General features: G+C 56.5%; 132 protein-coding genes and 4 tRNA genes (1 of these 136 cut by a window edge). 105 read left to right on the top strand and 31 right to left on the bottom strand.

Annotated features, from left to right (window positions below; genetic code table 11):
• The 21 genes from AC1Q5O_RS03640 to AC1Q5O_RS03740 all read left to right on the top strand — a co-directional run.
• A partial coding sequence (locus AC1Q5O_RS03640; protein WP_492561913.1) for a DUF6745 domain-containing protein occupies positions 1 to 927 on the top strand: 927 nt, incomplete at its 5' end.
• A gap of 19 nt (positions 928 to 946) precedes the next feature.
• Positions 947 to 1294 carry a DUF8820 family protein gene (locus AC1Q5O_RS03645; RefSeq protein WP_071477302.1) on the top strand — a complete coding sequence of 116 codons (348 nt, stop codon included), beginning with the start codon at positions 947 to 949 and terminating at the stop codon, positions 1292 to 1294.
• 42 nt (positions 1295 to 1336) lie between these two features.
• On the top strand, positions 1337 to 1870 hold the full coding sequence (locus tag AC1Q5O_RS03650; protein ID WP_071477301.1) for a hypothetical protein: 534 nt from the start codon (positions 1337 to 1339) through the stop codon (positions 1868 to 1870).
• On the top strand, positions 1871 to 2479 hold the full coding sequence (locus tag AC1Q5O_RS03655) for a hypothetical protein (protein ID WP_071477300.1): 609 nt from the start codon (positions 1871 to 1873) through the stop codon (positions 2477 to 2479). It begins immediately after the preceding gene.
• The gene (locus tag AC1Q5O_RS03660) at positions 2476 to 2994 is read left to right on the top strand and encodes a GcrA family cell cycle regulator (protein ID WP_071477299.1); all 519 of its coding nucleotides are present in this window, start codon (positions 2476 to 2478) and stop codon (positions 2992 to 2994) included. The genes AC1Q5O_RS03655 and AC1Q5O_RS03660 overlap by 4 nt, the downstream gene beginning before the upstream one ends.
• Positions 2995 to 3161: 167 nt before the next feature.
• Positions 3162 to 3761, top strand: a complete 600-nt coding sequence (locus AC1Q5O_RS03665) for a class I SAM-dependent methyltransferase (protein ID WP_492561914.1) — start codon at positions 3162 to 3164, stop codon at positions 3759 to 3761.
• Positions 3758 to 4051, top strand: coding sequence for a hypothetical protein (locus AC1Q5O_RS03670; RefSeq protein WP_071477298.1), 294 nt, complete (start codon positions 3758 to 3760; stop codon positions 4049 to 4051). Before AC1Q5O_RS03665 ends, AC1Q5O_RS03670 begins: the two co-directional genes overlap by 4 nt.
• On the top strand, positions 4048 to 4617 hold the full coding sequence (locus AC1Q5O_RS03675; RefSeq protein ID WP_071477297.1) for a hypothetical protein: 570 nt from the start codon (positions 4048 to 4050) through the stop codon (positions 4615 to 4617). Before AC1Q5O_RS03670 ends, AC1Q5O_RS03675 begins: the two co-directional genes overlap by 4 nt.
• Positions 4614 to 5966: a DNA cytosine methyltransferase gene (locus AC1Q5O_RS03680; RefSeq protein ID WP_071477296.1), complete on the top strand. Its 1353-nt coding sequence runs from the start codon at positions 4614 to 4616 to the stop codon at positions 5964 to 5966. Before AC1Q5O_RS03675 ends, AC1Q5O_RS03680 begins: the two co-directional genes overlap by 4 nt.
• Before the next feature lies 1 nt (position 5967).
• Positions 5968 to 7425, top strand: coding sequence for a DnaB-like helicase C-terminal domain-containing protein (locus AC1Q5O_RS03685; RefSeq protein WP_071477295.1), 1458 nt, complete (start codon positions 5968 to 5970; stop codon positions 7423 to 7425).
• Entirely contained in the window at positions 7422 to 7730 is a 309-nt protein-coding gene (locus AC1Q5O_RS03690) for a hypothetical protein (RefSeq protein ID WP_071477294.1), read from the top strand. Before AC1Q5O_RS03685 ends, AC1Q5O_RS03690 begins: the two co-directional genes overlap by 4 nt.
• Positions 7727 to 8152 (top strand): MotA/TolQ/ExbB proton channel family protein, encoded by a 426-nt coding sequence (locus AC1Q5O_RS03695; RefSeq protein WP_071477293.1) that lies wholly within the window; start codon positions 7727 to 7729, stop codon positions 8150 to 8152. The genes AC1Q5O_RS03690 and AC1Q5O_RS03695 overlap by 4 nt, the downstream gene beginning before the upstream one ends.
• Positions 8149 to 8736, top strand: a complete 588-nt coding sequence (locus AC1Q5O_RS03700; RefSeq protein ID WP_071477292.1) for a hypothetical protein — start codon at positions 8149 to 8151, stop codon at positions 8734 to 8736. The genes AC1Q5O_RS03695 and AC1Q5O_RS03700 overlap by 4 nt, the downstream gene beginning before the upstream one ends.
• The gene (locus AC1Q5O_RS03705; RefSeq protein ID WP_071477291.1) at positions 8733 to 8963 is read left to right on the top strand and encodes a hypothetical protein; all 231 of its coding nucleotides are present in this window, start codon (positions 8733 to 8735) and stop codon (positions 8961 to 8963) included. The genes AC1Q5O_RS03700 and AC1Q5O_RS03705 overlap by 4 nt, the downstream gene beginning before the upstream one ends.
• Entirely contained in the window at positions 8960 to 9445 is a 486-nt protein-coding gene (locus tag AC1Q5O_RS03710; RefSeq protein WP_071477290.1) for a hypothetical protein, read from the top strand. The genes AC1Q5O_RS03705 and AC1Q5O_RS03710 overlap by 4 nt, the downstream gene beginning before the upstream one ends.
• 117 nt (positions 9446 to 9562) lie before the next feature.
• On the top strand, positions 9563 to 9841 hold the full coding sequence (locus tag AC1Q5O_RS03715; protein WP_071477289.1) for a hypothetical protein: 279 nt from the start codon (positions 9563 to 9565) through the stop codon (positions 9839 to 9841).
• On the top strand, positions 9838 to 10290 hold the full coding sequence (locus tag AC1Q5O_RS03720; protein ID WP_071477288.1) for a hypothetical protein: 453 nt from the start codon (positions 9838 to 9840) through the stop codon (positions 10288 to 10290). The genes AC1Q5O_RS03715 and AC1Q5O_RS03720 overlap by 4 nt, the downstream gene beginning before the upstream one ends.
• A gap of 1 nt (position 10291) precedes the next feature.
• Entirely contained in the window at positions 10292 to 11029 is a 738-nt protein-coding gene (locus AC1Q5O_RS03725) for a hypothetical protein (protein WP_071477287.1), read from the top strand.
• 637 nt (positions 11030 to 11666) lie between these two features.
• Positions 11667 to 11738: transfer RNA gene (locus AC1Q5O_RS03730), tRNA-OTHER, on the top strand.
• A gap of 208 nt (positions 11739 to 11946) precedes the next feature.
• Positions 11947 to 12150, top strand: coding sequence for a hypothetical protein (locus AC1Q5O_RS03735; RefSeq protein WP_143078472.1), 204 nt, complete (start codon positions 11947 to 11949; stop codon positions 12148 to 12150).
• A 2-nt stretch (positions 12151 to 12152) separates the two neighbouring features.
• The gene (locus AC1Q5O_RS03740) at positions 12153 to 12371 is read left to right on the top strand and encodes a hypothetical protein (protein ID WP_071477286.1); all 219 of its coding nucleotides are present in this window, start codon (positions 12153 to 12155) and stop codon (positions 12369 to 12371) included.
• A gap of 347 nt (positions 12372 to 12718) precedes the next feature.
• Here AC1Q5O_RS03740 and AC1Q5O_RS03745 read toward each other — a convergent pair whose 3' ends face one another.
• Positions 12719 to 12943: a hypothetical protein gene (locus AC1Q5O_RS03745; protein WP_071477284.1), complete on the bottom strand. Its 225-nt coding sequence runs from the start codon at positions 12941 to 12943 to the stop codon at positions 12719 to 12721.
• 53 nt (positions 12944 to 12996) lie between these two features.
• On the opposite strand from AC1Q5O_RS03745, the gene AC1Q5O_RS03750 reads away from it, so the two are divergent.
• Complete coding sequence (locus AC1Q5O_RS03750; protein WP_071477283.1) at positions 12997 to 13245, top strand: hypothetical protein; 249 nt, start codon at positions 12997 to 12999, stop codon at positions 13243 to 13245.
• Between the two features lie 17 nt (positions 13246 to 13262).
• A complete protein-coding gene (locus AC1Q5O_RS03755) occupies positions 13263 to 13631 on the top strand; it encodes a hypothetical protein (protein ID WP_071477282.1) in 369 nt (122 codons plus the stop codon).
• Here the strand turns inward: AC1Q5O_RS03755 and AC1Q5O_RS03760 are convergent.
• Positions 13628 to 14104, bottom strand: coding sequence for a BrnA antitoxin family protein (locus AC1Q5O_RS03760; RefSeq protein ID WP_071477281.1), 477 nt, complete (start codon positions 14102 to 14104; stop codon positions 13628 to 13630). The genes AC1Q5O_RS03755 and AC1Q5O_RS03760 overlap by 4 nt on opposite strands.
• A gap of 69 nt (positions 14105 to 14173) precedes the next feature.
• On the opposite strand from AC1Q5O_RS03760, the gene AC1Q5O_RS03765 reads away from it, so the two are divergent.
• The 25 genes from AC1Q5O_RS03765 to AC1Q5O_RS03885 all read left to right on the top strand — a co-directional run bounded on the left by AC1Q5O_RS03765 (position 14174) and on the right by AC1Q5O_RS03885 (position 33778).
• The gene (locus AC1Q5O_RS03765; protein ID WP_071477280.1) at positions 14174 to 14380 is read left to right on the top strand and encodes a hypothetical protein; all 207 of its coding nucleotides are present in this window, start codon (positions 14174 to 14176) and stop codon (positions 14378 to 14380) included.
• Positions 14381 to 14383: 3 nt separating this feature from the next.
• Positions 14384 to 14797, top strand: coding sequence for a hypothetical protein (locus AC1Q5O_RS03770; RefSeq protein WP_071477279.1), 414 nt, complete (start codon positions 14384 to 14386; stop codon positions 14795 to 14797).
• Positions 14798 to 15063: 266 nt separating this feature from the next.
• Complete coding sequence (locus AC1Q5O_RS03775) at positions 15064 to 15690, top strand: GIY-YIG nuclease family protein (RefSeq protein ID WP_071477278.1); 627 nt, start codon at positions 15064 to 15066, stop codon at positions 15688 to 15690.
• A 132-nt stretch (positions 15691 to 15822) separates the two neighbouring features.
• A complete protein-coding gene (locus AC1Q5O_RS03780; RefSeq protein ID WP_492561915.1) occupies positions 15823 to 16056 on the top strand; it encodes a hypothetical protein in 234 nt (77 codons plus the stop codon).
• Positions 16034 to 17554: a phage terminase large subunit gene (gene terL, locus AC1Q5O_RS03785; protein ID WP_177192628.1), complete on the top strand. Its 1521-nt coding sequence runs from the start codon at positions 16034 to 16036 to the stop codon at positions 17552 to 17554. Before AC1Q5O_RS03780 ends, terL begins: the two co-directional genes overlap by 23 nt.
• A gap of 4 nt (positions 17555 to 17558) precedes the next feature.
• Complete coding sequence (locus tag AC1Q5O_RS03790) at positions 17559 to 19157, top strand: DUF1073 domain-containing protein (RefSeq protein ID WP_071477275.1); 1599 nt, start codon at positions 17559 to 17561, stop codon at positions 19155 to 19157.
• Positions 19158 to 19386: 229 nt separating this feature from the next.
• Complete coding sequence (locus AC1Q5O_RS03795; RefSeq protein ID WP_492561916.1) at positions 19387 to 19554, top strand: hypothetical protein; 168 nt, start codon at positions 19387 to 19389, stop codon at positions 19552 to 19554.
• A gap of 40 nt (positions 19555 to 19594) precedes the next feature.
• Complete coding sequence (locus tag AC1Q5O_RS03800; RefSeq protein ID WP_071477349.1) at positions 19595 to 20296, top strand: phage head morphogenesis protein; 702 nt, start codon at positions 19595 to 19597, stop codon at positions 20294 to 20296.
• A 17-nt stretch (positions 20297 to 20313) separates the two neighbouring features.
• Positions 20314 to 20556, top strand: coding sequence for a hypothetical protein (locus AC1Q5O_RS03805; RefSeq protein ID WP_071477274.1), 243 nt, complete (start codon positions 20314 to 20316; stop codon positions 20554 to 20556).
• A 70-nt stretch (positions 20557 to 20626) separates the two neighbouring features.
• Positions 20627 to 22381: a DUF2213 domain-containing protein gene (locus AC1Q5O_RS03810; protein ID WP_492561917.1), complete on the top strand. Its 1755-nt coding sequence runs from the start codon at positions 20627 to 20629 to the stop codon at positions 22379 to 22381.
• A 66-nt stretch (positions 22382 to 22447) separates the two neighbouring features.
• Positions 22448 to 23389, top strand: a complete 942-nt coding sequence (locus tag AC1Q5O_RS03815; RefSeq protein ID WP_071477273.1) for a structural cement protein Gp24 — start codon at positions 22448 to 22450, stop codon at positions 23387 to 23389.
• Positions 23390 to 23452: 63 nt separating this feature from the next.
• Positions 23453 to 24550, top strand: a complete 1098-nt coding sequence (locus tag AC1Q5O_RS03820) for a hypothetical protein (protein WP_218152608.1) — start codon at positions 23453 to 23455, stop codon at positions 24548 to 24550.
• A 121-nt stretch (positions 24551 to 24671) separates the two neighbouring features.
• The gene (locus AC1Q5O_RS03825) at positions 24672 to 25118 is read left to right on the top strand and encodes a hypothetical protein (RefSeq protein WP_071477272.1); all 447 of its coding nucleotides are present in this window, start codon (positions 24672 to 24674) and stop codon (positions 25116 to 25118) included.
• Positions 25119 to 25147: 29 nt separating this feature from the next.
• Positions 25148 to 25570: a DUF4054 domain-containing protein gene (locus tag AC1Q5O_RS03830; RefSeq protein ID WP_071477271.1), complete on the top strand. Its 423-nt coding sequence runs from the start codon at positions 25148 to 25150 to the stop codon at positions 25568 to 25570.
• An 18-nt stretch (positions 25571 to 25588) separates the two neighbouring features.
• Positions 25589 to 25765 (top strand): hypothetical protein, encoded by a 177-nt coding sequence (locus AC1Q5O_RS03835; protein WP_177192627.1) that lies wholly within the window; start codon positions 25589 to 25591, stop codon positions 25763 to 25765.
• A 32-nt stretch (positions 25766 to 25797) separates the two neighbouring features.
• Positions 25798 to 26025 (top strand): hypothetical protein, encoded by a 228-nt coding sequence (locus AC1Q5O_RS03840; RefSeq protein ID WP_071477270.1) that lies wholly within the window; start codon positions 25798 to 25800, stop codon positions 26023 to 26025.
• Positions 26025 to 26468 carry a hypothetical protein gene (locus tag AC1Q5O_RS03845; protein ID WP_218152607.1) on the top strand — a complete coding sequence of 148 codons (444 nt, stop codon included), beginning with the start codon at positions 26025 to 26027 and terminating at the stop codon, positions 26466 to 26468. Before AC1Q5O_RS03840 ends, AC1Q5O_RS03845 begins: the two co-directional genes overlap by 1 nt.
• 24 nt (positions 26469 to 26492) lie before the next feature.
• A complete protein-coding gene (locus AC1Q5O_RS03850; protein ID WP_071477269.1) occupies positions 26493 to 26870 on the top strand; it encodes a hypothetical protein in 378 nt (125 codons plus the stop codon).
• Positions 26871 to 26882: 12 nt separating this feature from the next.
• Entirely contained in the window at positions 26883 to 27608 is a 726-nt protein-coding gene (locus tag AC1Q5O_RS03855; RefSeq protein ID WP_071477268.1) for a phage neck terminator protein, read from the top strand.
• 36 nt (positions 27609 to 27644) lie between these two features.
• The gene (locus AC1Q5O_RS03860; protein WP_071477267.1) at positions 27645 to 29588 is read left to right on the top strand and encodes a DUF3383 family protein; all 1944 of its coding nucleotides are present in this window, start codon (positions 27645 to 27647) and stop codon (positions 29586 to 29588) included.
• Between the two features lie 32 nt (positions 29589 to 29620).
• Positions 29621 to 30052, top strand: a complete 432-nt coding sequence (locus AC1Q5O_RS03865; RefSeq protein ID WP_071477266.1) for a phage tail fiber protein — start codon at positions 29621 to 29623, stop codon at positions 30050 to 30052.
• A gap of 15 nt (positions 30053 to 30067) precedes the next feature.
• Complete coding sequence (locus AC1Q5O_RS03870; protein ID WP_071477265.1) at positions 30068 to 30529, top strand: hypothetical protein; 462 nt, start codon at positions 30068 to 30070, stop codon at positions 30527 to 30529.
• 163 nt (positions 30530 to 30692) lie between these two features.
• On the top strand, positions 30693 to 32843 hold the full coding sequence (locus AC1Q5O_RS03875; protein ID WP_071477264.1) for a phage tail tip lysozyme: 2151 nt from the start codon (positions 30693 to 30695) through the stop codon (positions 32841 to 32843).
• Positions 32844 to 32846: 3 nt separating this feature from the next.
• The gene (locus AC1Q5O_RS03880; RefSeq protein ID WP_071477263.1) at positions 32847 to 33485 is read left to right on the top strand and encodes a phage baseplate protein; all 639 of its coding nucleotides are present in this window, start codon (positions 32847 to 32849) and stop codon (positions 33483 to 33485) included.
• Entirely contained in the window at positions 33485 to 33778 is a 294-nt protein-coding gene (locus tag AC1Q5O_RS03885) for a phage baseplate plug family protein (RefSeq protein ID WP_071477262.1), read from the top strand. The genes AC1Q5O_RS03880 and AC1Q5O_RS03885 overlap by 1 nt, the downstream gene beginning before the upstream one ends.
• A 38-nt stretch (positions 33779 to 33816) precedes the next feature.
• On the opposite strand, the gene AC1Q5O_RS03890 is transcribed toward AC1Q5O_RS03885, so the two are convergent.
• On the bottom strand, positions 33817 to 34200 hold the full coding sequence (locus AC1Q5O_RS03890) for a hypothetical protein (RefSeq protein ID WP_071477261.1): 384 nt from the start codon (positions 34198 to 34200) through the stop codon (positions 33817 to 33819).
• Positions 34201 to 34298: 98 nt separating this feature from the next.
• Between AC1Q5O_RS03890 and AC1Q5O_RS03895 the strand changes: the two genes are divergently transcribed.
• The 18 genes from AC1Q5O_RS03895 to AC1Q5O_RS03980 all read left to right on the top strand — a co-directional run bounded on the left by AC1Q5O_RS03895 (position 34299) and on the right by AC1Q5O_RS03980 (position 47367).
• Complete coding sequence (locus AC1Q5O_RS03895) at positions 34299 to 35168, top strand: baseplate hub protein (RefSeq protein WP_492561918.1); 870 nt, start codon at positions 34299 to 34301, stop codon at positions 35166 to 35168.
• Positions 35165 to 35833: a Gp138 family membrane-puncturing spike protein gene (locus AC1Q5O_RS03900; RefSeq protein WP_071477359.1), complete on the top strand. Its 669-nt coding sequence runs from the start codon at positions 35165 to 35167 to the stop codon at positions 35831 to 35833. The genes AC1Q5O_RS03895 and AC1Q5O_RS03900 overlap by 4 nt, the downstream gene beginning before the upstream one ends.
• A gap of 2 nt (positions 35834 to 35835) precedes the next feature.
• Positions 35836 to 36189: a contractile injection system sheath initiator gene (locus tag AC1Q5O_RS03905; RefSeq protein ID WP_071477358.1), complete on the top strand. Its 354-nt coding sequence runs from the start codon at positions 35836 to 35838 to the stop codon at positions 36187 to 36189.
• A gap of 3 nt (positions 36190 to 36192) precedes the next feature.
• A complete protein-coding gene (locus AC1Q5O_RS03910) occupies positions 36193 to 37629 on the top strand; it encodes a baseplate J/gp47 family protein (protein ID WP_071477357.1) in 1437 nt (478 codons plus the stop codon).
• Positions 37630 to 37632: 3 nt separating this feature from the next.
• Positions 37633 to 38340, top strand: a complete 708-nt coding sequence (locus AC1Q5O_RS03915) for a DUF2612 domain-containing protein (protein WP_071477356.1) — start codon at positions 37633 to 37635, stop codon at positions 38338 to 38340.
• A gap of 10 nt (positions 38341 to 38350) precedes the next feature.
• Positions 38351 to 39565 carry a hypothetical protein gene (locus tag AC1Q5O_RS03920; RefSeq protein WP_071477355.1) on the top strand — a complete coding sequence of 405 codons (1215 nt, stop codon included), beginning with the start codon at positions 38351 to 38353 and terminating at the stop codon, positions 39563 to 39565.
• 11 nt (positions 39566 to 39576) lie between these two features.
• Complete coding sequence (locus tag AC1Q5O_RS03925) at positions 39577 to 40137, top strand: hypothetical protein (RefSeq protein WP_071477354.1); 561 nt, start codon at positions 39577 to 39579, stop codon at positions 40135 to 40137.
• 258 nt (positions 40138 to 40395) lie between these two features.
• A complete protein-coding gene (locus AC1Q5O_RS03930) occupies positions 40396 to 41502 on the top strand; it encodes a pectate lyase family protein (RefSeq protein WP_492561919.1) in 1107 nt (368 codons plus the stop codon).
• 184 nt (positions 41503 to 41686) lie between these two features.
• On the top strand, positions 41687 to 42376 hold the full coding sequence (locus AC1Q5O_RS03935; RefSeq protein ID WP_071477352.1) for a hypothetical protein: 690 nt from the start codon (positions 41687 to 41689) through the stop codon (positions 42374 to 42376).
• Positions 42366 to 42581, top strand: a complete 216-nt coding sequence (locus tag AC1Q5O_RS03940; protein WP_071477351.1) for a Pam3-gp28 family putative phage holin — start codon at positions 42366 to 42368, stop codon at positions 42579 to 42581. The genes AC1Q5O_RS03935 and AC1Q5O_RS03940 overlap by 11 nt, the downstream gene beginning before the upstream one ends.
• Entirely contained in the window at positions 42578 to 42820 is a 243-nt protein-coding gene (locus tag AC1Q5O_RS03945) for a hypothetical protein (protein WP_492561920.1), read from the top strand. The genes AC1Q5O_RS03940 and AC1Q5O_RS03945 overlap by 4 nt, the downstream gene beginning before the upstream one ends.
• Positions 42817 to 43008 carry a hypothetical protein gene (locus AC1Q5O_RS03950; protein ID WP_218152613.1) on the top strand — a complete coding sequence of 64 codons (192 nt, stop codon included), beginning with the start codon at positions 42817 to 42819 and terminating at the stop codon, positions 43006 to 43008. The genes AC1Q5O_RS03945 and AC1Q5O_RS03950 overlap by 4 nt, the downstream gene beginning before the upstream one ends.
• Complete coding sequence (locus AC1Q5O_RS03955; RefSeq protein WP_071477345.1) at positions 43008 to 43301, top strand: hypothetical protein; 294 nt, start codon at positions 43008 to 43010, stop codon at positions 43299 to 43301. The genes AC1Q5O_RS03950 and AC1Q5O_RS03955 overlap by 1 nt, the downstream gene beginning before the upstream one ends.
• 54 nt (positions 43302 to 43355) lie before the next feature.
• The gene (locus AC1Q5O_RS03960; protein ID WP_071477344.1) at positions 43356 to 44012 is read left to right on the top strand and encodes a S1 family peptidase; all 657 of its coding nucleotides are present in this window, start codon (positions 43356 to 43358) and stop codon (positions 44010 to 44012) included.
• 30 nt (positions 44013 to 44042) lie between these two features.
• Positions 44043 to 45284 (top strand): helix-turn-helix domain-containing protein, encoded by a 1242-nt coding sequence (locus AC1Q5O_RS03965; protein ID WP_071477343.1) that lies wholly within the window; start codon positions 44043 to 44045, stop codon positions 45282 to 45284.
• 222 nt (positions 45285 to 45506) lie between these two features.
• Positions 45507 to 45728, top strand: coding sequence for a hypothetical protein (locus AC1Q5O_RS03970; protein WP_143078478.1), 222 nt, complete (start codon positions 45507 to 45509; stop codon positions 45726 to 45728).
• Positions 45718 to 45864, top strand: a complete 147-nt coding sequence (locus AC1Q5O_RS03975) for a hypothetical protein (protein WP_177192633.1) — start codon at positions 45718 to 45720, stop codon at positions 45862 to 45864. The genes AC1Q5O_RS03970 and AC1Q5O_RS03975 overlap by 11 nt, the downstream gene beginning before the upstream one ends.
• A 372-nt stretch (positions 45865 to 46236) precedes the next feature.
• Positions 46237 to 47367, top strand: a complete 1131-nt coding sequence (locus AC1Q5O_RS03980) for an acyltransferase family protein (RefSeq protein ID WP_177192632.1) — start codon at positions 46237 to 46239, stop codon at positions 47365 to 47367.
• Here the strand turns inward: AC1Q5O_RS03980 and AC1Q5O_RS03985 are convergent.
• From AC1Q5O_RS03985 to AC1Q5O_RS04025, 9 genes are all read right to left on the bottom strand, one after another.
• Entirely contained in the window at positions 47357 to 47542 is a 186-nt protein-coding gene (locus AC1Q5O_RS03985) for a hypothetical protein (RefSeq protein ID WP_071477340.1), read from the bottom strand. The genes AC1Q5O_RS03980 and AC1Q5O_RS03985 overlap by 11 nt on opposite strands.
• A 4-nt stretch (positions 47543 to 47546) precedes the next feature.
• On the bottom strand, positions 47547 to 47783 hold the full coding sequence (locus AC1Q5O_RS03990; RefSeq protein ID WP_071477339.1) for a hypothetical protein: 237 nt from the start codon (positions 47781 to 47783) through the stop codon (positions 47547 to 47549).
• On the bottom strand, positions 47773 to 48144 hold the full coding sequence (locus AC1Q5O_RS03995) for a hypothetical protein (RefSeq protein WP_071477338.1): 372 nt from the start codon (positions 48142 to 48144) through the stop codon (positions 47773 to 47775). The genes AC1Q5O_RS03990 and AC1Q5O_RS03995 overlap by 11 nt, the downstream gene beginning before the upstream one ends.
• Positions 48145 to 48156: 12 nt before the next feature.
• The gene (locus AC1Q5O_RS04000; protein ID WP_071477337.1) at positions 48157 to 48831 is read right to left on the bottom strand and encodes an SOS response-associated peptidase; all 675 of its coding nucleotides are present in this window, start codon (positions 48829 to 48831) and stop codon (positions 48157 to 48159) included.
• A gap of 20 nt (positions 48832 to 48851) precedes the next feature.
• Positions 48852 to 49067 (bottom strand): hypothetical protein, encoded by a 216-nt coding sequence (locus tag AC1Q5O_RS04005; RefSeq protein WP_071477336.1) that lies wholly within the window; start codon positions 49065 to 49067, stop codon positions 48852 to 48854.
• A gap of 129 nt (positions 49068 to 49196) precedes the next feature.
• The gene (locus AC1Q5O_RS04010) at positions 49197 to 49445 is read right to left on the bottom strand and encodes a hypothetical protein (RefSeq protein ID WP_071477335.1); all 249 of its coding nucleotides are present in this window, start codon (positions 49443 to 49445) and stop codon (positions 49197 to 49199) included.
• A gap of 244 nt (positions 49446 to 49689) precedes the next feature.
• The gene (locus AC1Q5O_RS04015; RefSeq protein WP_071477333.1) at positions 49690 to 50007 is read right to left on the bottom strand and encodes a hypothetical protein; all 318 of its coding nucleotides are present in this window, start codon (positions 50005 to 50007) and stop codon (positions 49690 to 49692) included.
• 1 nt (position 50008) lies between these two features.
• Positions 50009 to 50200: a hypothetical protein gene (locus AC1Q5O_RS04020; RefSeq protein WP_071477332.1), complete on the bottom strand. Its 192-nt coding sequence runs from the start codon at positions 50198 to 50200 to the stop codon at positions 50009 to 50011.
• Positions 50201 to 50288: 88 nt separating this feature from the next.
• On the bottom strand, positions 50289 to 50633 hold the full coding sequence (locus tag AC1Q5O_RS04025) for a hypothetical protein (RefSeq protein WP_071477331.1): 345 nt from the start codon (positions 50631 to 50633) through the stop codon (positions 50289 to 50291).
• A gap of 281 nt (positions 50634 to 50914) precedes the next feature.
• Here AC1Q5O_RS04025 and AC1Q5O_RS04030 point away from each other — a divergent pair.
• Positions 50915 to 50991: transfer RNA gene (locus AC1Q5O_RS04030), tRNA-Pro, on the top strand.
• An 87-nt stretch (positions 50992 to 51078) separates the two neighbouring features.
• Here AC1Q5O_RS04030 and hutC read toward each other — a convergent pair.
• Positions 51079 to 51834, bottom strand: a complete 756-nt coding sequence (gene hutC / locus AC1Q5O_RS04035; protein WP_492561921.1) for a histidine utilization transcriptional repressor HutC — start codon at positions 51832 to 51834, stop codon at positions 51079 to 51081.
• A gap of 193 nt (positions 51835 to 52027) precedes the next feature.
• Here hutC and AC1Q5O_RS04040 point away from each other — a divergent pair, with 193 nt between their 5' ends.
• From AC1Q5O_RS04040 to AC1Q5O_RS04055, 4 genes are all read left to right on the top strand, one after another.
• Positions 52028 to 52867, top strand: coding sequence for a transporter substrate-binding domain-containing protein (locus AC1Q5O_RS04040; protein ID WP_464659968.1), 840 nt, complete (start codon positions 52028 to 52030; stop codon positions 52865 to 52867).
• Between the two features lie 133 nt (positions 52868 to 53000).
• A complete protein-coding gene (locus tag AC1Q5O_RS04045) occupies positions 53001 to 53723 on the top strand; it encodes an ABC transporter permease (protein ID WP_288193333.1) in 723 nt (240 codons plus the stop codon).
• A 9-nt stretch (positions 53724 to 53732) separates the two neighbouring features.
• A complete protein-coding gene (locus AC1Q5O_RS04050; protein ID WP_346306002.1) occupies positions 53733 to 54431 on the top strand; it encodes an ABC transporter permease in 699 nt (232 codons plus the stop codon).
• Positions 54432 to 54444: 13 nt separating this feature from the next.
• Positions 54445 to 55245, top strand: coding sequence for an ABC transporter ATP-binding protein (locus AC1Q5O_RS04055; protein WP_223615742.1), 801 nt, complete (start codon positions 54445 to 54447; stop codon positions 55243 to 55245).
• Here the strand turns inward: AC1Q5O_RS04055 and AC1Q5O_RS04060 are convergent.
• The 5 genes from AC1Q5O_RS04060 to AC1Q5O_RS04080 form a co-directional block, all read right to left on the bottom strand.
• On the bottom strand, positions 55223 to 55489 hold the full coding sequence (locus AC1Q5O_RS04060) for a hypothetical protein (protein ID WP_492561922.1): 267 nt from the start codon (positions 55487 to 55489) through the stop codon (positions 55223 to 55225). The genes AC1Q5O_RS04055 and AC1Q5O_RS04060 overlap by 23 nt on opposite strands.
• Before the next feature lie 253 nt (positions 55490 to 55742).
• Positions 55743 to 57002, bottom strand: coding sequence for an O-antigen ligase family protein (locus AC1Q5O_RS04065; RefSeq protein ID WP_492561923.1), 1260 nt, complete (start codon positions 57000 to 57002; stop codon positions 55743 to 55745).
• Entirely contained in the window at positions 56999 to 58543 is a 1545-nt protein-coding gene (locus AC1Q5O_RS04070; protein ID WP_464659974.1) for an undecaprenyl-phosphate glucose phosphotransferase, read from the bottom strand. The genes AC1Q5O_RS04065 and AC1Q5O_RS04070 overlap by 4 nt, the downstream gene beginning before the upstream one ends.
• Positions 58544 to 58632: 89 nt before the next feature.
• The gene (locus AC1Q5O_RS04075) at positions 58633 to 59769 is read right to left on the bottom strand and encodes a glycosyltransferase family 4 protein (protein WP_492561924.1); all 1137 of its coding nucleotides are present in this window, start codon (positions 59767 to 59769) and stop codon (positions 58633 to 58635) included.
• A gap of 9 nt (positions 59770 to 59778) precedes the next feature.
• A complete protein-coding gene (locus AC1Q5O_RS04080; protein WP_223615777.1) occupies positions 59779 to 60300 on the bottom strand; it encodes a polysaccharide biosynthesis/export family protein in 522 nt (173 codons plus the stop codon).
• Positions 60301 to 60533: 233 nt separating this feature from the next.
• On the opposite strand from AC1Q5O_RS04080, the gene AC1Q5O_RS04085 reads away from it, so the two are divergent.
• Entirely contained in the window at positions 60534 to 62759 is a 2226-nt protein-coding gene (locus AC1Q5O_RS04085) for a GumC family protein (RefSeq protein ID WP_492561925.1), read from the top strand.
• Positions 62760 to 62765: 6 nt separating this feature from the next.
• Here AC1Q5O_RS04085 and AC1Q5O_RS04090 read toward each other — a convergent pair whose 3' ends face one another.
• The gene (locus tag AC1Q5O_RS04090) at positions 62766 to 63896 is read right to left on the bottom strand and encodes a GNAT family N-acetyltransferase (RefSeq protein ID WP_492561926.1); all 1131 of its coding nucleotides are present in this window, start codon (positions 63894 to 63896) and stop codon (positions 62766 to 62768) included.
• 168 nt (positions 63897 to 64064) lie between these two features.
• On the opposite strand from AC1Q5O_RS04090, the gene AC1Q5O_RS04095 reads away from it, so the two are divergent.
• Positions 64065 to 65081 carry a polysaccharide deacetylase family protein gene (locus tag AC1Q5O_RS04095; RefSeq protein ID WP_492563073.1) on the top strand — a complete coding sequence of 339 codons (1017 nt, stop codon included), beginning with the start codon at positions 64065 to 64067 and terminating at the stop codon, positions 65079 to 65081.
• Position 65082: 1 nt separating this feature from the next.
• Here the strand turns inward: AC1Q5O_RS04095 and AC1Q5O_RS04100 are convergent, their stop codons facing one another.
• Positions 65083 to 65298, bottom strand: coding sequence for a DUF2842 domain-containing protein (locus AC1Q5O_RS04100; RefSeq protein ID WP_105735541.1), 216 nt, complete (start codon positions 65296 to 65298; stop codon positions 65083 to 65085).
• 190 nt (positions 65299 to 65488) lie between these two features.
• On the opposite strand from AC1Q5O_RS04100, the gene AC1Q5O_RS04105 reads away from it, so the two are divergent.
• Together AC1Q5O_RS04105 and arsK are read left to right on the top strand one after the other, a co-directional pair.
• Positions 65489 to 66589: a COX15/CtaA family protein gene (locus AC1Q5O_RS04105; RefSeq protein WP_492561927.1), complete on the top strand. Its 1101-nt coding sequence runs from the start codon at positions 65489 to 65491 to the stop codon at positions 66587 to 66589.
• A gap of 93 nt (positions 66590 to 66682) precedes the next feature.
• A complete protein-coding gene (gene arsK / locus AC1Q5O_RS04110) occupies positions 66683 to 67897 on the top strand; it encodes an arsenite efflux MFS transporter ArsK (RefSeq protein ID WP_492561928.1) in 1215 nt (404 codons plus the stop codon).
• On the opposite strand, the gene AC1Q5O_RS04115 is transcribed toward arsK, so the two are convergent.
• From AC1Q5O_RS04115 to AC1Q5O_RS04140, 6 genes are all read right to left on the bottom strand, one after another.
• A complete protein-coding gene (locus tag AC1Q5O_RS04115) occupies positions 67886 to 68740 on the bottom strand; it encodes an aminoglycoside phosphotransferase family protein (protein ID WP_492561929.1) in 855 nt (284 codons plus the stop codon). The two genes, arsK and AC1Q5O_RS04115, sit on opposite strands and share 12 nt — an antisense overlap.
• Positions 68733 to 69668 carry an N-acetyl-gamma-glutamyl-phosphate reductase gene (gene argC / locus AC1Q5O_RS04120; protein ID WP_492561930.1) on the bottom strand — a complete coding sequence of 312 codons (936 nt, stop codon included), beginning with the start codon at positions 69666 to 69668 and terminating at the stop codon, positions 68733 to 68735. Before argC ends, AC1Q5O_RS04115 begins: the two co-directional genes overlap by 8 nt.
• Before the next feature lie 80 nt (positions 69669 to 69748).
• Positions 69749 to 70705: an agmatinase gene (speB, locus tag AC1Q5O_RS04125; RefSeq protein ID WP_492561931.1), complete on the bottom strand. Its 957-nt coding sequence runs from the start codon at positions 70703 to 70705 to the stop codon at positions 69749 to 69751.
• A 125-nt stretch (positions 70706 to 70830) separates the two neighbouring features.
• Positions 70831 to 71307, bottom strand: a complete 477-nt coding sequence (rpsI, locus tag AC1Q5O_RS04130) for a 30S ribosomal protein S9 (RefSeq protein WP_105735530.1) — start codon at positions 71305 to 71307, stop codon at positions 70831 to 70833.
• Between the two features lie 2 nt (positions 71308 to 71309).
• The gene (rplM, locus tag AC1Q5O_RS04135) at positions 71310 to 71774 is read right to left on the bottom strand and encodes a 50S ribosomal protein L13 (RefSeq protein WP_105735528.1); all 465 of its coding nucleotides are present in this window, start codon (positions 71772 to 71774) and stop codon (positions 71310 to 71312) included.
• Positions 71775 to 72056: 282 nt separating this feature from the next.
• Positions 72057 to 72473, bottom strand: a complete 417-nt coding sequence (locus AC1Q5O_RS04140; protein ID WP_492561932.1) for a PaaI family thioesterase — start codon at positions 72471 to 72473, stop codon at positions 72057 to 72059.
• 89 nt (positions 72474 to 72562) lie between these two features.
• On the opposite strand from AC1Q5O_RS04140, the gene AC1Q5O_RS04145 reads away from it, so the two are divergent.
• The 5 genes from AC1Q5O_RS04145 to AC1Q5O_RS04165 all read left to right on the top strand — a co-directional run bounded on the left by AC1Q5O_RS04145 (position 72563) and on the right by AC1Q5O_RS04165 (position 76184).
• The gene (locus tag AC1Q5O_RS04145; protein ID WP_492561933.1) at positions 72563 to 73102 is read left to right on the top strand and encodes a hypothetical protein; all 540 of its coding nucleotides are present in this window, start codon (positions 72563 to 72565) and stop codon (positions 73100 to 73102) included.
• Between the two features lie 33 nt (positions 73103 to 73135).
• A complete protein-coding gene (locus AC1Q5O_RS04150) occupies positions 73136 to 73951 on the top strand; it encodes an enoyl-CoA hydratase (RefSeq protein ID WP_492561934.1) in 816 nt (271 codons plus the stop codon).
• Between the two features lie 4 nt (positions 73952 to 73955).
• Entirely contained in the window at positions 73956 to 74480 is a 525-nt protein-coding gene (locus tag AC1Q5O_RS04155) for a CoA-binding protein (RefSeq protein WP_288193350.1), read from the top strand.
• A gap of 63 nt (positions 74481 to 74543) precedes the next feature.
• Positions 74544 to 75830, top strand: a complete 1287-nt coding sequence (locus tag AC1Q5O_RS04160) for an O-acetylhomoserine aminocarboxypropyltransferase (protein ID WP_492561935.1) — start codon at positions 74544 to 74546, stop codon at positions 75828 to 75830.
• A 3-nt stretch (positions 75831 to 75833) separates the two neighbouring features.
• On the top strand, positions 75834 to 76184 hold the full coding sequence (locus AC1Q5O_RS04165; RefSeq protein ID WP_492561936.1) for a cupin domain-containing protein: 351 nt from the start codon (positions 75834 to 75836) through the stop codon (positions 76182 to 76184).
• Between the two features lie 168 nt (positions 76185 to 76352).
• Here the strand turns inward: AC1Q5O_RS04165 and AC1Q5O_RS04170 are convergent, their stop codons facing one another.
• Entirely contained in the window at positions 76353 to 77603 is a 1251-nt protein-coding gene (locus AC1Q5O_RS04170; RefSeq protein ID WP_492561937.1) for a cytochrome P450, read from the bottom strand.
• Positions 77604 to 77605: 2 nt separating this feature from the next.
• The gene (locus tag AC1Q5O_RS04175; RefSeq protein ID WP_403173123.1) at positions 77606 to 77758 is read right to left on the bottom strand and encodes a hypothetical protein; all 153 of its coding nucleotides are present in this window, start codon (positions 77756 to 77758) and stop codon (positions 77606 to 77608) included.
• Positions 77759 to 77798: 40 nt separating this feature from the next.
• On the opposite strand from AC1Q5O_RS04175, the gene AC1Q5O_RS04180 reads away from it, so the two are divergent.
• From AC1Q5O_RS04180 to lon, 4 genes are all read left to right on the top strand, one after another.
• Positions 77799 to 78902, top strand: coding sequence for an NAD(P)/FAD-dependent oxidoreductase (locus tag AC1Q5O_RS04180; protein WP_492561938.1), 1104 nt, complete (start codon positions 77799 to 77801; stop codon positions 78900 to 78902).
• A gap of 311 nt (positions 78903 to 79213) precedes the next feature.
• Positions 79214 to 79843 carry an ATP-dependent Clp protease proteolytic subunit gene (locus tag AC1Q5O_RS04185; protein WP_091883799.1) on the top strand — a complete coding sequence of 210 codons (630 nt, stop codon included), beginning with the start codon at positions 79214 to 79216 and terminating at the stop codon, positions 79841 to 79843.
• A gap of 231 nt (positions 79844 to 80074) precedes the next feature.
• Positions 80075 to 81349: an ATP-dependent Clp protease ATP-binding subunit ClpX gene (gene clpX, locus AC1Q5O_RS04190; protein ID WP_105735507.1), complete on the top strand. Its 1275-nt coding sequence runs from the start codon at positions 80075 to 80077 to the stop codon at positions 81347 to 81349.
• Between the two features lie 480 nt (positions 81350 to 81829).
• Positions 81830 to 84256, top strand: coding sequence for an endopeptidase La (gene lon, locus AC1Q5O_RS04195; protein WP_346307361.1), 2427 nt, complete (start codon positions 81830 to 81832; stop codon positions 84254 to 84256).
• A 72-nt stretch (positions 84257 to 84328) separates the two neighbouring features.
• On the opposite strand, the gene AC1Q5O_RS04200 is transcribed toward lon, so the two are convergent.
• Both AC1Q5O_RS04200 and AC1Q5O_RS04205 read right to left on the bottom strand, forming a co-directional pair.
• Positions 84329 to 84931: a HupE/UreJ family protein gene (locus tag AC1Q5O_RS04200; protein ID WP_492561939.1), complete on the bottom strand. Its 603-nt coding sequence runs from the start codon at positions 84929 to 84931 to the stop codon at positions 84329 to 84331.
• 214 nt (positions 84932 to 85145) lie between these two features.
• Positions 85146 to 85221, bottom strand: a tRNA-Val gene (locus AC1Q5O_RS04205).
• Between the two features lie 189 nt (positions 85222 to 85410).
• On the opposite strand from AC1Q5O_RS04205, the gene AC1Q5O_RS04210 reads away from it, so the two are divergent.
• The 21 genes from AC1Q5O_RS04210 (at position 85411) to AC1Q5O_RS04310 (ending at position 106302) form a co-directional block, all read left to right on the top strand.
• Positions 85411 to 85487, top strand: a tRNA-Asp gene (locus AC1Q5O_RS04210).
• 353 nt (positions 85488 to 85840) lie between these two features.
• Positions 85841 to 87052 (top strand): MFS transporter, encoded by a 1212-nt coding sequence (locus AC1Q5O_RS04215; RefSeq protein WP_492561940.1) that lies wholly within the window; start codon positions 85841 to 85843, stop codon positions 87050 to 87052.
• Positions 87053 to 87493: 441 nt separating this feature from the next.
• On the top strand, positions 87494 to 87859 hold the full coding sequence (locus tag AC1Q5O_RS04220) for an NADH-quinone oxidoreductase subunit A (RefSeq protein WP_091883778.1): 366 nt from the start codon (positions 87494 to 87496) through the stop codon (positions 87857 to 87859).
• Positions 87850 to 88431: a NuoB/complex I 20 kDa subunit family protein gene (locus tag AC1Q5O_RS04225; RefSeq protein ID WP_223615194.1), complete on the top strand. Its 582-nt coding sequence runs from the start codon at positions 87850 to 87852 to the stop codon at positions 88429 to 88431. The genes AC1Q5O_RS04220 and AC1Q5O_RS04225 overlap by 10 nt, the downstream gene beginning before the upstream one ends.
• Positions 88432 to 88440: 9 nt before the next feature.
• The gene (locus tag AC1Q5O_RS04230; RefSeq protein WP_464660008.1) at positions 88441 to 89049 is read left to right on the top strand and encodes an NADH-quinone oxidoreductase subunit C; all 609 of its coding nucleotides are present in this window, start codon (positions 88441 to 88443) and stop codon (positions 89047 to 89049) included.
• Between the two features lie 42 nt (positions 89050 to 89091).
• Positions 89092 to 90282 (top strand): NADH-quinone oxidoreductase subunit D, encoded by a 1191-nt coding sequence (locus tag AC1Q5O_RS04235; protein ID WP_346306524.1) that lies wholly within the window; start codon positions 89092 to 89094, stop codon positions 90280 to 90282.
• On the top strand, positions 90282 to 91280 hold the full coding sequence (nuoE, locus tag AC1Q5O_RS04240; protein WP_492561941.1) for an NADH-quinone oxidoreductase subunit NuoE: 999 nt from the start codon (positions 90282 to 90284) through the stop codon (positions 91278 to 91280). The genes AC1Q5O_RS04235 and nuoE overlap by 1 nt, the downstream gene beginning before the upstream one ends.
• Positions 91281 to 91346: 66 nt before the next feature.
• The gene (nuoF, locus tag AC1Q5O_RS04245) at positions 91347 to 92651 is read left to right on the top strand and encodes an NADH-quinone oxidoreductase subunit NuoF (RefSeq protein WP_105735490.1); all 1305 of its coding nucleotides are present in this window, start codon (positions 91347 to 91349) and stop codon (positions 92649 to 92651) included.
• 12 nt (positions 92652 to 92663) lie between these two features.
• Positions 92664 to 93257 (top strand): helix-hairpin-helix domain-containing protein, encoded by a 594-nt coding sequence (locus AC1Q5O_RS04250; RefSeq protein WP_492561942.1) that lies wholly within the window; start codon positions 92664 to 92666, stop codon positions 93255 to 93257.
• A gap of 103 nt (positions 93258 to 93360) precedes the next feature.
• Entirely contained in the window at positions 93361 to 95442 is a 2082-nt protein-coding gene (nuoG, locus tag AC1Q5O_RS04255) for an NADH-quinone oxidoreductase subunit NuoG (RefSeq protein WP_492561943.1), read from the top strand.
• Between the two features lie 17 nt (positions 95443 to 95459).
• Positions 95460 to 96506, top strand: a complete 1047-nt coding sequence (nuoH, locus tag AC1Q5O_RS04260; protein ID WP_223615188.1) for an NADH-quinone oxidoreductase subunit NuoH — start codon at positions 95460 to 95462, stop codon at positions 96504 to 96506.
• A gap of 11 nt (positions 96507 to 96517) precedes the next feature.
• The gene (nuoI, locus tag AC1Q5O_RS04265; RefSeq protein ID WP_091883764.1) at positions 96518 to 97009 is read left to right on the top strand and encodes an NADH-quinone oxidoreductase subunit NuoI; all 492 of its coding nucleotides are present in this window, start codon (positions 96518 to 96520) and stop codon (positions 97007 to 97009) included.
• Positions 97010 to 97177: 168 nt separating this feature from the next.
• Positions 97178 to 97798, top strand: coding sequence for an NADH-quinone oxidoreductase subunit J (locus AC1Q5O_RS04270; RefSeq protein WP_426137162.1), 621 nt, complete (start codon positions 97178 to 97180; stop codon positions 97796 to 97798).
• Between the two features lie 12 nt (positions 97799 to 97810).
• Positions 97811 to 98119 carry an NADH-quinone oxidoreductase subunit NuoK gene (gene nuoK, locus AC1Q5O_RS04275; protein ID WP_091883761.1) on the top strand — a complete coding sequence of 103 codons (309 nt, stop codon included), beginning with the start codon at positions 97811 to 97813 and terminating at the stop codon, positions 98117 to 98119.
• A 7-nt stretch (positions 98120 to 98126) separates the two neighbouring features.
• Positions 98127 to 100115, top strand: coding sequence for an NADH-quinone oxidoreductase subunit L (gene nuoL, locus AC1Q5O_RS04280; RefSeq protein ID WP_223615186.1), 1989 nt, complete (start codon positions 98127 to 98129; stop codon positions 100113 to 100115).
• Positions 100115 to 101620, top strand: coding sequence for an NADH-quinone oxidoreductase subunit M (locus tag AC1Q5O_RS04285; protein WP_492561944.1), 1506 nt, complete (start codon positions 100115 to 100117; stop codon positions 101618 to 101620). Before nuoL ends, AC1Q5O_RS04285 begins: the two co-directional genes overlap by 1 nt.
• Positions 101621 to 101639: 19 nt before the next feature.
• The gene (nuoN, locus tag AC1Q5O_RS04290; RefSeq protein ID WP_492561945.1) at positions 101640 to 103076 is read left to right on the top strand and encodes an NADH-quinone oxidoreductase subunit NuoN; all 1437 of its coding nucleotides are present in this window, start codon (positions 101640 to 101642) and stop codon (positions 103074 to 103076) included.
• Between the two features lie 18 nt (positions 103077 to 103094).
• On the top strand, positions 103095 to 103925 hold the full coding sequence (locus AC1Q5O_RS04295) for a biotin--[acetyl-CoA-carboxylase] ligase (protein ID WP_492561946.1): 831 nt from the start codon (positions 103095 to 103097) through the stop codon (positions 103923 to 103925).
• 19 nt (positions 103926 to 103944) lie between these two features.
• Positions 103945 to 105618: a ribonuclease J gene (locus AC1Q5O_RS04300; protein ID WP_492561947.1), complete on the top strand. Its 1674-nt coding sequence runs from the start codon at positions 103945 to 103947 to the stop codon at positions 105616 to 105618.
• 8 nt (positions 105619 to 105626) lie between these two features.
• Positions 105627 to 106031 (top strand): methylmalonyl-CoA epimerase, encoded by a 405-nt coding sequence (gene mce, locus AC1Q5O_RS04305; protein WP_223615181.1) that lies wholly within the window; start codon positions 105627 to 105629, stop codon positions 106029 to 106031.
• A gap of 1 nt (position 106032) precedes the next feature.
• Positions 106033 to 106302 carry a DUF1467 family protein gene (locus AC1Q5O_RS04310; RefSeq protein ID WP_223615180.1) on the top strand — a complete coding sequence of 90 codons (270 nt, stop codon included), beginning with the start codon at positions 106033 to 106035 and terminating at the stop codon, positions 106300 to 106302.
• A gap of 179 nt (positions 106303 to 106481) precedes the next feature.
• Here AC1Q5O_RS04310 and AC1Q5O_RS04315 read toward each other — a convergent pair whose 3' ends face one another.
• A protein-coding gene (locus AC1Q5O_RS04315; protein WP_492561948.1) for a glycosyltransferase family 2 protein crosses the window boundary here: on the bottom strand, positions 106482 to 106872 show its final stretch. 611 nt of this gene lie beyond the right edge of the window; the window shows 391 of its 1002 coding nt (coding positions 612-1002); its start codon lies off the right edge, out of view — the gene reads right to left on this strand; it ends in the stop codon at positions 106482 to 106484.

Below are 106872 nucleotides of genomic sequence, written 5' to 3' on the forward strand. Positions count from 1 at the left end.
ACAACCTATGCAGCAACCTATGCAGCAACCGATGCAGCAACCGATGCAGCAACCGATGCAGCAACCTATGCAGCAACCTATGCAGCAACCTATGCAGCAACCGATGCAGCAACCGATGCAGCAACCGATGCAGCAACCTATGCAGCAACCGGTGCAGCAACCCGTGCAGCAACCGATGCAGCAACCGATGCAGCAACCGATGATGTAGAAAAACGTGAAGCGGTCGCTTGTCATGACTTGGCCGGACAGCTCGGCATTGAATGTTCAAAGCGTTGGTACGGTGCGTACCAAGGCGGCAATATGTGGGCCGGATACGATTGCTATCTCACATCGTGCCGCGACATCCTTGGTTTGGAATTAAGCAGCCACGAGGCCTATGCGCATTGGGAACAAGCAGCGATCCATGGCGGCTTCCGCGTGATGCATGAGGAATTCTGCCTTGTGTCAGATTTTCCTGAAGTTTTGCGCGTTGACGATCAGAACCGGCCACATTGTGAAACAGGACCATCCCACAGATGGCGCGACGGCTGGGCTTTGTATTTTTGGCATGGCGTCAAGGTTCCGTCGCATTGGATCGAGGATCGTAAGAATCTAGACCCGGTCGAAGTATTGAAGGCAGAGAATGTGGAACAACGTGCAGCGGGAATGCAGATTCTTGGCGCTCGCATGATCCCAGCACTCAAGCCTCGCATTATTGACGGCGACCCGACAAGCGACATGGGGGCTCTGGTAGAGGTGACACTCCCAGGATTCCCCGAGACGGGTCGATACCTTCAGGCAAAATGCCCGAGAAACGGGACGATATTCGAAGGCGTTCCAAAGGTTTCCGACATTGATGGCCTGCCAATTGAAACGGCCTTGGCTGCACAGGCTTGGCGCATCGGTGACCCGCAATCCGAATACATGCATCCAACCCGCAGAACTTAATCCTTGAAAGGAAATTGAAATGAAACAGGTAATTGGCCAGCAGGGCGAAGTACGCATTATCAAGATCGATGCTCTTCCAGAAGCCATGCAGACAAAGAATGTAGACCGCATCGCAAAAGGTTTTGTGATCTCACACAGCGAAAGCGGCCATCATCACTGTGTCACAGGCGGCGATGTCATGGAGCGTATCGACAACGTTCCGGAGGGCATGCAGGTGTTTTTCGCAATCCTCGAAAACCCTGAAGAATTTGTGCAGGACGCTGCCAACCCGCACGGCGGCTACAATCTTGAACCCGGCATTTATGAGTTCCGCGTGAGCCGGGAGTTTGACCCATTTTCCGAACAGGCCCGGCGCGTCGCCGACTGACCCACCAATCGGCTGAATCGATCAATGGAAAGGAGAATTAGCATGGCCGAAGTCGGACATAATTCGGAGCTTACACCGGAACAGCGCAAAGCGCTTATGATGGACCATTACCGGAACATCGGTGAGGCGAAAGAAAAGCTTGAGGAAGCCCGCAAGGAATACAACAAGCGGCGGAAGCTGGCCAAGGCTGAGAAGATCAAGCTGGCAGATATCGATTTCATGTTCCGTTGTGCAGACATCGAAGATGGCCAGATAATCATTGATACTCTCAAACAGCAGGCCGAGATCGCATCCTGGTTTGCTCTTCCCGTTGATTTTCAGCCTGACATGTTCGGGAATTTCGAACGTGAGCCCGGAGAAGACCTTGCACGGCGTCAGGGTAAGGCCGCAGGCGCAACCGGTATTGGCTCCAACCCATATGACGAGCACAGTCCGATGGGACGTGCATGGGCTGAGGAATGGTCCAAAGAGCAGGAAATTGCTCGGGAATCTCTCAAGATCGTCATGGAGAAGCGAAATGCCGCGGCAGACAATGATGACGGCGATCCAGACTTTTCCGATGAGGAGGCTGCGTAAATGGCCCAACTCAGATACGGACAAGTTCTTGAGGCATCGCCGGCCTATCAGCGGGCAGTCGCCTTGCAGCGCGCAAAGGAGCGCGAACGCCGGTTGGACAATGAAGTTGTACAGCTTCCTACCTATCAGGAAGTGAAGAAAATTGTTGAGACCAAAATACAAGAAGAAGATGATAAGGAGGAGCGCGAACGCCTGAATACTTGGCTGCTTATGGCTGACTATCGCAGTTCGAATCCCAGTGTTGCAGCCATTCAGGAATATCATGCCCGTGAGAATGGACTTTCGGTAAAAGCACTCAAGGGTGACTGTCGTCTCAGGCACCTCGTTGAGGTGAAATATGACGCCATTCTGGAAACGCATATTCGGCGACCAGAACTCACCCTTCCGCAGATCGCTCGCGAATTCGATAAAGATCACACATCCATTTTGTCAGCTCTTCGCAAGCGCGGAGTTCGGTGTGTCCCGCGGCGTCGTTTTGATCCCGTAGAGGCTCAACGACTGCATCGAAACGGTATGACCACTGATCAGATCGCCAAGAAACTCGGCTTCGCTGTCGAGACCATTCGCAGGGCCACAAAACCCTCTCAGGCAATTGTGGAGGCGCTATGAACATGCACAATCCCTTCCAATGGACCGATGAAGCGGTAGCGCGCATGAAGACGATGGTGCTCGACGGTCAGTCCGGTTCAGTCATCGCTCGTGAGCTTGGCACAACCCGAAGCGCCGTTCTTGGCAAGATGTTCCGGCTGAACATGAAAACGACGTCCAAGACTTCGGCAGCGCTCGTCGGCAAAATCACCAAGCACACATTCAATTCAACAAATCTGGCTGTCAAGAAAGCCAATCGTGCGCTCGATCCATTGTTTGAAGCACCCAAGCCAGCAATCACGACCAAGGAATATGAGGCTGATTGCCTTCGTCTTCTAATCCACGAATGCGGTGTCAGACAGTGCCGATATGAGGTCGATAGTCCAGCGCAGGGCGGGGAATATCGCTTCTGCGGCAAAGAAACAGACGAAGGTCAATCCTGGTGCCCGCATCATCGCAAACTTGTCTTCCAACCGCGCACTGAAACGCTTCGGGCAAAAGCCAAGGCTGAGCATATTGCGAGGAGGGTGGCATGACCCCTCCAGACAATGACAACAACCAATCCGACACAGGCACTTATGTCTTCATGTACTCACTGATTGCGGTCGCAGTGCTTCTGCTGGCCTTCGTTCAGTGTCATGTCGAGCCCGCCGACGCACTTCCACGCGCCGTAAACCCTGTTCAGGTCGCGAGGTGCCGATAGATGTCAATCCTCGCGACAACCGCCGGCAATACACGGGATCTTCTCGCTAATCGCAAGAACGATTTGTATGAGACGCCGCCAGAGGCCGTACACGCCCTGATGCGTGTTGAAACACTCCCATTGCGTCTTTGGGAGCCTGCATGCGGACCGGGATCAATCGTTCGAGAACTTCGGTCAGCAGATTTCGACGTCCTTGCGACCGATCTGGTTGATTACGATAGCCCAGATCAGGATGCTTTTGGTGTGGATTTTCTTATTCCCGGCTTGGCTGAAAGCTATGCAACCGGACAGCAAGGTATCGTCACCAACCCCCCGTTTAAGAACGCATTGGAATTCGTAGAGCGCGCCCTTGATATGGTGCCTTACGTCGCGATGCTCATGCGTTTGAATTTTCTGGAAAGCGAGAAGCGCCGATCAATCATTGATAATGCTCCACTCGCCCGCGTTCACGTATTCCGCAATCGACTTCCGATGATGCATCGCGACGGCTGGGAAGGTAACAAAACCACCAGCACCATGGCTTTCGCTTGGTTTGTCTGGCAGCGCGGATATGTCGGCCCAACTGAACTTCATCGTTTGTCGTGGGAGGCTGCAGAATGAAGAACCTCGCCCGAAATCACCCGGATTCTCATCCACTCACAGAGCGCCAGCTTAAACTGCGCAATGGCCTGATCGACTTCCTGAAATCCAAACGGGGCGGCTGGTTTGCGCGTGATCGCATCATCTTCAAATGCGGGTTTGAGAGCATGAAGGTCGATCCGTTCGGTGCTGAATTTCACAATGCGATTATCCGCGCCAACATCAGTCTTGCCCGCAAGGGATTGAAGATTGTCCGGTCAGAAGATGGTGCGGAACTCTATTCGGTTCAGCCGGAGGGTTACGGGCGATGACTGTGATCCTCGGTTTAGATATCGCTTCCCGCACCGGCTGGGCCTACTACGATGACAAAGCTTCCCTGTCCGCCATTCGTGTCGGACACATCCAATGCGAGGGTGAGGAGTTCGAGGACAAGTCAGCTTTTCTCGGCAAGGCATTGGTCAAACTCATCAAGTCTGACCGTCCAGATTTCGTTCTCATTGAGCGGCCGATGCGCGCCCAGCCGATTGGCGGAAAGCGCACTGTGAAGTTCATGGGTGAGGAACAGACCGTCGAAGCCAAGGGCTCCGGCATCAATGCGGTTATATCCTCGAATCAGCTCGTCGGAGCAGCTTCGGCGATCATTGGGGCATACAACATCCCATTCGAGACAATCGCTTCTGTGAGTTGGCGCAAAGCCTTCCTTGGCTTCGGCACTCATAAGGGATGGGAGCGAAAGGACTGGAAGAAAGCAGCGCGTGATCGCTGCACCCAATTGAAAATCAAAGTGACCAACGACGATCAAGGTGAAGCGGTGGGAATCGCCTTTGCCGGGTCTGGGCTCGATGTCGTGAAGATGATGAAGATGAGGGCGGCATGAATGTGGCTCTTCGTTCCGACAGTCTCAACATTCTCTCCATCTGCACCGGTGGAGCTGGTCTCGATCTCGGCCTCGAACTGGCAGTTCAAGGCGCTCGAACTGTCTGCATGGTCGAGAGGGAAGCCTTCGCGGTCGCGCAATTGGTATCAGCTATGGAGGCGTGCCTCTTGGCTTCAGCGCCTATATGGAGCGATGCCAGAACATTTAACGGCCGCCAATGGCGTGGCGCAGTGGACGGCCTCATTGGCGGCATCCCGTGCCAGCCGCATAGTCTTGCCGGAAAACGGCTTGCCGAAGAAGACGAGCGCGATCTCTGGTCAACGGCACGTCGCATCATCGTCCAGTCTGGTGTCTGGTTCGTCCTCATTGAAAACGTTCGAGGAATGCTCTCATCGGGCGGCGCTGAGCGGGTCAGACGAGACCTTCACCGATTGGGCTTTGCGGTTGAGGGAGGATTGTTCACGGCGTCAGAAGTCGGCGCGTCTCATGAGAGAGAGCGCCTCTTCATCCTCGCAGTCTCAGACCGAAACGTTGGCCAGGCCAACGCCGACGGCCAATATGGTGACGGGGCCAGGATCGAACGGCAGGGACGGCGGAGACAACCTTCAAACGGCCGTACAGAAGTTTCATCCGTCGGCCTGGCCGACGCCAACAGCGAACGATTGGAAGGGGAGCGGCCCGACGATGGAACGATCGGACGGCAAGATGCGCGGGGATCGGCTGGATTACGCGACGGAGCAAGTTTGGTCGATCGACGATCAGCCCTCGACATCTACAGTGAATTCCAAGAGTTCGGATGTATGGAGTACACCTCGCGCGTCGGACGGGGAGAAGGGCGGTCCCAATCAGAGTTTCGGAGCGGGAGGGGTGCCTCTGCCAGCGCAAGCCTCCCAATGGTCAACTCCATCGGTAGCAGACACGACAGGCGGCAGGATGGCTCGGTCGGGAATGAGATCGGACGAACCATTGCTGAAGGGGCAGGCGTTTGCACTGTCAGATCAATGGGCGACACCTCGATCGAACGAAGTGGGACAGTGGCAGTACGCAAACCCGCAACAAACGAAGAAGACACTCACGTTAACGGGACAGGCCTTTTCCCACCCGGACCCAACGATCTTACAAGTTGGCGAAACGTCCTCGAAAGAGCGCCGGAGCTTGAACCCGCTTTTCGTCGAGTGGCTAATGGGCTGGCCTCAAGGTTGGACGTTGCTCGCGTGGACAGACTTCGCATGCTCGGCAACGGAGTTGTCCCGCTGGAATCAGCGTATGCGTTCCGCACTCTCTCAACTCGCCTCGCCACAAGAGGCTCCGCCGGCGCAGCTCGCCTTGTTCGGATGATGGGGGAATAGTATGAATTATCAGGCAGCTAACATCCGACCCGCACTACCCGACGCGATGGAAGCCGAACAGGCATTGCTTGGATCCATTCTGATCTCGAATGAAACATATTGGCGCGTTGCCGGTTTTCTCAAGCCCCAGCATTTCACCGAAGAGTTGCATCAAGCCATTTACGACACTGCTGGCAAGATGATTGCCGAGGGCAGGGCAGCCAATCCCGTTACCATGAAGGGTTACTTGCCAACCGATCTGATGATTGGTGACATGAGCGTAAATGAGTACATGGCCAGCTTGGCGGCGAATGCCGTGAATACTGTGGGTGTATATGATTTTGGACGCGCGATCATTGAAATCTGGTCACGCCGGATGCTGATCACCGCTGCGCATGACCTAGACGGCTTGGCGAGAAATATGCCAGTCGATATGACGCCCGAGAAGATAATATCGTCCACTGCGGATATTCTCACGAAGATCGCACAGGAAGGCAACGAGCGCGCCGGTTCACTCAAGTACGGGGTATTGCTCCCCAAAGCCATTGATCGCGTTGCTAAGGCTTCTCTGTCAACCACATCGCTCATTCCATGGTTTCTCCCGGAGATTACCCGTGTGGCAGGGGATATCAGGCGCGGCAATCACATCGGTGTCATGTCGGACTCGGGCGGCGGCAAAACCTCATTCGCTCTCCAACAATGCAGACATGCCGCATTGGCAGGGTTCCGGTCGGCATTTTTCTCTATCGAGATCACAGACGAGGAAGCGGCTCTTCAGGCCGCGGCTCAAGCCAGCCGGATCAGTCTCGATCGCCTTGACGCATTCAATCTGGATTCACGGGAGAAGGACCGCATCGAAGCTGAGATGATGAAATCTGTCGATATCCCGTTTGATATCGTTGGATTTGCTGATTGCTCACTATCCGACATCCGCATCAAAATGGAGGCGATGAAGAAATCAGTCGGGCTCGACGTGGTTGTCATCGACCATGCTAAAATGATCGCTCTACCCAATCCAAAAGATATTTTCGCCGAGCGCATCAATGCTCTTTATCGTGGGCTCAAGGGCATCGGGAAATCGCTCGATGTTGCGGTTGTTACCCTCATCCAAAGAAATGACGATTGGAAAGCGCGGTGGCGTACTGGTGGATCAATTCGCCCAATGATGGGTGACGCATACGGTGGTGGCAGCGTGAAGCAAAACCTTGACATCTGGGTTTCGCTCTATCGGCCGGAGCCACTCTACAAAGAGCTTATCCCAATCTGTCCGCCAGAACGAGCCCGCGATGGTGTGGAGACCAAGCGAGACAAGATGATCCGTGATTATGAAACATCACGCGGAAAAGCTTGGATCATCAACCACAAGCGCCGAAGAGGCGAGCCTGGTCAAAGTCAGCAGATCAACTTCGAGGCTGAATACACCTCATTCACATCCAGTACGGCCGACATGCCAGAATCCTTTGAAGGATTTTTCGAATGAACCGCTCAGATGCACGTGCGATTGACAAGGGTTTCGGCTGGATCGGTGAATACCGTCTGGTCTGGAAGGCTGAGTATTACGAGGTGAAGAAGGTTGGATCAGATGGCCGCAGGACCAGCTCGCCGGAAGTGTTTCCATCAAAAGCGGAAGCCGAATGTGCCGCTTGGCGGGCACTTTATGAGACGGAACAACCGGTAATGCTCCGGGCAGGTGAACGGGTATCCAGCCAACATCGCAATGCGGCGGAAGCGCTGTTTAAGCCCATCAATGTTTCGGCAGATCAAAACGAGGAGTTTGAAGTATGACCCGCATGACATTGCAGTGGCTTATATTCGTATGCCTCACTCTAACCGTCGTTGGCGTTGCGGCGCTGATGGGGTTTATCGTGGCGCTGTGGACCCAAGACGTGACCTATCTCGGACTGACCATCCTAGCGGCCTATTTATTGGCAACAGCAGCGGTTGGATATGAACTATATCGACCACGTTATGCATCTGGAAGTGCCTTTTGGTATCTCTGCGATGTCTTCGAAAGAGTTGGAATCGCCGGGACTTTTATCGGTCTGGTGCTGGCCTTTCAGGCATTGCGCGATATGGACGCCGCCGGTGAGTGGCGGCAGCACTTGCTTGAGGGTGTGAGCACCAAATTCCTTTGCTCCATTACAGGTATTTTCGCGGCTCTATTTCTGCGGACGCAGCTCAAGATTTTGGGAGTGCGGGAGCCATGAAGGCACTCCCAACGCCATTCTTTGACCTTGCCATGGGTGTTGTGTTCGCTCTCCTAGCAACCATCGTTGTTATGGAGGCTGGCAAGCCAAAGAAAGCCGAAGAGGTCGGTATCCCCACGAAGGCTGAATTCTCAATCCAGATGACATGGGATGACGGCAGCGCGGACGATATGGACTTGTATGTCCGTGGACCGACCGGTGAGATTGTTTTCTTCGGTAAGACCCGCAACGGCTATATGACCTATGATCAGGACAACATGGGCCGCAACAACACGGTCATACAGGCTGATGGCTCAACCATAGAATCCAAATCTCGGCAGGAAACCGTAACACTTCGGGCGATCGTTCCGGGTGAATACGTCGTCAATGCCCACCAGTACCGTAAGAATAGCGCGCCTGAATTTGTTGACCATGTGACCATCAGAGTCACCAAGCTCAATCCATTCTCCAATGTGACACAGGCTACAAAGGAATTCACCGAGCAGGGACAGGAACAGACTTTCGTCAACTTCACCATCACTCAGGATGGGCGTGTGGACTCTGTCTATGTGTCGCCGGTTCAACTCATAGGAGCCGCGAAATGATGCAGCTTACCATCACTAAAGTGGATCGTACCTTCCGGGGAAAGTACTACGAACGAGAAGTCCTGAGCCCTGATTTAGGGCCGTCCCTGATCTCGCTCTACGAGGAAGCCTACAAGGATGGGAACTGGAAGCCCAGAAAGCGCCGCGTCCATTGGTGGCAGGTGTGGCGACCGATAGAGCTTGAATGGATAGAGCGCCACTTCGATGGGAGGGAAGTTGAACCATGATTACCCTCACCATCCTCTCCGGTGTTCTCACGTCATCGCTCGCGCTGTGGCTATTGGTCCTGCGGGTCGATCCACGCTACCGCCTCTATCTGGCCGTGTTTATTCCGCTCGCATTTGCGTGGCCATTTGCAGTCTATCAGTATGGCGGATCACTGCTGGGCTACTCGATTGCCGCCCGCATCCCTGCAGATTTCAGACTGGTATTTGCCTATGCGGATGACAAGATTCACACGGTCTATGCGCTGATCGTTGAGCCTGGTGCGTCTGTGCCAAGGCTCTACGCCATCACCGATAATTACGAGCAGAACAAAAAACAGTTCGCTCAAGCGCAGGCCGCCAAGGGCCGGGGCATTCCCGTATCGGGAACACCGAAGAAGGGTGCAAAACCCGGTAAAGCCAAGGTTGCGGGCGTCGGTGACGATGGAGATTTCATTTTCTATCAACTGCCACCTACGGGTGTGCCAGATAAGGATGCAGGATGATGGACACTCTTCGCTGGCGCCTATTCAAGATCATCAGTGCAATTGGCTGGTGGGTATGTCCCGAGCCTCACAAATCAAATCTGCAAAGCCAACTCCCGCAATGGAAGGATATCCATAGTGAGTGAAAGATATCTTCATGTCCGGTGTGAATGCCACCACCCGTTGCATTTCATCGATTTCGATTTCTGGCCGGACGATAAATGGGGTGATGAGATCACCGCATCATTCGTTGGTGGTCAAAACCCTAGTTTTCTCACTCGGCTCAGCGTAGCCGTAAAATACGTGTTTGGCCGAGAGAGGCTTGTAGAAGCCGATATTATTCTCACGAAAGAGAAAGCCCTTGAGTTAGCCGCGTTCCTTCATAGGTCGGCAACCAATGGGGCGCGTACTGAATGAATACTGTGCGCGCTATTGAGATCTGTCAGGAATTCAACATCACGGTTGTGCCGGCGAATGTTGCTCCTAAAGGAGGGCAGACGCGCGCACCGAATACCATAGAACGCATCATAAGACGCCATGGAGAGGCAAGGGCGCGTTTTGTTCTTGGAACGCTGGCAGATACTGCAAACAACCGCGTGTGCCTTGATGAGACGGTTATGTGGGCAGTGAACGATCTGGTGACTGCTGCTGAGAAGAACTTTCCCGAGATCATCAACAACAACGTTGAGGCTTGGTACTCATTCTTTGATTCAATGCCTCTTGGTGTCTTGCAGTTCTGGTGTCTCGATTTGGAGGGTGTTGTGTCCAAGCGCCATGCCCTTGCCGGAATGATGTATGAGAGATTGAAACGGAAATTCGGACCACTTTCACAGCAACCTGACTTGTTAGATGATAGGCGAGGTTAAAATGACTGACGCAGAAATCGCAGAACTTTTCATTGTTGCGGCCGAGATCGAGCGGAAGATGCCACCGGCAGGTGAACGTCCCGCAAAACTGAGATCGCAATCACTGGCTTTTGTGCATGATCAGGCTGATATGAACAGTTGGCCTGCACCGCACCGCAAGGATGATCCGCTAAGCACAATGATCCGTCGCAAGCGCGAAGCTGGAGATCAATTGGAGATGGGGGATCAAGGGCGCCTCGACCAGGATAGCCGTGATTTCTGGGACGGTAAAACCGACAAGCTCAAGCCGCAGGACGTCACTCAATGGGAGCGTTGCATGGACCTGATCAAGATGGTTAAACGTGAGCGGGATCGCCGTTGTCTTTGGGCGTGGGCATCTTCAAAGGCCGGGGGCCGGTCATTTTCAAAGTGGTGTCGTGATGTCGAACATGTGCATCGGGTGTACGGAATAGACTGCAAAAAGCGCGCTTTGCTCGAAATTTCATTCGCTTTACGGTGTAAGCCATTGCAGCATAACGATAATGCCACTTTGGGCACCTTGCAACCTGACACTGAAATCGGGCATATTGCAGATACAATCGCGGATCATGACTACGAAGCAAAGCAGCCGACACACTGGATGGCTGAAGATGCAAAGCCTCTCGCTTTTGATGAAAAGCTGCAGGACTTCTCGTATTATGAGGGCCGCAAGGAACAGCGCCGTCAGCGTGAGGAAAAGCTCAGGCAATGTGCAGCGTAATACAGACAGCCACTGATGGCCTCGCGGAAACGATGTTGTTGATCACAAAAGCGGGGTCATTGGCTATTCAATACCAAGCGAAGCCCGATGGAACGCGAAGGCTGAAACATTCGTATGGCTTGGTCTACAATCAGTTGGTTAATTGCGTTTGGAAATCCTCGTGAGGAACGCTCCCAATAGGGCCGACTAGGGTAAGATTTCAATTTGGATGGCTCGCAAGAGGTGAGGACAACTGCGCTGCCGAGGTTCCGAGGGCATGGAAGCCCCACGTAGCCTAAATATCGGCGAAGGCAGCCCATCCAATTCAAAACAAGACCCGACACGCCTCTCGTAGAAGCGCACCCAGTCGGGTTACTTATTAGGACGGCAGCATAGATATACGGCCATGGTTCGCTACTATGGCGAGGTCAGGTAAACCTTGGGAACCTGGATGCTGTAGAGGCTGTGCACGGCCGTTCCGTCCTAATATCCACGCGGCGGTACAGTGTTGCGACCGAGGCCGCGTGTTAGATTCTCGCAACCGTAGTGGCAGAGTGGAAGTGCTCAAAAGAGTGAAGACGCCTAGATGCCTTGGGGATGCGAAACTGGCCAGTAGCCAAGCCTGAAGACCTGACGAATACCAGCCCCAATCAATTTCGCGGGTGTCATCAAGGAGATGCAACAGCCTTCCAAGCTGTGAAGATCGGTTCGATTCCGGTCATCCGCTCCAATTCTGGTCCGTTGAGGGGTTCTCAGTGTTCCCTCTTAATTCGGATAGCCTCGTGGCTAAGGGATGGGGAATCTCGTCCACCAGAATATTATTTGCTGGTAGTCATACTGAATCCCAGAGGCACGTCGAAGCCGGGCAGTAGGTCGCGGTCCCTAAAAGCCGCCAGCAAACCTTCAATCCATCCTCTCCATTCAGTGGGGATTAATTCATGTCGCAGGATTGGTACTTTTCACTTGAAAGAGAAGTCATCATGAAGGGATTTTGGTCGGGATTAACTGAAGAGCAGAAGTCCGCCATTCTCGAATATCGTGGTCCAGAAAATCACGGAGATCCCGCATTTTATACCGAATTCACAAAAGCAGTTATAGCCAGATACCCCAAGGTCATGGCCGAACTTGCAAGGGACGATTGAACATGTCGTCAAGTAAGGACTATCTCGACAGGTCCGTTGATCATGCCCACGACGCGGTTGTGAAGGCTTGTAGCGAATACGCTCGCCTGACATGTGAAGATGACATGCTGGATCTGATCGCCGACATTCACATGCAGTATGCCAAGCTGACCAAGGATGACGTTGTCAAAGGCGTCTATGATCTTATCGGAATTGATGTCGTTGGCGGCAACGGACGCTAAGCGGGCATTCATTAAATGGAATTGGTTCGGGCAACTTCATCTGGCGCATACATCCAGGTGAGGGAGGCCATTGAATGGTCCGCTGATCAGCCGAGTGATGAAGACGGGTACATCGAGCCAGACGTTAGAGACGCCGCGCTTCGGATAGTTGATATGTTCGAACTGCTGCGGTTTCCAGTACCGCACATCACAGCATCGGGCCCGGATCGGCTTATGTTCGCATGGCAGATCGACGGAATGAAGTTGTATCTATCCTGCTGCCCAAGTGAGGGCGCTGACTTCTATGATCAGTTCAAAGGATTGGTCATGCATGTGGGGGCTGAGTGATGAGCAAATCGCTTGGCCACTTAGGATGATTGGTTCTTTAGCTCCAGTTCAGCGAGTGTCAGACTTTTTCCATCCAAGAAAAGGTTTAGCTCGTCGCGCAATTCAGCCGCTCCCAGCCGATTGATTGCCATATCAATAGTGCCGTTCGCGGTTTGAAGGACGAGCGCCCCCAACAGGGGATCGTCGCTGAATTTGACGATATCTGACTGCATTAAGCGGTTGGGTTCTTTCTTTCGTCCGGGCATCGCTTACCTCCAGTATCTGCTGGAACCCTATCACAACCATTTTGGATAGCACCATGACGCTAAATGAATTCAAGGCCTTTCTGGAAGGCTATGAGGCCTCTTTCGTGGACGGCGTTCCAAGCGCCAAGCAATATGTCGTCATCAAGGAAAAGCTGGCGAACGTTGCCGTTGCAATTGAATACAAGCCCAAGCCGCTACCGATCAATGAGCCGAACAGATATCCGCCATTTGATAGAGTTTGGTTCGGACCCAATACCAGTAAGGATTCGCCGTTTGTTGCTCCAGCCACGTGGACCTGTTGAAACCTGAAGGCATCCCAATGTTCACCAAGCTATGGACATGGCTGAAAAGCCTGTTCTCAAAAGGAAAAGCCGAAATGGATAACGTTTCGAATTCAAGCATTCCGGCTGCAGAAGTTGTGCCGGCGCCTGTCGTGTCGGTTGTGGCTGATCCAGCCCCAGATGCGCCTGCATCAGCATCGGTTGCCCCGACCACAATTACGCTTGCCGTAGATACTTCCGCCGTTCAGTCGGCACTTGATGAGGCAAAAGCTGAAGTGGCCAGCGCTGTGGCACAGATCGAAGCTGAGGTTGATGCCAAACTATTCGAGGTCAAGAAGCTCCTCGATTTCTATGGCCACGACATTCCGATCTGGGATGAAATCGTAGCGCTGGCCAAGAAGGTCTAGGGTTTTCTAGGTACGACTACCCAGTCAATAAAGAATGCATTTGTCTCTTTGATATCAGCTAAAGCGCGCTCAGCCTTCAATTTCTGCTCTGTCTCAAGATCACGGGGTATCTCCACACGGTATATCGGGGCGCCTAGTCCATAGGGGCTCACATGAGATGCCTTACAATCGTCAGGCAATGCGGCCTGAATTGTTTTGAAGATGCGTCGCGCTTCTATGGCCTGCTGTTCTAGTCCTCCATTTGGAGTGATGGCTTCTCGCAGCGCCCCATTCAGCTTGGCCTGCCAGCCTTCGCCGCCTTCTTTGAATTTCGCAATCACATCCGCATCGAGGCGAATGGTGACGGGTGACTTCCCGGAATGTGGTCTGCCCCTGCCGCGCTTCACATTGCTGACTGAGGCTTCAACGGGTTGATCAGTCGTCTCTGCCGTCGCAATCGGTGGAATTGTCGCATTCTTAAATGCAATTGCCATAACAGACCTTTCGAATTGTTCGCTTACAATAATAATTGTTCGCTTACGAAAATGCAATAAGGGCCAAAGATGAAATACATCGCCATCGGCAAGCCGGTTCCTAATGCGAATGATGAGTGGGAAGCACGAGCACAAGATTTTATCCCCCGCACAATCGTTGAGCAGGAAAACGCTCCGGTCGATACGGGCCTACTGAATGCAGATGGCGTGAAATTGTACCGGATGGAAGATCGTGCGCCCATTGGCTTTGTACGTCATCCGCTCAATCAAGGATAAAACATGAACCGCGAACAGTTCGATTGTTATCTCGATGGCGTGGAGCTGATGCTCCGGGAAACAATGAGCGTCGCCCAGTTTAAGGCCATTGTCGAAAAGTTCGACCAGGTGCTGAATACCGAGATCGCACATGCGAAAGAGATAGCGACCGTTAATGTTGTCGCGCCTGCCATTGATGTCGAAAGCAGACCTGATGAATATCAGTGGGCAGAAGTAAGGGTCGCAGCTCCAGTTGTCTCTGCGATTGACGAGGCCGTGAACGCCGCACAACCGATAAAGATTAGCGTTGTGATCGACGCAACACACATGTCCGATGCCGACTTTGCTGCGCTCAACGCACGGATTGATCCTGTAATTGATCAGCCGGCGTCAACCGAACAGGCTAACCCGGTTGGTGAGAGGGCATTCAGTATATGAAATTCTCCTCTGAGAGCCTCGTAGGTCGCGATTTGCGACGTGCTGGATGGCATGAGTGGTTCGCCTGGTATCCCGTGCGTACAGATGACAATACCATCTGTTGGCTAGAATATGTTGTGCGCCGCGGAGATTGGAGGTGGGTCAGATATGGCCAAAGTGAGTATCTCCAATTTGTTTGGGAATATCGCGACAATGCCGGTGATGTACCACAGGTGCACAATCCATGCGCTCCGCCGCCACAGTCAAGGCAGAAGTAGGATATCGCAGTGTCACTAACCGGAAAGCAAGAGGCGTTCGCCCGCGCATACACCGAATTGGGTAATGCATGGTTCGCCGCTCATGATGCTGATATTCAACTGATGCCAGTGCCCCCATCGAGCGGCTACTACGTTTACATCTTAGTGCGTCCCGATACCGATGAGATTGTTTATGTCGGAAAAGGCAAGAACAATCGCATGTTCCAGCACGTCAGAGACGTGAGGGCTGGAAGGATCAGCGGTTTAAAGAAATACCAGGGACTATCCAAGTTGATGCAGGCAGGAGTAGTACCGCAGGCTTATACTATTTTCATCGGATTGAATGAGCATCAAGCATATGAATTGGAACGCAAACTAATCCGATCAATTGGGAAAAGCCATTTGCTCAACAGTGGATCTGGCATCCGAAATGCCGATTTAATTTCACTGCAGCGACTGGATGACCTTATTCGGACCGTGCGACCCAAGGCAGAGTGGCTGTCTTATGCAGCGAAACGTAAGGACTTGCCACCAGAACTATGCGGTGAAGCTTTCTATGATAAATTGCTAGACGAGATGCAGGAAACGCGGGCGTCTATCATTGCGACAATCGCGGAAAAATTTGGCGCGTCTGTTTTTGAAATCAATCAAAGGTAATCAAACGTGGCGCGTGGTGGCAGGAGAATAGGCGCTGGGCGTAAAGCAGGGGCCGCTACAAAGCGAACTCGCGCAATTGCTGACCAAGCTACCGCTCACGGTTTGACGCCGCTGGAAGTCATCCTGAAGGCTATGAACGTGCATGTCGATGCCGAAGAGTGGGACCAAGCAGCGGCGTTGGCAAAAGATGCGGCACCATATATGCATCCTAAGCTTGCAGCGATTCAGCATTCTGGCCCAAAGGGTGGTCCCATCCAGACGGTCGACCTTACAAATGTGAGTATTGATGACCTCGAACGCCTCGAAGCTCTCTTCGGTCCGCTTGCCAGTGGATCCGGCGACGATGATGAGAGCGATCAGGGCTGAACGGGCGCGGAGAGAAGCCGAAGCTGAACGGGAGCGGGTATCTAAAGACGCTGAACGCATTCGGGCGCGCTGTAAGACCTTATCTGGGTTTGTGCGAGAGGCTTGGCATGTGCTGGAGCCGACACAGCCCTATATTCACGGCTGGCATATTGATGCAATCTGTAGCCATTTGGAGGCCATTACCCACGGCACATTCCTCGCCATGGGTTTATCCAACCGGCTGCTGATTAACGTCCCGCCCGGTTCATCCAAGTCTCTGCTCGTCTCTGTGATGTGGCAGGCATGGGAATGGTCGATCGGTCTGCGGTCGATGCGTTACCTGACTACGGCTTTCAACGAGACGCCGGTCAAACGCGATACGCGTAAATGCCGCGATCTGATCATGTCAGACTGGTATCAGTCGCTCTGGCCGGAAGTTAAACTGAATCGTACCGGCGAAATGTCATTCTCGAATACGTCGACTGGAACGCGTGAGGGCGTCCCATTCGGGTCTCTGACGTCACAACGTGGCGACCGACTTATCATCGACGATCCGCATTCGACCGAAACGGCGGAAAGCCAAGTTGATAGGGCAGGCACGACACGCCGTTTCCGTGAAGGTGCGCAGAACCGATTGAATGATCAGGCTGTATCGGCAATTGTTGTCATCATGCAGCGGTTGCACGACGAAGATGTGTCGGGTGTGATCAAGAAACTCGGGATGGAATACATCCACGTCATGCTACCGATGGAGTTTGAGCCGGAACGACGGTGCTCGACGCCAATCGGCTTTATTGATCCCAGGTCAGACGATGGCGAATTGCTCGATCCGGTCCGCTTTCCTCGCGACGAAGTTGAAAAACTGAAACGGGATATGGGCTCCTATGCCTACGCCGGCCAATACCAGCAGCGTCCGACACCGCGAGAAGGCGGCCTGTTCAAGCGCCAGTGGTTCGAGGGCAAGATACTCAACATGGCGCCGGAAGGCACCGTTTGGGTACGTCACTGGGATTTGGCTGCGACAAAGAAGGTCACAGCAGCCCGTACAGCGGGTGTAAAGATTGGCCGCGCTCCAGACGGACGCTTTATCGTCGGTCACACCGTAAAGACACAGGAAGAGGGTAATCGGGTTCGATCCCTTATTCGCGCCGTTGCTGAAACGGATGGCAAGGAAGTTCGGATTAGCCTTCCGCAAGACCCAGGACAGGCGGGCAAAGTCCAAGCCCAGGACATGGTGTCCATGCTGGCAGGCTGGAAAGTATCGGCTGAACCTGAAACCGGCGACAAGATCACAAGGGCCGAGCCCTTCTCCAGTCAATGTGAGGCCGGGAACGTCTATCTCCTCGAAGGTAGCTGGAACGACGACTATCTCGATGAACTCTGCCTGTTCCCAGGCGGGTCATTCAAGGATCAGGTCGACGCTTCATCTGGTGCTTTCGGGCAATTGATGAACGTCAAGCGCCCCATGGTCATCAGCGATGAAGTTCTCCGTAGAGCGGGGCAACCATATAGAAGGTAATACAATGGCGTTCTGGTCGAAATGGTGGAAAGGCAAGGTTGCTGTTGAGGCTCCTGCTACACAAGCCGCTCCGGCCAAGCGTCCAATGAAAATTGGTGAAGGCGTCGTTACTAATTCCAACATCAAGCCCAACATCGCGCCAACGCAGGTCTTTACTATTGCTAAGCATCCGGATGGGGTTGGCCCCGCTGGTGGTATGGCTATGGATAACGCCATTGATGGTGTCCAGAGCTGGGCGAATAGCTTTGCATCTGCTGGGTACATGACCGAGGGTATTACCTTTCTCGGCTATGCCTACTTGTCGGAACTTGCCCAGCGGCCAGAATATCGGGTGATGTCTGAAACCATTGCTTCGGAAATGACCCGCAAATGGATCCAGTTCACATCAAGTGCAGATGAGGGCGAGGACAAATCAGAGCGCATCAAGGAGCTTGAGGCCGAGTTTAAGCGGCTGAACGTGCGTGATCTGTTCTGCCGGGCCACCGAGCAGGATGGTTTCTTTGGGCGTGGACACATCTACATTGATACGGGTGATACCGACGATCCAGAAGAGTTGAATAAATCCATCGGCAACGGTTGGGATAAACTCAGCGTTGCCAAGATGAAGAAAAAGCCGATCAAGGCACTGCGAACTGTTGAAGCGGTATGGTGCTATCCGACCAGTTACAATTCGAATGATCCGCTAAAGGACAATTGGTATCGTCCTGATAGTTGGTTCGTACAGGCCAAGACGGTACATTCATCACGGCTTCTGACCTTCATCGGACGCGAAGTGCCGGACCTGCTGAAGCCGACCTATTCATTCGGCGGCCTATCGATTTCGCAGATGGCCAAACCATATGTTGATAACTGGCTGCAGACCCGCCAGAGCGTCAACGACATCATTTCGGCCTTTTCTGTGTTTGTTCTGGGAACAGACATGGAAACAATCGTTCAAGCTGACGGGCAGCAGCTTTTTGCTCGCGCTGAACTCTTCAACAATCTGCGGGATAACCGCGGACTGATGATGATCAATAAGGACAGCGAGACATTCGCCAACGTCTCCGCGCCCCTTGGCGGCTTGGACCAATTGCAGGCCCAGTCACAGGAGCACATGGCAGCTGTTAGCCATATCCCTACTGTGAAATTGCTGGGAATACAGCCGGCAGGGCTGAATGCGGACTCCGAAGGGGTCATGCGCAGTTTCTACGACTACATCGGCGCGTACCAGGAACATCTTTATCGGGATCAGCTTCGCAGATTGCTTGGTCTGATTATGATCTCCCTTTGGGGGAAGGTAGACAAGACCATTGACTTCGAATTTGTGCCGCTGTGGTCTCTCGATGAAAAGTCCGAAGCTGAGGTCGATAAGATCGAGGCGGAAACAGATCAGATCCTAGTTGATACTGGCGCTATTTCTCCTGAGGAAACCCGCAAGCGGATCGCAGATGAGCCGGGGTCAAAATATGCCTTTATCGATGTCGATGACGTACCCGACCTTCTTGATGAGGAAGAACATGGGCTGGCGCCGAAGGGTGGTCATCTCATGAATGGACTTGCCGAAAAGGGCAAATCGGATGATACGGTAGGGGATCATCTCTTCGGAAAGGCAACGGCAGCGTGATGACCATGGCGACACCGCAAACAATTAAGGCGCTCGTTCGCAGTGGCTTCACTACGGATTGTCCAAACATGCGACGCGCTTTGACTCTGTCTAAGGCATTTTCAGTAGCCACAGATACCTATCGATCAAATCCGTCTGCGGAAAATGAAAAAGACATTTGGATCGCAGCTGATAGGTTTCGTTGCGAGCATGGGCACAGGGTGCAACTCCGTCGCGAAATCATGGCATCATGATCAAACTGGATCTATGGGATATCATCAACGCCAAGAATACCAAGGCAATGGGTGATATCCGGGACAGTCTTGAAACCCCGGAGAACGATGTTGCCGACGATCCAGCGAAAAAGCAGGACGAGGGAAAAGACACTCCGTCCGACACACCCGAACGCCGGGATTGAAGCTGATTATCGTCGTCGCCTGAATGTCCTGATCGATGAGATGGCCAAATCGGTTCAATACTGGATCGAGGCAACCTATCGCCAGAACACCCCAAGGATCGCTCAGGACGAGACCCCGGCCGAAGCGCTGCGAAAGTCCATGAAAGACCTGTCATTGCGCTGGACGAAGCGCTTTGACGAAATGGCGAGCAAAATGGCCGGGTATTTCGCCCAGTCTGTTGAACGTCGCACCGCCGCATCACTCAAGAGGATCATGAAGGATGGTGGCTGGACTGTAGAGTTCAAGATGACGCCAGCCATGCGTGATGTTCTCGACGCCACCGTGAATGCCAATGTATCGCTAATCAAATCCATCCCTGAGCAATACCTGTCTCAGGTGGAGGGTATTGTCATGCGAGGTGTTCAAACGGGCCGTGATCTTGGTCAAGTATCGAAAGACCTGCAGGAACGATTGGGCATAACGAAGCGCCGTGCCGCCCTAATCAGCCAAGATCAAAACGCCAAGGCGACGGCGGCAATGACCCGCGCACGATATGTAGAGCTTGGCTTGGATGAAGCTGTATGGGCCCATTCAGGTGGAGGGCGGGAACCAAGGCCATCACACCTCAAGGCGGGTCGAGAGAAGACTCGTTACAAGATATCTGAAGGTTGGCTTGATCCAGATGTTGGTGAGCACATCCAACCCGGAGAATTGATCCATTGCCGATGTGTTGGGCGACCGCTCATCAAAGGCTTTAGCTAAATCAACCGGAGTAATCCATGCATTCTCATCTGCAAGACTTCGCGCATGAATTGATTGCGCGTCATGGACCACGCACGTCCGGAATGATCTGGCAGGCCTTTACCAATGTTGGGAACATCGTCCCAGGAACATCGGTTTCCGACCAAATAGCATCCGTTGAAAAAGCACTTAAGGGCGATGACCGCTTGAGCTTTGAGGATGCCACCGGGGGCCGCGAGGGTGGGCTGTTCAATCACCGCGATAATCACAACGACAATTGATTTCACCGCAATGTGCGGCTTTTTCTTGGGGTTTTAGATGCCAGCCGTATCAGAGAAGCAGAAGCGGGCCATGTATGCCGCCGCTGAGGGAAAATCGCGTCTGGGCATTCCAAAAGATGTCGGCGAGGAATTTATCGCGGCAGATGCCACCAATGGGCATGCATGCGGCACACTTTATGTAGCGCCGGATGGTGATGTTCTGGTGCTGCGCCGGTCCTCAAGCGAAGAGAACTATGCGGGCCATTGGGCTTTGCCCGGTGGTGTAGCCGAAGATGGTGAAACACCAGAGCAGACCGCACAGCGCGAATCCGATGAGGAAGTGGGCGACGTACCAAATGGCAAGCGAAAGCTGCTGGACAGCCGCGTTACGCCAAATGGCATGGCATTTCATACCTATGCGCAGGCGGTAGGTGAGAAGTTTGTTCCAAAACTGAATGATGAACACAGTGGTTATGCCTGGGCACCGCTGAACCAACTACCGGAACCATTGCATCCCGGCTTCAAGCAGATGCTTGGCGATCGGCTGGATATCGCCGCCGATATGAGCTCGGAAGACTGGGATTGTCTGCGACAGGGCTTTGCCAAATGGACCCGTGAGGAAGAAGGCGAGCCAGAACATGGTGAGGCCATGGATTCAATCGCCATGGACCGCAATAGCATCCGGCGTGTTGATCAGGATGGACATCTCTTCGTTGAGATGACGCCAATCAGCAAGGCAAACATTTGCCCATATTACGGCAAGGAAATACCAAATGCGGCTCAGATGGGGCTCGATCCTGAGCGTGTTTACAAGCTCTATCGCGATCCAAAAGAGCTTGCGAAGGCCGCCGGATCGTTTGCAGGCAAGCCCATACTGCTTATCCATACCCCAGTTAGCGCTGATGAGCATCCGCGTGAAGTTGTGATTGGATCGGTCGGAAACACGGTTGAGTTCAAAGCGCCCTATCTGATGGCCCCGCTCAACATCTGGGACGGTGAGGCCATCGAACTAATCGAAACCGATGAGCAAAAAGAATTGTCGTGTGGCTACCGATATCGGGCCGACATGACATCGGGAACCGTCAACGGGGAAACCTTCGACGGCATAATGCGAGACATAGGCGGAAATCATGTCGCCTTGGTACGTGAGGGTCGCGCCGGGCCCGACGTTGTTATCGGCGATTCAGCAATTGAACCTTTGAAGGAGGCCGACATGGCTGCAAAGAACACATCGAGTAAAGCCAAGCAGGCCGCGCTCACCACTGCCCTGACCGGTGTCCTTGCTCAGGATGCCAACATTGATGAAGTCGTGAAGAAGCTGATGGCCCTCGATGACGATCTTCCGAAGAATGCGGCGGAAGACGAGGACGATGAAGAAGCGGCCGAAGCCATGGATGGCAACGAGGACGACAAGGTAGCAAAGGCTGAGGACGAATCCGAAGAAGACGCGGATAAAAAGGCCGAAGATGAAGAAGACGACAAGAAGGAAACCATCACACAGAAGGCCATGGACAGCGCCATTCAAATCGCTGTGAAAAAAGCGCAGATTGCCGAGCGCAAGAACCAGCGCGAAACCTTTGCCGCTCTGGAATTTGTTCGTCCCTATGTCGGCAATCTCGCAATGGCTCACGATAGCGCCGATGATGTCTTCCGAACGGCTCTCTCATCGCTGAATGTTGATATTGAAGGTGTTCATCCTTCCGCATTCAAGGCAATCCTGAAGAGCCAGCCGCTGCCAGGTTCGCAGGTTCAGGCCACGCCGCGCGTTGCCATGGATGCCAAGGGTGTCAATTCGTTCCACGAAATGTTCCCGGCCGCAAAAACTAATCCCGTCAAGACGCTCTAAGCGCTTCTTATCATTCACCAGTCATCGGCCACCATTGAGTGGCCTTTTTTATGAGGAGTATCCCACATGGGATTCCAGACACAGGCTGTTTATAATCCCGCTCCGGCGGTAGAAGGCGATTTCGCCAGCACCAATCCACGCGCAGTCGTGCTTGCCGGACCTGGTGGTCTGGTGGCGGGTACTTCTGCGATTGTCGGTCGCTTTGCTTGGGCAACGAGTTCGTTCATCGACGGCGATGGCGCACCTGCCGTTGTCAATGCATTCGGCTCCGGTCCAGTGACCGGCTTCATTCACCGTGAAGGTCAGGCGCTGATCCAGAACTATCTGCAGGAAGCATCCATGCAGATTCCGGCAGGCTTCCCGATCACCGTCTTTGATGGCGGTGACTTCTGGGTGAAAAACAACGGTGCAGCCCAGGCTCTTCCAGGCATGAAGGCTTATGCCAACTATGCGGACGGCAAGGCAACATTTGCAGCAACCGGCGCGCCTGCCGGTGCATCCGGCTCGGCAAGCTCCGTCGCGGCCGCCACTTCATCCACGACCGGCTCCATTGCGGGCAACGTCCTGACGGTTACGGCTGTCGGTTCCGGCTCTGTTTACGCCGGCACGACAATCTCCGGTACGGGTGTTGCATCGGGTACTGTTGTTGTCAGCCAGCTTTCCGGTACTCCGGGCGGCATCGGTACCTATTCGCTCAGCATTCCTGAACAGACCGTCGCATCCACCACGATCAGCGGCACTTACGGTGTTCTGACAGTTGGCGGCACTGTTGTTGGTGTGTTTGGCGTCGGCAATACCCTGTCGGGCACTGGCGTTGTGGCTGGCACGGCCATCACCCAGCAGTTGACCGGTACGACTGGCGGCGCTGGCACCTACGTTGTCAACAACAATACCATTGTCGCTTCGACGGCCATCACTTCGGCAACCAATGTCGAAACCAAGTGGTTCTGCCGCACATCCGGCCTTCCGGGTGAACTCGTCAAGATCGGCTCGCATCTGCAGGGCTAATCACCTTTCAATCCAACTTAACGCCGGTCGCGTTCGCGCCGGCGGCTCCTGAGGAGAATTACAATGGAATTTCATGACTATCATCAGGCCGCCGCAGCCTGGAACGCACATCGCCCGATGTTCGAAGCGGCCGGCATCTATCTGCCTGGTGCAAAATCCTACGTTACCGAAGAGTTCAAGCGCAACTCTCTTGCCCTGGACGCGCAGCCTGCATTGGCGACCACATCGAACGCCGGCATCCCCGCATTTTTGACCACACTCATTGACCCGGAAGTTTACAAGATTCTGTTTTCGCCAACAGCGGCCGCAGAAGTGCTCGGCGAAGTTCGCAAGGGCACGTGGGTTGATCAGACGGCAATGTTCCCGGTTGTCGAAGCCACTGGCGAAGTTTCCAGCTATGGCGACTACAATGAGAATGGTAAATCCGGCGCCAACATGAACTGGCCGCAGCGTCAGTCCTATCTGTTCCAGACCATTTCGGAATATGGCGAGCTGGAAATCGAGCGTGCTGGTCTCGGTCGCGTCAACTGGGTTGGCGAAGTCGATGGCGCCGGCACACAGGTTCTGTATCGCTTTCTGAACCAGACCTACTTCTTTGGTGTTCAGGGCCTGCAGAACTATGGTCTGCTCAATGATCCGAACCTTTCTGCTCCGCTGACACCGGCTTCCAAGGCTTATGGCGGCGTGAAATGGGTCAACAACGGTCAGATCGTCGCAACAGCCAATGAAATCTTCGCCGATATCCAGGCGCTTTGGTATCAGCTTCAGGGTCAGCAGGCTAATGGCTTGGTTGATCAGAAGACCAAGATGACCCTGGCACTTTCTCCTGGTTCGGAACTTGCTCTGACGGCAACCAACTCGTTCGGTGTCAATGTCTCTGAACTTCTTGCCAAAAACTTCCCGAACCTGCGCATTGTCTCGGCCGTCCAATATGGTGCACAGAGTGCAACCAATCCGGTTGGTGTGGCTGCAGGCAATGTCGTTCAGCTCATTGCTGACGCGATGGAGGGCCAGGCAACCGGTTACTGCGCATTCAACGAAAAGCTTCGCGCTCACCCAATCATCCGCGCAATGTCTTCATGGAAGAAGAAGATGACTGCCGGCACTTGGGGGGCGATCATCCGCCAGCCAATGGGTATCTCCCAGATGCTGGGCGTCTAACAAATCTCAACCAACTTAATCGGCCGATGCGGACGCGCATCTTGACGGACAGGTGGCCCGCAATCACTCCACGGCACCTGCCTGTCACGTGACGCCGAATTTTCAACGAAAGGAGCATCACATGCCCGGAACTATCACAGTTGCTTGCAAACTCCCTCATGGTCTCGTTCTTCGTCTTCATAAAAAGATCGAGGTGCAGGATCCGCTTCCCGGCGGCGGTACACGCGCCGTTGACAAATGGATCGCTGACGCATCCAAGCCAACGGTCACCCTCAAGGGCTATCTGGACAAGTATGATCCCGGTCTTGCCCCGGCTGCTCGCGGTTCAAGCTATGCCTTCACGCACAATGTCGACAAGAACTTCTTTGACGAATGGCTGAAGCAGAATTCTGATCTGGATGCCGTGGTCAACGGCCTGATTCTTGCGCACAGCAAGGATACGGTTGGCGCCTCCAAGGAACGCAATGATACACGCTCCGGCCTGGAGCCGATCGATCCGAAGCGCCTCAAAGGCAAAATTCAGACCGCGGATGAGCAGAAGTTTCTCGACATTGAAGTACCGGCCTGATCAGGGCCTTCAAATAAGGAGGGCGGCTCATGGGCGTTCAGGTCACGTTCGACTATGCCAGTTGGGCCGCCATCTACCCGATGTTCCCGAATGTATTGCAGACACAGGTCATCAACGGCGCGTTGCCGATCGCTGAACTCTATTGCCGCAATGATGGTGGTGGTCCTGTCGGTACTGCGGCCATTCAAACCACCTTGCTTAATCTCATGGTGGCCCACATCTGCCAGATTATGTATGGCGTGAATGGACAGCCGCCATCGGGTGTTGTTGGTCGCATCAGTGACGCAACGGAGGGCAGTGTGTCCGTCTCAACGGATTACATGTCCACGGCAAACAGCGCTTGGTATCTGCAGACGCCATTTGGGGCTGCATTCTGGGCAGCCACAGCACCCTATAGAACTGCTCGCTATATTCCCGGCCCAAGACGGGCCTATGGCCGCTGCTTCTATTAACAATCAGGAATACACACAATGGACGATAGAATTTCCATGCTCGCGAAAGAGCTTCGTAATTTCATGACCGAAGTGCTGGACCGGCTTGATCGCCTGGAGGCCGCTGCGGGCTCTACTGACGCGAAAGCGACCGCAGCGGCAGCGTCCCAGCCACAGTCGAAGAAATCGAGTGCTGACGCCTCTGTGGCTGATTAAGCGCCCGTCTCAACCACCAAAGGATAATCTCAATGGATATCGATGTTCTCGACAAGCGTGTGCAGGCCCTTTCCGCGCTGCTTCCATATGTCGATGCGCTTGTGGCACTTGCTGCCCCCGCAGTTATGGCAGCCGATCTGGCTCCAGTTGCTGAGCATCTGGGTGTTGAGCCGGTCGCTGAGGCTCCAGCGATAGAAGCCGCGCCAGAAGCTCCAGCTGCAGAAGAGCCAAAGGCCGAAGAACCAGCACCGGCCGAATAATGGTCAAGATTAGCGGCGGGAATAAACTTGAGGCGGCACTTGCTGAGATTGCCAAGAGGGTCACACAGGCTTCATCGGTAGATATTGGGTTGCTTGATGGCGCCACATATCCAGATGGAACCTCCATTCCGATGGTTGCCGCCATTCAGGAATTCGGTGCGCCCGCTCGCAATATCCCGCCCAGACCGTTCTTTCGCAACATGATCGCGGCCAAAAGCCCCGAATGGCCAGAGGCCGTTGGCGAACTCTTGATTTCCAATGATTACGACGCATCGAAGACCTTGGGTCAGACTGGTGCGGCTATCAAAGGGCAGTTGCAGCAGTCAATTGCTGATTTCAATGGTGTACCGTTGTCAGAGGCAACTATCGCCAAAAAGGGATCATCCAAACAGCTCATCGATACTGGCGTGATGATCAACAGCGTTGATTTTGAGGTCAAGTGACCGAGACGGGCAGGGGATTGAGATATGAATCTGCACGGGATTGTTCATAGCGCTATCGGTGCGGTTAACCCGCATGTTGCGGCCACAATGAAAGTAAGTACGGGCTCTATCACCAATCCAGACGGTTCTCGAACCCCGACCTATACCATCGTTACCGGTGACGCTCAGGTGCAGCCACTCACTTTCAAGGATCTGACCCAGGTTGATGGCCTTAACTTGAATGGAAGTGCCCGCGCTATCTACTTCTTCGGTGTATTCAATGGCGTCGTTCGTCCCGCACAAAAGGGCGGCGACACGATAGCGCTTACCGATGGTCCAAATGTTGGAACCTGGCTCATAGTCCAAGTGCTGGAGCAGTGGTCCGGGTGGTGCAAGGTTGCAGTTGTTCTCCAAAACAGTTGATCGGAAACGAAGATGAGTTTTGCTCCGTCTCCGACGCAATCGAATGTGTTGGCGGCACTCCGTTCTTTGTTGATCTACATCCTGCCTCAAGGCGTGGAAATCATCCAAGCGCAGGACAATCGCGTTCCCGAACCGTCGGTTCCTGATTTTGTGGCAATGACGCCACTGCTCTATCAGCGGCTATCCACGAACGTGGACACTTATCAGGATAGTAGTTTCACCGGGTTCATCACTGGAACCACCCTGAACGTGACCGCAGTTGCCCTAGGGGCGCTTGCAGTAGGCCAGACAGTGTTTGGGGTGGGTGTTACCCCGCAAACCGTTATCACCACTCTGGGAACTGGTACGGGCGGAATGGGGACATATACAGTCAGCCAATCCCAGACCATTGCCAGCGCAAAACTATCGACAGGACAGGAGCTGTTTCTCCAGCCGACAAAAGTCATCATCCAACTGGATGTGCACGGGCCGAACAGTGCGGATAACTCACAGACCATCTCGACCCTGTTTCGGGATGACTATGCATTCCAGTTTTTCAAGACGTCAGGCTTCGATGTGGCGCCGCTGTATGCGGACGACCCGAAGCAGATGCCGTTCCTAAATGGAGAACAGCAGGTCGAAAACCGATGGGTGATCGACGCCGCAATCCAGGCGAACCAGATCGTTCGCGCGCCTCAGCAATTCGCAGACCAGCTTCACGCAAACCCGAACAATGTCGAAGCGGACTTTCCCGCTTAATCCCCTTTCTCCGAAACATCCGAAAGGATTAAAACCTTGAGCACGATCCCAGCTTCACAAATTGTGAACGTCATTCCCAATGTCCTGAGTGCTGGTGGCAGTGCCCTGGTTCTCAACGGCCTTTTTCTGACGAAGAACAGCCGCGTCCCAATCGGACAGGTGCTGTCATTCCCGAATGATGGCGTATCGGTTGCCAAGTACTTTGGCGCATCGTCGCATGAAGTCGATGAAGCCAATGTCTATTTTGCAGGCTTCAATGGCTCGACCCAGAAACCCGCAACCTTGTTGTTCACACAGTACAACGTAGCGGCCGTCCCGGCTTATCTGCGCGGCGGCCCGGTCAATCAGTTGACCATTCCTCAGTTGCAGGGCCTGTCTGGCTCATTGACGGTGCTTGTCGATGGATATGCCCGTTCGGCTCCATCTGTGACCCTGTCAGCAGCAACCAGTTATTCCGCTGCGGCAGCACTGATCCAGACTGGACTGAATGCAACCCCTGTGTCGGCAGCGTCTGTCACAGGCGCAATAGCTTCGGCCACAGCTTCGGTCACTGGTTCTATTGCCGGGAATATCCTGACTGTCACGGCCATCACATCCGGCACGCTTGTTGGTGGTGCGATCATAGCGGGTACGGGCATTACTGCCGGCACACAGATCACGTCGCAGCTCTCGGGAACGACTGGTGGCGTTGGCACCTATGCCGTGTCGGTCTCTCAGACGGTTGTCAGCGGCACAGTTACCGCGGGCTACGGCATTCTTACCGTCACCGCAGTCACCTCCGGCACACTCTCCGTTGGTCAGACCCTGAGCGGTGCGGGCATCACGGTGGGGACGCAAATCACCAGTCTTGGCACGGGTACGGGCCTCACGGGCACGTACAATGTTCAAACGTCACAGACGGCAGCTAGCGGCACGGTAACGGCATCTTCGACGCCAGTCGTGGTGTCTTATGACTCCGTATCGGGCGGCTTCATCATTTCATCCGGCATTGTCGGATCGTCCTCGACCATTGCCTATGTGACCGGCACACTTGCCGATGCGCTTTACCTATCAGCGGCAACCGGCGCTGTAGTGTCTCAGGGAGCATATGCCGCCACACCGGCGGTGTTTATGACAGGCATCACTCAGATCACACAAAACTGGGCGACTTTCATGACTCTATTCGATCCGGATGGTGGCGTTGGTTCAGTTCAGAAGCAGGCGTTCGCAAATTGGAACAACACACAGAACCAGCGATATGCTTATGTCGCATGGGATCTGGATATCTCGCCAACGCTCAGTAACAATGCGACTTCCAGTCTTGGCAACATTCTTCAGGCATCAGCAGTCAGCGGTACGATCGTTGTCTATGAAACAGGTGATCAGCACATCGCTGCATTTACATGCGGTGTTGCTGCATCGCTTGATTTCAATGCCACCAACGGGCGCGCAACCTTCGCGTTCCGTGGTCAGGACGGTCTTGTTGCTGGTGTTACCAATGCAACGGTTGCCAATAACCTGATTGCAAACGGCTACAACTTCTATGGTGCCTATGCCACGGCCAATCAGTTGTTCTTGGAGTATCAGCCAGGTCAGGTCACTGGTAAATTCCAGTGGGCCGATAGTTATGTTAATCAGATTTGGTTTAGCAATCAATTGCAACTCGCGCTTATGGTTCTCCTGCAGAACGTCAATTCAGTCCCATACAATCAGGCTGGCTACGACCTTATCAAAGCTGCTTGTGCAGATCCGATCAATCAGGCGCTGAACTACGGTGCAATGAGACAGGGAGTGACATTGTCCAAAGCGCAGGCTGCGGAAATCAACGCCGCGGCTGGCCGCAAGGTTGACGACGTGCTGCAACAGCAGGGCTGGTATCTCCAGGTGCTGGATGCCTCACCGCAGAGCCGTCAGGCGCGTACCACGCCACCGATTAACCTCTGGTACATGGACGGTCAGTCCGTTCAGCAGATCACTCTGAACAGCGTTCTGGTCCAGTAAGCGACCATTCCTAACAATCAGGAGAATTCACAATGGCAACGCTTACAGGCGCCAGTGCAATCATTACGCTTACCGTGCCGGGGATATTCAATGCCCCGGTACAACTACAAGGTTTCGCGGCAGATGATGTTTTCGACACCGATGCTCAGGAAATCACCGAAGTATCCATGGGCGTTGACGGCATTTTGTCGGGCGGCTTCGTCTTTGTACCGGTGAAACAGACATTCACACTTCAGGCCGACTCCGAATCGAACTTTTTCTTTGAAACGTGGGCACAGCAGCAGCGCATCGCCGTCGAGTCGTTCGTTGCGAATGGCAATACAAATATTGTCGCGACAGGCAAGACCTACACCATGACCCGCGGCTTCCTGACGACGCATACCACGGTTCCGTCAGTCAAGAAATTGCTTGCGCCGCGCAAGTACACAGTCACCTGGAACCGCATCGTACCATCGCCGAATTGATCGGAGTGATCTCAAATGCGTAAAGAGATAGATATCACGATCTCCGATGAGGGGCGCGATTGCGGAAAGGTGTTTCACATACGTGAAATGCCTGCCTCTCAGGCCGAAAAATGGGCAATGCGGGCGCTCATGGCGGTTGGCAAATCTGGCATTGACATCGGTGAGGGTTTCGCGGTCGGCGGCATGAAAAATGTCGCAATCCTCGGCGCTTATGCATTGGTTCGCATGAATTTCGGTGATGCAGAACCCTTGCTTGATGAACTGATGGATTGTGTTACCTTTAAGCCAAGCCCGAGTGTGGTGCGGGCATTGATTGAGGAAGACATAGAAGAGGTTGCAACCCGGATCAAACTGAAGCAGTCCGTCTTGGAACTCCATACGGGTTTTTCTTTCGGCGGAAGCCTACCGGCACAGACTTCTCAGATGCCGACGACATCGCCGGACTCCTCGAATACGCCAATATCCCGACAACCATAGGTACCGTCCTTTCAATCTCTCCCAACAAGACTGCTGCCCTGATAGACATGCAAACGGTCCTATCGGTCGAGGATGTCTATGACATTCTGGAAATCAGCGGGATCGATGCGCATAACCGCAGCCGCGTGACCGAACATCAGGAAAAGATGAGGGACCAATAGACATGGCTACCGTCATCGACGCACTTATTGTCACGCTAGGTCTCGACCCCACGGAATTTACCAAGGGTCAAAAGGCCGCCGGTGCAGCATTTGTCAAAACCCGAGAAGAAGCGGTCAAGTCTTCGAAACAGATCGAGGATGCCGGGAAAAAAGCGGCTGATGGAATCAAGAAGATTGCCGTTGAAGCTCTTGCTCTGTTTGCTCTTTTTACCGGGGCACGAAGCGTCAAGAGCTTTGTCGATGATCTGACTTCTGCCGATGCGGCTCTTGGTCGGTTTGGTCATAACCTCAGTGAAGCACCGCAGACCATCTCAGCATGGCAGAAGGCTGCGGAACGTGCCGGCGGTAGCGCACAGACCGCCGCTGCGACCATCTCCAAACTGTCAGAATCTTTGCTCGATCTACGGGTAAACGGCAAGGCACTCCCGGACGCGTTCTATCAGCTTCAGGCTGCGGCTGGAATGAATATCCAGACCGACCGTGGCCCAGCTGCTTATATGGACAGTATTGCGGCAGCGCTTCAGCGTTTGAACGCAATTGATCCCGCCAAGGCCGCATTCCTTGCTCACGGCATGGGTGTTGACGACGCGACCCTGTCCATAATGGAGCGCTACGGCGCAGCGACGAACAAATATATCGAAAGCCTGAAAGGTCTTGGTCCAACAGCCGAAGAAGCCAAGCAGGCTCAGGAGTTTCAAGAACGCTGGATTGCGTCAACACAAACGCTGCAGAATGTCTTTGAGCGGGCATTTCGCACTATCGAACCGGGTCTTATGCGCATCCTTGAAAAGATGGATGCGTGGGTCAATGCCAACAAGGATCTGATCAATGACCAGGTCGTTGAATACATGGGCAAGTTGGGGCAAGCACTTCAGGACTTGGCCGTGTGGATAGCAAAGCCGGAAACCCTTCAAGGTTTTCGTGAGTTTGCGAGTGAAATCAAAGATATTGCCAAGTTTGTTATGGACTTGGCTGATGGCGTGAAGTCGGTTGTTGGAGCGGCGGCTGCCCTTTCTCCGGGCAAACAGTCCAGCAACAAGTCTCGTGACGATGTCGGTTTTGATGAAAGCTACAAGGTCAACAGTGCTGTCGATGTCCGTAAGGGCTCCATTGCTGACAGCCTGATGCAGTGGTGGAATGGCGGTTCCGATAACAAGATCGATGGCGCTCGAGCCAAGGGTGGCCCGGTTAGTGGCGGCAAGACTTATCTCGTCGGTGAGAATGGCCCTGAATTGTTTGTTGCTGGTTCCAGCGGAACTATTGTTCCAAATGGCGGTGGCGGCGGTTCATCGTTGTCCGGCACTGGCGATACATCTGTTGATGGAAGGCCCGTTTCAAAGGTCAATCCCATGCCGGTATTTCTCGCCAATTCTCAGGCTGGTGGCGAAAACTGGCTACAGACCCTAGGGAAATGGTTCACTGGTGACGGTGGTTCATCCGGCGGCGGTCTGTTTGGTGGGCTAGCAAACGCTCTTTCGAGTGGGGCATCCAATGCCAGCCCCCGTGTTGCGAAGGGAACACTGGCAAAGAACCAGAAGGAGGCCTACGCTGCTGCTCGAGCGGAAGGATTGTCTGATCTCGCGGCAAGGTCACTTGTTGCAAATATGTCAGGCGAGGCTCTCCATGATCCTGGCAATGTGCATTCCGATCCCAGCTGGAAAAATCCAAATCAGAAAGCTCACGGCATAGTTCAGTGGGATGATTTCCGCGCGGCAAGGATTAAAGGCCAGTTTGGTCAGATGCCCCATCATATGAGCGTTGCTGACCAAACCAAGGCTGCAATCTGGGAAATGAAGAATTTCTATAAGGCTACCTGGAACAGTCTACAGAACGGAAAGTCTGGAGGAGAAATGGTTGCCTCGCTAGTCACTGATTACGAGAGGCCAGCAAATTCATCCCAAGCAATTCGCCAGCGTATGGGCTACTTTAATGGCCTTGGTTTGAATGGTTCGACTGCTGGTGCGCGCGTTGCGGCCAACAACACTACCAATGACAATCGGCCGTCGACAACCAACTCCAGCACATCTGAGACTAAAATCGGCAAAGTTGTAATCCATACACAGGCCAAGGATGCTCACGGCATTGCCAAAGAAATGAACGACGCACTCAAGCGAAGAGGCCTCGCCTCATCGGCAAACTATGGCCCGAGGTGATTTATGGCATTCTTCGTCAATGTGCCAAATGTTCCGGGGGTGCCGGCAGTGCTCCGGCCTCCAGGATTCACCAGCATAGTCTCACTGATCACGCGTGATGTTCTGGCACTCTTTGGCGGGGCATCCGCCAATCAAAGGTGGGGCATTTACCAAGGCGGTGCCCCAGTCGTTTTAGCCGATAATTGTGTTGCAGTTGAATACCGGCAGCAATGGCAGATTGCCGACTATCTCGTGGAGCGGGGTGCCTTCGAAAGCTACGACAAAGTCGCAACTCCATTCGATACCCGCGTTAGAATGTCTGCTGGCGGCTCACAGAGCGACCGTGAAGCGTTTCTAGGATCGATTGACGCCATAGCCGGCACACTGGAACTTTTCGACGTGGTGACGCCGGAAGCGGTCTATACATCCTGCAATATATCCAGATATGACCTGCACCGTACGGCTACAAACGGTGTAGGTTTGCTCACTGTCGATATTGCGTTGCAGGAAATCAGGGTAACTGCAACGGCTATGATGTCAAATACGCAAAGTCCGACTTCTGCCGGACAGGTGAATGGCGGTGCGGTTCAAACGACATCCGCCACATCCAAACAGGAAGCAAGCGTTCCGCCGCGGCCATTCAACGATGGGAATAAAGAGTGATGGAAATCATCCCGCTTAAGCCCATACCCAACCAGGCGGTGTCGGTGCAACTTGGACAGCAGAATTGTCAGGTCAATGTCTATCAGAAGCCTACGGGCCTCTATATCGATCTGTACGTCGACAATCTGCTGATCATTGGCGGGGTGATCGCTGAAAACCAGAACTGGATTGTCAGATCGGCCTATCTTGGATTTGTCGGGGATCTATTCTTCCTCGACAATCAGGGTTCTGATGACCCAAACTACATGGGATTGGGGGGTAGGTTCAGTCTAGTCTATCAGGGAACAACATAATCAAACGAACATGACGGGGGGGCACCTATGCACCGAGTTTATAGCGATTCCACGCAACTTTGCCGAATTTGTGAGAATGCCGCCGTGCCACCACGATCAATGAGTAGCTTGCCCGCTTGATATGCGTCGTCATCTGAAAAAATTCCATGGACAACTGATTTTACGACGTCCGAATGAGCCATGTTGAATGGATCGGTCTGATAAAGGCTGAGCAATTCATCCTTCTCTACTGACCCAGATGCCCTCGCATTGATTGCACTGATACTGATCGAGGCGACATTACTGCAAAAATCAAGCTTTGCGATGCACTCCGGCGAAGTCTCGGCCGCCCCGGTACACGATTGAGCCGATGCGGTTTGAGCCCCCAAAATAACTGCACCGCAGATGATTGACGCCAGAATTACCAAATATGTCTTGAGCATGAGCCTCTCCTTTGGGGAGGGAATTCTTATCGCACATTTGAGAAATGTCGAGAACAAATAGAAAACATGCCCATGTTATCCGGGGGTGAGAGGGTGCGATGGCCTTTACGCAAAAGCTGATCGACGTCCAACTCAATCTGGCAAATGGTCAGTTTCAGGGCGGCGGCAATACAGTTACCGTTTCCGGCTTGCGTGTTTCCTTCACGGGAACGTTTGTTGGTGGGCAGGAGCAGGGCACCGCTGAGATATCAATCTACGGGCTTCCACTGCAGTTGATGAATCAAATGAGTACAGTCGGTACTCAGCTCAATTTGCAGAACAAAAACAATGTAGCAGTTCTTGCCGGCGATGCTGAAACCGGAATGTCGGTCGTATTTGAAGGTACGATATTCAGCGCCTTCGTTGATGCTCAGGCAATGCCGGACGTCGCATTCCGGATTTATGCAAAGCCGGGACTATATCATGCGGTCGTTCCGGCAACCCCGATCAGTGTAAGAGGATCGGCCAACGCGGCCGATCTGATGAAAGACATCGCCGGAAAGATGGGACTGAGTTTCGAGAATGCTGGTGTAACTGCCAAGCTTGCCAATCCATACTTCGCCGGGACACTTTGGACACAAGCGCAAAAGATTGCCCGACATAGTGGGTTCGATTGGACAGTTGATCGCGGAACGCTTGCAATCGTCCAACCCGGAAAAGCCCGCTCTGCAGACCCGGTTCTAATTTCTCCAGAAACTGGCATGGTTTCTTATCCCGCGTTCAACCAGTCCGGGATTATTGTCGCCGTTCTGTTCAATCCAAATGTCAAGCACTATGGAAAAATCGAAGTGCGAAGCGACCTGACGCCGGCTTGTGGAATTTGGACGGTACGGCGCGTCACGCTCGAACTAGAATCCATGGTCCCAAATGGGCGCTGGTTCATGATCTTGGATGCTATTCCAGCAAACGCACCGGCAGGTACACCATGACCAACAAACCTAAGGGGTATTTCGGCCAGCAGGGTTTGGCATCTGACACATCAGAGTCCAACACGCTTCAGTTTGCCATTCAACAGGCGCTCAATGAAGTTCGCACGCTGATACCAGTGACAATCATTGCTGTTCACGGCGGTGGAGTTGGGCCAGCACCTACGGTAGACGTTCAACCCGTGGTCAATCAGATCGATGGGCTTGGAAACAAAACTGACCACGGCATCATCTATGGCGTTCCGGTGTCACGCAGCCAAGGAGGTGGCAATGCCGTCATCAATGATCCTAAGGTCGGCGATATCGGTCACATGTCTGTCGCAGATCGCGATATCTCGTCCCTGAAAAGTAATAAGGGTGTCCAGTCAAATCCGGGGTCCTTTCGAACCCACGATATGGCGGACGGTGTCTATCACGGAAACCTCTTCAATCAGGGGAATCCCGACCAGTACTTTCACTTCCGCGATGATGGCGTGACCATTCAGGACAAGAATGGCAATTCGATCATCACGAGCCCAGGCTCGGTAAAAGTCATCGGGAATTTGCACGTCACGGGTGAAATCATCGCCGGTTTCGGTGGTGGCGATTCAGTCAATGTTCAAACCCATGTGCACTCGGGAATTCTGCCGGGCGGCGCCAATACAAATTCACCAGTAGCGGGAACCTAATCATGGCATCGACGCTGTTGCTGGATACCTTGGCATGGGATCTGGCCGTTGATGCTGCGGGGAATATTGCAGTCGCGACGGAGCCGTATTCATTGGCTCAGGATGCGGCGAGCGCCATCCGGCTGTTCAAGGGTGAGTTGTACTACGACACATCACAGGGAATTCCATACTTCAATCAGATATTGGGGCAGGCACCCCCGATATCCCTGATCAAATCTTACTTCGTCAACGCCGCCCTTACGGTTCCAGGGGTGGTGAAAGCACGTTGCTTTATCACCTCTTGGACCGACCGCGTCATTACGGGGCAGGTGCAGGTCGAAGACGCCAACGGAAACGTCTCAGCAGCAGGATTCTAAGCAATGGTAGTTTCCACGAATGTGCCCAAACCAACGTTTGGGCCTACGGGCTTTATTGTGCCTGCAACTACCGATGTGTTGAATGGCGTCATTCAGGATATCAACGGTGCCTTCGGGGGAAATCTCAATCCAGCATTGGATACCCCGCAGGGTCAGATTGCCTCGAGTGAAACAGCGGTCATTGATGAAGTTAATCAGACCTTTCTCTATTACACCCAGCAAGTTGATCCAGCATATGCCACCGGACGCATGCAGGATGGTATCGCTCGTATTTATTTCATTGAACGCAATCCGGCCCAGCCCACTGTGGTTCAAGCTGTTTGTACGGGCCTTGCGGGAGTTAACATTCCTGTCGGCGCATTGACTATCGCGGCGGACAGCAATCAATATATTTGTACTCAAGCTGGAACTATTCCAGTCACGGGAAACATCACGCTTACGTTTGCTTGCATAAATACTGGCCCGATTGCATGCCCCGCAGGCACACTAAATCAGATTTATCGGTCCATTCCCGGTTGGGATTCAATCAATAACGTCTCGGATGGTGTGATTGGAAACAATGTCGAGAGTCGGGCTGCTTTCGAAGCACGCCGCGCTGCTTCTGTTGCGCTCAATTCGAACGGTTCATTACCATCAGTAAAGGGTGCGGTTCTGACGGTCCCGAATGTGATTGATGCATTTGTGACGGAAAACAACACTGATACTATTCAAGTCATCGGCGGTGTCACGCTTTTTGCCCATTCGATCTACGTGGCCGCTGTCGGTGGTGCACCTGCTGATATCGCTCGAGCCATATGGTCTCGGAAGGCGCCAGGATGTGCTTATAACGGGAACACGACTGTCACCGTTCTCGATCAAAGCCCAGGCTACATACCGCCATATCCTTCATATCAGGTATCCTATCAAATTCCTTCGGCACTTCCGATTCTGTTTGCGGTTGAGATCACCAATAGCACTCTCGTTCCATCTGATGCTGCGGTTCAAATCCAGAATGCCATCATCAATGCATTCGCCGGCGGTGATGGTGGTGCTCGAGCCAAAATTGGCACCATGCTCTACGCCAGCCGGTTTTACCTACCCATTTCTTTGTTGGGATCTTGGGTGCAAATCGTTTCAATTAAGGTTGGATCAATCAACACACCCTCGGCCTCCTTTTCGGGCTCCATCTCTGGAACGATTTTGACGGTGACGGCTGTTTCATCTGGAACACTGGCAGTTGGACAAACCGTTTCAGATTCTGCTGGCGGCATCGTGCCAGGCACAACCATAACGGCACTTGGCACGGGAACTGGAGGTATCGGCACCTATACAATCAGCAATACTCAAACCGTGGCATCTGAACCTATGAAATCTGCAGTTGCCAATCTGTTCGATATCCTGCCTCGGGTTGATCAAATACCAACCATCTCTGCCGCCAACATCGCCATAACGCTGAGTTAATCCATGACAGATAGTGGTCGAGACTACCCGCCGGGAACTGCCACGGCAGGCTTCGGCGTGCCCTTCGATGTTTGGCAAACCGTGATCAGCCAGTACGCAAACTCAAAAATCCTTACGCAACTCATTCTGAATATCGATGCTTATCTCGACCAGACTGCAAACCTTGATGCTTTCTATAATTTCATTTGGAATGTTGATACCGCACAGGGCTATGGACTTGATGTGTGGGGTCGCATTGTTGGCGTCAATCGTGTTGTCAAAATCACGCTTACAAATTGGTTCGGCTATGACGAAGCATTGCCTGGATCATTCACTTTTGGGCAAGGCGCCTTCTATTCCGGAGACCCTCTGACAAGCAATTTTGCGCTTTCAGATGATGCATACCGACTTCTGATTTTCGCAAAAGCCGCGGCAAACATAACGAACGGTTCTATTCAGGCCATCAATCAGATCCTTAGAAATCTCTTTCCGGGTCGCGGCAATTGCTATGTGACTGAGGGCAATCTGAACGGCGTTTGGTTTGGATTTACAGAATCGTTGAATGCAACAGGATTCAACCAAGCGGCCTTTTATTCCGGTTCAGCCATCCACCCGATGACGATGGCATACGTCTTTGAATTCCCACTCACGCCCGTGGAGCTAGCGATTGTCCAGCAATCCGGCGTGTTGCCCAAATCAACCGGCGTCTCGTCGTCGGTTATCGTCCCCTAGGAGCATAGTTATGAAAATTGCCAACCTGCCGGCAAGCAAGTTCCCGATTCCTTTCGCGAACTCTGCCGGAGCGGGATACAAGCGCTCAATACCGGTGAATTCTCAGATCGGTATTACGAATGGTGCCGCATCACTCACCGATGGATTTCCTCCGTTGAATTTCCTGCCGGTTGGTTCGGGTGGCGTACCGCCGTTTGGGCAGGATATGAATGGTGTCTTGAACCAGATTACTCAATGGCTTCAGTGGCAAAATGCGGGTGGTCCGCTTCCATACGATTCCGCGTTTTCCACCTCCATTGGCGGGTATCCCCAAGGGGCGGTTCTCGCGGGTGCAACTGCAGGAACGGTATGGCTCAGCATCGTTGACGACAATACATCAAATCCTAATACCGGCGGTGCCAATTGGATCAATATTGCGACTTCCACTGCCATTCAAAACAACCAGTATAACTTTGCCGTTGCGGGCGGCACAGCGAATGCGCTGACTGCAACGCTCTCCCCGATACCAACAGCACTTGTGGCTGGCATGTCTATCCGGTTGAAAATCTCGACCACCAACACTGGGGCTGCAACACTCACCGTTAACGGGTTAACTCCAGTTGCAATTCAAGCAGGTGATGGAACTGCCATTCCCAAGAACTATCTCATGGCAGGTCAGATCGTTGACCTAACTTATGATGGGTCAGCGTTTCGATTACAGAATTTCGTGCGTCGCAACGGCGATACGATGGTGGCGGCAGATGCCTCTACGACAATTCTAAAACTGATTATGGCCGCAAGTCAGTCAGCAAATCCGTTTTCCATCCAGGACAGTTCTTTCAACGACCGCGTTGCCTATGACCTGACATATGGCGGATTGAGAGTGCCAAATGGGCTTGGGTCCATTCTTACCAGCGTGATGTTGTTGGCGGGGGCTACGGGCTCCGGTCATTTTACGGTGACGGATGGCCTCTATCGACATCAAGTGGAGTATGGATTCTACAATGCGGCCGGTACCGGCACGACCAATGTGACATTTCCAATCGCATTCAAAACAGGCACCCTCCCGAGCATTCTTGTGTTGCCGAATAATTCAGGAGCGCTCGCAACAACTCAGTCGCTCGCGTATCCGGTATCTGCATCGTCAGCGACAGGGTTCACCGTGGAGAAGCGCTACGTCAATAATGGTGGCACAGTCGGTGAGGCTACACAGCCGTTCTTTTGGCTTGGGCTCGGTCAGGTTTAAGGAAAAACACGATGTATCTTTGTGCGCATGATGACGCTGGCAAAATTCTTGGCTGGTATACAGAAGATCGACTGGACGAAATCACCGGATCATACATTGAAGTGGATGATGAAACGTGGCGTCAGGCCTCACAGGTTATGTATGCGACCCATGTCGATCTTGTGACGAAAGCATTTGAGCATCGTGGAGCTGTTCTGACACTTGATGCCCTGAAAGCAGGTTTGAAATCACAAATCGATGCTGATGCAGAGATCGAGCGTTTGAAGTACATTACGACCGGCGCAGGCCAGTCGATGACCTACAGCCAAAAGTCCGCCGAGGCACTCGCCTATTTATCTGCATCCAATCCGATTGCGAGCGACTATCCACTCTTGTCGGCAGAGGTTGGCATTACAGCCAAGGACATCGCCGGCGTGGCGGCCGTGGTTAAGGCTGCTTATCTCCAATGGCAACAGATCGGTTCCGCAATCGAGACAACTCGACTGTCGGCGAAGAAGGCCATCACTGATGCCAAAGACGCCGCCGCAGCACAGGCCGCAGTGGTAAATCTCACCTGGCCAACTCCACAATAAGCTAGCTTGTAGCAGCAATGAATTGAGAACCCAATGATATCAGTATGTGATTGCGCCGCACTCATGGCGGTGGACCCCGCAATCAATCCTGTTATTTATTTGGGAGATGAGTTGCGATCTGGTGTCTTTAGGTGGACGTCGGGAGATTTGTCGTCACTCGTATCTTCTGACGTCCAGAACGCAATGTACGTCTGCTCTAGTTCGATCCCTACCACAACCGGTGCCTGGGTGAGATCACGCACAAATCTTGAATACAATGTGCTCTGGTTTGGTGCCAAGGGGGACGCGTCGAGCGATGATCAGGCCGCATTCAATGCCATAAACACCCTATTACCTGTTACCGGCGGTGAAATTTATATCCCGGCCGGTTGCTATTCATTGAGCCAAAGCTGGCAGCTATCGAACAAACCAGTCACGATCCGCGGCGCGGGCGTGAAAATCACAATGCTGTTTTTCACCGGAACAACAGATGGGATCGTATATTCTGGGAGCGATTTATCCCAGACGCTTACGATTGAAGGCTTTTCTGTCATTTCGCTTTCAAATGGGACGACCACTGGCCTCAACGTATCATTCCCAGTGAATCTCGGTTCATCGTGGAAGAACTGCACCATCAGAGACATGATTTTTGATGGAAGTTCCAGCATTGCAGCCTATCAAAGTACCAACGTTTCTCAGGGCGCTGCACGTTGGGGCATCGGCATCAGTTGTAACAACGTGGCCGGTCTGACTATTGATAATGTTCATGTCCGCGGAAGGTATTCAACCAAAGATAGCGTTGGAATCTATCTGACGGGTTGGACGGTAGATCTCAGGCTTGTGAATTGCATTCTCCAATTCCACAACGTAGCGGTCTTTAAGGTTGGCGAACTTGAAGGGTTCAATATCGACCACTGTACCGGCCTGTCGTGCAATGTGTTCATACGCTTGTGGAATTCCAATCCACCTGTTGCAGGAGCCGCCGGTGGGGTGTCTGGGTTCATTTCAAACTGTCACTCCGGGAATACCATACGCGGCATCGATATCTGGCGATTCCCGCAGACATTTATTACAAATTGCCTACTCTATCAGGATGCCACGTCTCCAGCTAATACTCAGTTTGCTCATATTTTTGCGTCATCAAGTGACTCTCTCAAGATTATCGGCAACCATATGCAGGGCTCGGATGGAAGTCATGGCTGGAATGTCCAACTTGCAGGCTGCTATGCACCAGTCATAAGTAGCAATTTTTGTTGGGGCACTTATTTCAGCGTGAGTGTGGATTCGGCGAGCGTTTCCCCGATCATAACCGGCAATCACATGCAGGGTAGGGTCTCTAATGGGGCCTCTGGAACCGCTGCTATCGCAAACAACATTGCACTTTGAAGACTCGTAATCTGCTCCGCTAATTGGTGCTCGTGGTCTTCGACAAAATGAAATTGCGCCACCCAGACCACGCTCACCTCCAGTAAACCAAGCGGCTGCCCAATCCCATGAAACGGCTGACAGCAATCATCATTTGGATGTTGCTGCTCTACATCGTTGTTTACCCGCAAAACAGGAAATCACAATGAACCTCACCCTCGGTAACACGCGGTTGATCGTAGATTCATGCCTGAAGCATGGGCTTTTTCGCAATCAGGCAGCATATGTGCTTGCAACCGCTTACCACGAGACTGCGCATACAATGGTGCCGGTGCGCGAATATGGTGGCGAAACATACCTCAAGAGCAAATCCTATTATCCGTATGTTGGGATGGGTTTCGTTCAGCTTACATGGTTGTACAACTACCAGCGCGCCACTAAGGAACTTGGCATCGATTTTGTATCTGATCCCAAGAAGCTTCTGATCCCAGCATATTCTGCCGAAATCATCGTGCTTGGCATGAGTGAAGGATGGTTCACGGGCAAAAAGCTATCGGACTACATGACGCTTGCCGCCTCGGACTTTTCCAATGCGCGCAAAATCGTCAATCCCAAGGACTATAAGACATTTGGCCTGATTGCTGGATACGCCACTCAATATGACGCTCTGCTCAAGACCGATGGATATGGTGAGACGCCGCCTGTTGCGCCACCTATAGTCACTCCAGCCGCACCAGCACCGATTCAGCCTCCGGTGACATCACCTGTAGCAACAGCACCAGCTGCCGCTCCGGTTCAGTCATCTGCTCCCGCGGTTCCAGCATCCAGTTCGGTTGTGTCGTCTTTTCTTTCCCTCATCTCATCACTATTAAGAGGACCCAATCATGACGATTGACCTGTTTATTCCGATCTTTCGGCAAATTCTCACCATGCTTGCTGGCGTATTGATGGGGCACGGTTTGCTCAATTCGAGTGCATCTGATGCATTTATCGGTTTGGGTGTGAATGCCTTCACCTTGGGATGGTGGTTCTTTGACCGGTGGCGCATTAACCGTGCCACTCGGGCTTTGTTGTCGCTAACTCCGGAGAACCCCAAATGACTGCGCTCCTTTCGCTGTTTACCGGCTCAAACACGCTTATTGCTGGCCTTCTTGCGGTTCTGGCTGCCGTCGGCGCTGCTTGGTTCAAAGGGCGCTCCAGTGGCGTCAAATCAGAACGTGACAAGCAAACATCACGCGATGCTGCCGCGATGACTGAGGCGCAGAAGATCGATGAGGCCGTGGCTGGAAACACACCGGAAGCCAATCGCGCTGAGCTTTCGAAGTGGTCGAAATCATGAAGATTGCTATCGGGGTGCTCTTGATGCTGACACTGGCATCCTGCCAGACCACGGGCGGTTCATTCTGTTCTATCGCAAAACCTATTCGCCCGAGCAAAGAGACCATCGCCCATCTGACGGATGCGGAAGTTTCGGCAATTCTCTCCCATAATCGTAAGCTAACCCAGCTTTGCGGGGTAAAGCCATAATGGGCCCAATCACGTGGGATCAAATCGCAACGCTGGTCTTGGTGATTGGCGCGCTTGGTGGCCTTTGGTGGCGCCTTCAAAGCCAGATTAGTACCAATCAGGCATCGGCCGACAAAAAGCTCTATGAGTTCAAGATTCATATCGCTGAAATGTACATCACAAAGGCTGGGATGACTGAACAGACCGACCGCATGATGAAGGCGATAGAGGGCCTCGGGGCCAAGATTGATCGAACCAATGAGCGGATCGATCAGGCATTTGTGCCCGCCAAGCCAACTCGGCCATCGCGCTAGAACAATTCCGCTCGCTGCCAGCGGCTACATGGTAGCTTTCAAAGGCATCCTCCCATGTCATTTGTTCCCCGACTGAACGCGTTTCAGCGCGTCTTCATGTGCATTTTTGCTGCCATTGCCGCGGTATCTATTGGTGTTGCAGCGAATTTCCCCACCATGCCCCCCCCAAAGCCACGTCCATCGTCTGTCGTTAAAGTCATTCTCGCCAATGGTCATGGGTCCGGCGTTTCCATCGGTGGTGGCTACGTCCTCACTGCCGGTCATGTCGCAGTTGATGGCGTTGTATCTCTCAAGAACAGCCTTGGCGTTGAACAGCCCGCGGAAGTCCTCTGGTACAACAGGGACTATGACGTCTCGGTGATCATGGCTTCCAAGCCTGAAATCCTTGGCAATTCACCGCTGTCTTGCCGTATACCTAATGTGGGTGAAGAGGTTATCGCAACCGGTTCTCCGCTCAATACTGAATTCACCAGTTATTGGGGGCACGTGAACAGCGGCATGTTCAAAAGCGGGATGTGGAAAGAGATTATCTCTCTCGACATGACAATCGTCCCAGGTATCAGCGGTGGCCCATTGTTCGATAAACATGGGAATGTCGTCGGGATCGCCGTGGGCGTTGCAACATTTCCGTTCGGTCAGTCCCCATCCCTAACAGGTATTGGCTTCGCAGTCCCCGGTGCGACGATCTGCAAGTTGTTGGCTCGCTCGTAAATCCCCCGAAATAACATATAGGCGGTGAAAATGGGTGTTGCACCCTTGACCGACGAACAATGCCTAGAGGCAGTTGATGCACTTAAAACTGCGGATGGCAACCAAGCGGAAGCCGCACGCATACTTGGTATAGCAAGGGCCACTCTTCAGTCTAGAATTGTCGTAGCAGCCAGGCGCGGAATGATGGGATACTCCCCGGTTCTTCAGGGCTTTGAGATTTCAAGCATTAGTTCTTCAGTTGATGATGATGGAAACGCCACCAAACATCACATTCGACAGCGGCCAGAGCGAGAACTCTCCCCGTTCAATCTTCCACAAGGCCACACCATCAAGGGGATGTCAGCCCTTGTTGACGCAAATGGCCACCAGGTTCAGGCGTGGTATAAAACCAGCGTAGAGGCCGCACAGCGCGATTTGGCAATGCGGGCAGTCATAGACGCCCTCAAGGAAGAAGTCATTCCCATAGGCCCCATGAAGGGTCCGGATCATTGCAACTCTCTTCTACTCAATCAGTTCACAGTTACCGATGTGCATATGGGGGCATTGGCATGGGGTGAAGAGTCCGGCGCAGATTATGATCTGCAGATTGCCGAAAAGCTTCTCACTGATTGGTTCTCGGCGGCGATTGCCATGGCCCCGAATGCCCATACAGCCGTTCTGGCGCAATTGGGCGATCTTCTTCACTATGACAGCCTTGATAGTGAGACACCAGCCAATCGGCATGTGCTTGATGCTGACAGTCGTTTCCCCAAGATGGTACGGGCGGCGATCAGGGTGTTCCGGCGCATCATTTCGATGCTTCTGAGCAGCCATGAACATGTCCACATCATTATGGCAGATGCTAACCACGATCCGGCGTCTGAAACTTGGCTTAGGGAATTTCTATGCGTTCTCTATGAGAATGAGCCTCGCGTGTCAGTCGATACGAGCGCCAGCACGTACTATTCGTATTCTCATGGTGAAACGTCATTGTTTTTCCACCATGGCCATAAACGCGGCGTGAAAAATATCGATCATGTCTTCGCTGGTCAGTTCCGTGAACTCTACGGTTCAACCAAACATAGTTATGCCCATGTCGGCCATTTGCATTCCGATGAGGTTATTTCAACCAATCTCATGAAGGTTGAGCGCCACGAAACCCTCGCTGCAAGGGATGCCTATGCCGCCCGCGGTGGCTGGCTTAGCAAGCGATCAGCCAAAGTGATCACCTATCACAAGCAATGGGGTGAGGTGGGTCGTATTACCCTTTCTCCAGAAATGGTCACAACATGAAGCGCCTATCCAAGCGACAGGTGGTCAATGATTATCTGGCCAAGGCTGACGGAGATGTAAATAAAGCCCTGGTAAAGGCCGTGGACGACATGTTGACGTTTGCTAAGTCAACGTCAGGCGGCTTCGTCCGATGCGCTCCAGCGGCCCTCATTCGCCCGATAAATCTCCACGACGATCCAATAGATATCGACCCGCCAGATGGTGACGAGGAGTGACTTTGAATTGGACGCACTCAAATCAAGAATCAGCCGTAAAATCGAGCCAGTAAGCATGCCAGCTCATACGGCTTATCCCATCAGAAACGGCTCTCGAATTTCGATAGTCGTTGATGGAATGGAGCATCCATTGCATCCGATCGATGTCGCCAATATCGCCAGGGCATGGAACAATGCGTTGTCCGGCGCTTATACCGCCATCATGCAGGAGCATGGCCATGAAGATTAAGCCGGAGGAAATCGAACGCGAGATTACCAATCTCCGCGGCGGTTCCCAAAAAGACAGGCGCATCGCCATAATGCTGGCGTGGATGCTGGAACAGACAAAGCCAAAACCAAGTGAGTTTGACCGATTGATGCAGTAATTATCCCTGCCGGAATACTTAATCCCTGAAACAGGGATAATACAAAGCGCCCTCTGTCCTTCGGGATGGAGGGCGCCTTTTTTGCGTTTATAGACTTGTAGTTAGCGGAGCCGCCCCATTGCCATTGATGTAGCCTCCCTCGTTTCGTTTTATCGCAAAATTAAGTGTTAAGATTGGGGTCGGACTAAAATGTTCTTTGGATATTGACGGTTTACTTTCGGTCACTAACCGCCGAAAGGCAACACGGCTGGAAAAGTTATTCAGAATTCTGGGTGAAACCATTGTTTTTACTGGAAATGGCGCTTGGCTTTCCTATAAGTGTTTTCCGGCATGCATTTCGTGCCGTTCAACCTTCACATAAATGAGCAGATAGTGACCAGACTAAGCGATATCCTCAGCAGAGGTTCTAACAATTTCGGATTGGTGCGCCTTGCAGCTGCAATTTCAGTAATCTGGGGCCACAATATAGCGCTTTTCAAGTCGGCACCGTTTTCCGATCCCGTGAGATCATTCTTCGTCTTTGAATATGGAGGAAGCTTAGCAGTCTATGCCTTCTTCATGATTTCGGGGATTCTGATCACTCGAAGTTTTGAGCAATCAAGGACACCCTGGCACTATCTGTTAAATCGTTTTGCGAGAATTTGGCCGGCTTTGGCGGTCGCTACAATCCTCACGTTCTTCGTGATAATTCCACTCGCTGACGACGTGGACTATATGACATTCGTCACGTCAGACGAGACCTTGAGATGCGTGTATCACGATCTAACAATGGTTTCCGGCATGTGCATAGCGATGTCCATTGCATTCGAAAGTCTCCCAATGGCCGGGGCTATCAACTATCCCCTCTGGACTGTTCTCGTTGAGGCACATTGCTACTTTTTGGTCATGGTTCTCGGCATGATGGGATCGTTCAAATCGAAAGTCTGCACCCTGACCGCACTTTCGCTGGTCTTTGTCACGTTCCTTGCAATAACAACGAACCCACCAAAGCCGGAAATGAACTATATCTACAATGATTTTGCGATGCTGGGCGGATATTCGTTTTATCCGATACCCTTTTTCTTGCTTGGGTCGCTCTTTTATGTGTTCAGAGCCCAAGTGTTTATCAGCGGCTACGTCGCTATAGGATTATGTGCAGCCTATCTTGCTTTGAGGGGCACGGCGCTTGAACCCTATCTGCTGTATCCGGCCTTCATATACGGAGTGTTGTATCTCTGCCATGCGCCCTTGCTGCGCCGCCTGGACCCGAAGCATGACTATTCGTACGGCATTTACATTTACGCCTTCCCACTGTCCCAAGCCGCGAATGTCGCCATGCCTGATAGCAACTTCTGGGTTGCAAACGGCGTTGCTATGCTGCTCATATTGGTATTTTCGGCATTGTCTTGGCATTTGATCGAAAGGCCCGCACTAAACCTTGCTAGGAGAATTGGCTCACTGCGCCCCTTGTCCCCTGCCTATGCCCCGGCCATTGGGGATGGAAAAATAGCTGTTAGCTCTTAAACCCTGCCCAGCCGTTCACGGTGCCTTTGCCACCCTCGGCTTTATGCTCACCGCAATACCATTCCGTTCCATAGCGCTTGTTAAAGCCGAACGGGGCAACCTTGCTGCAGCCCTCATGTTCGCAGATGTGGTTTAGACGCCCTTCGGGCAAAATGGATTTGGGTGTCTCGGACATTCCATCATTTCTTTTTCATCAATTTCGCCAGACGAATCTCAACGTCTGTCTTTGCCTTGGCATCTAGGGCAAGCGCTGTGTTGTCCGCAACGGCTATGATCGCTGTGATGACTTCCTGCTGACTCCACCCGGCAGTTGATGCAGCTCCGATCAGATCAATTAATCCATCCTCAATTGCCATCTGGCAATCTTCGAAACGATCAGCATACTTCCCTTTGGCCTTGGGGGATTTAATTCTCATGAGAGTGTTCTTGCTTTGGATATCTCACTGTGTTTGCCGGCGGTTCGAATTCGCGCGAATGCAACACGATGACCTGGCCTTCGTCCTCGTCAGGCACACCGGTGAAAATGTAGACCTCTCCAAACGATGGATCGCCATCGTGGGTTCCGTGCACTCCCGTGAACGGTAATTGCTCGGGGACGGCGGCCTCCTCGAATGTGATATCGGCTATTCGCTCAAGCTCTTCATGCAAGATAATGTTGAATGTGCCTGGGAGCTCTTGGGCATCCGGCATCCCATCGAGCAGATTGTCGATGTCTTCCGCCGCAAAGTTGAAGTCGAGCGTGAATTCCTTCCCGCGGAATTTAACAGCAAATGGCATGACTTTCCTCCATCAGGCGAATGTTGGTTCTTCCAGTTTGGGAGGTTCGGGCGCCAGGACAATGAGATCATTGTCGGGCAGGGGCTTTTGCAGCTTCAGAGCCTCTTCTGCCGGCGCATTCATCCACACGTCGATTTCCTCGGCTGTTCGTAGAACGACCGGCATTGCTTTTGAATGGATGGGCTTCACAACCGCGTTCGGCTCAGTGGTGAGGAAAGCAAATATCTCGGTATCAATAGAGCCTTCCTTCTTCTTCCGTGTTCCATGCCATTTGGTCCACACACCCGCAAACCAGAACAGCGGTTCGTCTTCATTCAATGCGAACCAGTGAAGCGGGAGCTTCTTTGTTTCGGGATCGCGGACACTGCCATATTCGGAAAATCGGGTTGCCGGAACGACACAGCGGTTTTCAGGTCCAAGCCATCGGCGCCAGTGTGGAGACTTCACGTTTCGGATGTTGGTCACACCGCTATCGGTTTCACCTTTTACGAACATTGGTGGTGTCGGCATTCCCCAGCGGAGCATCGCAAGCTCCAGATCCCCATCCTTGTCATTGCGCGCTATCGGGGCAGGGTAGTCCGGATAGATGTTGTCATCGAACTCGGTCTTGTTCGTTCGGTTGCCGATCCCCTTGAAGAGATCGCGCATTGCTTCAAAGCCGGTGGTTATTCTGTAGAGGTTGCACATGATCGCTCCTGTTCACCACTTTAAATCGGCTCTGAGTTTGCCTTACGTATTTCTTTTACAACATTTTGGAGATTTATGATCGTCTCCTCCGCGGCGTTGAGGAATTCATCCATATCGTAGGTCCTGACATAGTCTTCGTTCATGCTTTTCCAACGCAGCTTTACATATCTCTTTGCATCACCGGTCACATTGAGTTTGATGATCGTCTTCCCTGTGAAGACGCTCTCGTAGCTCATGCGCAAAATTGTTCTGTGGGCTGCAAAAAATATCTTTGTCGATTCCCAAAAGTTTCGCGACAATTCGGCCTCCCCACCTTCACCCCGTTCTGCATGAGGATAATTGATCCCTTGGCGTTCACAAGATGGTCAATCACGCGGCCCATTTGCTCGACCGACCACGGAGACGGTCTTCCTGTCACACGCTTTGCAGAAGAGTTTTGGCCTGATTACGTTGATGGGTGAGTAGATCCCGTATTTCTTGGCCAGATCGTAGCGGTCAATCTGCTTGGCCCGGCCGCATTCCGTGCAAACGGCAAACAGGATCTCGTAGCTGGCCAGATCGATGAAGGCATCCATGTTGGTCACGAACGCCATATAGACGCGCAGCTTTGCCATCACGCCTCAATCCCGAACCCGATTCCGCCGGCCAAACTCGTTCATAGTCTTGCCGTCACAAAGATTGCATTTGAGACGGGGGACCAGATCATTGATCCTGATGTACTTCCCATACTTCCGCTCAAGCTCATACCGATCGATCATTCCTGCCCGGCAACAGTCGCCACAATAGCCATAGAGGTCATCCCAGCTTTCCAGATCACAGAAGCGGTCTGTGTCTTTCAGGCCGTCCAAGAACTTCTTCCTAGCCATAGCGGCCGACCAACTGCCGAACCCATGGAGATTTCCATGTGCGCTTCTTGCGTTGTTCTGGAGTAATCCAGCGCCCATCAAACGCCTTCAGGAATACCTCGGCGCTCTCCTGCTCGGGAAAGCAGTAGATGACAAAATCTTCGCCATCGTCGCGGTAAGAGTGATTGAGGCGGTATCTTCCGAGCTTTGATGAAAGAAACTCAACGTTGTCAAATCGGTATTTCACCTCGCACGCAAGCAATGCCACCTGATACGGGTATTCCAGGTCAACCGATGATGCCGAGATAGCACCTCTACTACGACTGGCCATCTCAATTCCTGAATGTTCTGGGCTTCCATCCACGGGCATATCCGTGCCCCGCAATCAGCGAGGCATACTCAATCTCTCTGATAAGGAAGGCATTGTCCTTCAGGAGTGCGTCTATCGCTGCCCGGAAATCGCCGCCGTGGTCGGCGATGATCTGTTCGATGTCATCATCATGTTTCAATACTGGCTCGTTCATGGCCCGTTTCTCCTTCAAGAGACAAAGCCTGTCCGCTCCCCATCGCGCGAGACAGTAGGGGTTATCAAATTTCAAGTTGTGACTGGTGTCAGTTCTGTGCGGTCAGTTGGTCTTCCGAGTATTTTCCCCAAAGCGCCATAAACGTGGGAAACCCAGTATCACTCTCATCAGTACAGAGGAGATAGACGTCGCCAAGGCCATCTTCATCCGGTTCAAACCCGTGCCACGCATCATATGGCAAGACAACCGGCAGTGGCGATTCCTCAATAACAATCCGTGTCCCGGAGACACTATCTTCGACGCTCTTGACGCGGAACGAGCCTTCTACCAATTCCAATTCAGGCAGACAGGTTTCAAGCATTAGATGCGTCTCTTCATCAATTTCAGTTTGGAGGAGGAAGTTTCTTTCCTTGAACTGAACAACAGCTAACATTGCCGCACCTCCTTATGTACTCAATGTTCTATATTTGTTCTCATGTGGCGCGAGAGTCAAGAGGGATCGAAACGCCCTTAGTCGAATCATTCGCTTCTGGCTGTGGACGAGGCGAGAGGGGAAGTTGCAGTTCGGAGAACGTTTTAAGAACATGTGCGGCGCTTTGTGCGTGATTTTAGTATCCGGTCGATAACGCACAGGCCAAACTTTCACATTTCGTTCTTTTTTGGGTTTTGACCTCTTGCGCTAAAACGCCCAGTATTCTAGGGGTTCGGCACCGGCGGAGCGTAGCGCAGCCCGGTAGCGCACTTGACTGGGGGTCAAGGGGTCGTCGGTTCGAATCCGGCCGCTCCGACCATTTATCCCGCCAGATCAATCATTGGTTGGATAGATCGGTTATCAAAAAGCCAGACCTCGCGTCTGGCTTTTTTGCTTGGCAGCGCCGTCAAAGCTTGTCCGGCGTGGCACCCGTCCGTGATTCCAGCCGGTAGCGATTGCCGGGATAGACCAGATGGACCAGCGAGACCACGGTGTCGCCCGACCAGGTGCGGCGGCGGATGGCAAGGCATGGCTCGCTGCGCGCGATGCCGAGCAGCTTGCGGTCGCGTGCCGACGGCATGGCAGCCTCGACAATATGTTCCGACCCGCTGAGGGGGGCAATCGCGCTGAGATAGGCGTTGGGCGTGCGCGCCGTAAAATCCTGCGCCAGATAATCGGGCGCCGCGCGCGGATTGACGAAACGATCCTCGATCTGCACGGCGATACCGTTTTCCCGGTGCACGATCACCGAGTGAAAGACGGGTGCGCCGGATGGCAGCTCAAGCGCATCGGCGACGGCACAGGCGGCGTTCTCCCGATTGAGAAGAACCACTGACGCGCCATGGACATGGCCGCGCTCGATGATTTCATCGGCGATGTTGCGCACCTCGAACAGCGTTGAATGGCCCTTGCGCGCCGCGACAAACGAGCCGACGCCGCGGATGCGCACCAGCTCACCCTCATTTGCAAGCTCGCGCAGGGCGCGGTTGGCGGTCATCTTGCTGACGCCCAATCCGGCCACCAGCTCGTTCTCCGAGGGGACGCGATGCTCGGGCGGCCATTCGCCGCTGTGAATGCGGCCGAGGATCATCCGTTTCACATGGGCATAAAGCGGCGCACCATAACGTGTGGCGGGTTGCTTCTTGAGCATGGCATCGGTCATCGCAGGCCCTTCATTGCTCATTCCTTGTGCAGGATCAGAATTTGCCTCGCTGTGCGACTTTCCCTCTTGCGCGGCACAGGGGATGTCATAAGGTACCATATACAACTTGCCAAAAGACAAAAGCTCAAAAGCCACCGCAGTGTGGCACGGGAACACGGGTTCAACACTTGCCAACCTCAAGAGGAGAAGGCTGATGAAACTACACAAGCTCCTGCTGTCGGGTGCGATGGCGCTTTCCGCGCTGTCCATGTCTGCGGCCCATGCGAAGGACTGGAAGACCGTCACGATCACGCTGGAGGGCGCCTATGCCCCCTGGAATGTCACCAATCCGGACGGGACGCTGGGTGGCTTCGAGCCGGAACTGGCCGCACATATGTGCGCCCAGATGAAGGTCGAGTGCAAACTGGTGGCTTCCGATTGGGATGGCATGATTCCGGCGCTCAACGCAGGCAAGTTCGATGTCATCATGGATGCGCTGTCGATCACCGACGAGCGCAAGCAGGTCATCGATTTCACGATCCCCTATGCCAATACCCATGCGGGTTTCGCCACCCAGAAGGACAGCCCGCTGGCCAATGCGGCCGGAACCGGTTCTGTTCTCAAGCTCACGCCGGGGCAGACCGGCGTTGCCGAAATTGAGGCGATGAAGACAGCCTTCAAGGGCAAGACCATCGGCATCCAGGCGGCGACCGTCTATGCCAAGTTCATCTATGACAATTTTGGCAGCATCGCCACCGTGCGCGAATACAAGACCGGCGCCGAACGCGATCTCGATCTGGAGTCCGGCCGTATCGATCTTGCCTTCGACGATGCGGTGTATTTCGGCACGACATTCGAAAAGGCCAACGGCGCGCTGGTTTTCACCGGTCCTGAATTCGGCGGTACGATCTTCGGCATCGGCGAGGGGCTGGGCATCCGCAAGGCCGACACGGATCTGAAGGCCATGTTCGACAAGGCCATCACCGCCGCCCTGGCGGATGGCACGGTCAAGACCCTGTCGATGAAGTGGTTCAAGACCGACGTCAGCCCGTGACTATCGCCGCGAGGCGGTAACGCCCTCTGGATGAATGGGGCATTGTCAGAAAGGCGCGGCATTTGCAGCATCTGACAATGCCCGCCTATACTCTGAAAAACCGGATCAACCGGGCGGAGCGGGAACACGGCGCATGTGGATAATCGAGGTGCTCGGATTTGGACAGCAGGGCTGGGGCGGGCTGCTTATCGCCGGTGCGCTGATGACCCTGTGCGTGACCATCGTCGCACTGCTTCTCGGCGCTGTTCTCGGCACCATGGTTGCCTGGGCGAAACTGTCGGGAAACAGGGTTCTGAGCGCGCTCGGAAACACCTATACGACGGTGTTTCGCGGTGTTCCTGAACTTCTGATCATCTATCTCATCTATTTTGGTGGGTCCGGCGCCGTCACCGCCATCGGTCGCTATCTCGGCTATGAAGGCTTTCTCGGACTGCCGTCCTTTGCCGCGGGCGCGCTGGCGGTCGGCATCATCTCCGGCGCCTATCAGGCGGAGGTCTATCGCGGCGCTTTTCTGGCCATTCCCAAGGGGGAACTGGAGGCTGCGGAAGCCATCGGCATGCATCGCGGCCTGCGCTTTCGCCGCATCATCGCGCCGCAGGTGCTGCGTTTCGCCATTCCCGGTATCGGCAATGTCTGGCAGCTGAGCCTGAAGGACTCGGCGCTGGTTTCGGTGACCGGGCTGGCGGATCTGATGCGCACGAGCCAGGTCGCCGCCGGATCGACCCGGCAATATTTCCTGTTCTTCATTGCCGGCGGCTGTCTCTATCTCGTTCTGACCAGCCTGTCGGACCGGCTGTTCAACCGGGCGGAGCGGCGCGCCAACCGCTCCATGCCGTCGTCCCTCGGTCAGGCCTGAGGAGCGGTCATGGATTTTGTCTTCATTTTCCAGACCATGAAAACCCTGCTGGCAGCGGTGCCGATGACGCTGGCGCTGTTTTTCCTCTCGATCTTCTTCGGCGGTCTGCTGGCCTTGCTGATCGTGTGGATGCGTGTCGCCAAAAACCCGATCCTCAGCAATTTTGCCAAGGGTTACATTTTCGTGTTCCGCGGCTCGCCGCTGCTGATCCAGATGTTCCTGGTGTTTTACGGCCTCGGTCAGTTCGGCTTCATCCGCTACAGCTTTCTCTGGCCGTTCCTGCGCGAACCCTTTGTCTGCGCCGTGCTTTCCCTCGCGCTGTGCACGGCCGGTTATACCGCCGAGATATTTCGCGGCGGTCTGCGGGCGGTTTCCGTCAAGGAGATCGAGGCCGCGCGCTCCATCGGCATGTCGGGTTTTCTGCTCGTCCGGCGGATCATCGGACCGATCGCTTTCCGCCATGCGCTTCCCGCCTATTCCACTGAAATCGTCATGATGGTCAAATCGACCGCGCTCGCCAGCCTCGTGACGGTGTGGGAGGTCACGGGCGTGGCGCAGCGTCTCATTTCGCAGACCTACCGCACCATGGAAGTGTTTTTGTGCGCGGCGGCGATCTACCTCATCCTCAATTTCCTGATCCTGCAGGCCATGGCGCTGCTGGAACACCGGCTTTCCCACCATCGGCGCGCCGTTCCGCGTTTGCCGTAAGGAACCTTGTATTATGGTGCATGAACATTCCGCCGATCCCGCCGCAGCAACCGTCAACCGGCTTTCCGTGCGCAATATCCGCAAGAAATTCGGTTCACTGGAAGTCCTGCGCGGGATTTCGCTCGAAGCCCATGACGGCGACGTCATTTCCATTCTCGGGTCGAGCGGTTCGGGCAAATCGACGTTCCTGCGCTGCATCAATCTTCTCGAAATTGCCGATGAAGGCGAGATCTGGGTGGATGGCGAACATATCAACATGGTCAGGAAGCATGGCAGGAATGTCCCCGCGAGTTCGAAGCAGGTGGACCATATCCGCGCGGAGCTCGGGATGGTGTTCCAGTCGTTCAATCTGTGGTCGCATATGACCATCCTGCAAAACCTGATCGAAGGCCCCGTTCACGTGCTCAAACGCCCCCGGGCGGAGTGCATCGCAGAGGCGGAAGCGCTTCTGGAAAAGGTGGGGATCGCGGAAAAGCGCCATGCCTATCCGGCCCATCTGTCCGGCGGTCAGCAGCAGCGGGCAGCCATTGCCCGCTCCCTGGCGATGAAACCGAAGGTCATGCTGTTTGACGAGCCCACCTCGGCGCTCGATCCCGAACTGGTCGGTGAAGTGCTGCGGGTGATGCGCTCGCTGGCGGAGGAGGGGATGACGATGCTTGTCGTGACCCATGAAATGAATTTTGCGCGGGATGTTTCCAACCGCGTCGTGTTCATGCGCGAAGGGCTGATCGATTGCGACGGTTCGCCGGCGGAGATGTTCAGCGGCGCAACCTCGCCCGCATTCCGGCAGTTTATCGGTAATTTCCGGGGGTAGGGCGGATTCTGCCTTTGGCGGCCTTCCGCCGGATGAGTACGGCATTCACGGCAAATCGGGCTATCGCTTCGGCATCCCGGTTGCCGATGATGAATGCGGCACGGACAAAACGCTCCAGAGTTTTCCGTTCCGGATCGTTGTCATCCTCGATTTTCAACGTGCTTGCCGCCTCGTCCAGCGCCTGCTGCATGAGTTCGCCGTCGGCTGTTGAATAATTCGGATTATCGGTATCTAAAAACGTCAATGACCATTTCCACCCATTATTTTATGTGTTGGATGCAACCGGTAGTTTATTAATTCTACTTGTATGAGAAGCTTGATTTAATCGCCTGATGCTGCGTTGAAATTGCGTCTTTCTCAAGGTAACGCACGGAGGCGACATTGGAAATCTATTATAAGTGATTATCCGGCTGTGGTTCCGAAGTGCCTATTTGCGCTAAATATATAACTGGAATTCATAGGAAAAAAGCGCTCGGGTAGAGCCTGTCGCGACCGCTTCACACCCTTGTTTCAGAAGCGGCGGGCGCCGGCGAATATCGGGCTTCCAGCGCGACGCAGCCCCAGATGATGCCCACAAGAATGTAGAAATGGCGCCAGTGATCGGTATCGATGACATTGCCGATCGCCACATGCGAGAGATAGGTGAGATAGGCGCATAGCAGGAAGGGCTGCCAGGGCCTGTCGCGTAACAGGATGCGCAGGCCGAGACCCAGCGTCAGCATGGTCAGGATCAGGTAGCTGACGAAGCCGATCCAGCCATAATCAAGCGCCGCCTTCAGCCAGATATTGTGGGTATCCTCGCCATAGATGGGCCCGAACTCCAGCGGTCCGATCCCGAGGGGATGATCGACCGACATCAGCAGGCCATACCAGTGGCGGGCGAAGCGCCCGAACTGGGCATTGTCGTAATCCTGCACCAGTTGGGCGCGCGCAAAGAACAGTTCCGACACGCTTGGAATCTGCAGCGCGATGACGATGGCGACGAGAAGAATCGCGACCGCCAGGCCGGCAAGCAGGATGATTCTGATGCGGAAGAGGCGGCTAGGGCTGCGGATGAACAGCGCCAGGGCAAGGCCCGCAATCACCAGCACTGCCATGCCCCATGCGGCACGGGAAAACGACAGGAAAACGCCGAGGGTGAGGATGAGCGTGGGGATGAGGCGCAGCGGCAGGGTGCGCAGATCGCCCACCAGTATGCCATGCACCAGCCAGGCAATCGGCAGGATCAGGAAGGGGCCGAAGACGTTGGGGTCCTTGAAGGCGCCCATGGCGCGGCCATAGCGCGTAAAAACCTCCGCCCCCGGGAAGGCATCGAAATAGCCGAGAATCCCCAGCATCGTCGTACAGACCGCCGCGATCACATAGCCGTTGAAGATCGCCTGCAGAATGCGGTGGTTGCCTTCGATGATCGCAGCGAAGAACACCGACGTGAGCGCCAGAAACAGCGACACGGCCATATACATCGGTGCGGTCTTCAGATCGGCCATCTGCGCCACCGACAGCCAGCCGCCGAGATTGAACAGCACAAGCGTTGTGAGAAGAACCACCACGCTGCGCGAGAAGCGCAGGCCGAAGAGTGCCCAGCCCACGATCAGGGTAGCCATGTACAATTCGTAGGGCGCGGGTTCGTTGATGACGAACCCGCTGAGGAACACGCCGAACCCGACGGCCGTCATCGAAAACATCCGGATCAGCGCACGGTTGCCGGCGGCCCTGCCGACGCGGGCTGAATCAGTGGGATCGGCGGCGGCGCTCAATAGGCGTTGTCCGTGTTGAGCAGGCGGACCGGTGTCAGGAACAGGATTTTCAGATCGAACCACAATGACCAGTTTTCAATGTAGTAGAGATCGAACTCCGTCCGCATCTTGATCTTGTCTTCCGTATCGATTTCACCGCGCCAGCCATTGATCTGAGCCCACCCCGTCACACCCGGCTTGACCCGGTGGCGGGCGAAATAGCCGTCCACGACCTCATTGTAGAGCAGATTGTGGGTATGGGCCGATATGGCGTGCGGCCGGGGGCCGACCAGCGAAAGCGTTCCCATCAGGGAATTGAAAAACTGCGGCAGTTCGTCGACGGATGTCTTGCGGATGATGCGTCCGACCTTCGTGACGCGCGGGTCGTTCTTCACCACTGCATTGCGCGCCGTCGGATCGCACATTTCCGTATACATGGAACGGAACTTCCAGACCTCGATGATTTCATTGTTGAAGCCGTGCCGCTGCTGCTTGAAAATGACCGAGCCCTTGCTCTCCAGCCGGATGGCGAGGGCGGTCGCCAGCATGATCGGGCTGAAGACAATGATGCCGAACAGGCTGAAGACGATATCGAATGCCCGTTTCGCCACGGAATCCCAATCATTGATGGGCTTGTCGAACAGATCGATCATGGCGATCGAGCCGATATAGGAATAGGCGCGCGGGCGGAACTGCAGGTGATTGTTGTGGGCCGACAACCGGATATCCACCGGCAGGACCCAGAGCTTCTTGAGAAGCGCCAGAACGCGCTCTTCCGCCGTGATCGGCAGGGAGACGATGAGCATGTCGATATGCGCGATGCGCGCAAACTCGATCAGCTCGGAAATATTGCCCAGCTTGGGATAACCAGCGACGACCGGCGGGGAACGCTTGGCATCCCGGTCATCGAAGACGCCGCAGATGCGGATATCGTTGTAGGGCTGCTGCTCGATCGAGCGGATCAGGTCTTCGGCCGGCTTGCCGCCACCGACAATCACGGCGCGGCGTTCCATCTTGCCGTTGCGGGCCCAGCGGCGGATAAGCCGCGACATGATCACGCGAAAGGCAATGAACAGGATCAGCCCGGAGACATACCAGGTGCCCAGCCAGACCCGCGAATAGGCCTCGGAAATCTTGAGGAAAAAGGCGGCCAGCGCCATCAGCGCAAAAGTGCCGGACCACGCCATCAGCAGGCGGCCGAATCGGGTGAACGGATTGCGCATCACCGCAAGCTGGTAACTGTCCGTGAGTTCCAGGACGAGCACGCCGACAATGGCGGTCACAAGAACGGCGGAGAAATAACTGAAGATTGCCCCCCGCTGCAGGCCGACATACATCAGAAAGACCGTCATGCCGGTCAGCAGGATAATCAGGAATTCCACGATGCGCATGATGCCGCTGATCATGACGGGCGAATTGCTGTTGCGCGCATATTGCGAGGCAATCTGGTAGGCGACAGGGCTGAGTTTGGCCTTTTCCGCCGGTTTGGACGACCCGGCATCGGCCGCAAGATCGCGCACGGCATCCCGCGAGAACCTGTTTTCCCCTTTTCTGTCTTTCATACTGCACCTTGAAGAGTTCGATTGATCCGTCATATCACGGATGAGCTAAGGAATGCTTGCCTGAAAAATGCATGCGGACGGGGTTCGGCCTATTCATTCAGCGCGGCGAAATATTCCGTCTCGAGCTGCGCCGCCATGCTGTCGGCGCTGAAGCGTTGCCTTATCTGATCGGGACCGGGAAGGGCAGCCAGATAGGCGGCGGGATCGCCGAGAACGGCCGCCATCTTGCGGGCAAGCTCCTGCGCATCCGGTTGCACCAGGGCGACGGAATTCTCACCCACTATCTCCGGAATGCCGCCGACGCGGCTGACGATGACGGGCCGGCCGGCGGCCAGTGCTTCCAGGACAATGTAGGGCAGGGCTTCGGCGCGGGAGGGAATGACCACAATCCGGGCAAGACGAAACGCCGTGCGCACCTGCATGGGCGGCAGGAACCTGATCTGCGCGCGCATGCCCGTCGCTTCAGCCTGCCGGACAAGCGGATCGCGCTCGCCGCCATCGCCGACCATGACGGCAGTCGGCGCTCGCCCGCCCATGGTGCTCACGCCTGCCAGGGCATCGATAAAAATATCGGGCCCTTTCAGGCTGCGCAGTTCGCCGATGAACAGGAAATCCGCGGCATCCTTGTCCGGCCGGACGGGTTCAAAATCAGCATCCGCCAGACCGTTATAGATCAACGCGGATTTGCAGCGCGGCGCGCCGACCTTGGTGATGTATGTGTCACGCTCGAAAGCGGAGACAAAGATGATCCGGTCGGTCATCCCTTCCATGAACCGCTCGATGCGAAAAATCACGCGGCCGGCCGTGGTGGCCGGGCTGTAGTGCAGGCTGCCGCCATGCGGGGAGTAAAACCGCGCAACGCGCTTTCCAGAGAGCCGCAGCAGCGAGCCGAACAGTCTGGCATAGGTGCCGCCCTTGGCGCCGTGCCCATGCAGGATATCCGGCTGCATTGCCTTGAGCGTCTTGCGGGTGCGCACCGCCGCCATCAGATCGCCGGGGCCGATCTGCCGCTGCATGGCAATGCGTTGCATCCCCAATGCCAGCTTGTCCCGCATCTGTTCGAGCAGAGCCTCTTCGAAATCCCCGCCGGTCGATGCGTCGCAGACAACGCCGACCTGATGTCCTGCCTTTATCTGCGCATCAATGAGATCGCGCACGTGCCGGAATATTCCCCCGACAGGTGCGCGAAAGCAGTGAACAATACGAAGGGATCGGCTGTCACTCATCTCCCGCGATCAGAAGAAGCGCTCGCGCACATAGACGGTATCGCCGGGCAGGACGGGATCGGAAATCGTCACGCGGCCGGTGAGGATTTCACCGTTGAGCTGGCGCGTGATGTCGACATCCCCCTGATTGGCCCTGGCGCTGAAACCGCCGGCGGCGGCAATCGCCTTCTGGGCGGTCATTCCCGGCACGTAGGAATACTGACCGGCGGCGCCGACTTCGCCCATGACGAAGATCGGCCGGTAGCGGTCGACTTCCACGGCGACATCGGGGTCACGCAAATAGCCCTTGCGCAGCTTGGCGGCTACGGCCGCTTCGATCTGCTGGATTGTCTTGCCGCGGGCGGGCACGCTGCCGATGAGCGGCACCGAGATATAACCGGCCTGATCAACGCTGTAGGTATTGGTCAAGCCTTCCTGTTCGAACACGGTCAGGCGCACCCGGTCACCCGCATCGAGCAGGTAGGGTTTGTTGATGGCGTCATGGAATGCCGCAGGGGCAGGGCGATAACTGGCGCAGCCGCCGAGTGTCATCGACACAACGCTGATCGCGACCAGAAAGATTTGCTTGCTGAACACCGTAAATACCCTTGCAACAATGGCGACGAATTCGCTCGACTCTGAGCGGGATTATCAGTTCATTAGGGTTAATGGCTGGTAAACTGCGCGTGCACTTTTGTTGCGCTGTCTGCTTTATAGTGCCGGATATTTTAACCCGCTGGTTACCATGGGTCTTTACCATTGCGGCATTCAAAGTGGAGTGGGGAATGCCTCGGGCTGGCTCTGTCGATAGTGACGTGGATATTGACGTTGGTGCACTGTTTGCCAGTTTATGGCGTAACAGGGTGCGCGTTTTGCTGGGCGCCATTCTGCTGACGCTGGCGGCGTTCCTGGTTCTTTCGCTTATTTCGCCCAAATACCGCGCGGAAACACGCATTCTCATCGAGACGCGCGAATCCGTGTTTACCCGCCCCAGCGGCGAGCAGGGTGACGACCGGCCGATTCTCGATCAGGAGGGAATCAAGAGCCAGGTGGAACTCATCGGCTCGTCCGACCTGTTGAAGCGGGTGATCACAAAACTCGATCTGGGCAACAATGCTGAACTCGCTGCTGGTGCCGATCCTTCAGCGCTGACGCGTATCCTGGCCAAGCTTGGCCTGGCGGCCGATCCCGATGCCACGGCACGCGATGATTATATCCTGCAGGCCGTGCGCGATCGCCTCGTGGTCTACAGCGTGCAGAATTCGCGCGTCATCGTCATCCAGTTTTCCTCGAAGGACCCGACGCTGTCCGCTGCGGTGCCAAATGCCATCGCGGACGAATATGTGGCAACGCAACAGGCGTCGAAATCCCAGTCGAATGCCGATGCCACCGGCTGGCTCGAGCCTGAAATTGCCGATCTGAGCAAGCGGGTGAAGGATGCCGAAGCCAAGGTTGCCGCCTATCGCAGCTCGTCGGACCTGCTGATCGGCCAGAACAATGCGGTTTTGGCCACGCAGCAGCTGTCCGAACTGTCATCGGAACTGTCGCGCGTGCGCGCCAGCAAGGCGGCCAGTGAAGCCAAAGCGACGGGTATTCGCACCGCGCTCGCCAAGGGTGCCCCGGTGGAAACCCTGCCTGATGTGATGGCCTCGCCGCTGATCCAGCGGCTGCGCGAACGCCAGGTTCAGCTCAACAACGACATTGCCGATCTGTCCGCGTCTCTGCTGAGCGGTCATCCGCGCATCAAGGCATTGCGGTCGCAGCTGGCCGATCTCGATCAGCAGATCAGGCTGGAGGCCCGCAAGGTGCTTGCCAGCCTTGAAAACGAGGCGGAAACGTCCCGTCTGCGTGAGGCCGAACTGACGCGCACCCTCAACGGTTTGAAGGCGCAATCATCCAAGGCCGGTGAAGAAGAAGTGGAATTGCGCGCGCTGGAGCGCGAGGCGACGGCGCAACGCCAACTGCTCGAATCATACCTGACGCGTTACCGCGAGGCTTCCTCACGCACGGATCGCGGCTATCTGCCCGCCGATGTCCGGATTTTCTCCCGTGCGGACAAGCCGGTCGAGCCTTACTTCCCCAAGGTTCTCCCGATGACCGCTGCGGCCTTTGTCGCCTCGCTGCTGATCCTCAGCATCGGCACGCTGCTCAGCGCCTTGTTCAGTGGCCGGGCCCTGCGTCCTGCGCCCACGGCCGTTGCAGATGTTGGTGTGGTGGAACCCAAGGTGGCCGCTTCGCCGAAAATCGTGGCAGCGGCTGTGCCTCCGGTTGAAAGCAGCAAGCCCCTGCATGCGGAGCCGTCGCCGGTTGCCGCACCGGTATTCACGGCGCCATCCGTTGCAGCCCCGGTTCTGGCTGCCGCGCCATCGGTAGAAAGTCCGGATCACCATGCGGATCATTCGGGTGTTGCCGGCGTTGCCGACCGCCTGATGGCAAGCGGTGCCGCCCGCGCGGTCATCGTGTCGCCGGAAGGGGACGAGGCCTCCGCGCTGACCATATTGCTGGTGCGGGAGCTTGCCGATCGCGGCGTGCGGGTCGTTCTGATCGATATGACTGGATCGGGTGAAATCGGCCGCTCCATGCTGGATGGCCAGAATCTCGCGGGGATGACCGACCTTTTGTCCAATGAGCGGTCATTCAGCGAAGTCATCCACGCTGATCATTATTCGCAGGCGGAACTCATCCCCCTCGGCATCCACGACCCCGTCAAGGCCATGCAGTCCATCGGGCGCCTGCCGATGATTCTCAATGCCTTGCAGTCCGCCTATGATCTGGTGGTCATCGACAGCGGACCGGCCACGGCGGCCGAGCTGAAGCACATTGTCGACGATGGTTCCGAACTTGTGCTGAGCCTGGTCGATCCCGAAGACCATGACGTCAAGGCGATATCCATGGCGCTGTTTGACGGCGAGTTCATCAAGCCCGAGCTTCTCACCCCGTTCAAGGATGGTGCGCTGGAGCTGGACGACGGGCTGATCGTCCGCACCGCTGCCGCGAGCCATCGCCACTGAGACTGTTCAGGCGCGGCCAAAGAGCCGGGACCGCAGTTTTTTCACCGCGGTCCACAGGTGGTCATTTCTCTTGACCGCACGCACGAGATTGCCGCGGGCGGCCCGGTAGGCGGCACAGGCGCGGCCCTTGGCCGTCAGGCTGTGCTGCGTGTCATGGAGCAGCGTTTCGACATCGCACCAGTTCCGCTTGTACGGCTCATCGCCAACCCCGAAACTGTAGGAGGCAAGGTCGGTGTTGCAACTGTCCTGAATGTCTTCGAAAAACAGGAATTCACCCGGACTGGCATTGCTCATGTCATCGTCGGCAATGCCGATGAAGTCGATGAAGGTCTGCGTTCTCGCCCGGGATTTGCCGAGGACCGCCCGATAACGCCCGGCGACCTCGACGGCTTTGAGCTGGAACAGGGGCTGCTCCTTCGCCGCGTGCCGGGCAAACAACTGTTGGAAGAAACGCTGAATTTCCTCGGGTTCAAACGTGTTCCTGATCCCGGATCTGGCGAACTTTTCCGCCTTGTTTGCAAGGTAGTTCTCAAGCATGGCATCGGCCTCGCCTGGCACCGTTGCCGTGACAATGCGATAACCGCCGGCCTCGGCAAACTTGCCGATGCTGTTGCGGTGTTTTTTCTTCTTGCGCTTGGCGTTGTGGCGCTCGAGAACCGTCTGAAAATTGCGGTCCAGCGTGATCGCCAGACTGATATTGGCATTTACCCGGTTCGGCAGTTGCAGCAGCGGATTGGCGCAACCGTCGAGCAGCGGAAGCTGCCGTTCCAGCGTGACGAGGTCGATGTCCGGCCGCGACTGGTGCAGGGCCTCGAAGAGCCGGTTCAGGTCGCCGGGGCTGACGGGATGCGCGGGGGACACAACGGGGAAATTGCAGTTGGCATGCGGCCCGCCGGGGTAGGCGGCGACCCTGAACGGTCCGGACCGGCTGATTGCCAGCGGCAGAACGAAGACCGGTGTTTCTCCGGCGCAGAGGCAGGCGATCAGGCAATCCGCATTGACATTCGACTGCCACAGGGAAACCCAATCTTCGGACTGTGCCGGGCCGCAGACATGGTTCTGCGGCAGGGATCGCCAGATTGTTGCGATTTCACCGGGTGCCGCAATGATTCTTGTATCGAGATGGGGTAAAGGCATGGCGGGTTCCAGTGAAAGCGGTGTTGCGTCAAATACCATGCCGTTGATCAACGATATATAAACACTTAATCTGCATGAAATGACGGTCACGATCCCGTTTCAACATGCCTATTAGCGCGAATTGGTGAAGGAATGGTCCACGCGGCCGACTTGATACGAAAGGCCGTGATGCGACTGGCGTGGCACACCGGTTTTGCGTCGACGGCGCGCGAGCATTTTGGCGGGCTGGGCTCGATCATCATGCTGCATCGCGTCCGTCCGGACTGCGTCAGCCCGCTTGGCGTGACGCGTTCCCTGTCCATCACGCCAGCGTTCCTTGAACAGATCATCGTTTCGCTCAAATCCGAGGGAACCGAGTTCATCTCCATGGACGAGGTGGTCGAACGGGTGAAGAGCGGCAAACGTTCCAACCGGCGTTTCGTCGCGGTGACGCTTGACGATGGTTATGACGATAATTTCCACCACGCCTATCCCGTCTTCCAGAAACATTCGGTGCCGTTCGTCGTGTATGTCGCGCCGGGTTTCATCGAAGGGGCGGCCGTGCTGTGGTGGGAAGTCGTCGAAAGTCTTGTCGCCAAGGCGGATTTCATCCGAATCCCCGACGGGCCGGAATGGCGATGCGGGACGCTTTCCCAGAAAAGGTCGGCTTTTCATGCCATTATGCGGTATTTCTCATATACGCTGACCGAACTGGAACAGATGCCCGTCCTGCGCGCGATGTGCGCGGCGCAGGATATGGTGTGCAGCGTCGCGCCGGACCGCGATGTCATGAGCTGGAACGAGATCCGCCAGATGAACCGCGATCCGCTGTGCACCATCGGCGGCCATACGGTGCACCACTACAATCTGAAAAAGCTGACGGCGGGCATGGTCGCGCAGGAAATGCATCTGTCGGCGGGCATGATCGAGGACCAGCTCGGACGGCGGCCGCAGCATTTTGCCTATCCCTACGGCTCGGCCAAGGCCGCCGGGCGGCGGGAAGCCGACATTGCGGCATCGGAAGGTTTTCTGTCGGCGGTCACCACGCGCCACGGCACCATCCATACCGAGCACAGCAACAATCTGCATGCCCTGCCGCGTATTTCGATTAATGGCCGTTTTCAGAAGCTTGTCTATGCGAAGACGATGATGAGCGGTGTGACAACGCCGATCGCCAATGCCGGACGGCGCGTCATTCAGGCCTGAGTTAGGCCTTCTTCTTCGGTGCCTTTTCCATCCAGCTGATGATGAACATGGCGGGAATGACCCAAAGCAGGCCGGTGCCAAGAAAATAGATCAGGTGGATCCACGGGCTGGCATTGGCAAGCAGCGCCACGGCGAAGATCGTGGCCACGATGGCGTAGACGCAAACCAGGGTAACCAGCAGGATGGTTCCGATGAGTTTCTTGAGCCTTACGGGCATGAATCCATTCCAGTTCTGGTCTTTTTCATCTGCAACACGTGCGCAAGGGTTTCATCTAACCGGTTAAGCCGCGGGCGAAAAGCAAAAAAGCCCCCCTTGCGGTAAAAACGCGACGGCTTGTCGCGTAAACCCGGCTTGTCATCCCGGCGCATATGCTGCACCTATCCGGCCAGTTACAGGAGTGTTTTGAATGGCCGCCCACACCCTATCCGAAGGCGCTGTGTCCTCCGCCGGAGATCGCGAAGCGCGCAACCGCAGACTGATCCGCGTGTGGCTCTATCTCGTTCTGCTTGTGCTCGCCACGATCGTTCTTGTGGGCGGTGCGACGCGCATGACCGGTTCGGGCCTTTCAATCACCGAATGGAAGCCGATCCACGGCATCATTCCGCCCTTGAACCACGCGCAATGGCTGGAAGAGTTCGAGAAATACAAGCTCATTCCCCAGTACGAGCAGCTCAACAAGGGCATGAGCCTTGGCGAATTCCAGCGCATTTTCTGGTGGGAGTGGTCGCACCGGTTCCTGGCGCGGGGCGTCGGCTTCCTCGTCGCCATTCCGCTTGCCTTCTTCTGGCTGACCGGCCGGCTTGAACGGCTGCTGAAGCCGCGCATGATCGGCATCCTGGCGCTTGGCGGCCTGCAGGGCGCCGTGGGCTGGTGGATGGTTGCATCGGGTCTCAGCGGCCGCGTCGACGTCAGCCAGTACCGGCTGGCGACGCACCTGACACTGGCCTGCATCATTTTTGCCGCCGTGATGTATGTGGCACGCGGGCTTGCCGTCTATTCGGAACGGCCGGCCGGCAGCGGCATCCAACGTCTGGCGGGTTGGTTCGTGGTGTTTGTCTTCATCCAGATTTACCTCGGCGCGCTGGTTGCCGGGCTGGATGCCGGTCTTTCCTATAATACCTGGCCACTGATGGATGGGGCCGTCATTCCCGGCGACATGTTCCCGATCCAGCCCATCTGGCACAATTTCTTCGAGAATCCCAAGACCGTGCAGTTCGTTCACCGCTGCTTCGCCTATTTCGTGCTGCTTGCGGCGCTGTGGCAGGCGGTCTCGACGGTGCGGCGCCTGCCGGGCACAACCCATGCGCGGCGCGCGATATTCCTGGTGGTCCTTGTCCTCACGCAGGCAGCCATCGGCATCACCACGCTGCTGATGCAGGTGCCGATGAGCCTGGGCCTTTTGCATCAGGGATTTGCCATCGTCATCCTTGGCTTTGCCGTTGCCCATTGGCGTGCCACCAAGGGCGCCTATCCCTTGTCAACGGAAATCACCACCGCACGCTCGTAGCGGCTGTCTTTGCGCAAAGACTCGGTGTAGTGATTCGAGAGCTTCGCTGGCTACGGACAGCGGGGCATTCCCGCCGTATCGAAAGCAACCATCATGATTCTCAGCGCAAGACGCTCACTGGCCGCCGTTACAGGTCTGGGTGTCACGCAGATCGTCAGCTACGGCACGCTCTATTACAGTTTCAGCATTCTCGAGCCTGCCATGGCGCAGGAGTTCGGCCAGTCGCGGCAATGGCTGTTTGCGGCCTTCTCCGGCACGCTTCTGATCGGCGGCATCATCTCGCCATGGTCCGGCCGCTGGGCCGACCGCTTCGGAGCAGGGCGGGTGATGACATTCGGCTCGCTCGCCGCAGCACTGTCGCTCATCCTCTGCGTCCTGGCGCCAAGCTGGATCTGGTTCGCTCCGGCGCTCGTGACGACGGGAATGGCCACACCGTTCATCCTCTACAACACGGCCTTCGCGGTGCTTGTGCAGATCGATCCGCAGACGGCGCCGCGCCGGATCACCTATCTGACGCTGATAGCCGGGTTTTCCTCGACCTTGTTCTGGCCGCTGGCAACACGTCTGCTGACAGTGTTTACATGGCGGGAGATTTACCTGTTCTACGCGGGATTGCAGGTCTTCATCTGTTTTCCCATCCATTTCTGGTTGTCGCAGATGACGCGGCGCTCGCCAAAGCTGCATGAGGAACGGGCGGATGAACCCGCCAGGGGCGTCGGCGGGCAGTTGCCCGTCGAGAATAGGCGTTCGGCGCTGCTGCTGATCATGGCGGGGTTCTCACTGGCAAGCTTTTCGCTGTCGGCCATGCTCGTGCATCTGGTGCCTGTTCTGGCTGCTGTGGGTGTCGGCACGTCGGCCGTTCTGGTCGGCGCCATCTTCGGGCCGTCGCAGTTCGCCGCACGTCTGGTGAACATGGTTTTCGGCACCAAGCTGTCGGCGATGTCGATCGCCGTGCTGTCGACAGCCTTGATCCCCCTGTCGTTCCTGATGCTGATCGCGCCACTGCCGGTGCCGCTGGTGGCGGGCGCCGTGGTCTTCGCCATGCTCTTCGGCATGGGCTCGGGGCTCAACAGCATCGTTCAGGGGACTTTGCCGCTGGCGCTGTTCGGGCATCAGGGCTATGGCGAAATTCTGGGCAGGATCACCTCGGCGCGGCTGATCGTGTCGTCATCCGCACCGTTCATTTTCGCCTTCATCATGGAAAAGCTCGGGCCGACGCTGGCTTTGTCTGTTGCCGCCACGGTGGGCATTCTCGGCGTCCTGACATTCCTTGCGGTCGCCCGCCTGGTCCGGCGTTCAACCCAGTGAGGCCATCACCCGTTGCACTGCCCGTGCGACGTCGAGGCTCCGCTCCGCTTCCTCGAAATTTTTGTCTTCCGTGTGCCATGAGGCCGACAGCGCCGCGTGCGACATGGCATAGCCGAGGATGGTGCGGATATCGCGGTTGAAGGCGCGGGAGAAGGTGAGGGCCATGGTGGCAACACGCTGGTCGCTGGCGCGCAAATCCTGCCGTTCCAGCGGGTTGTAGAACATGTTGGCGGCATCGTACATCGGATCGCCGAGGAGCCCCTGCGGATCGATGACAAGCCAGCCGCGCTCGCCCAGAAGAATGTTCTCGTGGTGGACATCGCCATGCAGCGGCTGAACGTCGACCGGGTTGCTGAGCAGCGTGTCGGCAATCTCCGCCGCTGCAGCAAAAATGCTGGCATCGCCGTTGTTCCGGTCGATTTCCGCCTTTTTGAACAGGCTGGCATATTGTTCGCGCAATGGCCGCAGGTCCGGGGCGAAGGATTTGCCCTTGCCATTATTGCCCAGCAGTTTCAGCAGGACATCGACAGCAATCGCAGTGGCCGCATCGTCGCCATGCGCGTTCAGCTGGTCCAGCAGCGTGCGGCTGCCGGCATGTTCGAGCAGCAGCAGATTGCCTTTTTCGGCCAGCACACGGATGGAGCCATTGCCGTCGTGCCAGTCGAGATAGTGCACGCCACGCAGCTCTTCCCGCATGCCGGTTTCGTTGAGTGCCTTGATGACAGCGGGTGTGCCGTCAGCCAGCCGCACCATGATGATGCGGCTGGTATGGGTTTCAACGAACAGTTCCGGAGAAGATATCTGCCATTCGGCAGGGAACGTCTCGTGGATACTGTCAGCCATGGTTCAGCATGAGGTCGAGATTCTGCACGGCCGCGCCGGAAGCGCCCTTGCCGAGATTGTCGAGCAGCGCCACGAGGTTCACCTGTCCCTGACCTTCGGTGCCGAGCACGAACAGCTTCATGATGTCAGTATCGCGCAGTTCCTCCGCATCGATTCTTGCCAGCGATGCGCTCTCCGCCAGCGGCACCACCTGCACGATGTCCTGGCCTTCATAATGGGCTGTCAGGGCGGCATGGATGGATTCCAGCGAGGCATTGCCGTTGAGGTCGCCGGTGAACACGGGAACCTGCACGATCATCCCCTGGGCAAAGCGGCCGACGCTGGGACTGAAGATCGGACGCCGGTCGAGATGGCCGTGCGTCTGCAGTTCCGGCACGTGCTTGTGCTTGAGCGGCAAGCCGTAGAGGAAATTATTGGCGCTGATATGGTCCGGATTGGCTGGATCTTCCATCTGCGCAATCATCTGCTTGCCGCCGCCGGTATAGCCGGAAACCGCATTGACGGTGATCGGGTAATCGCCGGGCAGGATGCCCGCATCGCGCAGCGGACGGACCAGCGAAATCGCGCCGGTCGGATAGCAGCCGGGATTGGCCACCAGCCGGGCATCGGCGATCTTCTGCCGCTGCGCCCGGTCGAGCTCGGCAAAGCCATAGGCCCAATCAGGATGAATCCGGTGCGCCGTCGATGTATCGATGATCCGCGTGGAATTATGGCCTTCAAGGATGGCAACAGCTTCTTTCGACGCGTCGTCCGGAAGGCAGAGGATTGCCACGTCGGCGCTCTTCAGGAAGTCGGCGCGCATGCCCTTGTTGCGCCGCTCGGCTTCCGGAATGGAGAGGACGTCGAGATCGTGGCGGCCGGCCAGTCGTGTCCGGATTTGCAGTCCTGTCGTGCCGTGTTCGCCGTCGATAAAGATTTTCGGTTTCATGTGAGATGCCTTTGGCGCTTGATATTCAGAGAGTTAGCGAGAAAACCGGATTCGATATGTAAGAACCCTGAATCAGAATGTCAGCTTCGTCGCTTGGCTTTTTTCTCCGCCAGAATACCAAGGTAGTACATCGCTATTGTGGCACCGGCGATGGCCGTCACATCCGCATGGTCATAGGCGGGTGCGACCTCCACCACGTCGGCGCCGACAATGTTGAGTTCGGTCAGATGGCGCAGCACCGAAAGGATTTTCGCCGAGGACGGACCACCGGCAACGGGCGTACCCGTTCCGGGGGCAAAAGCCGGGTCGAGGCAATCGATGTCAAAGGTGAGATAGACGGGTTTGCCCGCCGTGCGCTTGATGATCGACTTGGCAATCTCGGCAGCCGACATCTCCTCGACTTCGTAGCCATAAACGATCTGCAGGCCGCAATCATCCGGTGCATGGGTGCGGATGCCGACCTGAATCGAATGCGCGGGGTCGATGACGCCGTCGCGCGCCGCCCGGCCGACAAAGGAGCCATGATCGATGCGCTTGCCGTCATCGTACCAGGTGTCCTGATGCGCATCGAACTGCACCAGCGCCACCGGGCCATGCTTGGCCGCATGCGCCTTCAGGATGGGCCAGGTGACGAAGTGATCACCGCCCATTGAGAGCAGGAACGCGCCCGATTTGACGATCTTGGCCGCTTCGCGCTCGATTGTCGCGGGAGTCTTCTGGTGATTGCCGTAATCGAGCAAGCAATCGCCGTAATCGATCACGGCGAGGTCTTCGAACAGATCGCGCTGGAAGGGATATTGCGGGTCATTGTCGAAAATAGCCGATGCCCGCCGGATGGCCTGCGGGCCGAACCGCGCACCCGGCCGGTTGGAAACCGCCGCGTCGAAGGGAATGCCCCAGACGACCACTTCCGCACCGTTCAGATTCTTCGTGTAGCGCCGGCGCATGAAGGACAGCGCCCCCGCATGCGTGGGATCGGTCGCAGCGCTCGTCAGGGTCCGTGCGGTGAAGGCGTGATCGATGGTCTTCGATGGCATTGGATTTCTAACTCCGGGATAATGCATCTTCAGCTTGGCGGCGAAGCTACCGCAAACGCATTTATTGGCAACAAAAAAGCGGACCCGAGGGCCCGCTTTCTGTTCTGTCCAATGGAAACGCTGGATTAGCGCTTCGAGAACTGGAAGGAACGACGGGCCTTCGCCTTGCCGTACTTCTTGCGTTCAACAACGCGGCTGTCGCGTGTGAGGAAACCACCCTTCTTCAGAACACCGCGCAGGGCAGGTTCGAAGTAGGTGAGGGCCTTGGAGATGCCGTGACGAACGGCACCGGCCTGACCGGACAGACCACCACCGGCGACGGTCGCGATGATGTCGTACTGGCCGGCGCGGTTGGCGGCAACGATTGGCTGCTGCAGGATCATCTGCAGAACCGGACGGGCAAAATACTTGCCGTATTCCTTGTCGTTGATAACGATCTTGCCGGAACCTGGCTTGATCCAGACGCGGGCGACCGCATCCTTACGCTTGCCTGTTGCATAGGCACGGCCATTGGCGTCGAGCTTCTGGACATGAACCGGTGCAGCTGCCTGCGTCGATGCAGCGGCAGTACCGAGATCTGCGAGCGAATTGAGCTCAGCCATTCTTATGCGCTCCTTTTGTTCTTGGAATTCAGTGCACCAACGTCGAGAACGACGGGCGCCTGCGCTTCATGGGGGTGATTGGAACCTGCGTAAACGCGCAGATTCTTCATCTGGCGACGGCCGAGCGGACCACGGGGAACCATGCGCTCAACAGCCTTTTCGACGACGCGTTCCGGGAAACGGCCTTCGAGCAGCTGACGGGCAGTGCGTTCCTTGATGCCACCTGGGTGGCCGGTGTGCCAGTAGTAAACCTTGTCGGTAAACTTCTTACCGGTGAAGGCAACCTTTTCAGCATTGATGATGATGACATTGTCGCCATCGTCAACGTGAGGGGTGAAGGTTGCTTTGTGCTTGCCGCGCAGGATGTTGGCAACGATGGTGGCGAGACGGCCGACGACGAGACCTTCGGCGTCAATCAGGATCCACTTTTTCGTCACATCTGCCGGCTTCTGGGTGAAGGTAGCCATTTGTGTTCGTCCTTGAGATCATCCTTCACATAGGAAGGCTTTTCTTGTTGCTTGCGTTGTGTGAATGGCGATCATCCGCACAACAGTTAAATGCGGCAGGAAGAACCTACCGCAGTCGAGGGGTTCAATACCGGCCCAACAGGATCACGTCAAGCAGATGTTTTCGGCGGTTTTGACAAATACTCTTTATAAAACAATGGCTTATGAAAAAGGTATTATATTACCACATGCTTCTTGCCCGGATTTGCCGCGTTTTGCGGGATTTCAAGCCCGCTTGCAGCCCTAGCTGCGCGGCGGAATCGAATAGGTCGCCGTGGCATGGGCCACCAGTTCCTTGTCTTCGCCATTGGTGAGCGCGATATCCATCACCGCGAGCCGCTTTCCCAGCTTGAGCACCTTTGCCGTGGCATCGATGGGCCCGAGTTGCGGCTTGCGCAGGAAGTTGATGTTGAGATTGGTCGTCACCGCCAGGGCGACCGGGCCGATCTGCGCGAGGATCGCCACATAGGCGGCGATATCGGCAAGGGCAAACAGGGTGGGTCCCGATACCGTGCCGCCGGGGCGCAGGTGCCGGTCCGCCGGATCAAGCCGCATCGTGGCATAACCCGGGCCGGCACCGGTAACGGTGTAGACGACCCCGTCAGCGTTCACCTGTGGGAACTCCCGCTCGAGAAAGGCCGTTAACGCTGTTACATCCATTGCCGTTTCCAAAGGGCACTCCATCTGTTCTCTGGCGATGATCGCTGGTATTCCTAATCATCCGTGTCTTCTTTGCAAGGAAGCCAGTCATGACGCTGTTCCGATCCACGCTGTTTTTCATTGCCATTCTGGCGGCAACACCCGTGGTGCCATCCTTTGCACAGACCGCGCCGCAGATCGAACCCTTCAGCCTGCCGGTCCGGCCGGTGGCGCTGACCCAGGACATCATCAAGCGCTTTCTCTACAGCTTTGCTCCCGTCGGCGCGCAGATGAAGGAAGAAGCGGCGGGCAACGCCGTCCTTTCACCGGAAGCAACGGCGCGGCTGGACAAGAAGGCAGCGGAATATGGCTTCAAGGATTTCAACGACTGGGGCGAAACCACAAGAACGATCATGGTGACCTATCACTGGGTCACCAATCCGGAACCGCGCGAGGAGGTGGAAAAGGCCATCGCCTCCATTCCGTCCATGCCCAACCTGACCGACAAGCAGAAGGCGGAAATGATCGACGGCCTGAAGAGCGGATTGGCAACGGTCGAGAAAGCACGCCCGTCGGCGGAGAATCTCGCTATTGTCAAAAAGCACGTGAGTTCGATCAAACCACTCTATAAACAATGGACCAGCCTTTGACCGGGTTGCAAGCGCTGGGGAATGAGGAGCGATATGGGAGAAGTTCACATTATCCGCAAGGATGAACCAATCGTCGGGTATGAGCTTGCCTCGGGCGTTCTGCGCCTGACATTGCAGAATCCGCCCGCCAATGCGCTCTCGCTCGCCATGATGCGCCTGCTGCTCGATCATCTGCATGCGGCGCGGGATGACAAGGCGGTGCGCGTGATCATCATCGATTCGGCGCAGAAGCTTTTTTCGGCGGGCCATGACCTGAAGGAGCTGACCGTGCACCGGCAGGACGCTGATCGGGGCCGGGCCTTTTTCGAGAAGACGATGCAGCTCTGCGCTGAACTGATGCAGGCCATCGTGCATCATCCGAGGCCGGTGATTGCCGCCGTCGGCGGTCTTGCAACGGCTGCCGGTTGTCAGCTTGTCGCCTCCTGCGACCTGGCGATCTGCTCGGACAAGGCGACATTCTGCACGCCGGGCGTCAATATCGGCCTGTTCTGCTCGACGCCCATGGTGGCCCTGTCGCGCAATGTCTCGCGCAAGCAGGCCATGGAAATGCTCCTCACCGGCGAGACCATCGATGCCTCGACGGCACGGGAGTTCGGTCTGGTCAACCGGGTGGTGCCGGAGGAGTACCTGAATCCGATTGTCAGGAAATACGCGCAAGCCATTGCGGAGAAATCGACTTTAACCGTTAAAACCGGCAAGGAAGCCTTTTACCGGCAGGCCGAAATGGGACTTTCCGAGGCCTATGCCTATACGGCGCAGGTGATGGTGGAAAACATGCTGGCGCGCGATGCGGAGGAAGGCATCAACGCCTTCATCGAAAAGCGCAAGCCGGAATGGACGGGCGAATAAGCGCATGGATCACGATCATTACCCGGACGACTATATCAGCGGCATTCTTTCATCCGTCAAAACCATTGCCATGGTGGGTGCTTCAGCCAATGAGGTGCGGCCAAGCTTCTTTGTCATGAAGTACCTGATCGACAAGGGCTACCGGGTCATACCGGTCAATCCGGGACAGGCGGGCAAGGACATTCTCGGCCAGAAGGTTTTTGCGCGCCTCGCCGATATCCCTGAAGCCATCGACATGGTCGACGTGTTCCGTGCCTCCGAGGCCGTGCCGGCGATTGTCGATGAGGTCTTGACGCTGACGCCGCTGCCGAAGGTCATCTGGACGCAGTTGACCGTCCGCCACGACGAAGCGGCACGCAGGGCGGAAGCTGCGGGCATTCAGGTGGTGATGAATCGCTGCCCGAAGATCGAATATGCGCGGCTGTGCGGCGAGATCGGCTGGAGCGGCGTCAATTCGCGCATCCTGTCGGCGAAAAAACCGCAGATGCGGCAGGGCTTCCAGAGTTTTGGCCTCAGATCGCCAAAATAGGTTGGCGGCAAAGCCGCGATCCCATAGCGTGTAGCAAAATCAGGAATGACAGGGAGATGAACCATGGCGCACCGCGCACCCGGAATTGAAACTCTTGCCGTACATGCGGGCGCCCAGCCCGATCCGGCAACCGGCGCGCGCGCCACGCCGATCTACCAGACGACGGCCTTTGTTTTCGACGATGCCGACCACGCCGCATCGCTGTTCGGCCTGAAGGCCTTCGGCAACATCTATACCCGCATCACCAACCCGACCAATGCGGTGCTTGAAGAGCGCGTGGCGGCACTGGAAGGCGGCACTGCGGCGCTGGCGGTTGCATCGGGCCATGCGGCACAGTTCCTGGTGTTTCACACGCTCATGCAGCCCGGCGACAATTTCATTGCCTCCAGAAAGCTCTATGGCGGCTCGATCAATCAGTTCGGCCAGTCGTTCAAGTCCTTCGATTGGCATGTGCGCTGGGCGGAACCCGACGATCTCGCCTCGTTCGAATCGCAGATTGACGAGCGGACGCGCGCGATCTTCATCGAAAGTTTTGCCAATCCCGGCGGCATCGTCACCGATATCGAGGCCATCGCCGCCATCGCCCACAAGCATGGCCTGCCGCTGATTGTCGACAATACGCTGGCGTCGCCCTATCTCATCCGTCCCATCGAACACGGTGCCGATATCATCGTGCATTCCATGACCAAATTCCTCGGCGGCCATGGCAATTCCATGGGCGGGGTGATTGTCGATTGCGGCACGTTCGACTGGTCGAAGTCGGGCAACTATCCGCTGCTGTCCGAGCCGCGCAGCGAATATAACGGCATCGTGCTGCACGAAACCTTCGGCAATTTTGCCTTTGCCATTGCCTGCCGCGTCCTCGGCCTGCGCGATCTCGGGCCGGCGCTGTCGCCGTTCAATGCGTTCCAGATCCTGACGGGGATCGAGACCCTGCCGCTGCGCATGCAGCGCCATGCGGACAATGCGTTGAAGGTGGCGCAGTGGCTTTCCAGCCACGCAAAGGTGGCCTGGGTCAGTTATGCCGGGCTGCCTGATGATCCCTATCATGCCCTGCAGCAGAAATATGCGCCGCGAGGCGCCGGTGCGGTTTTCACCTTCGGGCTGAAGGGCGGTTACGAAGCCGGGGTCAAGCTGGTCGAGCACCTGCAGCTGTTTTCGCATCTGGCCAATATCGGCGATACCAAGTCCCTGATCATTCATCCCGCATCGACCACGCATCGGCAATTGAGCGATGCGCAGAAGATCGCCGCAGGTGCGGGGCCGGATGTGGTGCGGCTGTCCATCGGCATCGAGACCGTCGAGGATCTGATTTCCGATCTCGACCAGGCACTGATGAAGGCGGGATAGGCCATGACACCGTCGCATTTTGTCGCCATCGATTTCGGCAGCATCGACCCTGAACATGGCGCTCCGGCGGCAGACCGGGTGATTGCGGGCGATCCGCAGTTCCGCACCTGGAACTGCGACGAGGCCGATGGTGGTCTCTACGCCGGGATCTGGGAAGCAACGCCGGGCAAATGGCGCATCGTCTATGATGAGTGGGAGTTCTGCCACATTCTCTCGGGCCGCTCGATCGTCACGGAAGAGGGCGGCAAGGAACGGCATTTGCAGGCCGGAGACAGTTTTGTGCTGCGCCCCGGCTTTCGCGGCACCTGGGAAGTCATCGAAACCACCCGCAAGGAATACGTGATCCGGTTGTGAGTTTTTGCATTGCCACTGTGCGTGGTTCGACAAGCTCACCATCAGGGAAATGAGTGGGTTGCAGGGCGTTTATTCTGCAAAGTTGCTGGTTAGCTTTGCAATCAAACCAGCTCCCTCATGGTGAGCTTGTCGAACCACGCATGATGGTTGTGCAAGCGTTCTTCACACTCACCACTCCACAATCAATCTCTCCAATCCATGGAAATGATAGGTATCCTTGAAGCGCGGGGCTTCCTTGAAATGCAGTCCGGGAAGCCGGTCGAACAGCACTTTGAGCGAGACCTGCAGTTCCAGCCGCGCCAGCGGTGCGCCGATGCAGAAATGGATACCGGCGCCGAAGGCGAGGTTTTTCTGGTCTGACCGTCCCGGCAGGAAAGCTCCGGCATCGGCAAAGGCGTTGGGATCGCGGTTGCCCGCGCCGAGCATCAGGCCGATCTGGTCGCCGGGCTTCACCGCAATGCCGTCGCCAAGGTCGATTTCTTCATAGGCATAGCGCGTGAACATGTGCAGTGGCGCGTCGAAGCGCAGGCATTCCTCGACGGTCCGCGCCGTCGAATCCGCATCGCAAAACAGGTCGGCGGCGCTGCGGCCGCTTTCCACAATGGTTTTGACCGCATTGCCGGTCTGGTGCACCGTGGCTTCGTGCCCGGCATTGAGCAGCAGGATCGCCGTGGTGACCAGCTCATCCTCGGATAGTTTCGCACCATCCGCCTCGGCCGCCAGCAGCAGGCTGAGAAGATCGTCAGCGGGTTCGCTGCGCCGCCGTCCGGCATAGTCCCTGAGAAAGCCGGAGAACTCGGCCGCGGCGGCATTGGCGCTGTCTTCCGACCGGCGGTTGCGGCCGTGCATGTACATCGCCACCATGCGGTGCGACCAGTCGAGAAGCCGCGGCGCCGCGTCCGTCGGCACCCCGAGCATCTCGGCAATCACGGTGACGGGAATGGGCGTGGCGAAATCGGCGATGAGATCGGCTTTACCCTTTGCTTCGAAGCGGTCGATCAGCGCATGCGCCAGCGTCTCGATGCGCGGGCGCAGCCTTTCCACCTGCCGGGAGACGAAGGCCCGGTTCACCAGCGTGCGCAGCCGGGTATGGGTGGGCGGTTCCAGCTCCAGCATCGAAAATTTTTCGACGTGGTCGAAATCCTTCAGATGTGCGCGATCGCCGGTATTGCCCTGGGAATCGGCGATGCCATGGCGGTTTTCCCGGCCGAAGCGGCGGTCGCGCAATAGTTTGTTGACGCCGTCATAGCCGATGAAACACCAGAAGCCGTATTCCTCCCAGAAGAACGCCGATGTCTGCGCGTGCAGCGCGGCATAGGTGCCGTAGGGATTCTGCACGAAGACCTGGTCGTGCGGATCGAGCCGCAGATGGCGGGTGGCAGGATTGAACTGGAATGAGGCGGGCGTGGCAGGGGTCATGATCAGATATACCGTGGGTCAGACGAAGGAAGGACAGGGAACAGGCGGGTCGCCGCTTTGCAGGAAGGAAAGCCGCAGGTCGCGGCAAACACCGGATGAAAGCTTTCCACGTCGAAAATGTTTGAGCAATCGATGCGAATGGTTTCATATTGCATGCGAATCTCCCTCCTTCAGCAGTCATAGCAGGACCCCATCATGAAAATCACCATCGTCGGAGCAGGAATTGCCGGACTGTCCAGCGCCTGGTCGCTGACCAAGGCCGGTCATGCGGTGACGTTGATCGAGCAGGGGCCGATTCCCAATCCGCTGGCCGCCTCGGGCGATCATCACCGCATCATCCGCCGCGCCTATGGTGCCGCGGGCGGTTACGCTGATGCGATTTCGGAGGCCTATGCGGCCTGGGACGAGCTGTGGCAGGACATCGGCACGAGCCATCTCGATCCGCGCGGCTTCATTTGCATATCGCGCGACGCAGGCGATGAAGCCGAGGAATACCGCAAGGGGCTCGAGCAGGGCGGCTATCCCCTCGAGCTTTATGAGCCCGCCGAGGCCATAAAACGCTATGGCTATCTGGAAGCGGGCACGTTCCGCTATGCGTTCTTCTCGCCGGAGGGCGGCGCGCTGCATTGCCGCAGGATCGCCGGGGATATGGCCCGCTGGCTGCGCGCGCACGGCGCCACGCTGCTGGAAAACACCGGGGTGACCGCCGTCGACAGTGCCGCAGGGACGGTGACCTTGGCCGATGGTGCGGTCATTGCTGCGGACAGGGTGGTCGTTACGGCGGGTGCCTGGGTGACAAAACTGTTCCCCGACCTCGTCTCTTCGCTCACCACCTACCGGACGGCCGTGGTCTATCTCGAACCGCCGGCGGATTTGCAGGCGGCCTGGGAGCATTCTCCCGTCGTGCTCGATGTGGGCGGGCGTACTGACGGTTATATCATTCCGGCCAGCGGCGGCGGTGGCCTGAAATTCGGCTCTGGCCTGCACAAGCGCAAATCGGCGGATGCCGACGCCGCCCGCGTTGCGGAACCGGGCGAGGGCGAAGCGATCCGCGATCTCTTCGCTCCGCCGCTGCAGCGGATCGGCGAATACAGGGTGAGCAGTGTTGTCACCTGCGCCTATACCTTCACCGCGGATGAACGGTTTTTCGCCGTGGAACGGGACAAATGCCTCGTCGTCTCGGCCTGTTCCGGACATGGGTACAAATTCGGCGCGGCGGTCGGGCGGCGGGTCGCGCAAACGCTGGGAACCGGCGATGTACCGCTGCTGCAGCGCTGGTTGCGGGCGGAAGCCGCGTAAAAAGCGGTTCTGCGCTTGCGCTCCTAGTGGAACGAATTTGACATTCGCACACCATGTGACATCACGCGCAACAAGCGAATGTCAAATTCAAAGTTCCACTAGAATTATATGCTTGCTAGTGGTCCTTTGATTCTGACATTTGCCTGAATGGCTTGTATCCAAGGGTTGCAAATGTCAGAATCGGACCGCTAGCCGGATGGCGGCAGAACATCTTGCGGAACAGGGTGGCAACACCCTATGTATCGAAAGTGAAATCCACGAATCTTGGGGGCGTTCAAACCCCTTGTTCTCCAAAACGCTGAGGCCCACCGATGAGAGATCCAATCGAAACAGCAATGAACCTCGTACCCATGGTCGTCGAGCAGACCAACCGGGGCGAGCGGGCCTATGATATTTTCTCGCGCCTGCTGAAAGAACGCATCATTTTCATTACCGGACCCATCGAGGACGGCATGGCGACGCTGATCTGCGCCCAGCTTCTGTTCCTTGAATCGGAAAATCCGAAGAAAGAGATCAACCTCTACATCAATTCACCTGGCGGCGTCGTCACGTCGGGCATGGCGATCTACGACACCATGCAGTTCATCCGTCCGGCCGTCTCGACCCTGTGCTTCGGTCAGGCCGCCTCGATGGGCTCGCTGCTGCTGACAGCCGGTGAAAAGGACATGCGCTTCGTGCTGCCGAACGCCCGCATCATGCTGCACCAGCCATCCGGCGGCTTCCAGGGCCAGGCATCGGACATTGAGCGTCATGCCCAGGACATCATCAAAATGAAGCGCCGCCTCAACGAGATTTACGTCAAGCACACGGGCCGCGACTACGAGACAATCGAGAAGACTCTCGACCGCGACCACTTCATGACGGCACAGGAATCACTCGAGTTCGGTCTTATCGACAAGGTGCTCGAATCCCGTGCGATCATCGAAGGGGATGCAAAGTAACCGGCTAAATGGCCGCACCGGGTCGAGAATGAACTTTTTTTGACCCGGATGCGGACTTTTTGCCACACATCCGGCTTGCATGCAGGCCAACAGACGCTACGTTAAGTGATTGGTGAGTAGAGGAAGCCTATTCTTCGAATTACTATTCGAATCATTCCCCGCAGGGCAGAGTCCCGAAGGGTGTGAACGGTTCCCGGCCAAACAGGGCGCCGATACTGAAAGGAAACTGCAATGAGCAAAGTCAGCAACGGCGGCGGTGATTCAAAGAATACGCTTTATTGCTCGTTTTGCGGGAAGAGCCAGCACGAAGTTCGCAAGTTGATTGCGGGCCCGACTGTTTTCATCTGCGATGAATGCGTCGAGCTGTGCATGGACATCATCCGCGAGGAAAACAAATCCTCGATGGTGAAATCCCGCGAAGGCGTTCCGACGCCGCAGGAAATCATGGCGGTGCTCGATGATTACGTCATCGGCCAGAACCATGCCAAGCGTGTTCTCTCTGTCGCGGTGCACAACCACTACAAGCGGTTGGCCCACGCATCGAAAAACAATGAAGTCGAACTGGCGAAGTCCAACATCCTTCTCGTTGGTCCAACCGGTTGCGGCAAAACCTATCTGGCGCAATCGCTCGCCCGCATCATCGACGTGCCGTTCACAATGGCAGACGCGACGACGCTGACGGAAGCCGGTTATGTCGGTGAGGACGTCGAGAACATCATTCTCAAGCTGCTCCAGTCGGCCGACTACAATGTCGAGCGGGCCCAGCGCGGCATCGTCTATATCGACGAAGTCGACAAGATCAGCCGCAAGTCCGACAACCCGTCGATCACCCGCGACGTGTCGGGCGAGGGCGTGCAGCAGGCGCTGCTGAAGATCATGGAAGGCACGGTCGCTTCCGTTCCGCCGCAGGGCGGGCGCAAGCATCCGCAGCAGGAATTCCTGCAGGTGGACACGACCAACATCCTGTTCATCTGTGGCGGTGCCTTTGCCGGTCTCGACAAGATCATCTCGGCACGCGGCGAGAAGACGTCCATCGGCTTCAGCGCTGCGGTGAAGGCGCCGGACGATCGCCGCGTCGGCGCGATCTTCCGCGAGCTTGAACCGGAAGACCTCCTGAAATTCGGTCTCATCCCCGAATTCGTCGGCCGTCTGCCTGTCATCGCCACGCTTGAGGATCTCGACGAAGCTGCCCTGGTGCAGATTCTGTCGGAACCGAAGAACGCCCTGGTCAAGCAGTACCAGCGCCTGTTCGACATGGAGAACGTCGAGCTGACGTTCCATGAGGACGCGCTGAAGGCAATCGCCCTCAAGGCCATTGCCCGCAAGACCGGTGCACGCGGGCTGCGTTCGATCATGGAAAAGATCCTGCTCGACACGATGTACGAACTGCCGACGCTCGACGGCGTTCAGGAAGTCGTGATCTCCGGCGATGTGGTCGAGGGCAATTCCCGCCCGCTCTACATCTATGCCGAGCGCAAGGAAGAAAAGGGCAATGTTTCGGCGTAAGGCGCCGAACCAGTGTCTGGAAAGCAGGGCTCCGCGTCAGCGGAGCCTTTTGCATTTTTACCCTGGCATTTGTTGCGGGTCTTAATTGCGCCACGAAACAATATTTACGGTTGATTAACCATGCGGGGCGCACAATTTTTGCAGAGCAGCGTCGGTAAGACAGTGTAGGCCGGGCAGTATCGCCCCCGTCGACAGATGATTTCCACGAAAATCATCCTCTTCAGAGGTGTGCTGCATCGCAAAAGATTGCGCTTGGAGTTTGGTAGGAGCAGGATAGATTACGATTCTGTGACCGAGCTTGAAACCGGGGCGCTTGAAACCGGAGCCCCGCCACTCCAAGTAAAGGTTAAGCTGCACAGCCGGTCGTATGCCGCTCTTCGCATGATCCCCAAAATGGATCCCGATTTTGGACAAGATCATGCAACCAAAGGGTACCCGGATGTGGCGATCTAGGCCGATTGGCCTGAGAAAGGACATGAAATGACGGTTGCAAGCAAGAAGACACTGGCGGGTGGAGAAAGCGGGCTTTATGCCGTTTTGCCATTGCGCGATATCGTTGTCTTCCCACACATGATCGTTCCGCTCTTTGTAGGTCGCGAAAAATCCATTCGCGCACTTGAGGAAGTGATGGGCGTCGACAAGCAAATCCTGCTTGCCACACAGAAGAACGCTGCGGATGATGATCCGCAGGCGGATGCCATCTACAACATCGGCACCATTGCCAATGTCCTGCAGTTGCTGAAACTGCCGGACGGTACGGTCAAGGTTCTGGTCGAAGGTATTGCCCGCGCTGAAATCACCAGTTTCAGCGACCGCGAGGATTACCACGAAGCCAACGCCACGACGCTGTCGGAACCCGCCGAAGACGCGGTTGAAATCGAAGCCCTGGCCCGCTCGGTCGTGTCGGACTTTGAAAACTATGTGAAGCTGAACAAGAAGATTTCGCCAGAGGTCGTTGGCGCTGCCGGACAGATCGAGGACTACTCGAAGCTGGCCGATACGGTCGCCTCGCATCTTGCGATCAAGATTCCCGAGAAGCAGGACATGCTGTCGATCCTGTCCGTGCGTGCACGGCTGGAAAAGGCCATGTCGTTCATGGAGTCGGAAATTTCCGTTCTTCAGGTGGAAAAGCGTATCCGTTCTCGCGTCAAGCGCCAGATGGAGAAAACCCAGCGCGAGTACTACCTCAATGAACAGATGAAGGCGATCCAGAAGGAACTCGGCGACGGCGAAGACGGCCGCGACGAGGCAGCCGAGCTGGAAGAGCGCATCAAGAAGACGAAGTTCTCCAAGGAAGCGCGCGAAAAGGCCAATCAGGAGCTGAAGAAGCTTCGCCAGATGAGCCCGATGTCCGCCGAAGCGACGGTTGTGCGTAACTATCTCGACTGGCTGCTCACCATTCCGTGGGGCAAGAAGTCGAAGGTGAAGAACGACCTGAACCTCGCCGACGAGATCCTGGATGCCGAGCATTACGGCCTCGACAAGGTGAAAGACCGGATCGTGGAATATCTCGCTGTGCAGTCGCGGTCGACCAAGATCAAAGGTCCGATCCTGTGCCTCGTTGGTCCTCCCGGCGTCGGCAAGACCTCGCTGGCCCGCTCGATCGCCAAGGCAACCGGCCGTGAGTATGTCCGCATGTCGCTTGGCGGCGTGCGTGACGAGGCTGAAATCCGCGGTCACCGCCGCACCTATATCGGTTCGATGCCCGGCAAGGTCATCCAGTCGATGAAGAAGGCAAAGAAGTCCAATCCGCTCTTCCTGCTCGATGAAATCGACAAGATGGGTCAGGATTTCCGCGGTGATCCGTCTTCCGCTCTGCTCGAGGTGCTCGATCCGGAACAGAACTCAACCTTCATGGATCACTATCTCGAGGTCGAATATGACCTCTCGAACGTGATGTTCGTGACGACGGCCAATACGCTGAACATCCCGGGTCCTCTGATGGACCGTATGGAGATCATCCGTATTGCCGGTTACACGGAAGACGAGAAGGTCGAGATCGCCAAGCGGCACCTCCTGCCCAAGGCCATTCGCGACCATGCGTTGCAGCCGAAGGAGTTTTCCGTATCGGAAGGCGCGATCCGTGCCATCGTCCGCGATTACACGCGGGAAGCCGGCGTGCGCAGTCTCGAACGGGAGCTGATGAAGCTTGCCCGCAAGGCAGTGACGGAAATTCTGAAGTCGAAGACCAAGAAGACGGTGAAGGTCACCGAGACCAACATCAACGACTATCTCGGCGTGCAGAAATTCCGCTTCGGCCAGATCGACGGTGAAGATCAGGTAGGCGTTGTCACAGGTCTTGCCTGGACTGAGGTGGGCGGCGAACTGCTGACCATCGAAGGCGTCATGATGCCCGGCAAGGGCCGCATGACCGTCACGGGCAACCTGCGCGACGTGATGAAGGAATCGATTTCCGCAGCGGCATCCTATGTCCGCTCCAGGGCCATCGATTTCGGCGTCGAGCCGCCGCTGTTCGACCGCAGGGACATCCACGTGCACGTGCCGGAAGGCGCGACACCGAAGGACGGTCCGTCGGCCGGTATCGCGATGGTGACAGCCATTGTCTCGATCCTGACCGGTATTCCGGTTCGCAAGGATATCGCCATGACCGGCGAGATCACGCTGCGCGGACGGGTCCTGCCGATTGGCGGCCTGAAGGAGAAGCTGCTTGCCGCCCTGCGCGGTGGCATCAAGACGGTTCTGATCCCGGAAGAAAACGCCAAGGATCTGGCGGAAATTCCGGACAATGTGAAGAACGGCCTTGAGATCATCCCGGTATCGCGTGCCGGGGAAGTGATCAAGCATGCGCTCGTGCGTCAGCCGGAGCCGATCGAGTGGACGGAGCCGGTCAATGTGCCTGCCGCCGCCGTGGTCGAGGATGATGCTTCGGCGCAGATCGCGCACTGAAGCCATCGGAAATAAACAAACAAAAGCCGGGCAAGCAATTGCCCGGCTTTTTTGATTCGGCATTCGAATTGTTCAGAGCGCGCCCGTCAGAATGCCGACACCAGCCAAGGCGGCAAGCCCGCCGATGATTCGCACCGCACTGGGGCCGGCACGTTGGCTGATTCCGCCGATGGCAAAGCCGATGCCGATACCGGCGACGTGGAGCAGGGCAGTGGCGGCCATGAAGCCGCCCGCATAGGCGAGGCCGCCGGCGCTTTCCGGCATTTCCGCGCCATGGGCATAGCCATGGAAAATGGCGAAGAGGCCGACGAGGGCGGTTGCAATGGCCACGGGCGCCTGAATTTCCAAGGCCACCGCCGCTCCGAGCACAATCACCGAGAGCGCGATTGCGAGTTCGACAAAGGGCAGGCTCACTCCGGCAGCGCCAAGCGCGCCGCCAGCGGCCATCATCCCGACGAACGCTGCCGGAACGAGCCACAGGGCGCGTCCGCCCAGCTGGAAGGCAAGGATGCCGACGAGAATCATCGCCAGGACATGATCGAGGCCGGACACGGGGTGGGCGAAGCCATGGGTAAAGCCGCTGGTGTCACCCACGCCGACATGCGCATGGGCAAGGGCAGGGTAAAGCGTGGCGAATGAAAGGATTGCGATTCGTGCTGCACGGTTGTTTGGCATGTGATGTTCCCGTTTTCTGGTTTGCTCTTGGAAGGAGGAGAACATTGTTGCCGCAGAAAATTGCTGGCGCAAAGGATAAAATATTGCAGTTGCTCACTGCCGGCGGGAAAAATCCGCAACTGGCAAATCCCGACCACGCACGCATGTCGGCTGCGATGTGAACAGACAAATTATCTCGGCTAGAAGTAAGGGAAGAAAATGTTCCGCTGGGGAATGGTGGGCGATGAGAGACTCGAACTCCCGACATCTTCGGTGTAAACGAAGCGCTCTACCAACTGAGCTAATCGCCCCCTCACAAGGGTGTGTGGGGAGCGTTTAGGCGTTTCGTGCGATATTGGCAAGAGGGTATGAGACACTTTTATGATTTGTTTGAAGAGTTTTTCACAATCGCATTTTTCCTGTCGACTAGCGCTTGACACTCCCCCGCGAACCCCTTAAACGACCGCTCACACCAGATGAATTTCTGGTTTGCAAAGTGCGCGGGTGTAGCTCAGTTGGTTAGAGTGCCGGCCTGTCACGCCGGAGGTCGCGGGTTCGAGCCCCGTCACTCGCGCCACTTTCCCTCTCAAGCAATTGATGTAAATGCTTGATATTACGGAAAGTGGTGCCCCGCACGCTTGCATCTCTTCTCTCCCGAATGTTCCCATGGTCCACTGCCCGCCGCTCTCCGGTTCGCCCCTCAGGCGCCTGCCGGTTTCTGATGCGGCTTAGGAAAATCAGTCCTGTCCGGTTTTCCGCTGGTGTGCGGACGGCGAATCTTTTTCGCTGTTTTTCAACCCGTCGATACGATTCGCCGCCGGGGTGAATCGCCCCGCATAAATGCATTGCTGCGTTGCACAAAAATCAGTTGTGAAAGCTTTGTGGACTAGGCAGCATGATTCCTTACTCCAGCTCCGATGGTTGCCGCCCATGCCCTTGCCGATTCTCGCTCTTGCCATTGCCTCCTTCTGCATCGGCACAACCGAATTCGTGATCATGGGTCTGTTGCCGGAAGTCGCGGCCGACCTGCATGTCACCATCCCCCATGCAGGCCTGCTGGTGACCGGCTATGCGCTTGGCGTCGTCATCGGTGCACCCATCATCGCCATTGCCACGGCATCCCTGCCGCGCAAGCCCGTGCTCATCGGTCTCGCGATGCTCTTTGTCGTCGGTAATCTGTTCTGCGCCATTGCCCCCAATTACTGGATGCTGATGATCGCCCGCGTTGTCACCGCCTTCGGCCACGGTGCCTTCTTCGGCATCGGGTCGGTGGTGGCCGCCAGCCTCGTGCCGCGCCACAAGCGCGCCAGCGCCATCGCGCTGATGTTTGCCGGCCTGACGCTCGCCAATATCCTCGGCGTGCCCGCCGGTACCGCCCTCGGCGAGCTCTATGGCTGGCGCTCCACCTTCTATGCCGTCGTCGCCATCGGCGTTGCCGCCGTCATCGCCATCGCGCTACTGGTTCCCGCGGCCGGGGCAGAAGAGAAGGGCGGCGGCATTCTCAGCGAGATCAAGGTTCTCGGCAAACTGCAGGTCTGGCTTGCCATGCTGATCTCGGCGCTCGCTTCCGGCAGCCTGTTTGCCGTCTTTACCTATATCAAGCCGATCCTCACCGATGTGTCCGGCCTGTCGACCGCGGCGGTGACCTGGGTTCTGCTGCTGTTCGGGGCTGGGATGACCGTCGGGAATGTCATCGGCGGCAAGCTTGCCGACTGGAAGCTGATGCCCACGGTGATCGGCACCCTGGTCACCGTGGTGTTCACCCATGCCCTGCTGGCGGAAGTCAGCGGCACGGCAGCGGCGGCAATCGCCGTGGTGTTCCTGTGGGGCATGCTGACCTTCGTCATCGTTCCGCCATTGCAGATGCGGGTGGTCGAAACCGCGAGCGAAGCGCCCAATCTGGCGGCCACGCTCAACCAGGGCGCATTCAACGCGGGCAATGCCGCCGGTGCCTGGGTTGGCGGTGCGGCGCTCACCTGGGGCGTGTCCTATCAGAACCTGCCCTTTGTGGGGTCGGCGCTGGCCTTGCTCGGTCTTGGCGTGGCCGTCTGGTCGCTGCTGCTCGACCGCAGGGCGCAGAAGAAGCAATATCTATCCGAAGAGGGGGAAAGGCTCAGTCTGGAGCCTCTCGCGGGTCTCTAAGCGCCCCTCTTTCCCAAACTCTGCACAACAGCATTCGCGCCCTGGCGCGCGTGCTGTTTCCACGCGCGCGGCATATCTGCATTTTGTCCTAAATCGTTTATAGGACCGAATGTCGCAGTTCTGAAAACCACGTCGCGGACAAACAGGCCGGCAAGGCACATTAATATCATTCTAAAGAGTGATTCAGCTGTGTTTTGCGGGCCAAACTGGCTTAAAACTGCGAAATTCGCGGCTTTTTATGGATATGCGTCACGAAATGGTGACAAAAAACCGGTGGTATTGGGGCGATTGTTGCACTTGCGCGCATGGCGCTAACGCGCTAACCCTCGCCGCATCGTACCGGTGTCAAAGCTGGTGCGGTCTGTCGCGTATTGGTGGCAGTCATGTGCATAACATGGCATTCTTGTCAGCCTGAGTTCACAAGGCGGAAAAAGTCGGATCATGAACGAGCTTTTAAGTTCCTACCTGCCCATCGTTATCTTCATCGGGGTAGCGCTGGTAATCGGTTTGGCACTGTTGGTTGCGCCTTTTCTGGTCGCATACAAGTCGCCAGACCCGGAAAAATTGTCGGCCTATGAGTGCGGCTTCAACGCATTCGATGATGCCCGCATGAAATTTGATGTCCGCTTCTATCTTGTCTCGATTCTGTTCATCATCTTCGATCTGGAAGTTGCCTTCCTCTTTCCGTGGGCCGTGGCCTTCAGCAAGATCGGCTGGTTCGGTTTCTGGTCGATGATGATCTTCCTCGGCGTTCTGACAATCGGCTTTATCTATGAGTGGAAAAAGGGAGCGCTGGAATGGGATTGACCGCTAGCCAAACCACCCTCGTGGCACCGAAACCCAAAGGCATTCTTGATCCCGGTACGGGCAAGCCGATCGGTTCCGATGATGCGTTTTTCGGTGAGATCAACAATGAGCTCGCCGACAAGGGATTTCTCGTAACCTCCGCCGATGCGCTGGTCACCTGGGCGCGCACCGGTTCGCTGATGTGGATGACCTTCGGCCTTGCCTGCTGCGCGGTCGAAATGATGCACACCTCCATGCCGCGCTATGACGGCGAGCGGTTCGGCTTTGCCCCGCGCGCGTCACCGCGTCAGTCCGACGTGATGATCGTTGCCGGCACGCTGACCAACAAGATGGCTCCGGCGCTGCGCAAGGTCTATGACCAGATGCCTGAGCCGCGCTACGTCATCTCGATGGGCTCCTGCGCCAATGGCGGCGGCTATTATCACTATTCCTATTCGGTGGTGCGCGGTTGCGACCGCGTCGTGCCGGTGGATATCTATGTGCCGGGCTGCCCGCCCACGGCCGAAGCGCTGCTCTATGGTGTTCTGATGCTGCAGAAGAAAATCCGCCGCACCGGCACGATCGAGCGATAGGAGAGGGCGATGTTTGAAGAAGCATTGAATGAACTCTCCAGCTACCTCCAGGAAAAGCTGGGTGCGTCGCTGAATTCGGTGGCTCTGGCCTATGGCGATCTGAGCGTTGAAGTCGACGCGGCAAGACTGCTCGATGTTCTGACCTTCCTGCGTGACGACGTGCAGTGCCAGTTCATTTCGCTGATCGATATCAGCGGCGTGGACTATCCCTACCGCTCGCATCGCTTTGACGTGGTCTATCATCTTCTGTCGCCGCGCCAGAATCTGCGCATCCGCGTCAAGGTGGCGACGGACGAAGATACACCCGTGCCTTCCGCCACGCCGGTCTATCCCGGTGCCGACTGGTATGAGCGCGAGACCTACGATCTCTATGGCGTGCTGTTCTCCGGTCATCCGGATCTGCGCCGCATCCTGACCGACTACGGTTTTGACGGCCATCCGCTGCGCAAGGACTTCCCGCTGACAGGTTTCGTCGAAGTCCGTTATGACGACGAGGTCAAGCGCGTCGTATATGAACCTGTCGAACTGCGGCAGGAATTCCGCAATTTCGACTTCCAGTCACCCTGGGAAGGCACGGATTATGTGCTGCCGGGTGATGAGAAGGCCAAAGCGAATTGAATGCGTGCGAATACAGACGTGTAAGACGCCAGGAAGCGAAATATGACTGAACACAGCGTCCGCAACTTTAACATTAACTTCGGCCCGCAACATCCTGCGGCGCATGGCGTTTTGCGCCTTGTGCTTGAACTGGACGGTGAGGTGGTCGCGCGCGTTGACCCGCATATCGGGTTGCTGCATCGCGGCACCGAGAAGTTGATGGAAGCCAAGACCTATCTGCAGGCCGTGCCCTATCTCGACCGCCTCGACTACGTGGCGCCGATGAATCAGGAGCATGCCTACGCGCTGGCCGTCGAGCGCCTGCTCGGCATTGAGGTGCCCAAGCGCGGCCAGCTGATCCGCGTGCTGTTCTCGGAAATCGGCCGTATTCTTTCGCATCTCTTGAACGTGACCACGCAGGCCATGGACGTCGGTGCCCTGACGCCGCCGCTCTGGGGCTTCGAAGAGCGCGAAAAGCTGATGGTGTTCTACGAGCGCGCTTGCGGTGCCCGTATGCACGCGGCCTATTTCCGTCCGGGCGGCGTGCATCAGGATCTTCCCGACAGACTCATCGAGGATATCGGCAAGTGGTGCGATCCGTTCCTGCAGACCGTCAAGAATCTCGACGACCTGATCACCCCGAACCGCATTTTCAAGCAGCGTAACGTCGATATCGGCGTCGTGAAGCTGGAGGACGCATGGGCATGGGGTTTCTCCGGCGTCATGGTACGCGGCTCGGGTGCCGCCTGGGATCTGCGCAAGTCGCAGCCCTATGAATGCTATTCCGAGATGGAATTCGATGTTCCGATCGGCAAGAACGGCGACTGCTACGACCGTTATCTCATCCGCATGGAAGAAATGCGCCAGTCGGTGCGCATCATGCGCCAGTGCGTCGATCTCCTGCTGGGCAAGGAGCGGGTAGGGCCGGTTTCCAACATGTCCGCCAAGATCGTTCCGCCGAAGCGCGGCGAGATGAAGCGGTCGATGGAAGCGCTGATCCATCACTTCAAGCTTTACACTGAAGGGTATCACGTGCCCGCCGGTGAGGTTTACGCCGCGGTGGAAGCGCCCAAGGGCGAATTCGGCGTGTTCCTGGTGTCCGATGGCTCCAACAAGCCATACCGCGTCAAGCTGCGCGCCCCGGGCTTTGCCCATCTCCAGGCCATGGACTTCCTGTGCCGTGGTCACATGCTGGCCGACGTCTCCGCTGTCCTCGGCTCGCTCGATATCGTATTTGGTGAGGTTGATCGCTAATGTCCGTCCGTCGTCTTGCAGAAGATAGCGTCCAACCAGCAGCCTTCGCGTTCAATCGCGAAAACACTGCCTGGGCCAAGCAGACCATCAAGAAATATCCCAAGGGCCGCGAACAGTCCGCGGTCATTCCGCTGCTGATGCGCGCGCAGGAACAGGATGGCTGGGTCACCAAGGCTGCCATCGAGCATGTTGCAACCATGCTCGACATGCCGCTGATCCGCGTTCTGGAAGTGGCGACATTCTATACGCAGTTCCAGCTGAAGCCGGTCGGAACGCGTGCCCATATCCAGGTTTGCGGCACCACGCCGTGCATGCTGCGCGGCGCGGAAGACCTGAAGAAGGTCTGCCAGCACCGCATTCACCACGAGCCGTTCCACACCAACGAATCCGGCACTTTGTCGTGGGAAGAGGTCGAATGCCTCGGTGCCTGCGTCAACGCGCCGATGATCATGGTGTTCAAGGATACCTATGAGGATCTGACGCCCGAACGCCTCGAGGAAATCATCGATGCTTTCGAAGCCGGCAAGGGCGATACGATCACGCCCGGCCCGCAGATCGACCGTTATTTCTCCGCCCCTGAGGGCGGCGCAACGACGCTGATCGAAGGCAATGGCGCGGCCAAGCCGAAGCGTGCGGCAAAGGCTGCCGATGCCGCTGCTGTTCCGGCCGCGAGTGTGGCAAAGCAGGACGAGGCACCGGCAAAGGCCGTATCGCTCGAGGACAAGAACCGTCCGGCCGCGATCGACAAGCCTGCCGTCGTGGATGATCTCGAACTGATTTCCGGCGTCGGCCCGAAGATTGCAGGCATCCTGCATGAACTCGGCATCTATACATTTGCCCAGGTCGCCGGCTGGAAAAAGGCCGAGCGCGAATGGGTTGACGGTTACCTCAACTTCAAGGGCCGTATCGAACGCGACGACTGGGTCAAGCAAGCCAAGGCCTTGGCCAAGGGCGGCGAAGCCGAGTACATCAAGGTTTTCGGCAAGAAGCCGAGATAAGATCATTGGCGGAAACGATGTGCGTTTTCGCTGGAGAATGGACGAAGAGAGTAGGACGGGTGCGATATGCTCGCTGACAAAGACCGCATCTTCACCAATATTTACGGCCTTTTCGACAAGTCGTTGAAGGGTGCGATGTCACGCGGCTGCTGGGATGGCACTGCAGGGATCATCGCCAAGGGCCGTGACTGGATCATCAACGAGATGAAAGCTTCCGGCCTGCGCGGCCGTGGCGGCGCCGGCTTCCCGACGGGTCTGAAGTGGTCCTTCATGCCCAAGGAAAGCGACGGACGCCCGCATTATCTCGTCATCAATGCCGACGAATCCGAGCCGGGCACCTGCAAGGACCGCGATATCATGCGCCACGATCCGCATACGCTGATCGAAGGCTGCCTGATTGCCGGTTTCGCCATGGGCGCCAACACCTGCTACATCTATGTGCGCGGCGAATATATCCGCGAGCGCGAAGCGCTGCAGGCCGCCATTGACGAATGCTATGACGCCAAGCTGCTCGGCAAGAACAACAAGAACGGCTGGGACTACGATATCTATGTCCATCACGGCGCCGGCGCCTATATCTGCGGCGAGGAAACCGCCTTGCTGGAGAGCCTGGAAGGCAAGAAGGGCCAGCCGCGCCTGAAGCCGCCATTCCCGGCCAATATGGGCCTTTATGGCTGCCCGACCACCGTCAACAATGTTGAATCGGTTGCCGTTGCCCCGACCATCCTGCGCCGCGGCGCGGCCTGGTTCTCCGGCATCGGCCGTCCGAACAATGTCGGCACCAAGCTGTTCATGATCTCCGGTCACGTCAACCGTCCATGCACGGTCGAAGAAGCCATGGGCATCACCTTCCGCGAGCTGGTCGACAAGCATGCGGGCGGCGTTCGCGGCGGCTGGGACAATCTGCTGGCGGTTATTCCCGGCGGCGCGTCCTGTCCGGTCGTTCCGGCTGCCGATATCATCGATTGCCCGATGGATTTCGATGGGTTGCGCAACGTCAAGTCATCCTTCGGCACGGCGGCTGCGATCGTCATGGACAAGTCCACCGACATCGTTCGCGCCATTGCGCGCCTGTCCTACTTCTTCAAGCACGAGAGCTGCGGCCAGTGCACGCCATGCCGCGAAGGCACCGGCTGGATGTGGCGCGTCATGGAACGCATGGCGGTCGGCAATGCGCAGAAGCGCGAGATCGACATGCTGCTCGACGTGACCAAGCAGATCGAAGGCCACACCATCTGCGCGCTCGGCGACGCGGCGGCATGGCCGGTACAGGGTCTGATCCGGCATTTCCGTCCGGAAATCGAACGCCGTATCGATGAGTTTACACGCAACGCTTCTGCGGCAAGCCCCGTGCTTGTTGCGGCGGAATAGGGTTGAGGGGATATGCCGGATACCGGAACAGACAAGCGATCGGGTGCGGACTGGTCGGCAGTGATGCCGAAGCAGATCGTTCCGGCTGCCAATCTGCTGACACCGCCGATGGGTGCGATGGCGGCGGCGTCTGTTTTGACTCTCGGCATCGCCAGCCAGATGTGGGGTCTGTGGGCCGGTGCTCTTGCCGGTATGCTTGATGCCAACGCGAAGCTGAAGCCGCTGGACAGGTCGCCGGCGGCCGCAGCAAAGCAGGCGCCTGATGTTGCTGAGTTGAAGACGATCATACGCAACAAGGCGACCGAAACCGCACCAAAGGCGGTTGCTGGTAAAAAAGCCAAGCTGGCGGCGGTTTCAACGGGGCCGTCGAAACCGGCGGCAATCGCAAAGCCGGCCTTGCCGGACGACCTGAAGCGGATTTCGGGCGTTGGCCCGAAGCTGGAGCAGGTCTTGAACGGTCTTGGCATCTACACCCATGCGCAGATTGCGGCATGGTCACCCCAGGAGATTGCCTGGGTCGATGATCATCTGAAATTCGGCGGGCGTATCGTGCGGGATGAGTGGGTCAAACAATCCGCTGCCTTGGCGGGGGTGAAGCCCGAATAAAGCCATGCTGGCTTGGACCGGCATGGAGCAATTGAAGGTATTTCAGCGGTTTCGCGGGAATGCCAAATGAAAATGCGGAATGTTCCGCGAGGTTGGACAGACGATGGCAAAGATCAAAGTCGACGGTAGGGAAATCGAAGTACCGGATCACTACACGCTTCTGCAGGCTGCGGAAACGGCGGGTGCCGAGGTGCCGCGGTTCTGTTTCCATGAGCGTTTGTCGATCGCCGGCAATTGCCGCATGTGCTTGATTGAAGTGAAGGGCGGACCGCCCAAGCCTGCCGCGTCCTGCGCCATGGGCGTGCGCGACCTGCGTCCGGGCCCGAACGGCGAGACGCCGGAGATTTTCACCAACACGCCGATGGTCAAGAAGGCCCGCGAAGGCGTGATGGAATTCCTGCTGATCAACCATCCCTTGGATTGCCCGATCTGCGATCAGGGCGGCGAGTGCGATCTGCAGGATCAGGCCATGGTCTTCGGTATCGGTGCGTCGCGCTACAAGGAAAACAAGCGCGCCGTTGAAGACAAATATATCGGACCGCTGGTCAAGACGGTCATGACGCGCTGCATTCACTGCACGCGCTGTGTCCGCTTCACCACGGAAGTGGCCGGCATTTCCGAGCTCGGCCTTATCGGCCGCGGCGAAGATGCCGAAATCACCACCTATCTCGAGCAGGCGATGACATCGGAGCTGCAGGGCAATGTGATCGATCTTTGCCCGGTCGGTGCTCTGACATCCAAGCCCTACGCCTTCCAGGCCCGTCCGTGGGAGTTGACCAAGACCGAATCCATCGACGTGATGGATGCCGTCGGCTCGTCGATCCGCGTTGACACCCGCGGCCGCGAAGTGATGCGCGTGCTTCCACGCGTCAACGAAGCGGTGAACGAGGAATGGATTTCCGACAAGACCCGCTTCATCTGGGATGGCCTGCGCACCCAGCGCCTTGACCGCCCCTATGTGCGTCGCGATGGCCGTCTGGTTCCGGCAAGCTGGCCGGAAGCGTTCGAGGCGATCAAGGCTGCCGTTGCCAAGACGACCGGCGACAAGATCGGCGCGATTGCCGGCGATCTCGCCAGCGTCGAGGAAATGTATGCGCTCAAGCAGCTCATCACATCGCTCGGCTCCGCCAATATCGACGGACGTCAGGACGGAACGGTTCTGAACACGGCCAATGGCCGCGCCTCCTATATCTTCAATCCAAGCATTGACGGTATTGAAGACGCTGACGCCGTACTCATCATCGGTTCCAATCCGCGCTTTGAAGCGTCGCTGCTCAATGCCCGCCTGCGCAAGCGCTGGCGCGCTGCCGGAATTCCGATTGCGCTGATCGGCGAACAGGCCGACCTGCGCTTCAACTACGAATATCTCGGCGCCGGCGCAGACACCCTGGCGGAACTTGCCAACGGGTCGCTGAAATTCCATGCGGTGCTGAAGAAGGCCAAGAAGCCGATCATCATCATCGGGCAGGGCGCGCTCAGCCGTGCAGATGGCAACGCGGTTCTCGGTCTTGCTGCCAAGATTGCAGCGGATACCGGCGCGCTTGCCGATGACTGGAACGGTTTCGGCGTCATTCATACCGCTGCCAGCCGGGTTGGCGCCCTCGATATCGGTTTCGTGCCGGGCGAAGGCGGCAAGTCGGTTGCGCAGATGCAGGGGGCACTCGACGTGCTGTTCCTGCTCGGCGCAGACGAGCTGAACTGGGCCGGCAAGGGCGGTGCCTTCACCGTCTATATCGGCACCCATGGCGATCAGGGCGCACACAATGCCGACGTGATCCTGCCGGGCGCGACCTACACGGAAAAGTCCGGCACCTTCGTCAACACCGAAGGCCGTGTGCAGATGACCAACCGCGCCGCCTTTGCGCCGGGCAATGCCAAGGAAGACTGGGCGATCCTGCGCGCACTGTCCGATGTGCTCGGCAAGAAGCTGCCATTCGACTCGCTTGCCGCCCTGCGTGCAAAACTTTATGCAGAATACCCGCACCTGGCCGTCGTCGACGCCATCCAGGCCGGTGATGCTGCCGACATCAAGAAACTGGCCAATGCGTCGGGCACCGTTGACAAGACGGCCTTCGTATCGCCGGTCCAAGACTTCTACTTGACCAACCCGATCGCCCGCGCCTCAGCCGTCATGGCTGAATGTTCCGCGCTGGCCAAGGGCGGCTTCAAGCAGGCGGCCGAGTAGGCGGGGAAGAGACTGATATGGAAGATATTTTCGCAACCTACATCCTGCCGCTGCTGATTATCCTCGGAAAATCAGTGCTGATGCTCGTGGTGATGCTACTGATCATCGCCTACCTGCTTTACGCGGATCGCAAGATCTGGGCGGCAGTTCAGTTGCGCCGTGGCCCGAACGTCGTTGGACCGTTCGGCCTGTTGCAGTCCTTCGCCGACCTTCTGAAGTTCGTGGTCAAGGAACCGATCATTCCGTCCGGCGCCAACAAGGGCATTTTCCTTCTGGCCCCGCTGGTGTCTTCGGTGCTGGCCATGGCGGCCTGGGCGGTCATTCCGGTCAATGAGGGCTGGGCGATTGCCAACGTCAATGTCGGCATTCTCTATGTGCTCGCCATTTCCTCGCTCGAAGTCTACGGCGTCATCATGGCCGGCTGGGCATCGAACTCGAAGTACCCGTTCCTCGGCGCGCTCCGCTCCGCCGCGCAGATGGTGTCCTACGAAGTCTCTATCGGTTTCGTCATCGTCACCGTTCTGCTCACTGTCGGTTCGCTGAACCTCACGGATATCGTCTTGTCGCAGAAGACCGGTCTCGGCACCATGGTCGGCCTGCCCAATACCTTCCTTGACTGGCATTGGCTCGGCCTGTTCCCGATGTTCGTCATTTTCTTCATCTCGGCGCTGGCCGAGACCAACCGCCCGCCTTTTGATCTGGTCGAAGCGGAATCGGAACTCGTTGCCGGTCACATGATCGAGTATTCGTCGACCGCGTTCCTGCTGTTCTTCCTCGGTGAATATGTCGCCATCACCCTGATGTGCGCGTTGACCACGATCCTGTTCCTCGGCGGCTGGCTGCCACCGGTTGACGTCTGGTTCCTGAACTGGGTACCCGGCATCATCTGGTTCATGCTCAAGCTTTTCTTCGTCTTCTTCATGTTCGCCATGGTGAAGGCATTCGTTCCGCGCTACCGCTACGACCAGTTGATGCGTCTGGGCTGGAAGGTGTTCCTGCCGATCTCGCTCTTCATGGTCATCGCCACCGCGGCGTTTCTTAAAATCACCGGCCTGACACCGTAAGGAGAATCAGCATGGCACAACTCGCACAAGCTGCTAAATCGCTCCTGCTGGCGGAGTTCGTCGGCGCCTTCTTCCTGTCGATGCGCCAGTTCTTCGCGCCGAAGGCGACGCTGAACTACCCCTACGAAAAGGGACCGCTCAGCCCGCGCTTCCGCGGAGAACATGCGCTGCGCCGCTATCCCAACGGCGAAGAACGCTGCATTGCCTGCAAGCTCTGCGAAGCGATCTGCCCGGCGCAGGCCATCACCATCGAAGCCGGTCCGCGCCGCAATGACGGAACGCGCCGCACGGTGCGTTATGACATTGACATGGTGAAGTGCATCTATTGCGGCTTCTGCCAGGAAGCCTGCCCGGTGGATGCCATCGTCGAAGGCCCGAATTTCGAGTTCGCCACGGAAACCCGTGAAGAGCTTTATTATGACAAGGACCGGCTGCTCGCCAATGGCGACCGCTGGGAACGCGAGCTGGCACGGAACATCGCAATGGATGCGCCGTACCGGTAACAATTGAGTGGATGGGGCGTCGTCCCGTCCGAGTGCGCGCATGTGTCTTAGGGCAGGGTGCTTCTACCCGCCCGGAACATGCGTTATGAGGCTGCGAATACACGGAATCTCCGTGAATCGCTTTTAAAATGGCAGAACAGTCTGCCGGAATGGAAATCGGGGGAACCCATGCTGACAGGTATTGCGGCGGCGTTTTTTTATCTCTTCGCCTTCATCACCGTCGCCAGTGCGTTCATGGTGATTGCGGCGCGTAATCCCGTGCACTCCGTGCTGTTTCTGATCCTCGCCTTCTTCAACGCGGCGGGGCTCTTCCTGCTGACGGGTGCTGAATTCCTGGCGATGATCCTTCTTGTGGTCTATGTCGGCGCGGTGGCCGTCCTCTTCCTCTTCGTCGTGATGATGCTGGATGTGGATTTTGCCGAAATGAAGCGCGGGGCGCTGCAATATGCGCCCATCGGCGCGCTTGTCGGCATGATCCTTGCGGTGGAACTGATTGTCGTTCTCGGCGGTTCGGTCTTCACGCCAAGTATTGGCCGCGTGGTTGTTCAGCCGACACCCGATATCGCCACGCGCAGCAATACGGCGGCGCTCGGCGACATCCTCTACACGGATTACATCTACTACTTCCAGATTGCCGGTCTCGTGCTTCTGGTCGCCATGATCGGCGCGATTGTGCTGACGCTTCGCCACAAGGAAGGCATCAAGCGCCAGAACATCTCCCAGCAGGTCGGACGCACGCCTGAAACGGCCATCGAGGTCAAGCAGGTCGAAACGGGCAAGGGTATTTGACAGGAGCGCATGATGGTCATCGGTATTGCACATTATCTGACAGTTTCGGCGCTCCTGTTCACGATGGGGATCTTCGGTATCTTCCTCAATCGTAAGAACGTGATCGTCATCCTGATGTCGGTCGAATTGATCCTGCTCGCCGTCAACCTGAACTTCGTGGCGTTCTCCGCTGCACTGGGTGATCTGGTCGGACAGGTTTTTGCATTGTTTGTCCTGACCGTAGCGGCCGCTGAGGCTGCCATCGGTCTGGCTATTCTCGTCGTGTTCTACCGCAATCGTGGATCGATTGCCGTAGAAGACGTCAACATGATGAAAGGTTGACGGGGGCATGCTGTATCTGGCGATTGTCTTCCTTCCGCTGCTCGGCTTTCTGATCGCGGGTCTGTTCGGCTCGTCCATCGGCGCGAAGGCGAGCGAGTATGTCACCACCGGTCTGATGATCGTGGTTGCGGTTCTCTCATGGATCGCATTCACGACCGTGGCGCTCGGCCATGGCGAGGCGTTCAAGGTTCCGGTCATGCACTGGGTCGAGTCCGGCTCGCTGAGCTTCGACTGGGCCCTGCGCATCGATACGCTGACCGCTGTCATGCTGATCGTCGTCAACACGGTGTCGGCGCTCGTCCATACCTATTCGATCGGCTACATGCATCACGATCCGCATCGGCCGCGCTTCTTCGCCTATCTCTCGCTCTTCACCTTCGCCATGCTGATGCTGGTGACTGGCGACAATCTGGTTCAGATGTTCTTCGGCTGGGAAGGCGTGGGTCTTGCCTCGTACCTGCTGATCGGTTTCTGGTTCAAGAAGCCTTCGGCCAATGCCGCGGCGATGAAAGCTTTCATCGTCAACCGCGTCGGCGATTTCGGCTTCCTTCTCGGTATTTTCGCACTGTTCGTGCTGTTCGATACGGTTCAGTTCGACACGCTGTTCCAGTCCGCCGCGCAGTATCTTCCGGCGGAGGGAGCAGGGGACGGCAAGGTTGTCCTGAATTTTCTCGGCTATGCCCTGGGCAAGCAGGAAGCGATCACGGTTGCCTGTCTGCTGCTGTTCATGGGCGCGATGGGCAAGTCCGCGCAGTTCCTGCTGCACACCTGGCTGCCTGACGCCATGGAGGGCCCGACACCGGTGTCCGCGCTGATCCATGCGGCAACGATGGTGACCGCAGGCGTGTTCATGGTTGCGCGCCTGTCGCCGATCTTCGAACTGTCGCACACGGCCTTGATCGTTGTGACGCTTGTCGGCGCGACGACGGCCTTCTTTGCCGCCACGGTCGGCCTGGTGCAGAACGACATCAAGCGCGTCATCGCCTATTCCACCTGCTCGCAGCTCGGCTACATGTTCGTGGCGCTTGGTCTGGGTGCCTATGGCGCGGCGATTTTCCACCTGTTCACGCACGCCTTCTTCAAGGCCCTGCTGTTCCTTGGCGCCGGTTCCGTTATTCACGCGGTTTCCGACGAGCAGGACATGCGTCACATGGGCGGCCTGCGCAAGCTGATCCCGCAAACCTACTGGATGATGGTCATCGGCACCGTCGCGCTGACCGGCCTCGGTATCCCCGGCACGTCGATCGGCACCGCCGGCTTCTTCTCCAAGGATGCGATCATCGAGTCGGCCTATGCGTCGACCAGCCCGGCGGCAGGCTATGCCTTCATCCTCTTGGTTATCGCAGCGCTGTTCACCAGCTTCTATTCATGGCGCCTGATTTTCATGACGTTCCATGGCAAGCCGCGCGCGTCGCACGACGTCATGCATCACGTGCATGAATCGCCCTATGTCATGCTGGTGCCGCTGTTCATCCTGGCCATCGGCGCGCTGTTTGCCGGTGTCATCTTCCGCGAATACTTCTTCGGCCACGAATATGCCGAGTTCTGGAAGGGTGCACTGTTCACCGGCAAGGAAAACGAGATTCTGGAGTTGCACCACCATGTGCCTGCTCTGGTTGCTGCCTCGCCGTTCCTTGCGATGCTCGCAGGCTTCATCCTGTCCTGGTACTTCTACATCCGCTCGCCGCAGACACCCGTCCGGCTGGCCGAGCAGCACCGCGGCCTGTACCAGTTCCTGCTCAACAAGTGGTATTTTGACGAACTCTACGACTTCCTGTTCGTGCGTCCGGCCAAGGCCCTTGGCAGGTTCCTGTGGAAGAAGGGCGATGGTTGGCTGATCGACGGCCATGGTCCGGATGGTATCTCGGCCCGCGTCGTGGATGTCACCAACCGCGTGGTGCGCCTGCAGACCGGTTACCTCTATCATTATGCGTTCGCGATGCTCATTGGGGTCGCCGCACTCGTCACGTGGATGATGCTCGGGAGCAACTTCTGATGACCGACTGGCCAATTCTATCGACTGTTACCTTCCTGCCATTGGTCGGTGCATTCCTGATCCTTCTGATCCGGGATGACAGTGAATCCGCGCGGCGCAATATCCGCAACGTGGCGCTGTGGACGACGGTCATCACATTCCTGCTTTCCCTGCCGATCTGGTATTATTTCGACAAGGGTCATGCCGGCTTCCAGTTCGTGGAAAAGGCAGCCTGGCTCGACTCCGGGATTTCCTATCACATGGGCGTGGACGGCATTTCGATGCTGTTCGTCATCCTGACGACATTCCTGATGCCGCTGTGCATCCTGGCCAGCTGGGAAGCCATACAGAGCCGGGTCAAGGAATACATGATTGCCTTCCTCGTGCTGGAAACGCTGATGATCGGTGTGTTCTGCGCGCTGGATATCGTGCTGTTCTACGTGTTCTTCGAAGCCGTGCTGGTGCCGATGTTCATCATCATCGGCGTGTGGGGCGGCAAGCGCCGCGTCTATGCCAGCTTCAAGTTCTTCCTCTACACGCTGCTCGGCTCCGTGCTGATGCTGCTGGCCATCATGGCCATGTACTGGCAGGCTGGCACGACCGATATCCCGACTCTGCTGGCCTATCCGTTCCCGGCCTCCATGCAGACATGGCTGTGGCTGGCCTTCTTCGCGTCCTTCGCCGTGAAGATGCCGATGTGGCCGGTGCACACCTGGCTGCCGGATGCGCACGTGGAAGCACCGACGGCGGCGTCAGCCATTCTGGCCGGCATCCTGTTGAAGCTCGGCGGCTACGGCTTCCTGCGCTTCTCCCTGCCGATGTTCCCGATCGCGTCCGCCGACTTCGCGCCGCTGATCTACACGCTTTCGGTTGTCGCCATCGTCTACACCTCGCTGGTGGCGCTGATGCAGGAAGACATCAAGAAGCTGATCGCCTACTCCTCGGTTGCGCACATGGGCTATGTGACCATGGGTATCTTCGCCGCCAACGAGCAGGGCATCCAGGGCGCATTGTTCCAGATGCTGTCGCACGGTCTGGTTTCGGCCGCACTATTCCTCTGCGTCGGTGTTGTCTATGACCGCACCCATACCCGCGACATCTCCGCCTATGGCGGCCTCGTCAACAACATGCCGAAATATGCGGTGGTTTTCCTGGTCCTGACCATGGCCAATGTCGGCCTGCCGGGCACCTCGGGCTTCATCGGTGAATTCCTCACGCTGCTTGGCGTCTTCCGCGTCAACACCTGGGTTGCGCTGTTTGCAACATCAGGCGTGATTTTCTCGGCGGCCTATGCGCTGTGGCTCTATCGCCGCGTCGTGTTCGGCTCGCTGGACAAGGAAAGCCTGAAGTCGCTTCTGGATATGTCGCCACGCGAAAAGCTGGTGGTCTATCCGCTGGTGATCCTCACCATCTTCTACGGTGTTTATCCGATGCCTGTCTTCGATGCGACGGCAAGCTCGGTGCACGCCCTTATCAATCAATACAATAACGCGCTGTCCGCAGCCGCCACACTGGCGCTGAAATAGCAGGAAGAGGCCAAGGCCGATGCAGACCGACATGATTGCCAACCTGACGCTTATGGCTCCCGAACTGCTCATCGCAGTGGGCGCATTGGCTCTACTGATGATCGGGGCCTTCTCCGGTGAACGGGCGAATTCCCTGGTCAACGGACTGGCGGTTGCCGTGCTGCTTGCAGCATTGGCAATCCTCGTTCTCTTCCCGCACGATGGTCACGTCTTCGGCCGTGCCTTCGTTTCGGATCCGTTCGCGCGCTTCATGAAAGTGCTGACACTGGTCGGCTCGATCGTTGCGCTCGTCATGTCGGTTGGCTTCGCCAAGGCGGAGAAGTTCGACAAGTTCGAGTTCCCGATCCTCATCCTGCTGTCGACCCTCGGCATGCTCCTGATGATTTCGGCCAATGACACCCTGTCGCTCTATCTCGGCCTCGAACTGCAGTCCCTGGCGCTCTATGTCATTGCTGCAATCAACCGCGACAGTGCCCGCTCGACCGAAGCCGGCCTGAAGTATTTCGTTCTCGGCGCATTGTCGTCGGGCATGCTGCTTTACGGCATTTCGCTCGTCTACGGCTTTACCGGCCATACCGGCTTTGCGGGCATCGCCCAGGCGCTGGCAGGCGGCGAGCGTCAGCTTGGCGTCGTGTTCGGCCTGGTGTTCATCTTTGCCGGTCTCGCCTTCAAGATTTCCGCCGTGCCGTTCCACATGTGGACGCCGGATGTCTACGAAGGTGCGCCGACGCCGGTGACCGCCTTCTTCGCCAGTGCGCCGAAGATGGCCGCCATGGCGCTTCTGACACGCGTTGCCGTCGAGACCTTCCAGCCGATCACCCATGACTGGCAGCAGATCATCGTCTTCATCGCCATTGCGTCGATGGTCCTGGGTGCATTCGCAGCCATCGGCCAGCGCAACATCAAGCGCCTGATGGCCTATTCGTCGATCAGCCACATGGGCTATGCGCTTGTCGGCCTTGCCGCCGGTACGCAGGTCGGTGTGCGCGGCGTGGCGATCTACATGCTGATCTACCTGATCACGACGCTCGGCGTGTTTGCCTTCATCCTGGCCATGCGCCGCAAGCACGGCAATGTCGAACTGATCGAAGATCTGGCCGGCCTGTCCCGCACCAATCCGATCATGGCGACGATCTTCACCATCCTCATGTTCTCGCTGGCCGGTATTCCGCCGCTCGCCGGGTTCTGGGGCAAGTGGTACACCTTCCTTGCCGCGATGCAGGCCAATCTCTATGCGCTGGCCATCATCGGTATCGTGGCTTCGGTCGTGGGTGCGTTCTACTATCTGCGCATCATCAAGATCATGTGGTTCGATGAACCGGCTGGCGAGTTCGTGCCGGTTGCCGGTGAACTGCGCCTGGTCCTCGGTGTCTCGGGCCTGCTGACGCTGCTTTATGTACTGATCGGCGGACCGGTCAGCACCTATGCGGAAGCTGCCGCGAAAACGTTCTTCTGAGGCCGGGAACCCTGATCAATGGGATTCTCGCTCTCGCCGCTGGCGCAGAAAAACGGCTTCCGGATGGAGGCCTTCGATACGGTCGGCTCGACCAATGCGGTCGCGCTGGAGCGCGCGCAGGCTGGTGATCCCGGACGGCTGTGGATCGTTTCGAAGAAACAGGAAAGCGGGCGCGGGCGCCGCGGCCGCGCCTGGGCCACATCCCACGGCAATCTGGCGGCCTCCCTGCTGCTCACCGGCAATTTCGAGTTGAAGACGGCGGCAACCCTCGGCTTTGTCGCCGGGCTTTCCCTGGCGGACGCGCTTGACGCCGTCTGCCCGCAAGGCGCGGTTTCGGTCGGCGTCGATGGTATCGGTGCCAGCAGGTCGGATTTGCGTGTCGAGCTGAAGTGGCCGAACGATCTTCTGGCCAACAAGGCCAAGCTTGCCGGCATTCTCCTGGAATCGACGCATCTGCCGGACGGGCGGTTTGCCGTCGTCGTCGGCATCGGCGTCAATGTGGTTGCTTACCCCGAGGACGTGCCTTATCCAGCGACATCGCTGAAGCAGCTTGGTGCGGCCTGCGATGCGGAAACGCTGTTTCTGGCGCTGTCCGATGCCTGGCAGGAAAACAGCCGCATCTGGAACGAGGGGCGCGGGCTTGCCGACATTCGCAAGCGCTGGCTCAAGCGCGCGGCAGGAATTGGCAGTGAAGTTGCCGTGCGGGTCGACGGCTCGGTGCTGCGTGGTATATTCGAAACAATTGACGAAGACTGCCGTTTCGTCATACGCGATAATGATGGGGAACGGGTGAAGATTGCTGCCGGCGATGTTCATTTCGGAGCAGTTGCATCGGCAAGTGCCGGATAGCCGGTTGTAAGGAGTATAAATGGCAAATTCCGATCAGGCAGAGCTCGTGTTCCTGCCTTTGGGCGGCGTTGGTGAAATCGGGATGAATCTGGCCATGTATGGCTATGGCCCCGCACACAAGCGCGAATGGGTGGTCGTCGACATGGGCGTCACCTTCGCCGGACCGGATCTTCCAGGCGCTGATCTCGTTCTTCCCGATATCCGTTTTCTGCAGGCCGAGCGGCACAATCTCAAGGGGATTGTGATCACCCATGCCCACGAGGACCATTACGGTGCCTTGCTCGACCTTTGGCCGCTGTTGAATGTGCCGGTCTATGCGACGCCATTCACCGCCGGGTTGCTGGAAGCCAAGCGCCAGTCGGAGCCGGGTGCGCCGGATATTCCCGTCACCATTTACCGCGCCGGCGAAAAGTTCAATGTCGGCCCCTTCGAGTTCGAAGCGCTTGCCGTGACCCACTCGATCCCGGAACCCGTCTCGCTGGCGATCAGGACGCCGTTGGGCATCGTCGTTCACACCGGCGACTGGAAGATGGACCCGGAGCCGTCGCTTGGACCGCTGATCGATGAGGCCGGATTCCGTGCCCTCGGTGATGAAGGCGTGCTGGCGATGATGTGCGACTCCACCAATGCCTTGCGTGACGGGGAATCGCCCTCCGAGCGGGAGGTCGGCGACAGTCTGCGCGACATCATCGAAAATGCCCGCGGTCGCGTGGCCATCACCACCTTTTCGTCCAATGTCGGACGTATCCGTTCCATCGCTATCGCCGCCCGCGATGCCGGGCGCCAGGTGCTGGTGCTCGGCCGCTCGATGAAGCGGATGATCGATGTGGCCAGTGAACTGGGTTATCTCGACGGCATTCCGGAATTTCTCTCCGAAGAGGATTACGGTTTCATCCCGCGCGAGAATATCGTCATCATTCTCACCGGCAGTCAGGGCGAATCCCGCGCGGCGCTGGCCAAGCTTGCCCGCGATGAAATGCGCAATGTGGCGCTGTCAGCCGGCGATACTGTCATTTATTCCTCGCGCACCATTCCCGGCAATGAAAAGCCGATCATCGAGACAAAAAACCTTTTGATCGAGCAGGGTATCCACATCATCTCCGACGATGATCAGCTGGTGCACGTCTCGGGCCATCCACGCCGCAATGAGCTGAAGCGCATGTATGAATGGGTGCGTCCGCGCATTCTCGTGCCTGTGCATGGCGAAGCCGCGCATCTCGTGGCGCAGGGCTCGCTTGCGGCCATGGCCGGCATTCCCGAGGTGCCGCAGGTGCGCAATGGCGACATTCTGCGTCTGGCGCCGGGCAGGGCGGAGATCATTGATCAGGCGCCGTTTGGCCGCGTCATGAAGGACGGCAAGCTCATCGGCGACGAGGAAGAGGTCGGCGTTGTCGACCGGCGCAAGCTGTCCTATGTCGGCCACGTCGCGGTATCGATGCTGCTCGATACGAAGTACAATATCATCGAGGACCCGGAAATCGTGCCGGTCGGCCTGCCGGAGAACGATCGGGAAGGCGAACTGCTTGAAGACCTGCTGTACGATGCGGCCGTTGGTGCGGTGCAGAGTATCCCGCGTGAAAAGCGCAAGGATTTGGCGATGGTCCGCGAGGCGGTGCGCCGCGCCGTCCGTGCCGCTGCCAACGAGGCCTGGGGCAAGAAGCCGATCGTCACCGTGTTCGTAACCCGCACGTGAGGTCAAGGATGCTTGGTCGTCTGAATCATGTCGCCATCGCTGTACCGGATCTTGCGGCAGCGTCTGCGGTCTATCGCGATACGCTCGGTGCGACACTCACCGAGCCGCAGGTTCTGCCGGAGCATGGCGTGACCGTCGTTTTCATCGATGTCGGCAACACCAAGATCGAGCTTCTCGAACCCTTGAATGCGGATTCGCCCATCGCGGCGTTCCTGGCAAAGAACCCGTCCGGCGGCATGCATCACGTCTGCTACGAAGTGGCCGATATTCTGGCGGCACGAAATCAGCTAAAACAGCAGGGCGCCCGTATCCTGGGCGATGGCGAACCGAAAATCGGCGCCCACGGCAAACCGGTGCTGTTCCTTCACCCGAAGGATTTTAACGGGACGCTGATCGAACTGGAGCAAGTCTGACATGCCCATCGCAACTGGAATGGCGATCTATTTCATCTTCTGGTGGCTGACGCTGTTCACCGTGCTGCCGTTTGGCCTGCGCACCCAGGCCGATGAGGATGATGTCACGCTGGGCACGACCGCCAGTGCGCCGCACAAGCACCGGATGGGACGGGTGTTCCTGATCACCACAGCGATTTCAGCCGTGGTTTTTATCCTCTTCTACATCGTCAACCAGAAGCTTGGTTTCGGCGTCGAGAGCATTCCGGTTTTCTTCCCGCAACTGCATTAGGACTGTGGTCTGAGCCGGCATCCGAACCGTGGTGCATTGTGCGTGGTTCGACAAGCTCACCATGAGGGAGAGTGAGGATTGCAGGGAGCATAATTCTGCAATCTCCGTGCTTGGCATTGCAGCCAAACCACCTCCCTCATGGTGAGCTTGTCGAACCACGCATGACAAGCGTGCAATCGTCAAAAACCGCTTGTCCGCCGATAGTGCGACGATCTCTTGCCAAGGCAGCCCTGACAGATGCCGAAAATACTGCCCATGCATGCCGCCAGCCGCACCAGCGCTTCGCCGCGCGTGAACGGCGCCGCAGCCGCGTAGCTGCACAGTTTGAACACCCGGATCGCCAGCGAGCCGGGGATGCGCAGCAAGGTCAGCGCGCGTTGCTGGTCGAGCTTCCGGCAGGTTTCAACCGAACTGCTGTCCCGGTCACGGCGGAAATGGTAGCCGAGGGTCAGCCGGTCCATCGGCACGGTTTCGTAGGCAATGGCATGCGGCGTCCAGCCGGTCCTGGCGCCGAGTTTTTTGGCTTCCCTGTACAGGCGCCAGTCTTCCCCGCCGGCCAGATCAAGCGTG

The sequence above is a fragment of the Phyllobacterium sp. MT110 genome, assembly GCF_058792715.1.

What these genes read in the sequence shown, in the direction of transcription:
- AC1Q5O_RS03665 (WP_492561914.1), top strand. Translation starts at nt 3,162, where the DNA reads ATGTCAATCCTCGCGACAACCGCCGGCAATACACGGGATCTTCTCGCT.
- AC1Q5O_RS03940 (WP_071477351.1), top strand. Translation starts at nt 42,366, where the DNA reads ATGACGATTGACCTGTTTATTCCGATCTTTCGGCAAATTCTCACCATG.
- AC1Q5O_RS04000 (WP_071477337.1), bottom strand. Translation starts at nt 48,831, where the DNA reads ATGTGCAACCTCTACAGAATAACCACCGGCTTTGAAGCAATGCGCGAT.
- AC1Q5O_RS03950 (WP_218152613.1), top strand. Translation starts at nt 42,817, where the DNA reads ATGAAGATTGCTATCGGGGTGCTCTTGATGCTGACACTGGCATCCTGC.
- AC1Q5O_RS04180 (WP_492561938.1), top strand. Translation starts at nt 77,799, where the DNA reads ATGAAAATCACCATCGTCGGAGCAGGAATTGCCGGACTGTCCAGCGCC.
- AC1Q5O_RS03710 (WP_071477290.1), top strand. Translation starts at nt 8,960, where the DNA reads ATGATTACCCTCACCATCCTCTCCGGTGTTCTCACGTCATCGCTCGCG.
- AC1Q5O_RS03805 (WP_071477274.1), top strand. Translation starts at nt 20,314, where the DNA reads ATGCATTCTCATCTGCAAGACTTCGCGCATGAATTGATTGCGCGTCAT.
- AC1Q5O_RS03845 (WP_218152607.1), top strand. Translation starts at nt 26,025, where the DNA reads ATGGTCAAGATTAGCGGCGGGAATAAACTTGAGGCGGCACTTGCTGAG.
- AC1Q5O_RS03810 (WP_492561917.1), top strand. Translation starts at nt 20,627, where the DNA reads ATGTATGCCGCCGCTGAGGGAAAATCGCGTCTGGGCATTCCAAAAGAT.
- AC1Q5O_RS03920 (WP_071477355.1), top strand. Translation starts at nt 38,351, where the DNA reads ATGAAAATTGCCAACCTGCCGGCAAGCAAGTTCCCGATTCCTTTCGCG.
- AC1Q5O_RS04070 (WP_464659974.1), bottom strand. Translation starts at nt 58,543, where the DNA reads ATGAAAGACAGAAAAGGGGAAAACAGGTTCTCGCGGGATGCCGTGCGC.
- AC1Q5O_RS04010 (WP_071477335.1), bottom strand. Translation starts at nt 49,445, where the DNA reads ATGGCAAAGCTGCGCGTCTATATGGCGTTCGTGACCAACATGGATGCC.
- AC1Q5O_RS03770 (WP_071477279.1), top strand. Translation starts at nt 14,384, where the DNA reads ATGAACCGCGAACAGTTCGATTGTTATCTCGATGGCGTGGAGCTGATG.
- AC1Q5O_RS03690 (WP_071477294.1), top strand. Translation starts at nt 7,422, where the DNA reads ATGAACCGCTCAGATGCACGTGCGATTGACAAGGGTTTCGGCTGGATC.
- nuoN (WP_492561945.1), top strand. Translation starts at nt 101,640, where the DNA reads ATGCAGACCGACATGATTGCCAACCTGACGCTTATGGCTCCCGAACTG.
- AC1Q5O_RS03695 (WP_071477293.1), top strand. Translation starts at nt 7,727, where the DNA reads ATGACCCGCATGACATTGCAGTGGCTTATATTCGTATGCCTCACTCTA.
- mce (WP_223615181.1), top strand. Translation starts at nt 105,627, where the DNA reads ATGCTTGGTCGTCTGAATCATGTCGCCATCGCTGTACCGGATCTTGCG.
- AC1Q5O_RS04115 (WP_492561929.1), bottom strand. Translation starts at nt 68,740, where the DNA reads ATGGCTGACAGTATCCACGAGACGTTCCCTGCCGAATGGCAGATATCT.
- AC1Q5O_RS03840 (WP_071477270.1), top strand. Translation starts at nt 25,798, where the DNA reads ATGGATATCGATGTTCTCGACAAGCGTGTGCAGGCCCTTTCCGCGCTG.
- AC1Q5O_RS04160 (WP_492561935.1), top strand. Translation starts at nt 74,544, where the DNA reads ATGGCGCACCGCGCACCCGGAATTGAAACTCTTGCCGTACATGCGGGC.
- AC1Q5O_RS03705 (WP_071477291.1), top strand. Translation starts at nt 8,733, where the DNA reads ATGATGCAGCTTACCATCACTAAAGTGGATCGTACCTTCCGGGGAAAG.
- AC1Q5O_RS03645 (WP_071477302.1), top strand. Translation starts at nt 947, where the DNA reads ATGAAACAGGTAATTGGCCAGCAGGGCGAAGTACGCATTATCAAGATC.
- hutC (WP_492561921.1), bottom strand. Translation starts at nt 51,834, where the DNA reads ATGACCGATGCCATGCTCAAGAAGCAACCCGCCACACGTTATGGTGCG.
- AC1Q5O_RS04285 (WP_492561944.1), top strand. Translation starts at nt 100,115, where the DNA reads ATGACCGACTGGCCAATTCTATCGACTGTTACCTTCCTGCCATTGGTC.
- AC1Q5O_RS04040 (WP_464659968.1), top strand. Translation starts at nt 52,028, where the DNA reads ATGAAACTACACAAGCTCCTGCTGTCGGGTGCGATGGCGCTTTCCGCG.
- AC1Q5O_RS04165 (WP_492561936.1), top strand. Translation starts at nt 75,834, where the DNA reads ATGACACCGTCGCATTTTGTCGCCATCGATTTCGGCAGCATCGACCCT.
- AC1Q5O_RS04090 (WP_492561926.1), bottom strand. Translation starts at nt 63,896, where the DNA reads ATGCCTTTACCCCATCTCGATACAAGAATCATTGCGGCACCCGGTGAA.
- lon (WP_346307361.1), top strand. Translation starts at nt 81,830, where the DNA reads ATGACGGTTGCAAGCAAGAAGACACTGGCGGGTGGAGAAAGCGGGCTT.
- AC1Q5O_RS03945 (WP_492561920.1), top strand. Translation starts at nt 42,578, where the DNA reads ATGACTGCGCTCCTTTCGCTGTTTACCGGCTCAAACACGCTTATTGCT.
- AC1Q5O_RS04235 (WP_346306524.1), top strand. Translation starts at nt 89,092, where the DNA reads ATGACTGAACACAGCGTCCGCAACTTTAACATTAACTTCGGCCCGCAA.
- AC1Q5O_RS04075 (WP_492561924.1), bottom strand. Translation starts at nt 59,769, where the DNA reads ATGAGTGACAGCCGATCCCTTCGTATTGTTCACTGCTTTCGCGCACCT.
- terL (WP_177192628.1), top strand. Translation starts at nt 16,034, where the DNA reads ATGATGAGAGCGATCAGGGCTGAACGGGCGCGGAGAGAAGCCGAAGCT.
- AC1Q5O_RS03830 (WP_071477271.1), top strand. Translation starts at nt 25,148, where the DNA reads ATGGGCGTTCAGGTCACGTTCGACTATGCCAGTTGGGCCGCCATCTAC.
- AC1Q5O_RS04025 (WP_071477331.1), bottom strand. Translation starts at nt 50,633, where the DNA reads ATGTTAGCTGTTGTTCAGTTCAAGGAAAGAAACTTCCTCCTCCAAACT.
- AC1Q5O_RS03755 (WP_071477282.1), top strand. Translation starts at nt 13,263, where the DNA reads ATGTTCACCAAGCTATGGACATGGCTGAAAAGCCTGTTCTCAAAAGGA.
- AC1Q5O_RS03935 (WP_071477352.1), top strand. Translation starts at nt 41,687, where the DNA reads ATGAACCTCACCCTCGGTAACACGCGGTTGATCGTAGATTCATGCCTG.
- AC1Q5O_RS03915 (WP_071477356.1), top strand. Translation starts at nt 37,633, where the DNA reads ATGACAGATAGTGGTCGAGACTACCCGCCGGGAACTGCCACGGCAGGC.
- AC1Q5O_RS04250 (WP_492561942.1), top strand. Translation starts at nt 92,664, where the DNA reads ATGCCGGATACCGGAACAGACAAGCGATCGGGTGCGGACTGGTCGGCA.
- AC1Q5O_RS03990 (WP_071477339.1), bottom strand. Translation starts at nt 47,783, where the DNA reads ATGAGAATTAAATCCCCCAAGGCCAAAGGGAAGTATGCTGATCGTTTC.
- AC1Q5O_RS04215 (WP_492561940.1), top strand. Translation starts at nt 85,841, where the DNA reads ATGCCCTTGCCGATTCTCGCTCTTGCCATTGCCTCCTTCTGCATCGGC.
- AC1Q5O_RS03910 (WP_071477357.1), top strand. Translation starts at nt 36,193, where the DNA reads ATGGTAGTTTCCACGAATGTGCCCAAACCAACGTTTGGGCCTACGGGC.
- AC1Q5O_RS03905 (WP_071477358.1), top strand. Translation starts at nt 35,836, where the DNA reads ATGGCATCGACGCTGTTGCTGGATACCTTGGCATGGGATCTGGCCGTT.
- nuoE (WP_492561941.1), top strand. Translation starts at nt 90,282, where the DNA reads ATGTCCGTCCGTCGTCTTGCAGAAGATAGCGTCCAACCAGCAGCCTTC.
- AC1Q5O_RS03655 (WP_071477300.1), top strand. Translation starts at nt 1,871, where the DNA reads ATGGCCCAACTCAGATACGGACAAGTTCTTGAGGCATCGCCGGCCTAT.
- AC1Q5O_RS04295 (WP_492561946.1), top strand. Translation starts at nt 103,095, where the DNA reads ATGGGATTCTCGCTCTCGCCGCTGGCGCAGAAAAACGGCTTCCGGATG.
- AC1Q5O_RS04105 (WP_492561927.1), top strand. Translation starts at nt 65,489, where the DNA reads ATGGCCGCCCACACCCTATCCGAAGGCGCTGTGTCCTCCGCCGGAGAT.
- AC1Q5O_RS03965 (WP_071477343.1), top strand. Translation starts at nt 44,043, where the DNA reads ATGGGTGTTGCACCCTTGACCGACGAACAATGCCTAGAGGCAGTTGAT.
- AC1Q5O_RS03895 (WP_492561918.1), top strand. Translation starts at nt 34,299, where the DNA reads ATGGCCTTTACGCAAAAGCTGATCGACGTCCAACTCAATCTGGCAAAT.
- AC1Q5O_RS04310 (WP_223615180.1), top strand. Translation starts at nt 106,033, where the DNA reads ATGCCCATCGCAACTGGAATGGCGATCTATTTCATCTTCTGGTGGCTG.
- AC1Q5O_RS03890 (WP_071477261.1), bottom strand. Translation starts at nt 34,200, where the DNA reads ATGCTCAAGACATATTTGGTAATTCTGGCGTCAATCATCTGCGGTGCA.
- rpsI (WP_105735530.1), bottom strand. Translation starts at nt 71,307, where the DNA reads ATGGCTGAGCTCAATTCGCTCGCAGATCTCGGTACTGCCGCTGCATCG.
- nuoF (WP_105735490.1), top strand. Translation starts at nt 91,347, where the DNA reads ATGCTCGCTGACAAAGACCGCATCTTCACCAATATTTACGGCCTTTTC.
- AC1Q5O_RS03820 (WP_218152608.1), top strand. Translation starts at nt 23,453, where the DNA reads ATGGAATTTCATGACTATCATCAGGCCGCCGCAGCCTGGAACGCACAT.
- AC1Q5O_RS04175 (WP_403173123.1), bottom strand. Translation starts at nt 77,758, where the DNA reads ATGCAATATGAAACCATTCGCATCGATTGCTCAAACATTTTCGACGTG.
- AC1Q5O_RS04230 (WP_464660008.1), top strand. Translation starts at nt 88,441, where the DNA reads ATGTTTGAAGAAGCATTGAATGAACTCTCCAGCTACCTCCAGGAAAAG.
- AC1Q5O_RS03880 (WP_071477263.1), top strand. Translation starts at nt 32,847, where the DNA reads ATGGCATTCTTCGTCAATGTGCCAAATGTTCCGGGGGTGCCGGCAGTG.
- AC1Q5O_RS03925 (WP_071477354.1), top strand. Translation starts at nt 39,577, where the DNA reads ATGTATCTTTGTGCGCATGATGACGCTGGCAAAATTCTTGGCTGGTAT.
- arsK (WP_492561928.1), top strand. Translation starts at nt 66,683, where the DNA reads ATGATTCTCAGCGCAAGACGCTCACTGGCCGCCGTTACAGGTCTGGGT.
- AC1Q5O_RS04005 (WP_071477336.1), bottom strand. Translation starts at nt 49,067, where the DNA reads ATGAGCTACGAGAGCGTCTTCACAGGGAAGACGATCATCAAACTCAAT.
- AC1Q5O_RS03660 (WP_071477299.1), top strand. Translation starts at nt 2,476, where the DNA reads ATGAACATGCACAATCCCTTCCAATGGACCGATGAAGCGGTAGCGCGC.
- AC1Q5O_RS04020 (WP_071477332.1), bottom strand. Translation starts at nt 50,200, where the DNA reads ATGAACGAGCCAGTATTGAAACATGATGATGACATCGAACAGATCATC.
- AC1Q5O_RS03865 (WP_071477266.1), top strand. Translation starts at nt 29,621, where the DNA reads ATGGCAACGCTTACAGGCGCCAGTGCAATCATTACGCTTACCGTGCCG.
- AC1Q5O_RS03815 (WP_071477273.1), top strand. Translation starts at nt 22,448, where the DNA reads ATGGGATTCCAGACACAGGCTGTTTATAATCCCGCTCCGGCGGTAGAA.
- AC1Q5O_RS03855 (WP_071477268.1), top strand. Translation starts at nt 26,883, where the DNA reads ATGAGTTTTGCTCCGTCTCCGACGCAATCGAATGTGTTGGCGGCACTC.
- AC1Q5O_RS04300 (WP_492561947.1), top strand. Translation starts at nt 103,945, where the DNA reads ATGGCAAATTCCGATCAGGCAGAGCTCGTGTTCCTGCCTTTGGGCGGC.
- speB (WP_492561931.1), bottom strand. Translation starts at nt 70,705, where the DNA reads ATGCCATCGAAGACCATCGATCACGCCTTCACCGCACGGACCCTGACG.
- AC1Q5O_RS03650 (WP_071477301.1), top strand. Translation starts at nt 1,337, where the DNA reads ATGGCCGAAGTCGGACATAATTCGGAGCTTACACCGGAACAGCGCAAA.
- AC1Q5O_RS04225 (WP_223615194.1), top strand. Translation starts at nt 87,850, where the DNA reads ATGGGATTGACCGCTAGCCAAACCACCCTCGTGGCACCGAAACCCAAA.
- AC1Q5O_RS03885 (WP_071477262.1), top strand. Translation starts at nt 33,485, where the DNA reads ATGGAAATCATCCCGCTTAAGCCCATACCCAACCAGGCGGTGTCGGTG.
- AC1Q5O_RS04170 (WP_492561937.1), bottom strand. Translation starts at nt 77,603, where the DNA reads ATGACCCCTGCCACGCCCGCCTCATTCCAGTTCAATCCTGCCACCCGC.
- AC1Q5O_RS04220 (WP_091883778.1), top strand. Translation starts at nt 87,494, where the DNA reads ATGAACGAGCTTTTAAGTTCCTACCTGCCCATCGTTATCTTCATCGGG.
- AC1Q5O_RS04055 (WP_223615742.1), top strand. Translation starts at nt 54,445, where the DNA reads ATGGTGCATGAACATTCCGCCGATCCCGCCGCAGCAACCGTCAACCGG.
- clpX (WP_105735507.1), top strand. Translation starts at nt 80,075, where the DNA reads ATGAGCAAAGTCAGCAACGGCGGCGGTGATTCAAAGAATACGCTTTAT.
- AC1Q5O_RS03780 (WP_492561915.1), top strand. Translation starts at nt 15,823, where the DNA reads ATGAACGTGCATGTCGATGCCGAAGAGTGGGACCAAGCAGCGGCGTTG.
- AC1Q5O_RS03955 (WP_071477345.1), top strand. Translation starts at nt 43,008, where the DNA reads ATGGGCCCAATCACGTGGGATCAAATCGCAACGCTGGTCTTGGTGATT.
- AC1Q5O_RS03725 (WP_071477287.1), top strand. Translation starts at nt 10,292, where the DNA reads ATGACTGACGCAGAAATCGCAGAACTTTTCATTGTTGCGGCCGAGATC.
- nuoH (WP_223615188.1), top strand. Translation starts at nt 95,460, where the DNA reads ATGGAAGATATTTTCGCAACCTACATCCTGCCGCTGCTGATTATCCTC.
- AC1Q5O_RS03800 (WP_071477349.1), top strand. Translation starts at nt 19,595, where the DNA reads ATGGCCAAATCGGTTCAATACTGGATCGAGGCAACCTATCGCCAGAAC.
- AC1Q5O_RS03825 (WP_071477272.1), top strand. Translation starts at nt 24,672, where the DNA reads ATGCCCGGAACTATCACAGTTGCTTGCAAACTCCCTCATGGTCTCGTT.
- nuoL (WP_223615186.1), top strand. Translation starts at nt 98,127, where the DNA reads ATGCTGTATCTGGCGATTGTCTTCCTTCCGCTGCTCGGCTTTCTGATC.
- AC1Q5O_RS03790 (WP_071477275.1), top strand. Translation starts at nt 17,559, where the DNA reads ATGGCGTTCTGGTCGAAATGGTGGAAAGGCAAGGTTGCTGTTGAGGCT.
- AC1Q5O_RS03670 (WP_071477298.1), top strand. Translation starts at nt 3,758, where the DNA reads ATGAAGAACCTCGCCCGAAATCACCCGGATTCTCATCCACTCACAGAG.
- AC1Q5O_RS03795 (WP_492561916.1), top strand. Translation starts at nt 19,387, where the DNA reads ATGATCAAACTGGATCTATGGGATATCATCAACGCCAAGAATACCAAG.
- AC1Q5O_RS03960 (WP_071477344.1), top strand. Translation starts at nt 43,356, where the DNA reads ATGTCATTTGTTCCCCGACTGAACGCGTTTCAGCGCGTCTTCATGTGC.
- AC1Q5O_RS04095 (WP_492563073.1), top strand. Translation starts at nt 64,065, where the DNA reads ATGCGACTGGCGTGGCACACCGGTTTTGCGTCGACGGCGCGCGAGCAT.
- AC1Q5O_RS03735 (WP_143078472.1), top strand. Translation starts at nt 11,947, where the DNA reads ATGTCGCAGGATTGGTACTTTTCACTTGAAAGAGAAGTCATCATGAAG.
- AC1Q5O_RS04080 (WP_223615777.1), bottom strand. Translation starts at nt 60,300, where the DNA reads ATGACACTCGGCGGCTGCGCCAGTTATCGCCCTGCCCCTGCGGCATTC.
- AC1Q5O_RS03900 (WP_071477359.1), top strand. Translation starts at nt 35,165, where the DNA reads ATGACCAACAAACCTAAGGGGTATTTCGGCCAGCAGGGTTTGGCATCT.
- nuoK (WP_091883761.1), top strand. Translation starts at nt 97,811, where the DNA reads ATGGTCATCGGTATTGCACATTATCTGACAGTTTCGGCGCTCCTGTTC.
- AC1Q5O_RS04270 (WP_426137162.1), top strand. Translation starts at nt 97,178, where the DNA reads ATGCTGACAGGTATTGCGGCGGCGTTTTTTTATCTCTTCGCCTTCATC.
- AC1Q5O_RS03760 (WP_071477281.1), bottom strand. Translation starts at nt 14,104, where the DNA reads ATGGCAATTGCATTTAAGAATGCGACAATTCCACCGATTGCGACGGCA.
- argC (WP_492561930.1), bottom strand. Translation starts at nt 69,668, where the DNA reads ATGAAACCGAAAATCTTTATCGACGGCGAACACGGCACGACAGGACTG.
- AC1Q5O_RS04050 (WP_346306002.1), top strand. Translation starts at nt 53,733, where the DNA reads ATGGATTTTGTCTTCATTTTCCAGACCATGAAAACCCTGCTGGCAGCG.
- AC1Q5O_RS04045 (WP_288193333.1), top strand. Translation starts at nt 53,001, where the DNA reads ATGTGGATAATCGAGGTGCTCGGATTTGGACAGCAGGGCTGGGGCGGG.
- AC1Q5O_RS03835 (WP_177192627.1), top strand. Translation starts at nt 25,589, where the DNA reads ATGGACGATAGAATTTCCATGCTCGCGAAAGAGCTTCGTAATTTCATG.
- AC1Q5O_RS04155 (WP_288193350.1), top strand. Translation starts at nt 73,956, where the DNA reads ATGGATCACGATCATTACCCGGACGACTATATCAGCGGCATTCTTTCA.
- AC1Q5O_RS04015 (WP_071477333.1), bottom strand. Translation starts at nt 50,007, where the DNA reads ATGGCCAGTCGTAGTAGAGGTGCTATCTCGGCATCATCGGTTGACCTG.
- AC1Q5O_RS03740 (WP_071477286.1), top strand. Translation starts at nt 12,153, where the DNA reads ATGTCGTCAAGTAAGGACTATCTCGACAGGTCCGTTGATCATGCCCAC.
- AC1Q5O_RS04150 (WP_492561934.1), top strand. Translation starts at nt 73,136, where the DNA reads ATGGGAGAAGTTCACATTATCCGCAAGGATGAACCAATCGTCGGGTAT.
- AC1Q5O_RS03750 (WP_071477283.1), top strand. Translation starts at nt 12,997, where the DNA reads ATGACGCTAAATGAATTCAAGGCCTTTCTGGAAGGCTATGAGGCCTCT.
- AC1Q5O_RS04140 (WP_492561932.1), bottom strand. Translation starts at nt 72,473, where the DNA reads ATGGATGTAACAGCGTTAACGGCCTTTCTCGAGCGGGAGTTCCCACAG.
- rplM (WP_105735528.1), bottom strand. Translation starts at nt 71,774, where the DNA reads ATGGCTACCTTCACCCAGAAGCCGGCAGATGTGACGAAAAAGTGGATC.
- AC1Q5O_RS03975 (WP_177192633.1), top strand. Translation starts at nt 45,718, where the DNA reads ATGAAGATTAAGCCGGAGGAAATCGAACGCGAGATTACCAATCTCCGC.
- AC1Q5O_RS03745 (WP_071477284.1), bottom strand. Translation starts at nt 12,943, where the DNA reads ATGCCCGGACGAAAGAAAGAACCCAACCGCTTAATGCAGTCAGATATC.
- nuoI (WP_091883764.1), top strand. Translation starts at nt 96,518, where the DNA reads ATGGCACAACTCGCACAAGCTGCTAAATCGCTCCTGCTGGCGGAGTTC.
- AC1Q5O_RS03700 (WP_071477292.1), top strand. Translation starts at nt 8,149, where the DNA reads ATGAAGGCACTCCCAACGCCATTCTTTGACCTTGCCATGGGTGTTGTG.
- AC1Q5O_RS03675 (WP_071477297.1), top strand. Translation starts at nt 4,048, where the DNA reads ATGACTGTGATCCTCGGTTTAGATATCGCTTCCCGCACCGGCTGGGCC.
- AC1Q5O_RS03850 (WP_071477269.1), top strand. Translation starts at nt 26,493, where the DNA reads ATGAATCTGCACGGGATTGTTCATAGCGCTATCGGTGCGGTTAACCCG.
- nuoG (WP_492561943.1), top strand. Translation starts at nt 93,361, where the DNA reads ATGGCAAAGATCAAAGTCGACGGTAGGGAAATCGAAGTACCGGATCAC.
- AC1Q5O_RS03685 (WP_071477295.1), top strand. Translation starts at nt 5,968, where the DNA reads ATGAATTATCAGGCAGCTAACATCCGACCCGCACTACCCGACGCGATG.
- AC1Q5O_RS04100 (WP_105735541.1), bottom strand. Translation starts at nt 65,298, where the DNA reads ATGCCCGTAAGGCTCAAGAAACTCATCGGAACCATCCTGCTGGTTACC.
- AC1Q5O_RS04185 (WP_091883799.1), top strand. Translation starts at nt 79,214, where the DNA reads ATGAGAGATCCAATCGAAACAGCAATGAACCTCGTACCCATGGTCGTC.
- AC1Q5O_RS03765 (WP_071477280.1), top strand. Translation starts at nt 14,174, where the DNA reads ATGAAATACATCGCCATCGGCAAGCCGGTTCCTAATGCGAATGATGAG.
- AC1Q5O_RS04085 (WP_492561925.1), top strand. Translation starts at nt 60,534, where the DNA reads ATGCCTCGGGCTGGCTCTGTCGATAGTGACGTGGATATTGACGTTGGT.
- AC1Q5O_RS03870 (WP_071477265.1), top strand. Translation starts at nt 30,068, where the DNA reads ATGCGTAAAGAGATAGATATCACGATCTCCGATGAGGGGCGCGATTGC.
- AC1Q5O_RS03680 (WP_071477296.1), top strand. Translation starts at nt 4,614, where the DNA reads ATGAATGTGGCTCTTCGTTCCGACAGTCTCAACATTCTCTCCATCTGC.
- AC1Q5O_RS03985 (WP_071477340.1), bottom strand. Translation starts at nt 47,542, where the DNA reads ATGTCCGAGACACCCAAATCCATTTTGCCCGAAGGGCGTCTAAACCAC.
- AC1Q5O_RS03995 (WP_071477338.1), bottom strand. Translation starts at nt 48,144, where the DNA reads ATGCCATTTGCTGTTAAATTCCGCGGGAAGGAATTCACGCTCGACTTC.
- AC1Q5O_RS03720 (WP_071477288.1), top strand. Translation starts at nt 9,838, where the DNA reads ATGAATACTGTGCGCGCTATTGAGATCTGTCAGGAATTCAACATCACG.
- AC1Q5O_RS04145 (WP_492561933.1), top strand. Translation starts at nt 72,563, where the DNA reads ATGACGCTGTTCCGATCCACGCTGTTTTTCATTGCCATTCTGGCGGCA.
- AC1Q5O_RS03875 (WP_071477264.1), top strand. Translation starts at nt 30,693, where the DNA reads ATGGCTACCGTCATCGACGCACTTATTGTCACGCTAGGTCTCGACCCC.
- AC1Q5O_RS04200 (WP_492561939.1), bottom strand. Translation starts at nt 84,931, where the DNA reads ATGCCAAACAACCGTGCAGCACGAATCGCAATCCTTTCATTCGCCACG.